This window comes from Priestia sp. FW507-14D1A (assembly GCF_058781295.1).
Window position 1 is genome coordinate 516,441 of sequence record NZ_JBYSWQ010000002.1, and the last position, 115,343, is coordinate 631,783.

At 37.8% G+C, this 115,343-nt stretch carries 110 protein-coding genes, 1 pseudogene and 2 riboswitches (2 of these 113 cut by a window edge); of the genes and pseudogenes, 26 read left to right on the top strand and 85 right to left on the bottom strand.

Annotation, left to right across the window (positions count from 1 at the left end):
* From AC3WJG_RS11045 to AC3WJG_RS11100, 12 genes are all read right to left on the bottom strand, one after another.
* Nucleotides 1-627: the 5' portion of a polysaccharide pyruvyl transferase family protein gene (locus AC3WJG_RS11045; RefSeq protein ID WP_337133522.1), read on the bottom strand. Its footprint begins 495 nt before the window's first position; the window shows 627 of its 1,122 coding nt (coding positions 1-627); its start codon is at nt 625-627; its stop codon lies beyond the left edge, outside the window.
* Nucleotides 628-646: 19 nt separating this feature from the next.
* Nucleotides 647-1,858: an O-antigen ligase family protein gene (locus AC3WJG_RS11050; protein WP_337133524.1), complete on the bottom strand. Its 1,212-nt coding sequence runs from the start codon at nt 1,856-1,858 to the stop codon at nt 647-649.
* A complete protein-coding gene (locus AC3WJG_RS11055; RefSeq protein ID WP_337133525.1) occupies nt 1,855-3,054 on the bottom strand; it encodes a glycosyltransferase family 4 protein in 1,200 nt (399 codons plus the stop codon). Before AC3WJG_RS11055 ends, AC3WJG_RS11050 begins: the two co-directional genes overlap by 4 nt.
* 20 nt (nt 3,055-3,074) lie before the next feature.
* On the bottom strand, nt 3,075-4,064 hold the full coding sequence (locus tag AC3WJG_RS11060) for a glycosyltransferase family 8 protein (protein WP_337133526.1): 990 nt from the start codon (nt 4,062-4,064) through the stop codon (nt 3,075-3,077).
* Between the two features lie 45 nt (nt 4,065-4,109).
* Nucleotides 4,110-5,261 (bottom strand): glycosyltransferase family 1 protein, encoded by a 1,152-nt coding sequence (locus AC3WJG_RS11065; RefSeq protein ID WP_337133527.1) that lies wholly within the window; start codon nt 5,259-5,261, stop codon nt 4,110-4,112.
* The gene (locus AC3WJG_RS11070) at nt 5,258-6,370 is read right to left on the bottom strand and encodes a glycosyltransferase family 4 protein (protein WP_337133528.1); all 1,113 of its coding nucleotides are present in this window, start codon (nt 6,368-6,370) and stop codon (nt 5,258-5,260) included. Before AC3WJG_RS11070 ends, AC3WJG_RS11065 begins: the two co-directional genes overlap by 4 nt.
* A 126-nt stretch (nt 6,371-6,496) precedes the next feature.
* Nucleotides 6,497-7,135, bottom strand: a complete 639-nt coding sequence (locus AC3WJG_RS11075; protein WP_337133888.1) for a sugar transferase — start codon at nt 7,133-7,135, stop codon at nt 6,497-6,499.
* Nucleotides 7,135-8,250, bottom strand: coding sequence for a DegT/DnrJ/EryC1/StrS family aminotransferase (locus AC3WJG_RS11080; RefSeq protein WP_337133529.1), 1,116 nt, complete (start codon nt 8,248-8,250; stop codon nt 7,135-7,137). The genes AC3WJG_RS11075 and AC3WJG_RS11080 overlap by 1 nt, the downstream gene beginning before the upstream one ends.
* Nucleotides 8,251-8,305: 55 nt before the next feature.
* The gene (locus tag AC3WJG_RS11085) at nt 8,306-8,926 is read right to left on the bottom strand and encodes an acetyltransferase (protein ID WP_337133531.1); all 621 of its coding nucleotides are present in this window, start codon (nt 8,924-8,926) and stop codon (nt 8,306-8,308) included.
* 61 nt (nt 8,927-8,987) lie between these two features.
* Nucleotides 8,988-10,808 carry a polysaccharide biosynthesis protein gene (locus AC3WJG_RS11090; RefSeq protein WP_337133533.1) on the bottom strand — a complete coding sequence of 607 codons (1,821 nt, stop codon included), beginning with the start codon at nt 10,806-10,808 and terminating at the stop codon, nt 8,988-8,990.
* Nucleotides 10,809-10,900: 92 nt separating this feature from the next.
* Entirely contained in the window at nt 10,901-11,044 is a 144-nt protein-coding gene (locus tag AC3WJG_RS11095; RefSeq protein ID WP_337133535.1) for a hypothetical protein, read from the bottom strand.
* Between the two features lie 537 nt (nt 11,045-11,581).
* Nucleotides 11,582-11,794, bottom strand: coding sequence for a hypothetical protein (locus AC3WJG_RS11100; RefSeq protein ID WP_337133537.1), 213 nt, complete (start codon nt 11,792-11,794; stop codon nt 11,582-11,584).
* 1,063 nt (nt 11,795-12,857) lie between these two features.
* On the opposite strand from AC3WJG_RS11100, the gene AC3WJG_RS11105 reads away from it, so the two are divergent.
* The 4 genes from AC3WJG_RS11105 to AC3WJG_RS11120 all read left to right on the top strand — a co-directional run bounded on the left by AC3WJG_RS11105 (nt 12,858) and on the right by AC3WJG_RS11120 (nt 14,744).
* Nucleotides 12,858-13,211, top strand: coding sequence for a helix-turn-helix domain-containing protein (locus AC3WJG_RS11105; RefSeq protein WP_337133539.1), 354 nt, complete (start codon nt 12,858-12,860; stop codon nt 13,209-13,211).
* 209 nt (nt 13,212-13,420) lie between these two features.
* The gene (sinI, locus tag AC3WJG_RS11110; RefSeq protein ID WP_218215610.1) at nt 13,421-13,549 is read left to right on the top strand and encodes a DNA-binding anti-repressor SinI; all 129 of its coding nucleotides are present in this window, start codon (nt 13,421-13,423) and stop codon (nt 13,547-13,549) included.
* 122 nt (nt 13,550-13,671) lie between these two features.
* Nucleotides 13,672-14,154, top strand: a complete 483-nt coding sequence (locus AC3WJG_RS11115; RefSeq protein ID WP_492588232.1) for a VanZ family protein — start codon at nt 13,672-13,674, stop codon at nt 14,152-14,154.
* Between the two features lie 352 nt (nt 14,155-14,506).
* Nucleotides 14,507-14,599: riboswitch (cyclic di-GMP riboswitch) on the top strand.
* A gap of 19 nt (nt 14,600-14,618) precedes the next feature.
* Nucleotides 14,619-14,744: an anti-repressor SinI family protein gene (locus tag AC3WJG_RS11120; protein WP_289578766.1), complete on the top strand. Its 126-nt coding sequence runs from the start codon at nt 14,619-14,621 to the stop codon at nt 14,742-14,744.
* 43 nt (nt 14,745-14,787) lie between these two features.
* On the opposite strand, the gene AC3WJG_RS11125 is transcribed toward AC3WJG_RS11120, so the two are convergent.
* On the bottom strand, nt 14,788-15,579 hold the full coding sequence (locus tag AC3WJG_RS11125) for a histidinol-phosphatase HisJ family protein (RefSeq protein WP_337133546.1): 792 nt from the start codon (nt 15,577-15,579) through the stop codon (nt 14,788-14,790).
* A 232-nt stretch (nt 15,580-15,811) separates the two neighbouring features.
* On the opposite strand from AC3WJG_RS11125, the gene AC3WJG_RS11130 reads away from it, so the two are divergent.
* From AC3WJG_RS11130 to AC3WJG_RS11155, 6 genes and pseudogenes are all read left to right on the top strand, one after another.
* The gene (locus AC3WJG_RS11130) at nt 15,812-16,369 is read left to right on the top strand and encodes an HPP family protein (protein WP_034653823.1); all 558 of its coding nucleotides are present in this window, start codon (nt 15,812-15,814) and stop codon (nt 16,367-16,369) included.
* A 191-nt stretch (nt 16,370-16,560) separates the two neighbouring features.
* On the top strand, nt 16,561-17,265 hold the full coding sequence (locus AC3WJG_RS11135) for a DUF969 domain-containing protein (RefSeq protein WP_337133550.1): 705 nt from the start codon (nt 16,561-16,563) through the stop codon (nt 17,263-17,265).
* Nucleotides 17,266-18,231, top strand: coding sequence for a DUF979 domain-containing protein (locus tag AC3WJG_RS11140; RefSeq protein WP_116741474.1), 966 nt, complete (start codon nt 17,266-17,268; stop codon nt 18,229-18,231).
* Between the two features lie 14 nt (nt 18,232-18,245).
* Nucleotides 18,246-18,887 (top strand): pyroglutamyl-peptidase I, encoded by a 642-nt coding sequence (gene pcp, locus AC3WJG_RS11145; protein ID WP_154989411.1) that lies wholly within the window; start codon nt 18,246-18,248, stop codon nt 18,885-18,887.
* A gap of 230 nt (nt 18,888-19,117) precedes the next feature.
* Nucleotides 19,118-19,891 (top strand): flagellin N-terminal helical domain-containing protein, encoded by a 774-nt coding sequence (locus tag AC3WJG_RS11150; RefSeq protein WP_337133559.1) that lies wholly within the window; start codon nt 19,118-19,120, stop codon nt 19,889-19,891.
* Between the two features lie 343 nt (nt 19,892-20,234).
* A pseudogene (locus tag AC3WJG_RS11155) lies at nt 20,235-20,348 on the top strand (flagellin); the annotation flags it as partial.
* Between the two features lie 47 nt (nt 20,349-20,395).
* Here AC3WJG_RS11155 and AC3WJG_RS11160 read toward each other — a convergent pair.
* From AC3WJG_RS11160 to pgsB, 5 genes are read right to left on the bottom strand one after another with little or no spacing between them, the layout of a single operon-like run.
* Entirely contained in the window at nt 20,396-20,818 is a 423-nt protein-coding gene (locus tag AC3WJG_RS11160; RefSeq protein ID WP_098999267.1) for a peptidoglycan-binding protein, read from the bottom strand.
* Between the two features lie 23 nt (nt 20,819-20,841).
* Nucleotides 20,842-22,491: a gamma-glutamyltransferase gene (ggt, locus tag AC3WJG_RS11165; protein ID WP_337133561.1), complete on the bottom strand. Its 1,650-nt coding sequence runs from the start codon at nt 22,489-22,491 to the stop codon at nt 20,842-20,844.
* Between the two features lie 4 nt (nt 22,492-22,495).
* Nucleotides 22,496-23,653, bottom strand: coding sequence for a CapA family protein (locus AC3WJG_RS11170; protein ID WP_251439190.1), 1,158 nt, complete (start codon nt 23,651-23,653; stop codon nt 22,496-22,498).
* Between the two features lie 9 nt (nt 23,654-23,662).
* Complete coding sequence (gene pgsC / locus AC3WJG_RS11175) at nt 23,663-24,115, bottom strand: poly-gamma-glutamate biosynthesis protein PgsC (RefSeq protein WP_098966310.1); 453 nt, start codon at nt 24,113-24,115, stop codon at nt 23,663-23,665.
* Nucleotides 24,116-24,126: 11 nt separating this feature from the next.
* The gene (pgsB, locus tag AC3WJG_RS11180) at nt 24,127-25,314 is read right to left on the bottom strand and encodes a poly-gamma-glutamate synthase PgsB (protein WP_337133564.1); all 1,188 of its coding nucleotides are present in this window, start codon (nt 25,312-25,314) and stop codon (nt 24,127-24,129) included.
* 396 nt (nt 25,315-25,710) lie between these two features.
* A riboswitch (cyclic di-GMP riboswitch) is annotated at nt 25,711-25,795 on the top strand.
* 268 nt (nt 25,796-26,063) lie between these two features.
* On the opposite strand from pgsB, the gene AC3WJG_RS11185 reads away from it, so the two are divergent.
* Nucleotides 26,064-27,737: an IS200/IS605 family accessory protein TnpB-related protein gene (locus tag AC3WJG_RS11185; protein WP_492588235.1), complete on the top strand. Its 1,674-nt coding sequence runs from the start codon at nt 26,064-26,066 to the stop codon at nt 27,735-27,737.
* 895 nt (nt 27,738-28,632) lie between these two features.
* Here AC3WJG_RS11185 and AC3WJG_RS11190 read toward each other — a convergent pair.
* The 10 genes from AC3WJG_RS11190 to AC3WJG_RS11235 form a co-directional block, all read right to left on the bottom strand.
* The gene (locus AC3WJG_RS11190) at nt 28,633-29,562 is read right to left on the bottom strand and encodes an FAD-dependent oxidoreductase (RefSeq protein WP_047751499.1); all 930 of its coding nucleotides are present in this window, start codon (nt 29,560-29,562) and stop codon (nt 28,633-28,635) included.
* Nucleotides 29,563-29,598: 36 nt separating this feature from the next.
* The gene (folE, locus tag AC3WJG_RS11195) at nt 29,599-30,243 is read right to left on the bottom strand and encodes a GTP cyclohydrolase I FolE (RefSeq protein ID WP_047751500.1); all 645 of its coding nucleotides are present in this window, start codon (nt 30,241-30,243) and stop codon (nt 29,599-29,601) included.
* Between the two features lie 39 nt (nt 30,244-30,282).
* Nucleotides 30,283-32,832, bottom strand: a complete 2,550-nt coding sequence (locus tag AC3WJG_RS11200) for an EAL domain-containing protein (protein WP_337133569.1) — start codon at nt 32,830-32,832, stop codon at nt 30,283-30,285.
* Nucleotides 32,833-33,159: 327 nt separating this feature from the next.
* Nucleotides 33,160-33,519 carry a helix-turn-helix domain-containing protein gene (locus AC3WJG_RS11205; protein WP_337133571.1) on the bottom strand — a complete coding sequence of 120 codons (360 nt, stop codon included), beginning with the start codon at nt 33,517-33,519 and terminating at the stop codon, nt 33,160-33,162.
* Nucleotides 33,520-33,673: 154 nt separating this feature from the next.
* On the bottom strand, nt 33,674-35,452 hold the full coding sequence (locus AC3WJG_RS11210) for an ABC transporter ATP-binding protein (protein WP_337133573.1): 1,779 nt from the start codon (nt 35,450-35,452) through the stop codon (nt 33,674-33,676).
* Between the two features lie 259 nt (nt 35,453-35,711).
* Nucleotides 35,712-36,191, bottom strand: coding sequence for a lasso peptide biosynthesis B2 protein (locus AC3WJG_RS11215; RefSeq protein ID WP_337133575.1), 480 nt, complete (start codon nt 36,189-36,191; stop codon nt 35,712-35,714).
* Between the two features lie 43 nt (nt 36,192-36,234).
* Nucleotides 36,235-36,534, bottom strand: coding sequence for a lasso peptide biosynthesis PqqD family chaperone (locus AC3WJG_RS11220; RefSeq protein ID WP_028414306.1), 300 nt, complete (start codon nt 36,532-36,534; stop codon nt 36,235-36,237).
* Nucleotides 36,527-37,459, bottom strand: a complete 933-nt coding sequence (locus AC3WJG_RS11225) for an HPr kinase/phosphorylase (protein WP_337133578.1) — start codon at nt 37,457-37,459, stop codon at nt 36,527-36,529. The genes AC3WJG_RS11220 and AC3WJG_RS11225 overlap by 8 nt, the downstream gene beginning before the upstream one ends.
* A gap of 93 nt (nt 37,460-37,552) precedes the next feature.
* Nucleotides 37,553-37,678 (bottom strand): paeninodin family lasso peptide, encoded by a 126-nt coding sequence (locus AC3WJG_RS11230; protein WP_014461234.1) that lies wholly within the window; start codon nt 37,676-37,678, stop codon nt 37,553-37,555.
* 14 nt (nt 37,679-37,692) lie between these two features.
* Nucleotides 37,693-39,630: an asparagine synthase-related protein gene (locus AC3WJG_RS11235; protein ID WP_337133580.1), complete on the bottom strand. Its 1,938-nt coding sequence runs from the start codon at nt 39,628-39,630 to the stop codon at nt 37,693-37,695.
* A gap of 440 nt (nt 39,631-40,070) precedes the next feature.
* Between AC3WJG_RS11235 and AC3WJG_RS11240 the strand changes: the two genes are divergently transcribed.
* Complete coding sequence (locus tag AC3WJG_RS11240) at nt 40,071-41,063, top strand: DUF3231 family protein (protein WP_337133582.1); 993 nt, start codon at nt 40,071-40,073, stop codon at nt 41,061-41,063.
* A 149-nt stretch (nt 41,064-41,212) separates the two neighbouring features.
* Here the strand turns inward: AC3WJG_RS11240 and AC3WJG_RS11245 are convergent, their stop codons facing one another.
* The 8 genes from AC3WJG_RS11245 to AC3WJG_RS11280 form a co-directional block, all read right to left on the bottom strand.
* Nucleotides 41,213-41,851 (bottom strand): SdpI family protein, encoded by a 639-nt coding sequence (locus AC3WJG_RS11245; protein WP_337133584.1) that lies wholly within the window; start codon nt 41,849-41,851, stop codon nt 41,213-41,215.
* On the bottom strand, nt 41,852-42,115 hold the full coding sequence (locus tag AC3WJG_RS11250; protein WP_013082079.1) for an autorepressor SdpR family transcription factor: 264 nt from the start codon (nt 42,113-42,115) through the stop codon (nt 41,852-41,854).
* A gap of 105 nt (nt 42,116-42,220) precedes the next feature.
* Nucleotides 42,221-42,394, bottom strand: coding sequence for a hypothetical protein (locus tag AC3WJG_RS11255; RefSeq protein ID WP_029324973.1), 174 nt, complete (start codon nt 42,392-42,394; stop codon nt 42,221-42,223).
* A gap of 208 nt (nt 42,395-42,602) precedes the next feature.
* Nucleotides 42,603-45,632, bottom strand: coding sequence for an efflux RND transporter permease subunit (locus tag AC3WJG_RS11260; protein ID WP_337133587.1), 3,030 nt, complete (start codon nt 45,630-45,632; stop codon nt 42,603-42,605).
* 319 nt (nt 45,633-45,951) lie between these two features.
* Nucleotides 45,952-47,289, bottom strand: a complete 1,338-nt coding sequence (locus AC3WJG_RS11265; RefSeq protein WP_098525432.1) for an MFS transporter — start codon at nt 47,287-47,289, stop codon at nt 45,952-45,954.
* Nucleotides 47,290-47,419: 130 nt separating this feature from the next.
* Entirely contained in the window at nt 47,420-48,826 is a 1,407-nt protein-coding gene (locus tag AC3WJG_RS11270; protein WP_337133589.1) for a sodium:solute symporter family protein, read from the bottom strand.
* 63 nt (nt 48,827-48,889) lie between these two features.
* Nucleotides 48,890-50,206 (bottom strand): aspartate aminotransferase family protein, encoded by a 1,317-nt coding sequence (locus tag AC3WJG_RS11275; RefSeq protein WP_098333733.1) that lies wholly within the window; start codon nt 50,204-50,206, stop codon nt 48,890-48,892.
* 73 nt (nt 50,207-50,279) lie between these two features.
* Nucleotides 50,280-51,650 (bottom strand): sigma-54 interaction domain-containing protein, encoded by a 1,371-nt coding sequence (locus tag AC3WJG_RS11280; RefSeq protein WP_098433511.1) that lies wholly within the window; start codon nt 51,648-51,650, stop codon nt 50,280-50,282.
* Nucleotides 51,651-51,819: 169 nt separating this feature from the next.
* On the opposite strand from AC3WJG_RS11280, the gene AC3WJG_RS11285 reads away from it, so the two are divergent.
* The 4 genes from AC3WJG_RS11285 (at nt 51,820) to AC3WJG_RS11300 (ending at nt 56,369) form a co-directional block, all read left to right on the top strand.
* Nucleotides 51,820-52,626 (top strand): MurR/RpiR family transcriptional regulator, encoded by an 807-nt coding sequence (locus tag AC3WJG_RS11285; protein WP_337133592.1) that lies wholly within the window; start codon nt 51,820-51,822, stop codon nt 52,624-52,626.
* A gap of 22 nt (nt 52,627-52,648) precedes the next feature.
* Nucleotides 52,649-53,476 (top strand): GNAT family N-acetyltransferase, encoded by an 828-nt coding sequence (locus AC3WJG_RS11290; protein WP_337133594.1) that lies wholly within the window; start codon nt 52,649-52,651, stop codon nt 53,474-53,476.
* On the top strand, nt 53,473-54,582 hold the full coding sequence (gene menC / locus AC3WJG_RS11295; protein WP_337133596.1) for an o-succinylbenzoate synthase: 1,110 nt from the start codon (nt 53,473-53,475) through the stop codon (nt 54,580-54,582). The genes AC3WJG_RS11290 and menC overlap by 4 nt, the downstream gene beginning before the upstream one ends.
* Before the next feature lie 431 nt (nt 54,583-55,013).
* Complete coding sequence (locus AC3WJG_RS11300; protein ID WP_114894413.1) at nt 55,014-56,369, top strand: arsenic transporter; 1,356 nt, start codon at nt 55,014-55,016, stop codon at nt 56,367-56,369.
* A 527-nt stretch (nt 56,370-56,896) separates the two neighbouring features.
* Here the strand turns inward: AC3WJG_RS11300 and AC3WJG_RS11305 are convergent.
* From AC3WJG_RS11305 to AC3WJG_RS11365, 13 genes are all read right to left on the bottom strand, one after another.
* On the bottom strand, nt 56,897-57,100 hold the full coding sequence (locus AC3WJG_RS11305) for an IDEAL domain-containing protein (RefSeq protein ID WP_016766443.1): 204 nt from the start codon (nt 57,098-57,100) through the stop codon (nt 56,897-56,899).
* A 49-nt stretch (nt 57,101-57,149) separates the two neighbouring features.
* Entirely contained in the window at nt 57,150-57,317 is a 168-nt protein-coding gene (locus tag AC3WJG_RS11310; protein WP_080890234.1) for a Fur-regulated basic protein FbpA, read from the bottom strand.
* Nucleotides 57,318-57,720: 403 nt separating this feature from the next.
* Entirely contained in the window at nt 57,721-58,563 is an 843-nt protein-coding gene (locus AC3WJG_RS11315; RefSeq protein ID WP_337133604.1) for an aldo/keto reductase, read from the bottom strand.
* 182 nt (nt 58,564-58,745) lie between these two features.
* On the bottom strand, nt 58,746-62,558 hold the full coding sequence (locus tag AC3WJG_RS11320; RefSeq protein ID WP_337133606.1) for an Ig-like domain-containing protein: 3,813 nt from the start codon (nt 62,556-62,558) through the stop codon (nt 58,746-58,748).
* A 217-nt stretch (nt 62,559-62,775) separates the two neighbouring features.
* Complete coding sequence (locus AC3WJG_RS11325) at nt 62,776-63,651, bottom strand: N-acetylmuramoyl-L-alanine amidase family protein (protein ID WP_337133608.1); 876 nt, start codon at nt 63,649-63,651, stop codon at nt 62,776-62,778.
* A gap of 195 nt (nt 63,652-63,846) precedes the next feature.
* Complete coding sequence (locus AC3WJG_RS11330) at nt 63,847-64,311, bottom strand: C40 family peptidase (protein WP_016766438.1); 465 nt, start codon at nt 64,309-64,311, stop codon at nt 63,847-63,849.
* A gap of 508 nt (nt 64,312-64,819) precedes the next feature.
* Nucleotides 64,820-64,999, bottom strand: coding sequence for a YfhD family protein (locus AC3WJG_RS11335; protein WP_013055768.1), 180 nt, complete (start codon nt 64,997-64,999; stop codon nt 64,820-64,822).
* 337 nt (nt 65,000-65,336) lie between these two features.
* The gene (locus AC3WJG_RS11340; protein WP_337133611.1) at nt 65,337-66,608 is read right to left on the bottom strand and encodes a cation:dicarboxylate symporter family transporter; all 1,272 of its coding nucleotides are present in this window, start codon (nt 66,606-66,608) and stop codon (nt 65,337-65,339) included.
* A 216-nt stretch (nt 66,609-66,824) separates the two neighbouring features.
* The gene (locus AC3WJG_RS11345) at nt 66,825-67,748 is read right to left on the bottom strand and encodes a response regulator (protein WP_034653912.1); all 924 of its coding nucleotides are present in this window, start codon (nt 67,746-67,748) and stop codon (nt 66,825-66,827) included.
* A gap of 1 nt (nt 67,749) precedes the next feature.
* Nucleotides 67,750-69,057, bottom strand: a complete 1,308-nt coding sequence (locus AC3WJG_RS11350; RefSeq protein ID WP_098248551.1) for a sensor histidine kinase — start codon at nt 69,055-69,057, stop codon at nt 67,750-67,752.
* 559 nt (nt 69,058-69,616) lie between these two features.
* On the bottom strand, nt 69,617-69,790 hold the full coding sequence (locus AC3WJG_RS11355; RefSeq protein ID WP_169305226.1) for a hypothetical protein: 174 nt from the start codon (nt 69,788-69,790) through the stop codon (nt 69,617-69,619).
* Nucleotides 69,791-69,874: 84 nt separating this feature from the next.
* Nucleotides 69,875-71,338, bottom strand: coding sequence for a sodium:solute symporter family protein (locus AC3WJG_RS11360; RefSeq protein WP_098332376.1), 1,464 nt, complete (start codon nt 71,336-71,338; stop codon nt 69,875-69,877).
* Complete coding sequence (locus AC3WJG_RS11365; RefSeq protein ID WP_013055761.1) at nt 71,335-71,535, bottom strand: DUF3311 domain-containing protein; 201 nt, start codon at nt 71,533-71,535, stop codon at nt 71,335-71,337. The genes AC3WJG_RS11360 and AC3WJG_RS11365 overlap by 4 nt, the downstream gene beginning before the upstream one ends.
* Nucleotides 71,536-71,736: 201 nt before the next feature.
* Between AC3WJG_RS11365 and AC3WJG_RS11370 the strand changes: the two genes are divergently transcribed.
* A complete protein-coding gene (locus tag AC3WJG_RS11370) occupies nt 71,737-72,714 on the top strand; it encodes a bile acid:sodium symporter family protein (protein ID WP_337133617.1) in 978 nt (325 codons plus the stop codon).
* Between the two features lie 173 nt (nt 72,715-72,887).
* On the opposite strand, the gene gdh is transcribed toward AC3WJG_RS11370, so the two are convergent.
* Nucleotides 72,888-73,673: a glucose 1-dehydrogenase gene (gene gdh / locus AC3WJG_RS11375; protein ID WP_025749618.1), complete on the bottom strand. Its 786-nt coding sequence runs from the start codon at nt 73,671-73,673 to the stop codon at nt 72,888-72,890.
* Nucleotides 73,674-73,735: 62 nt separating this feature from the next.
* Nucleotides 73,736-74,587 carry a RhaT/GlcU family sugar-proton symporter gene (locus AC3WJG_RS11380; RefSeq protein WP_025749619.1) on the bottom strand — a complete coding sequence of 284 codons (852 nt, stop codon included), beginning with the start codon at nt 74,585-74,587 and terminating at the stop codon, nt 73,736-73,738.
* 289 nt (nt 74,588-74,876) lie between these two features.
* On the opposite strand from AC3WJG_RS11380, the gene AC3WJG_RS11385 reads away from it, so the two are divergent.
* On the top strand, nt 74,877-75,191 hold the full coding sequence (locus AC3WJG_RS11385) for a winged helix-turn-helix transcriptional regulator (RefSeq protein WP_028407725.1): 315 nt from the start codon (nt 74,877-74,879) through the stop codon (nt 75,189-75,191).
* A 23-nt stretch (nt 75,192-75,214) separates the two neighbouring features.
* On the opposite strand, the gene AC3WJG_RS11390 is transcribed toward AC3WJG_RS11385, so the two are convergent.
* The 13 genes from AC3WJG_RS11390 to galE form a co-directional block, all read right to left on the bottom strand.
* The gene (locus tag AC3WJG_RS11390) at nt 75,215-77,188 is read right to left on the bottom strand and encodes a PAS domain S-box protein (RefSeq protein WP_114324379.1); all 1,974 of its coding nucleotides are present in this window, start codon (nt 77,186-77,188) and stop codon (nt 75,215-75,217) included.
* 224 nt (nt 77,189-77,412) lie between these two features.
* Entirely contained in the window at nt 77,413-78,186 is a 774-nt protein-coding gene (locus AC3WJG_RS11395; RefSeq protein WP_098579087.1) for an EAL domain-containing protein, read from the bottom strand.
* 242 nt (nt 78,187-78,428) lie between these two features.
* The gene (locus AC3WJG_RS11400; protein WP_337133621.1) at nt 78,429-78,629 is read right to left on the bottom strand and encodes a hypothetical protein; all 201 of its coding nucleotides are present in this window, start codon (nt 78,627-78,629) and stop codon (nt 78,429-78,431) included.
* Nucleotides 78,630-78,865: 236 nt separating this feature from the next.
* The gene (locus AC3WJG_RS11405; protein WP_337133623.1) at nt 78,866-79,543 is read right to left on the bottom strand and encodes a YvcA-related protein; all 678 of its coding nucleotides are present in this window, start codon (nt 79,541-79,543) and stop codon (nt 78,866-78,868) included.
* Between the two features lie 97 nt (nt 79,544-79,640).
* Complete coding sequence (locus AC3WJG_RS11410; RefSeq protein WP_337133625.1) at nt 79,641-80,306, bottom strand: YvcA-related protein; 666 nt, start codon at nt 80,304-80,306, stop codon at nt 79,641-79,643.
* Nucleotides 80,303-81,001 (bottom strand): YvcA-related protein, encoded by a 699-nt coding sequence (locus AC3WJG_RS11415; protein ID WP_337133627.1) that lies wholly within the window; start codon nt 80,999-81,001, stop codon nt 80,303-80,305. Before AC3WJG_RS11415 ends, AC3WJG_RS11410 begins: the two co-directional genes overlap by 4 nt.
* A gap of 105 nt (nt 81,002-81,106) precedes the next feature.
* On the bottom strand, nt 81,107-81,769 hold the full coding sequence (locus AC3WJG_RS11420; protein ID WP_337133629.1) for a YvcA-related protein: 663 nt from the start codon (nt 81,767-81,769) through the stop codon (nt 81,107-81,109).
* 106 nt (nt 81,770-81,875) lie between these two features.
* Entirely contained in the window at nt 81,876-82,238 is a 363-nt protein-coding gene (locus AC3WJG_RS11425) for a hypothetical protein (RefSeq protein ID WP_337133631.1), read from the bottom strand.
* Nucleotides 82,239-83,852: a DUF6792 domain-containing protein gene (locus tag AC3WJG_RS11430; RefSeq protein WP_263034519.1), complete on the bottom strand. Its 1,614-nt coding sequence runs from the start codon at nt 83,850-83,852 to the stop codon at nt 82,239-82,241.
* Nucleotides 83,845-84,528, bottom strand: coding sequence for a YvcA-related protein (locus AC3WJG_RS11435; protein WP_121944530.1), 684 nt, complete (start codon nt 84,526-84,528; stop codon nt 83,845-83,847). Before AC3WJG_RS11435 ends, AC3WJG_RS11430 begins: the two co-directional genes overlap by 8 nt.
* A 258-nt stretch (nt 84,529-84,786) precedes the next feature.
* The gene (locus AC3WJG_RS11440; protein ID WP_337133637.1) at nt 84,787-85,176 is read right to left on the bottom strand and encodes a PepSY domain-containing protein; all 390 of its coding nucleotides are present in this window, start codon (nt 85,174-85,176) and stop codon (nt 84,787-84,789) included.
* 205 nt (nt 85,177-85,381) lie between these two features.
* Complete coding sequence (locus AC3WJG_RS11445; protein WP_013055747.1) at nt 85,382-85,564, bottom strand: DUF3973 domain-containing protein; 183 nt, start codon at nt 85,562-85,564, stop codon at nt 85,382-85,384.
* Nucleotides 85,565-85,793: 229 nt separating this feature from the next.
* Nucleotides 85,794-86,774, bottom strand: a complete 981-nt coding sequence (gene galE, locus AC3WJG_RS11450) for a UDP-glucose 4-epimerase GalE (protein WP_074678814.1) — start codon at nt 86,772-86,774, stop codon at nt 85,794-85,796.
* 239 nt (nt 86,775-87,013) lie between these two features.
* Between galE and AC3WJG_RS11455 the strand changes: the two genes are divergently transcribed.
* Nucleotides 87,014-88,030 (top strand): acyltransferase family protein, encoded by a 1,017-nt coding sequence (locus AC3WJG_RS11455; protein WP_337133642.1) that lies wholly within the window; start codon nt 87,014-87,016, stop codon nt 88,028-88,030.
* Nucleotides 88,031-88,068: 38 nt separating this feature from the next.
* Here the strand turns inward: AC3WJG_RS11455 and AC3WJG_RS11460 are convergent, their stop codons facing one another.
* Together AC3WJG_RS11460 and AC3WJG_RS11465 are read right to left on the bottom strand one after the other, a co-directional pair.
* A complete protein-coding gene (locus AC3WJG_RS11460; protein WP_337133644.1) occupies nt 88,069-88,953 on the bottom strand; it encodes a fumarylacetoacetate hydrolase family protein in 885 nt (294 codons plus the stop codon).
* The gene (locus AC3WJG_RS11465; RefSeq protein WP_337133646.1) at nt 88,950-90,149 is read right to left on the bottom strand and encodes an amidase; all 1,200 of its coding nucleotides are present in this window, start codon (nt 90,147-90,149) and stop codon (nt 88,950-88,952) included. Before AC3WJG_RS11465 ends, AC3WJG_RS11460 begins: the two co-directional genes overlap by 4 nt.
* A gap of 203 nt (nt 90,150-90,352) precedes the next feature.
* On the opposite strand from AC3WJG_RS11465, the gene AC3WJG_RS11470 reads away from it, so the two are divergent.
* From AC3WJG_RS11470 to AC3WJG_RS11480, 3 genes are all read left to right on the top strand, one after another.
* Entirely contained in the window at nt 90,353-91,063 is a 711-nt protein-coding gene (locus tag AC3WJG_RS11470) for a M50 family metallopeptidase (protein ID WP_060746565.1), read from the top strand.
* A 139-nt stretch (nt 91,064-91,202) separates the two neighbouring features.
* Nucleotides 91,203-91,925, top strand: a complete 723-nt coding sequence (locus AC3WJG_RS11475) for a suppressor of fused domain protein (RefSeq protein ID WP_236691104.1) — start codon at nt 91,203-91,205, stop codon at nt 91,923-91,925.
* Between the two features lie 184 nt (nt 91,926-92,109).
* Nucleotides 92,110-93,042: an aldo/keto reductase gene (locus tag AC3WJG_RS11480; RefSeq protein ID WP_060746567.1), complete on the top strand. Its 933-nt coding sequence runs from the start codon at nt 92,110-92,112 to the stop codon at nt 93,040-93,042.
* A 37-nt stretch (nt 93,043-93,079) separates the two neighbouring features.
* Here the strand turns inward: AC3WJG_RS11480 and AC3WJG_RS11485 are convergent, their stop codons facing one another.
* Together AC3WJG_RS11485 and AC3WJG_RS11490 are read right to left on the bottom strand one after the other, a co-directional pair.
* Nucleotides 93,080-93,433 (bottom strand): DUF4181 domain-containing protein, encoded by a 354-nt coding sequence (locus tag AC3WJG_RS11485; RefSeq protein ID WP_272767575.1) that lies wholly within the window; start codon nt 93,431-93,433, stop codon nt 93,080-93,082.
* A gap of 32 nt (nt 93,434-93,465) precedes the next feature.
* The gene (locus AC3WJG_RS11490) at nt 93,466-94,335 is read right to left on the bottom strand and encodes a LysR family transcriptional regulator (protein WP_286127987.1); all 870 of its coding nucleotides are present in this window, start codon (nt 94,333-94,335) and stop codon (nt 93,466-93,468) included.
* A gap of 131 nt (nt 94,336-94,466) precedes the next feature.
* On the opposite strand from AC3WJG_RS11490, the gene AC3WJG_RS11495 reads away from it, so the two are divergent.
* Together AC3WJG_RS11495 and AC3WJG_RS11500 are read left to right on the top strand one after the other, a co-directional pair.
* Nucleotides 94,467-95,141 (top strand): class I SAM-dependent methyltransferase, encoded by a 675-nt coding sequence (locus AC3WJG_RS11495; RefSeq protein WP_098332396.1) that lies wholly within the window; start codon nt 94,467-94,469, stop codon nt 95,139-95,141.
* A gap of 565 nt (nt 95,142-95,706) precedes the next feature.
* On the top strand, nt 95,707-96,771 hold the full coding sequence (locus tag AC3WJG_RS11500) for a L,D-transpeptidase family protein (protein WP_337133660.1): 1,065 nt from the start codon (nt 95,707-95,709) through the stop codon (nt 96,769-96,771).
* Nucleotides 96,772-96,835: 64 nt separating this feature from the next.
* Here the strand turns inward: AC3WJG_RS11500 and AC3WJG_RS11505 are convergent, their stop codons facing one another.
* Complete coding sequence (locus AC3WJG_RS11505) at nt 96,836-98,767, bottom strand: hypothetical protein (protein ID WP_492588244.1); 1,932 nt, start codon at nt 98,765-98,767, stop codon at nt 96,836-96,838.
* 136 nt (nt 98,768-98,903) lie between these two features.
* On the opposite strand from AC3WJG_RS11505, the gene AC3WJG_RS11510 reads away from it, so the two are divergent.
* Complete coding sequence (locus tag AC3WJG_RS11510; protein ID WP_013055735.1) at nt 98,904-99,497, top strand: YdbC family protein; 594 nt, start codon at nt 98,904-98,906, stop codon at nt 99,495-99,497.
* A gap of 32 nt (nt 99,498-99,529) precedes the next feature.
* On the opposite strand, the gene rpiA is transcribed toward AC3WJG_RS11510, so the two are convergent.
* From rpiA to AC3WJG_RS11590, 16 genes are all read right to left on the bottom strand, one after another.
* On the bottom strand, nt 99,530-100,198 hold the full coding sequence (gene rpiA / locus AC3WJG_RS11515; RefSeq protein ID WP_098332398.1) for a ribose-5-phosphate isomerase RpiA: 669 nt from the start codon (nt 100,196-100,198) through the stop codon (nt 99,530-99,532).
* Nucleotides 100,199-100,280: 82 nt separating this feature from the next.
* Nucleotides 100,281-100,871 (bottom strand): YvcA-related protein, encoded by a 591-nt coding sequence (locus AC3WJG_RS11520; protein ID WP_028407704.1) that lies wholly within the window; start codon nt 100,869-100,871, stop codon nt 100,281-100,283.
* Nucleotides 100,872-101,003: 132 nt separating this feature from the next.
* Nucleotides 101,004-101,762, bottom strand: a complete 759-nt coding sequence (locus tag AC3WJG_RS11525; protein WP_098966197.1) for a carbon-nitrogen hydrolase family protein — start codon at nt 101,760-101,762, stop codon at nt 101,004-101,006.
* Between the two features lie 67 nt (nt 101,763-101,829).
* Nucleotides 101,830-103,092 (bottom strand): PTS ascorbate transporter subunit IIC, encoded by a 1,263-nt coding sequence (gene ulaA, locus AC3WJG_RS11530; RefSeq protein WP_043980035.1) that lies wholly within the window; start codon nt 103,090-103,092, stop codon nt 101,830-101,832.
* A gap of 3 nt (nt 103,093-103,095) precedes the next feature.
* Nucleotides 103,096-103,371 (bottom strand): PTS sugar transporter subunit IIB, encoded by a 276-nt coding sequence (locus AC3WJG_RS11535; protein ID WP_098332400.1) that lies wholly within the window; start codon nt 103,369-103,371, stop codon nt 103,096-103,098.
* A gap of 15 nt (nt 103,372-103,386) precedes the next feature.
* Entirely contained in the window at nt 103,387-105,405 is a 2,019-nt protein-coding gene (locus AC3WJG_RS11540; RefSeq protein ID WP_060746575.1) for a BglG family transcription antiterminator, read from the bottom strand.
* Between the two features lie 168 nt (nt 105,406-105,573).
* On the bottom strand, nt 105,574-106,488 hold the full coding sequence (murQ, locus tag AC3WJG_RS11545; protein ID WP_098332401.1) for an N-acetylmuramic acid 6-phosphate etherase: 915 nt from the start codon (nt 106,486-106,488) through the stop codon (nt 105,574-105,576).
* A gap of 35 nt (nt 106,489-106,523) precedes the next feature.
* A complete protein-coding gene (locus AC3WJG_RS11550) occupies nt 106,524-107,417 on the bottom strand; it encodes a BadF/BadG/BcrA/BcrD ATPase family protein (RefSeq protein ID WP_264387841.1) in 894 nt (297 codons plus the stop codon).
* Nucleotides 107,418-107,421: 4 nt separating this feature from the next.
* Nucleotides 107,422-108,510 (bottom strand): DUF871 domain-containing protein, encoded by a 1,089-nt coding sequence (locus AC3WJG_RS11555; RefSeq protein ID WP_060746578.1) that lies wholly within the window; start codon nt 108,508-108,510, stop codon nt 107,422-107,424.
* Entirely contained in the window at nt 108,507-108,842 is a 336-nt protein-coding gene (locus tag AC3WJG_RS11560; protein WP_013055725.1) for a PTS lactose/cellobiose transporter subunit IIA, read from the bottom strand. The genes AC3WJG_RS11555 and AC3WJG_RS11560 overlap by 4 nt, the downstream gene beginning before the upstream one ends.
* A 17-nt stretch (nt 108,843-108,859) precedes the next feature.
* Nucleotides 108,860-110,005, bottom strand: coding sequence for an anhydro-N-acetylmuramic acid kinase AnmK (gene anmK, locus AC3WJG_RS11565; protein ID WP_337133673.1), 1,146 nt, complete (start codon nt 110,003-110,005; stop codon nt 108,860-108,862).
* 1 nt (nt 110,006) lies between these two features.
* Nucleotides 110,007-111,323, bottom strand: coding sequence for a 6-phospho-beta-glucosidase (locus AC3WJG_RS11570; protein ID WP_337133675.1), 1,317 nt, complete (start codon nt 111,321-111,323; stop codon nt 110,007-110,009).
* A 16-nt stretch (nt 111,324-111,339) separates the two neighbouring features.
* On the bottom strand, nt 111,340-111,606 hold the full coding sequence (locus AC3WJG_RS11575) for a hypothetical protein (protein ID WP_098579074.1): 267 nt from the start codon (nt 111,604-111,606) through the stop codon (nt 111,340-111,342).
* Between the two features lie 54 nt (nt 111,607-111,660).
* Entirely contained in the window at nt 111,661-112,962 is a 1,302-nt protein-coding gene (locus AC3WJG_RS11580) for a PTS sugar transporter subunit IIC (protein ID WP_013082024.1), read from the bottom strand.
* A gap of 82 nt (nt 112,963-113,044) precedes the next feature.
* On the bottom strand, nt 113,045-113,350 hold the full coding sequence (locus AC3WJG_RS11585; RefSeq protein WP_013055720.1) for a PTS sugar transporter subunit IIB: 306 nt from the start codon (nt 113,348-113,350) through the stop codon (nt 113,045-113,047).
* A 14-nt stretch (nt 113,351-113,364) separates the two neighbouring features.
* A complete protein-coding gene (locus AC3WJG_RS11590) occupies nt 113,365-114,219 on the bottom strand; it encodes a MurR/RpiR family transcriptional regulator (protein ID WP_337133679.1) in 855 nt (284 codons plus the stop codon).
* A 215-nt stretch (nt 114,220-114,434) separates the two neighbouring features.
* Between AC3WJG_RS11590 and AC3WJG_RS11595 the strand changes: the two genes are divergently transcribed.
* Nucleotides 114,435-115,343, top strand: partial view of a glycoside hydrolase family 10-like protein gene (locus AC3WJG_RS11595; protein ID WP_098333762.1) — the 5' portion only. 642 nt of this gene lie beyond the right edge of the window; 909 of the gene's 1,551 nt are visible here — the first part of the coding sequence; its start codon is at nt 114,435-114,437; the stop codon falls past the right edge of the window.

The window sequence follows — 115,343 nt, forward strand, 5'->3', positions numbered from 1 at the left end:
TTCATAATTAATTTCTTTCCATTCTAATTTATCTAAGAGTAATGTAGGATCTAAGACCACTTGAGCCTCTCTACTAGTTAACTCTTGAGTTATAACTTTTCCCGAGGTTTCCCTCACAGATATAGAATTCAATTTAGAAATTCCCTCATATGTTTTTGCGCGATGTATTGCTGGCACTTCCTTATACCCGAAGCTAGCTGCGTAAGAAATTTTATTCTTACTATCTTCCACAAAACTCAAAAAATAATTTTCATCTTCTCCATTAAGATTCATATTCCATACTTGATCGCTTCCTACTATAAAAGCATCATATTTATCATTGGATTCATGTATGTTGTCTTCCTTGTATACTGTAGAGCTGAAATTTTGATACTTTTGATTAAATTCACTAAATTTCACCCGTTTTCTTTTCTCTTTGTTGACATTTAACAACCACTTTATTAGCTCTTTTGGTGACTTAATTTGCATTATATTCTTAGTTTTATAGGTTTCTTCTAAATAACTATTTCTATAGTCAATAATTTCGCATTGATGGCCCATTTTTGTTAAAACTTGCTGCAATGCATATGCTTGTAATACCGCTCCAACGTTTAGCGCGTTCTGATAGGTTAAAATAGCTAGCTTCATAAGTTATACTCCTTCAATCTCAAACTTTAGATTTTATTTCTTTATATACTGAGTTAACAACTGTTATCATTATCATATAAGGTAATAAATATATAGGTGAATATAGAGGGTTTCCACTTAATCCATACAATAGAAAGTAAATTTGCAAATATAAACCAACAGAGAGAGGTAGTTTAAGATTGCCTGATAAACTTCGAGTCCTGTTAATAATTATTATGGAATTAACTAAGGACGTAAGAAAAGCTAGAGTAAAACATGTAAACCCTACAATTCCGGTTTCTGCTAATAGTTGAATATAAATGTTATGAGCCATTTCTCCTATATGAGAAAGTATGGTACCTGCCCCTACACCTAGTATTGGATTGTCCTTGAATATATTAATTGATAATTCCCACAAATCAGTTCTCCCGTTAGTAACATCATCAGCATCAGATAGTAAATTAAATTTTTCAACTAGGTGTCCAGCCGCTGGCACATAATTTAGGATTATATAACCAAGGAATATTACAAAGATGGGAATGTAGGCATTTTTTAATGTAAACCCACGTTTATTTCTACTCATTAATGCAAATACAATAAACATCGCTATGCCATTAACAACCAATTGACTCCTTTTTGCAGTCAGAAATAGTGCTATAATTGCCACAATTAACCCTAAAATAAGCAGTAACTTCTTGTTTGATTCCGTCAATAATTTACTAAAAACAATAGCTATGAAAATGGAAATATAAAATGCATTTATTCCTGTTTGCCCTGTTATACCTGCATAGTTCCCTCCACTTAATAAAGTGAGATTAGAGCCATTATCGGTCGCTGAAAGTACTATGGAATTTATAGTTGTAATTACACTAGGTAGCAAATATTGTAATATCGTAAAAAAAACATGGATGAAAGAACAATAAAAAAACATTTTAATTAAAAAATCCTGCCAATGAAATTGGCTTTCATATATAATTTTTATAAAAAGTATGGCCAAAAACATTAAGAGGAATCTTAATGTACTCGAAGCATCCGAAGAGAGCAATAAAGACATACATAATATTAAAACGCACAATAGCCATATTATATTGTTATTTATTGATACTTTAGCTTCTTTAAAAGTAACTAACACAGTACACACTAATATGACTACTAATAGTTGATAGTAATTCACCACTGGCAATAGGTGACCAAAAAATACAGTAATGGTTAGAAGAGTTATAGGAATCTTTAAACGTTGATCATAACTCAACACCTAGCACTTCCTTTTTCTATATTGTTTAGTAAGTAATCAAACCTTTGACAATACTTCTCCTTACTAAACAATTTACTTTGAGCAATAGCAGCATTCATCATGGCTCCATAATTTCCGTCCATTTCTACTAGACTGTTTATAGCTTGTTTTAATTCTTTTACAAAATCGACATTAGAAGGTACTACTATGCCACATTCTTCATTTATTAGCTCTTTCATTGCTCCATTATCACTTATAATGACAGGAACCCCGCTAGCCATGAATTCTACTACTGTTAAATTAAATCCATCATTACACAATGATGGTACTACTCCAATATCTGCTATGGCATACATCTCTGGCATTTTCTCATAAGGAATATACCCTGTGAAAATGACTTCTCTCTCATGCAAAGATGAGATTTCTTGTAGGGAATTTAAATACTTATCGGATATCTGACTTCCATATCTGGCACTCCCCACAATCATTAATTTGATTTTTTCCCTTTTAGGTAAGGATATGAAAGCTTCCACTAATTCCTTCACTCCTTTTTCCGGAACTAGCCTTCCGCAATACATAACTACTATTTCATCTTCTTCTATTCCATATTTCTTACGGATACCTGTATTGTTATAAAGATCTTTACTAAAACGGTTTAAGTCTACTCCATTATATAGAGTTTTCACCTTGGAGCTTGGTGAAAGTTCTGCTACCCTATCATTTACAAAGTTACTAAGAGTATAAACCTCATCATAACAAGCTAATATACTATTACCTAATTTTGTATCCTTGTTGATATAATCATTATGTAAATGAAGAATTAGTTTACCTTTAACTAAACTCCTAAGCACTAAGCCATACTCTGGAGCATTTTCTACAATAACTATGTCATATTGGTCAAAGTCTTTTACGCAACTTTGTAATCTTTTTAAATAAGCGTTTCCTATATATAGATTAGGGATTCTGTTAATTACGTATCTCCCTAATTTATCTATTTTATAAAGAACATCGTCACTATGGATATAATGAAACTTACAGTTGGTGTAATCCTTTGATGCAATCTGAGCATCTTCATTAAATATACTAACTACCGTAATATCATAGGAATGGCTTTTTTCATTCTCTTTCAGAAACATATCTACTAGATGTTCAACAGCTCCTCCTTTTACAGGCGGAAGTGGCAAAGCACCTGAACTAATGAATAGTAACTTCATTTCTGCACTCCAATACTTCATCATAATATATTTAAATAATTATATTTTTCACTGATATATCTTCGTCGCTTAATATCTAAAAATTTCTCTAGCCCACCGAAAATTAAAAATGGAAGATTACTATAAACCCATTTTCGTAATTTAACTTTATAACTTTGATTTGATGGGTATATTTTATTGTCAAAAGTTGTCTTACTTAAATAGTCTGTATATAATCCCTTCATCGGGTGAGTACACCCTGTAAACCAAGGTCGATCATAAAATTTACTTATATAATGAACAATTACAGGGGTTTTAGTAGCTTCATCAAGAAATTGCTGAGTATAATAATTTTCAATATTGTATAGGCTCTTTATTTGCATAACATTATACAATAGAAACTGGGGCATCATGTTATATTTAGGATGAAGTATTAAAATTTTGTCTTTACAAATACCGTTTATAAGCCCTTGGTCATGATGAGGAACTTCCCCTCTAAATTTATTAACAAAATCAATGATTTTATTCTCTATATCCCATTCTCTCCAGTATTTTAAGTTCATCAACATTACTCCCGAATTAATGTATCGAGATTTTCGATTCATTCCAATGATTTCGGACATATACATAGCAGGATTGTCTTGAACCCCAGCTACAAGATAACCCTCTATGTCTGTGTTCCATAATTCTTCTAAGGAACCAGCTACTACAGTATCACAATCGAGATATAAGATTTTATCTACATTAGTAAATTTGTTTGAAATAAACAACCTAGCATAACCGGATAAAGGAAAATCATCTCTCTTTTTGAATTTTACTAGTAAAGATTCAATAGGTATAAAATATATCTGTCTCTTAAACGAATTAACTACAGACTGCAATTTTTTCTTACTTTCCTCTGTTATATTATCATCGATGAAATATATAGATATTTCATTGATATGAGTGTTATTTTCCAATAAGGAGTATAACGATGTTGCTGCATGTCTAGTATAGTTTTCATTAGATGAATATAAAATATTGATATGCATAAATACCTCCTATGTATCTTTCTATGGTTTAATAAAAGTAAACGATTAATTATCTATCTGTAAATAAAAGTTTTGTAACCACTGTGTTGAATCTATAACATCGTAGCCTTGTTTCTTTATCTCATGATGCATCTCTTTTCGTTTATACCCATGTGCATAGCTTGAAATTTTTTCTCCCCAGGTATTAACATCCTCTTCTAAAGAAACTACTTCTATTAAATCCGTTAATTGTGCCTCTTTAGGTACTCTATCGGATACAATGCATGGCAATCCTGAAGCTTGTGCTTCCACAGCAGCAATCCCTAGCCCCTCATAGATAGATGGAAAAACGAACACATCCATTAACAGTAGCATCTCTTGGACTTCAGGTTGGTTTCCAGCAAAGATCACGCTACCTTCTAAATCTAATTTCTTTACCTTGTGTTCAATGCTCTCTCTAAGTTCCCCAGCTCCTACTAATAATAATTTAGCTTTCTTCTCCTTAGATTTTATAGATTGAAATATATCAATTAGAAGTTCGTGATTTTTTGATTCATTGAACCTACCAATATGGCCTATAACAAACGAATTTTCAATCCCCCATTCCTTCCGTTTATGTATTGCAATATCTTCTCTATATACAAATTTATTGAGATTAATTGCATTATTGACTCTAAAAAAGTTTTCTCTGTGTAAAGCTTTCTTACCAAATAACCACGATCCAGCAATATTAGAGCATGCAAATAAATAATCAGCCAAGTACCTGATTGGGAATTGTAAAAAATCTTTTATATGAGCTACAAGTCCACTTCCTGAGGAAGTGCTGTGGCTATGGGCAATTATCTTTCTACCATATCTCTTTGCAATACTCATATATATGCTACCTGTACTTCGCATGTGTCCATGAATAATTTTATGTTCTGGGTGCTCATTTAGAAATCTATGCCACTCTTTAGTATATGTTAGATGATTTTTCCCATAATACCTTGGGACCCTAAATATCCTGCCACCTAACTTATGAATTTCATCTTCATAATCACATTTATCTGTTGTATGAACAACGAAATCGAATTGTACTTTAAAACGATTTATATTTCGGTATATATTCATTATCATTGTCTCTGCCCCGCCTCTATTAAGACCTCCTAAAACATGCAGTACACGAATTGGATTACTAATAGAGGGCGAGTGCGGGTTAACATGAGATAACTCAGTCATAAAACACGCTCTCTTTGTTTTACTGTCTCTTTTATTTCCCTGAGGTAAGCATTGATAACTATATTTCTATTAAACTCATTTTCCATCTTTTTTCTCCCTTGTATGCCCATGTTTCTTTTTAAAGTGTAATCCAATGAAAGAAATTTCTCTATTGCCTTTATTAAGCTATTAGTATCTTTTTGATTAACTGTGTACCCAGTAATACCATCTTCAACTATTTCTCGACAACCACTTCTATTAGTAGTAATTACTGGTCTTCCACAAGATGCACTCTCAAGTAATACATTAGACATGCCCTCCGGGTAGTATGTGGGATGAATCGTACAGTGTGATATCTCATGGAACTTTTGAACGTCTTGCTGCATTCCATGATAAATTATAATTCCCTTTTTATGCATTTCTCTTAACTTTTCCTCATAATCTTGTTCACAAAAACCGAGCACATGGAAAGTAGTATTGGAATATTTATTTTTGATATACTCCGCTGCTTCTAAATACTGATCTATCCCCTTTTGCTTCATAATACGAGCAATAAACAAAAAGTTAACATTATTATCAGCCGGATAATCTAATAAGGAGTATTCCTTAATATTAACTCCAGAACCTGGAATCAATTTACATAAGCTATTAGAAATTAAATTATTATTTATAAAAAAATCCTTGTTCTGCTCATTCTGAAAGAAAATACATTTTGCCTGCTTAAGAGCTAACTTATATAACTGTAAAGTAACTTTTTGTATCAATCCCGGTTCTTCTACTGCAGTTCCAAGTCCTGTAATATTCTCTATATATGGAATTGAAAGTGATTTACATGCTAGCCCTCCATAGATATTAGGCTTTATTGTATAAGTGAGTACTATTTCAGGTTTAATCTTCTTCATAATCTTTCTATAATTCAATAGCAATTTTAAATCCATCCATGGATTAGTCCCTCTACGTTCAAGTGGCGTTTCAATAAAATTACATCCTAAACCAACTAGTTCTGGCACTAGATCTCCATATGGGAGAGCGATGTAGACTTCATAGTTACCTACCAACTCTTTAATTAACTCTTTTCTAAATTTATATAGCCCCACGTCATTATTAGATAATATCAGAACTCTCTTCATACCGTAATCTCCCAACTGTAACACTCATAAAAGTTATATTGTAACCTTAACGTACCTCATAATTATTAATAAAAATAAAGACTAATATGGTATTACTAGATATACATAATCATAAAACTTAAGACATTATTTTTGTTCAAAACCATTCCCTCTAAAAGTTTCCATTGTAGCAGCTGTTTCTGAATTAATCCCTTCTCTTACAAATACTTTCTTTAGCGTAAGGAATATTATTTTAACGTCTGTTATAAAGCTGATTTGATTTACGTATTGTACATCCAATTTAAACTTTTCTTTCCAACTAATTGCATTCCTACCATTTACTTGCGCCAACCCTGATAATCCAGGCCTTACTTCATGACGACGTTTTTGATGTTCATTATATAAAGGCAAATACTGAACTAATAAAGGTCGAGGCCCAACAAGTGACATGTCACCCTTAAGAATATTAAATAACTCAGGTAATTCATCAAGTGACGTTGATCTCAAAAAATTCCCAAATTTAGTAAGTCGTACATCATCCGGCAATAGTTCTCCGTTTTCACCTCGTGCATCAGTCATTGTTCGAAATTTGCACATTAAAAATATCTTCTCATTCATACCAGGTCTTTTTTGTTTAAACAGAACCGGGCTACCCAACTTTACTCTTACAAGAAAAGCAACTATTAACAATACAGGACTTAAACAACCAATTGCAACTAGTGACAATATAATGTCTACCAGTCTCTTTATGTACCTTCTGTAAATGCCATTACTAGAACCTTTCATCATTCACACCACAACTTTTTAATGGTACTTACTACTCTTTCCAAGTCTTCAGAGGTCATTTTCGTGTCACTTGGCAGACAAACACCGTTTTTGAACAACTTTTCAGCTATATCTTTACCAACATAATCATATTTTTTGAAAAATGGCTGCATATGCATTGGCTTCCAAACGGGTCTCGACTCAATATCCTCTTTTTCTAATGCTTCCATAACATCAATAGGTCTTACTTTGCTATTCAAAGTCATACTGCTTAACCAATAGTTCGGTTCATCCCATTCATTGCTGGGCATGAATTCTATTCCTTCAAGCCCTTCTAATTTTGCTTTATAATAAGAGAAGATTTCTCTTTTCTTCCTTACACGCTGATCTAGAACCTTTAACTGACCTCGGCCAATACCTGCTACAACGTTGCTCATACGGTAGTTGAACCCTAATTCACTATGCTGATAATGTCTTGCTTGATCTCGACTCTGTGTAGCCCAGAAACGAGCCTTCGAGATTTTTTCTTCAATGTTTGAGACAAGCATTCCCCCACCTGAAGTTGTGATGATTTTGTTACCGTTAAAAGAAAAGATTCCATAGTCTCCAAAGGTACCTGTATGCTTTCCTTTATAGTAAGTTCCTAGGCTTTCAGCTGCATCTTCAATTAAAGAAACATGGTGTTTTGCACAAAGCTCTGTAATTCTATCCATATCAGCGGATAATCCATAAAGGTGTACAACAATAACAGCTTTTACATTAGGATACTTTGAAAAAGCCTTCTCTAATGCTTGGGGACACATATTCCATGTTTCTTCATTACTATCAATAAAAACAGGCGTTGCATTTTGATAGATTATGGGATTGGCTGTAGCTGAGAAAGTAAGGGTTGGACAAAAAACAATATCTCCTGCTTCTACTCCTGCAGCTTTTAAAGCTAAATGGATAGCCGCTGTTCCTGAAGATAAAGCTGCTGCTGATTTAGAACCGACTTTAGTTGCCAGCTCTTCTTCAAACTTGTTTACATTCTCTCCAAGAGGAGCGATCCAGTTTGTATCAAAAGCTTCTTTTACATATTCCATTTCGTACCCTTCTTCACTCATATGAGGAGAGGAAAGAAAAATTCTATCTTGCATATTATGGACTTCCTTCCATTGTAAGATATCTTCTATTTTGTTCGAATATTGTTAACTATTCTTTTATAACTGCCGGTACACCACCTACTAAAACGTTACTTGGTATATCTTTAGTTACAACTGCCCCAGCTGCTATAACAGAATCACAGCCAATATTAATATTATTTATAATAGTAGCTCCAATGCAAATCCATGTTCGCTCTCCGACTTTTACTGTGCCACCAAGATGAGTACCAGGAGATGTATGAACACCATCTTGTAATATGCAGTCATGATCAATTGTAGAAGCTGTATTAACAATACAGCTCCTCCCGATTATTGCATCAGGATTTATTACTGCTCCTGCCATTATTACAGTTCCTTCTTCTATGGAACTTTTCACACTTACTGTACTAGAGGGATGAATAAGGATTGGTATTTTAAAATCTTGTTGAATTAATTTTTTTGCCCATTTAAGCCTAGCAGTATTGCTACCAATAGCTACAAATGCGTATTCATATTCACTCTTTAGTGTAGGCAGGTCAGCTAACTTACCTACTATAGGAATGCCTAATACTTCTGAAATGTCTTCTCTATCATCTAGAAAACTAATTTCTTCCCACTGGTTCATAAGTTGAGCAATTTCAGATACTACTTTCCCATGGCCTCCAGCACCTAAAATTAATAGTTTAGCCACAATAATTTACTCCTTATCTTATTAGAGATAGAACTACCTTCTTCTGTATTAAAGGCATAATTTAATTCATATTTTGTACAAGCAAGCTTTCACGATCGTTCGCTAAGTTCAGCACATAGTCCCTAGTATACTCTGTATCGTAAACATTGTAATTATCAACCAAGGTTGAAACTCGAGAAAAATCAACTTCCACAGATTTCCCAATAAAGATCTTAGGAAAAATAGCCTCATCATGTACTTCATCTTTTCCAAGAAGCTCTTCGTACATTTTCTCCCCAGGTCGAATGCCTGAATATTTAATTCCAATCTCTTCTTCTTTATAACCTGAGAGTTTAATTAGATTCTTTGCCAGATCTACAATTTTAACAGGTTCACCCATGTCTAATACAAAAATTTCTCCGCCACGAGCAAGCGTTCCAGCTTGCATAACAAGTCTAGAAGCCTCAGGGATTGTCATAAAGTACCTTGTCATGTCGGGGTGCGTAACTGTAATAGGTCCGCCCAATTGGATTTGTTTTTTGAATAGTGGAATTACACTACCACGGCTGCCTAGAACATTTCCAAAGCGAACTGCTACAAACTTTGTCTGGCTATGCTTATCTAGTTCTTGAATTACCATTTCTGCAATTCTCTTTGTAGAACCCATAACATTTGTAGGATTAACGGCTTTATCTGAGGAAATAAGTACAAAATTACTAACTGAAAATGTATCAGCTGCCTCTGCTAAATTCTTTGTACCAATTACATTATTTTTTACAGCTTCCTTAGGGTTATATTCCATTAAGGGCACATGCTTATGAGCAGCGGCATGATATACTACATCTGGTCTGTATTTGTCCATTACATCAAAGATTCGTTGGCGATCTTGAATATCAGCGATAATAGGAATGATTTCAAATTTACCTTTAAATCGATTTCTTAACTCCATATCGATAGAATAAATAGAATTTTCTCCATGACCAAGAAGCACTATTTTTTCTGGTTTGAATTTGCTGACTTGTCGACAGATTTCAGATCCTATTGACCCTCCTGCCCCAGTTACAAGAATTGTTTTTCCACTTAACTTCTCGGATATACGTTGTACATCAAGCTCTACAGGATTCCTTCCTAACAAGTCTTCAACCCGTACATCCCGAAATTGATTTACAGATACTTTTCCTGTAATAATGTCTTCTATCATTGGCATAATCTTTATCTGAGCATTTGTTTTGCTACATTCTTGATAAATCTTTTGAAGCTCAATTTTATTTAGTGATGGTATTGCAATAATAATATGACGAATTCCATTATTCTCTACAATGTCAAATATATTCTCTGTTTTTCCAAGTACTTTAACTCCATAAATCTCAAGTTTTTGTTTTGCATCATCATCATCTACAAAAGCAATAGGTCTTAGTTCACTTTCTTTAGTTTTCAATAATTGACGAACAAGCATAGTTCCAGCAGATCCTGCTCCGACAATAAGTGCATTCTCCCTTTCTATAAATGACTTATCAAGACGACCTCTTGCCATTCTCCAAGAAAATCGTGAACCTCCAATAAGGCACATGTGTAAAAGCCATGTAATAAATAAAACCCGAATATATATATTCCCATCTACTAATAATTGAACAATAGCTGCTGCCACAATCGAAAAAGTTACAGCTTTTACAATAGCAACAAGTTCTCCCACACTAGCATATTCCCAAGCCTTGTGATATAAGTGATAAATAAAAGCAAACGCATGGTGGCTTACTAGCAAAGTCAGAGAGCTAATTATTAACATTTCAAGGCTATAAATGTTGAGATAAGGATTTAAAATATAATAACCAATAAATATTGAAAATAAGACAATGAATGAATCCATTCCTATGAGTAGTGACACTCGTTTTGAGTAATGCAACTTGACCCCTTCTTTACATGAAATTTTATTATAAAAGATAACTGTTTAAAAAAGTCAGCATTTATCTCTTAAAATTACAAATCTATAAATGTTTAACTATTACTTTCTCTTTTTCTTTTATCAATTGCATCGTTTATTACCTTTTGAATGTCCATTAATTTATCTAATGGTGCATCTTGATAGATATAGCGAATGGTTCTCTTTATTGTTTTCGGTAATTGACTGAAACTACTCATACTTTTCTCCTATCTATAATAATGTCAAAAAATAAAAATTCTGAATTCATTTAACTCTCGCTTATATATGTATAATTTGATTCTGCACAATAAGTTGATAATATCTTAAAATAATAAACCCTTTAGTTACCAGCCTCCTTATTTATTTTAAGATTAATTTCCTAAATTGATTGTTTTTTTTGGTAGATGAATTGTGCACATCGAAAGCAAAAAAAGATAATGTTTACATCAATGAATTACATAAAGAATCTTTAAATTTTCCTCTGTGTTACTTAAATTATTTCCAAAAGTCAGAAAAAATAGATAGTTCATTGAGTTGAGAGTTAAGTTAACTCTCTTTTGATGAAGGAAATTAGTAATCATATACATAATTCTTTTATAAACTTTTAAATTCACTATATTGGTTATAACCTCTAAAAAAACGCATCGTTAATCTTAATAGAATGTGAATGTAATATTAATAAGAAAAGTAAACCATTGAGAATTCTATTTTTCACGTCAAACAATCTGGAATTTAAACAAAAAATATAATAATTTTTAATTTATCTTAGTCTCCAAATCTTCTATGCTCAAATCAAGCAAATATCTACCTTTTTCTTCTTGTTTACTTATCTGCAATTCTTTATATGTTCTTTCTATTAAGCTACAAACTATATCCTTCATAGTTTTTCCGTGTTCTTCTGATATTTCAGACAACATTTTTTTTATAGATGGATCAGCATCTATTACAATTCTTTCGGTTACTGGCATATCAAATTCCCCTTATTTTGATATATTTACAACTTTTTCATTATAATGTACGTACATAAGATATTCAACCTCTTACCTAAAAAAATTACATTTATTCTCATAAAATGTTTTATAATAGATACGAAAAGCAGGAATATTGGCATGAAAAGAAAAAGAATAGTTCTATTATAAAGTTTGTATACAGATGAATATCTAGTATTATTTCTTCAAAATAACGTATATTAAAGTCATTTTTACCTAATACCTATTGTACTATTTTTAGGTTATTAATGGAAAGATACACTTAACAAATACATTTGGGTCTTCCTAGATTTTTGAAGTTATTTTAATAAAGGTAAAACAAAAATACTTTAGTATCTAGGAGTAACTAAATATCGGAAGTGAGTGCTGATTATTTTTGAACAACAGACTCCGCTAAGAATATTTTGTGCATTCTTTAGGTTCAGGTTTGTTGCAACTTTCTTCAATTCATGAACCCTTATCTTAATTTGATATTATCAATAGTATTTCAGAAATAGCATCAGAAAAACCAATATTCGTAAAAGCACTCCTTTAGTCTTTAGTTATATTAGCACCAGGTTTTTTCTTATAAAATCCTCTACTTACTTTTTAGTAATAACTTCTGAAAAATCCCCCTATTATTACTAATAGTTCTAAAATATATTAGATGCTAATTAGACTAGAGATACAGTAGATTATAACTATTTGGTATATTATGTATATAATTTAACTTTTACAGTCTTTATGTGAGGTATAGACATAAAAATTTGCTTTGAGTCAACAACTTGGATTCGAAAAGTTTAGTCTTGAGCTATTTTCTTATCTGTTCTTCAACCTTATTCTTTGCCTAAGCTTATGTTGTTATTATTTGTAAGGAATCTTTATCGAGGTTGTATATATATCAATGCAGTTATTATTAATATTAGCTGAAAAGGTTTATTTGTTCTTGAAAAAGAACAATAATATTTATTAAATATCTGTTTTTTAATGTTTTAATATTGAAAACACCAAAAATTCCTTTATAATGAACAACAGATGCTACATATAAAGGAGAGGTTTTTAGGTGATAGGTGACCGTATTAAAGAATTGAGGCTGCAAAAACGTTATTCTATTACTAGACTGGCGGAGAAAGCACAAATATCAAAATCCTACCTTTCACAAATTGAAAAAGGTTCAAACTCAAATCCTTCCTTGCAGATGCTTCACAAAATTGCTGCTTCTTTGGGCACAAGCGTTGATTATTTAATTGATGAAACAAATGAACAAATGGAAGCTGATCCATATATTACGGAAGAATGGCTGGAGTTGCTAAGCTGCGCTATAGGCCAAGGTATGACAAAAGAGGACTTTATCGAATTCTATCAGTACCTGTCCTTCAAAAAAAATCTGCAGACAGTGAAGGATTCTAAGCATTAAGTAAAAACACCGCGCTACAATACCTGTATTAACTTCTTTTTACCTATTCAAATTCACACATAAACAATTCTTTATAACTATATTCTGTGTAATATTTGCAAAGTAAAATCGATTGTTTGTATAATTGTTAATAAAAGTAAGTAAGGCTAGTATCGAGAGCTTTTTCAACCACGACAGCTTTACTCCTTAAGGTCCGGGGAGGAATAATCATGACTGACAAATTAAAAGAAAAAGTAGATTTAGAGAAAGAGTGGATTTTACTCATGAAAGAAGCCTATGAAATGGGCTTGTCCGTTGATGAGGTAAAGAAGTTTGTTCAAGAAAGCAAACAAAATTAACTGAATTTTGTTTTTTTTATCTTGGATCATTAAAAAATTTGTTATCAATACTTAAATTTCTTGCTTTTTTCTCTTTTTTTCCTTAAGCTAATACAATCAAGTAAAATAAAGGAAATGTCATCATGATAAAAAAAATCGCTGTTATCTTAATGATGCTTAGCATCGCTCATTTTTCCCACACACCTCATTTACAGGTCACAGATCCAAGCAGCTGGAGTAACTCTTCTGTTTGGGACCATAATGCTACGCTTTGGTCTATTTTAAAACCAGGCAGTGAGTTTTATACTTCCTATACATACGGGTTTAATCTAGAATTTATCCTTCGTAAAATTGCTCATATTTCCTTCTTTGGTATATTAGCTGTGTTAATTTATTGGAACTTAAAAGAAAGGCCTGGGCGTTATGTAAAAGCAGGACTGCTTCTTGCTTGCTTTGCATTTTTGGACGAGGTTCACCAAGCTTTTATTATTGGTCGAGACGGTCGAATTGTAGATGTACTTATTGACTCTTTTGGAGGCGCTCTGTTTTTATTTCTTCTATATAAGAGTAAAACAAAGCATAGAAGAGCAGAGAGAAATAGATATAGTTCTTCCATAAAAAAATGAGCCTTTTTTATCAGGGTTCATTTTTTTATAATTTTATTGTTCTCTATTCGCTTAGCAGGTCTTCTCTTAAATGTGACTGCAGGTCTGCGAAGTCCCTCCATACTTTGTAGATATTCATCCAGCGCATATCTACCTCTCCTTGTCCTATGCTTTTCTCTTCTATTGTGAATACTATTTATGAACTGCGTATAAATTAGCAGCAAAACGTTATTTTTTAAGTTTAATCATTTTACTATTCACTCGTTTTAGGATATAAAGATGGATGTAGAATGTTTTTTTTAAACCTCGACCTATTTCGACACTATTTCTGCATGCTTTCTACTAAAATAATAATAGTTATTTAAAAAATTTATTCAGATAAAGGCAAAGCTGCTGAAAAGCAGTGACGCAAAGCTTCGGGTCTAAGGCAATGTTTACAGCATGCTAAGATGGCTGGGTTCCCTGACAAGGGTGGATGAATAGTGATGAACACAAACGAAAAATTAGCAGTAGATCAAGAATGGATTGATCTAATAAAAGCAGCTCATGAACTCGGATTAAAAATAGAGGACGTCCGAGAATTCTTATTAACGAATAAGAACAACCAATAGTAAAAGCACGCTTCAATGTATTGAAGCGTGCTTTTACTATCACTTATATTTTTATTCCGTTTGGCTGACGCTGGTCAAACGTATAAACATGTGTAAATCCGCACTCCTTCGCCATTTCAACCGCTTCTTTCATATGAGCTCCTACCGTTTCAGCAAAGTGTGAATCAGATCCAATCGTTAAGATTTCTCCGCCCAAATCGCGGTACAGCCCAACAACTTCAAGTGCCGGCAATGCTTCGCCCAGCTTCCCTCTCATACCTGAAGTGTTAATTTCAATTCCAATATTACGATCAATTGCTTTTTTCAAAATATCCGCAAGAATATCTTTGAACTGATGAAAGTCGTAAATGCCGTATTGCTCAAACGCATAGCGCTTCATTAAATCTAAATGAGCCAATACATCAATATCCGCTTCACTTACTAGCTTATACATTTCGTTAAAATAAGCGCGGTAAATTGCTTCTTTGTCATTCAGCTCCAAATGTTTACGAAGCTTGATGTTATTAATGTTATGAACTGATCCTAAAATAAAATCAAAGTTCTCCTGCTTCACCGTTTCTTGATACTTCTCTTTTAAATAGTGCGGCTCACAAATTTCAATTCCTTTTTTAATCACTAGCTGATCTTGAAACTGATCTCTGCATTCCGCTAGTTCTCGTTCATATTTATCAAAATCCATATGACCGTACGTTGGCGCTAATGGATTTAATGAAAAGTGCTCGGTAAAACAAATTTCGTTTATACCGTTTTTTACAGCTTGTTCGCACACTTCTTTCATGACTGCCTGGGAGTCAAATGAATTGTTTGTGTGATGATGGTAGTCTATTAGATACATAATTTAGTCACCTCTAGGTTTATTATACATCTCTCTTACTCTCACTGCACATAGAGACCCTTCTACCGCTTATCCCACCTTTTTTTGTTCATAAAAAGTATTTCCAATAAAAAAAGACATTTTTCCTCTTCCAGTAATCCATGTTTTCTTATAAACTAACTTAATATAGCAGATGTTCTGACATACAACTTGACAAACAACTTTTACTTACAAAAGAGAAAGGAAAGAAGAAATGCAGATTGAAAAAAGTTTTGCTCAAACAAAAAGCCCCTTTCTGTCTTACTTAAGCTCTTATGCTAAAAAGATGAAAGGAGAACTAAAAGAAGAACCGAAAATCAATTATAGAGACGCGGTTGTTTCTTCAATCGGAGGCTTAATTGCGATTATCATCAGCAGCGCGATTGCACTAGCGCTTGGTTATCCAATGGCACTCGCTCCAATTGGCGCGAGCTGCGTGCTTGTTTTTGGGGCGCACAAAGGTCCTTTATCACAGCCGCGCCACGTGCTTGGAGGGCACTTGCTTGCGACAGTTTCCGCACTTATTATTTGGAGTTTATTTCATCGAAGTCTTATTACTATAGCGATTGTGCTTGCTTTTGTTCTTATTTTAATGATTCTTACCAAAACCGTTCATCCTCCCGCTGCAGCTAGCGCGATTGTCGCAATTAATACCCAAGCAGGCTGGGGATACTTAGGTATTATTATGATTTGTGCATGTGTGGTTGTACTGATTTCTACTGCGTATAACAATTTATTTCAAGATCGGCAGTATCCCAGGTATTGGGTTTAGAAAAAGCTTTGGAATATAAAATTCCAAAGCTTTTTTCTTTTTCATTTATTTCACTAATCAAACTATTTTATGCCTTAAGCATCTTGTTTTAATTTTCAGAATTGTTTATACTCAAGACGTCTTTGTTTTTTTAGAAAAATAATGGAGGTGAATTTGCAGCACGATTTATACATAATCAAGGGGGATTTTTTATGTTGAAATTAATTGGGGTTTTGCTAGTGGCAGTGGGGTTTTTATTTCGTTTAAATACACTGCTTGTTGTGACCGTCGCAGGCATCGTGACGGGCCTGGTATCAGGTTTATCACTGCATGGAGTAATTACGATGTTTGGACAGTTTTTTGTCGATAACCGCTATATGTCTATGGCTATTTTACTTACTCTTCCTATCTTTGGCGTGTTAGAAAAATACGGGTTAAAGGAACAAGCGGAAATGCTGATAAAAAAAGCGAAAAACGCTTCTTCTGGAAATGTTTTACTTATATATCTTTTTATTCGTGAAATCTCAGCCGCAGTCGGCTTAAATATTGGAGGACATGCTCAGTCTGTACGTCCGTTAGTCGCACCTATGTCTGAAGGCGCTGCTCGTGCAAAATACGGAGAGCTTCCGCCTAAAGTAAAAGAAGATATTCGCGCTCATGCCGCGGCAGCTGAAAATACGGGCTGGTTTTTCGGAGAAGATATCTTTATCGCAACAGGTGGAATTCTTTTAATGAAAGGATTTTTTGACTCTGTAGGGATTCACGTTGACGTCTGGGATATGGCGCTTTGGGGTATTCCAACAGCCATCGCAGCGCTGCTGATCAGCGCCATTCGTTTCCGTCAGTTAGACCGACGTATTCACAGAAAAATGACAAAGCACAAACCAACATCATCTTCAAAGACGGAGGCGAGTTAAATGAAAAGCATCCTAACGCTTGATACGATTTACTACTTACTCGGTATTATTGTTGCTTTTATCGCACTTCGAATCGCACGCGATCATAACCATCCTAACCGTTTAGGATCTTCTCTATTCTGGGCACTGTTTTCCGTTACGTTTTTATTTGGCAATGTGATTCCACCTTTTTATGTAGGGTGTTTAGTCATTATCATGGTACTGCTTGCTTCATTTAACCGCGTGACCAAGTCTAATGAAGCCGAAACACCTGCTGAAGAACGTGTGGCTCACGCACAGCGATTAAAAAACAAAATCTTTTTACCGGCTTTATTTATTCCTATTTTTACGATTATCGGCACCCTTCTTTTTGGCAAGATTAAGTTTGGAAACTGGGCATTGATCGATCCAGAAAAAGTCACGCTAATTTCACTGGCAATCGCTGCTGTGATTGCGTTTATCGCTTCAATGGGCGTCACCAAAGCAAAAATGGACGTGCCTGTTAAAGAAGGAAGCCGCTTGCTTCAAGCAGTGGGCTGGGCGGTTATTTTACCGCAAATGCTTGCTGCGCTTGGTGGCATCTTTTCAAAGTCAGGCGTTGGAACAGTCGTTTCAGATATTGTAAGTGATATTTTGCCAACTAACTATGCGTTTGTTGCTGTGCTGGCTTATTGTCTAGGAATGCTGCTATTTACGATTGTCATGGGAAATGCCTTTGCTGCGTTTGCCGTTATTACAGGAGGTATTGGACTTCCACTGATTGTACATATGCACGGAGGTAATCCAGCGATTATGGCAGCGCTTGGCATGTTTGCTGGCTACTGCGGCACGCTTCTTACGCCAATGGCAGCCAACTTTAACATCGTACCTGCTATGCTGCTTGAATTAAAAGACAAGAACGCCGTGATTAAAGCTCAAGTGCCAATTGCTTTATCCGTTTTTGTTGTTAATACGCTATTAATGTACTATCTTGTATATCACTTTTAAAGGAGAGTAATAGAATGACAACTGTATTACTAACTGGATTTGAACCGTTTGAAGGTGAAAGTATTAACCCGTCTTTAGAAGCTGTCAAAGCCTTAGACGGCGTAGCTGTTGAAGACTATCACATTATCGCTAAGCCTCTTCCTACTGTGTTTGGCGAATCAATTGCAAAGCTTCATACGTATATAGAAGACATCAGTCCTTCTATCGTCATATGCGTTGGACAAGCAGGCGGCCGAGAAGGAATTACGGTCGAACGCGTTGCTATTAATGTGGACGACGCGCGGATTCCTGACAACATCGGCCAGCAGCCCATTGATCGTTCTATTATCGTAAATGGACCTGCCGCATATTTTTCGACACTGCCCATCAAAGCCGCTGTCGAAAACCTGCGCCAAGCAGGCATTCCAAGCAGCGTTTCTCAAACTGCTGGAACGTTTGTCTGTAACCACGTATTTTACGGGCTGATGAACATGATTCAAAACTGCTCAATTAAAGGTGGGTTTGTGCATATTCCTTATCTTCCTGAACAAGCTGTGCATCATCCAGGGAAAGCAAGTATGGCGCTGGATTCGATTGTGAAGGGACTGCTTTCTATCATCAAAACTACAATTGTAACGGAAGATGATATTTTAGTTTCAGGCGGCGCTACTCATTAATACTAAAAAACCAGCTCATGTAGAGAGCTGGTTTTTCTTTTTATATACATACAAATTTCCCATTAAATAATTTAATAAAAGCTATAAACAACCTTCTCTCTCAGTCGATATATAATATGAACATATTTTTTAAGGATGTTCAACTACTTTTATCCCATTTTAAAACGGGACACTTCTTGTATACAAGGATGTAAACCGAGAAGTAAAACCATTATACGGAGGTAAGGAAAATGAGAATTAATCACAATATTACAGCTTTAAACACGTACCGTCAGTTTAACAATGCGAATAACGCTCAGGCAAAATCAATGGAGAAGTTATCTTCAGGTCAGCGTATTAACAGTGCTTCTGATGATGCAGCTGGATTAGCTATCTCAGAGAAAATGCGTGGACAAATTCGCGGGCTAGATCAAGCTTCTCGCAACGCGCAAGATGGTGTTTCGTTAATTCAAACTGCAGAAGGTGCTTTAAATGAAACACATGACATTCTTCAGCGTATGCGTGAATTAGTAGTTCAAGCAGGCAACGGTACAAACAAAACCGAAGATCTAGATGCTATTCAAGATGAAATCGGCTCATTAATTGAAGAAATCGGTGGAGAAGCTGACAGCAAAGGAATTTCTGATCGAGCACAATTTAACGGCCGAAACCTGTTGGATGGAAGTCTGGATCTTACGCTTCAAGTTGGAGCGAACGCAGGACAGCAGGTAAATTTAAAAATTGGAGATATGAGTGCTGGAGCTTTAGGAGCAGATACTGATTCAGACGGTGCAGCGGATGCTTTTGTTAATAGCATTGACGTCAAAGATTTTGCTACTACATCTTTTGATGATCAATTAGCTATTATTGATGGTGCTATTAACCAAGTGTCAGAGCAGCGTTCTGGACTAGGTGCTACTCAAAATCGTCTAGATCACACTATCAACAACCTAAGTACATCATCTGAAAACCTAACAGCGTCTGAATCAAGAATTCGCGACGTAGATTATGCTTTAGCAGCGTAAGCAGCAAAAAGCACAGTCGTCCTAGCTGGTAACGGCTAGTGAGTATAACCGGGTGAATTGCTGGAAACCCCTGAGAGCTTTTCTCACCACAGCGCAGTTGGAAACGACAGACGTAACGGTAAAAAAAAGAAGAGATTGGGCAATCAGCAGCTAAGCTCCTGTGAGGAAACTCTGGAGAAAGTTCAACGACTAGGATAAACCGTCTAAGGCAGTGTGCTATGACGATGAAATCCGTAGGTAATGAATATACCGTTCCGTATATCCATGTCCGAAGTGCCCGGCCCCTGTTTTTTTAGAGGGTGAAGATATAGTCTAGTCATTTGTGAAAGCAAATGTTCGCGCGATGGCGAAAGAAATGATGGAACAAACAAAGAATTCAATTTTATCTCAGGCTTCTCAAGCTATGCTAAGTCAAGCTAACCAGCAGCCACAAGGCGTACTTCAGTTACTACGTTAATAAAAAAAGCGAGCTTTCTCAGGAAAGCTCGCTTTTTTATATAAATGTTATAAGCTATTACTAGTAGATCCAACTGTATCTTTACTCGTATTTACTAGTGCATCCCACGTTTGAGGACCCACTACTCCATCTGCCGTATAACCTTGTTTTACTTGAAATTCTTTTACGGCTTGCTCTGTTTCTAGACCAAAGTAACCGTCTGGATTAAGTCCTAAAGATTTTTGAACCGCTTTTACTTCTTCTCCTGCTGAACCTTTGCCAAGAGCTGCTACACTGCTAAGCGATAGAATTTGAGTTTTATCTTCTTCTTTAGCTTTAGCCTGCTGCATAAGGCTTGCATATTCTTTAATTCTTTTTTCTTCAGCACTGCTTAATGTTTGTGTATGTTTGAAGTTAGACATAATAAAAAAGAATCCTGCCACGATAATAATAGGAACAAATATTTTCATAAGATTTCTTACAATAGTCATGGTACTCTCCTTTGAATATATAATTATTTAACTTTCCAAGTTCCTTGTCTTCTAGGGTCTGCTGCTCCGTAAATACGATTGTTTTTTTGATCAATAACAATCGCTTGTATACCGCCGTAGTAAATAGCGGAGCTCTTCTCCTTCACGTCATATCCCATTCCTTCTAGTTCTTCTCTTACACTCGTAGGATATTGAAATTCGGTATACAGATGGTTATTTTCTATTGAAAACCTTGGTGCATCAATTGCATCCTGTAAAGAATCCTTGAATAAAAGGTGGCGAACCAAAACTTCCGTAAGCATCATAGGTATTCTGCTTCCTCCAGGCGTTCCAATCCCGATGACCTCGTCATCTTTTTTAAGAATAGTAGGTGCCGTAAACGTTCGTGAACGCTTATCAGGCTCGTAATAATTAAGAGAGGTCTTTATGTTATTAAAGTTATTCAAATTGTTGTTAAGGAAAAACCCTTCTACATTTTCTCCTGAACCAAAAAAGTTGCTGAGTGTATTTGTAACGGATACAACCGTTCCTTCTTTATCTGTTACAACAAAATGCGTTGTACTAATATGTTCTTCTTCAAGTTCATCGCCTTTAAGCTTATACTTATCGGATAGCTTATTTAATGAAAGATCTTGTGCAAGCTTCCTTGAATATTCTTTTGTCGTTAGCGCTTCGTCATCTATATCAGAAAAAGCTGGGTCTCCAATATGGGCGACACGATCACTATTAGCTCTATTTGTAATTTCAGAAGTAACATGTGTAAAAAGCGCCGTATCTTGTTCTGTCTTTTGAATGTTTAACATTTCAGCCATTTGTAGAGATTGTATTAACGTAATTCCTGCAAATGGAGGAGGTGCAGAGATGACATCATAACCCGCAAATTCTCCGTGAACGGGTTCTCTTTCTTCCACAGAATACTTTTCTAAATCAGTTTTTTGTATTCCTGGTACTTCCTCTGCTATTTTTTCTGCGAGTTTTCCATTATAAAATACGTCTGAACCTTTTTTCTTAATTAGCTCAAGCGTTTCGGCAAGTTCAGGCTGTTTAAGCTTTTCACCTTCTTCAATAGGTTTGTTTCCTGGAAAGAAATTAGGGATTTCATCTTCTGATAGGCGATATTGTGCACCTTTCAAACGTTCTGAAAGCTGCTGACCCACTGGAAAACCATCACTAGCTAATTTAATAGCAGGATCTATTAACTGAGCCATCTTTTTGCTTCCGTATTTTTCATGAATTGTTTCCATTCCTTTTACAAATCCAGGCACGCCTATTCCTTCTTCAGGTCTACTATTTGAAGAAGGGCTGGTTTCTCTGTAATCGAAAAAAGTTGGTTTGTCTGATTGGTTTCCAGGAAGAATAAGCATTCCTCCTCCTCCTCCAATACCAGACCCATAAGATTCTACAACTCCTAAAGCATAAGAAACGGCAATAGCAGCGTCTACGGCGTTTCCGCCTTCTTCCAATACATCCATTCCGACTTCAACAGCTACCGGATTTGAAGAGCTTACACCGTATCCACCAGAAGAATGATTAATCTCCTTGCTAGACTCAAATTTGTTGATTTTTTTATAGAGCTTGTTATCTGTTTCACTATTAAACTGCTGTACAACTGCGTAGCCGCCGACTAGCAGAACTGCAAGAAAGATTAGCGAGTACATCCATTTTCTTTTCATTTCTTCAGTTAACCCCTTTTTTTACTACTCGAGAGTGGTCCACTGTAAAGACTAACTTATTGTTTTCTTCTTTGATTACGAGTGATTTTGAAGAACTTTTAGTTAGACGTTTGAAGATTTTTTCTCTATAGTACGTATCCCATTTTCCTAAGGGAGTTGGCGTAGCTTCTTTTATCAGCATAGGTGTAATTTCAAAACGGGCTGTTCCATCTTTCTTTAGCTTATACTGAACGAGCGCACTTTCTCGTGATGCTGACCATCCTTGGTCGAATACAAAATTCCCCAAGCTGTAAAAGATAACCGTATTTTTATAGACATCAACAGATTGCAAAACATGAGGATGATGGCCAAGAATAATATCAGCTCCTGAGTCCGCCATTGCTTTGGCTAATCCTTTTTGTCTAGGAGAAGGAGTCGTGTCATATTCTTGTCCCCAGTGCGCATGCACTACGACTAAATCTGCGTTTTCTTTTGCTTCCTCAATTAGTGGAATGAAAATTTCTGGTTTAGCCGGAAGTATCCCTGGATTATTTTGGTTAGCTTCCGAATCAGCAACGTATGCATCCGTAAAACCAAGGGTAGCTATTTTAATTCCATTGACTACCTGATAATTAATTTTACTAGCATCTTTAATATTTTTTCCAATACCTACAAAATCCAAATCCGACTGATTAAATGTCTTTATTGTATCATTTAGTCCATTTTCTAAATAATCCATCGAGTGATTATTTGCTACATTTAAAACAGAGAGATTGAGATTCTTTAGAGTCTCCACCGATTGCTTATCAGTTTGCAAGTGAATATACTTCTCCTGTTCTGGATACTTATCACTAAGCGTAACTGGATGCTCAAAGTTCCCTGTTGAATAATCCGCATTTTTAAAGTATGGCTTCACATAGCGTAATAAATTTTCTTGACCATAACGGCTCGACGCTTTTTCTACATTACGCCCAAACATAATATCTCCAACCATTGTCGCATTAATTAACGTATCATCTGTTGTATTATTTTCAATTGCTTCACTTGGTTTACTTAGAAAAATGATCCCGTACATGAAAATCACAAGGATTACCAGGGTAATCCACACATGTTGATCTGTTTTCTTTTTTGTCGACTTTATAAATTTTAATAACTTTTCTTTAAAATCCAGTTTTCTATCCATCAAATCACCCTAAATAAAAAAGTTATATACAAACATTAAGCTGAATGTAGCACCACTTATTAACAGCGTGCTTCCCATCGTCATTGCTAGCCCCTGCTTTTGAATCGTGTTCGCAATTAAGCCAGGAACAATGACACCGATTCCGCGAAATTCGTAAATTTCAAAAGGCATAATGGGATAAAAGTAGTCAAATATTAGCTTCAGCGAAATTCCCACCACTAACATCGCAGCGAATTTGCGACGACCATACAAAATTACAAACCTTCCAATTCCATGTTTTACAATGACATAGGTTAAGAGACTAATAATTAATACCATAACTAAAAAAACCGGCTGATCAAAAATTAAGCCAATATAACCTGGCACAACTAACCCTGCAGGAATAATCCCTGTCTTTTCTGTAAAAATTAAACTTAAAATAACCCCTAATACCAATGCTACATATAAATCCGAACCAAACATGCACTTTCCTCCTAGACAACTTCCTCAATATGTTCATAATTCTTCATTGCTTCAATTAACGGTTCAGCAGCACCATGGATATTTCCGACTCCATAAATCATTCGATTATGTAATTCTGGTCTTAGCTTATCAAATATTCCTTCTGTGCTATAACCTTCTAAGTCCCAAATTTCTTTTGCTGGAATGATGCCTTCGTTGTAAGCATCCATAATAGGACTAGTCGTTTCTCCAATTAACACCAAAATATCAGCTTTAATATAAGGTAAAACGTCTCGTGCAAATTGCTCTGTACGATCTACACGATCAGGACGGCAGTTCATAATAACGATAGGCGAATCTACTGAATAACCAATCTCTCCCACTCTTTCCCAAATCCGTAATGTGGAAGCAGCATCATTTGCAGCAAACCCATTTACCAAAAATGCAGGCGCTTTAGGATCACCAAACTGGGTAATTCTCATTGCACCCGGATCGGGATGAGCATTCAGCATTCCTCTAAAAGCAACTTCTTCAGGAATATCTAATGCTTCTGCTACCGCTAACGCAAGCGATGCATTATCTGGAAATACCATATAATCAAACTTTCTTAAGAACTCATCTGTAATTCTTGAATTATCTGCCACAATTACTTTTGTTCTTCTTTTTGCCGCAACTGTTTTAAAATACTCAAGATACGGACCATCGATCGTAATTAAATGCCCTTTGTAAGGAATCGTTGGTAGAAAAGCTTCTGCTACTTCGTCCAGTGTTGGTCCCATAACATCCATATGATCTTCTAATACATTTACAATAACTCCAATATTTGCTTGAAGCATTTTTTCTTGAAAAGTAATTTGATAATCGGGATTCACCGCCATACATTCACTGACTAATGCCTCAGCTTCTAGTTTTGCCGCTTCTTTTACGACGCGTCTTTGCTCTCCTATATTCGGCCCTTCAGGTCGTCTGACAATTGGCTTCTCTTCATCTGTAAACCAATAAATCATTCTAGCTGAAGTTCCTGTAGTCTTTCCTATAGTTTTATATCCAGCTTCTGTTACGATTCCAGTTATCAATCTAGTAACTGTTGATTTTCCGCGAATGCCATTAACATTTATCCTCACCGGAATAGAATCGATATTTTTTTGATGTTTAACCTGTTCCCATGCTCCATAAGCAAATACTAGAAACAAACAGATTAAAATAATACTAAGCACCATTTCGATTGTTTCCTCCTTATTTCGACTATCTTTTTTAATAGGAAGCTTCAACCATAAAAATAATTATAATTTAGCCCTATATTTCAATTTTTTTACTTAACTTTTATAGTTAATCATACCTAGCTAAGTTTATCAATAAGAGAATTAAATGTAATTTATGTTATTTACTAGTAATTAAACCTCTTTGACCTCCTGCTATTACAGCATTTGATGCTCCCTAAGCAAATTACTTCATCTATAGTCTCAAAAACCTAAATCAAATAAAAAACCAGTCGAATGTCATTGTATTTTTTATGAGTAAAAATAGCTATTTATATGGTAAAATATAAAATAATATTCATTATAAAGTTTCTTTTTTAACTTTTATGTTCTTTAAAAGAAACAATCCGATACTTGTACAGATAAGGGCAAACCGAGTGAAAAGCTGGGACGCAAAACTTCGGGTCTAAGGTCTTATGACTATGACGGCCGGGTTTCCTGACGCATACGGAGGTAAAGAAAAACATGAACAATCAGTGTGTCTTTACTAGAAGTATTGGAGCTTTGTATATGAGGCCACGCATTGTGGAATTTTTCATTTTATTCGAGAAAGCCTCCACCTCAGGGAAAGAGACGAGCATAGCCCAGCGAGTAGATAGGGGTAAATCGGTCTTTTTTTGCTACTTTTTAACTTTTAATTGCAATTATCCCCTCTCTTATTATAAACTATTAAATAATTATAAGAACATAAGTTCGATAGGAGGAGAAATATGAAGAAAGCGTATTTTTCAAAGCGTATTTGGAAAAAGGAGATAAACGGCCTTACGTTAGTTGAAATAGCATCGTTGAGTGAATTATTTAATCGTGCCAAGCAATTTGTATTTCAAACGCTCGTTCGGCAAAAACGTTGGAAACGCGAGCTTCATAAGGAAAGTATCCATTTAGTCGTAAAGAAAAAGTTTGGCGTAAATGATTACGTAGCCAATAGCATTGTACGCGAATCTCAAGCTCTCCTAAAAGCCCAATCCGAACTAAATAAACTGTACATCAAACAAACAGATGAAAAAATAAAAAAAATAAAGAAAAAGTTAAAGACAGAACGTTCTTTTTTAACTACTCTTCGCAAAATTAAAGAAAGCTGTATAAACGGCAACGTACATTTTCCGAAAAATAGAAAATACACATTACATCCAAGCGGGCTGGTTTCATTAGCATTACAGAATCACTCTCTTGTTTGGATGAATATCTACTTATTCGAGCATCAATATCTTAATGTCGCCATTAAGCGACTAAAAGCAAAGATTGGGCATTTAGAACATCGGCTTTTTCGTCTAGAAGAAAAAAAAGAGAAGTTGACCACTCATATTTCTAGCGTGGTTTTTGGCTCAAAAAAGTTGTTTAAGCACCAATTTACGAAAAAAGAGTTTGTACAAGATCATCAGTCTTGGAAAGAACTCTTTTTAGCTGCACGAAACAAGCAAGTGTTGATTTCGGGACGAAAAGATGCCGCAGCTGGCAATTTTGTCTTTACCTATCAGCCGGACACAAATGATTTACATATGACTTCTCTGTCAGGGGAAGTTGTTACGTTTTCAAATGTGGTTTTCCCTTATGGGCAAGAACAGATTAATCAAACGGTTCTTCGCCAGAGGAAGTGTAAGGACAAAAAAGCGAACGGCAAGCCTATTTCCTGGTCTGTCGAAGATCACGGTGACTATTATATTATTAAATGTTTACTTGATGTCGAAGAAGAAGTACTAGTGAACTTCTCTACGTCTGATGGCGTCATTGGTGTAGATTGCAACGTGGACCACTTTGCGTGGACAGATGTTTCAAAGGACGGCAATTTTTTAGAAAGTGGGACATTCTCGTTTACATTAAACAAAAAAACAAACGGTCAATCAACGAAAATCTTGGAAGCAGAAGCAATAGCTTTGGTAGATGTGGCTGTTCAAAAGAACAAGCCCATTGTAATGGAGGACATTGATACGACACTCTCTAAAACTGGGGATGCCTATGGAAACAAAAAGGTAAACCGTTTAAAGAGTCTCTTCGCCTATCGTAAAATGGCGCAAGCTATTAAAAGTCGTGCTCAAAAGATGGGTATAGCTGTAATCGTAGTAAATCCAGCTTACACATCGATTACGGGAAAACTTAAATATATGCGTAAATTTGGTATCTCTATTCATCAGGCAGCAAGTTATACGATTGGACGAAAAGGTCTTGGCTACAAAGAAAAAGCGCCACAGGTGCTTCGTCATCATATTGTACGTCATCCATTACCCTACTGGAAGCAGTGGTGGGCGCTAAATAAAAAGTTACATGTACGAACGGAAATGTTCTATCAACTGTTCGATGTAAATAAACCATCTGGTAACATCAATCTTACACATAAGGAATTAACAGAAAAAGAAAGTAAACATTTAAAGAAAGCTTTTGCATAAGTAATATACCTTGAACTTCTTGTACCAAATACTTACTAACGCTACCGGAGCAGATAGCGATTTTCTAGGGTTTGGGCGCATTACAAGGATGTTCAAATCATTCCATACAAATGAAGGTTGGTGTACCCGCTACAAGCACTTGCTTACATAGAAAGAGCTGTATGTGTGGTTGTCCCGAAGGATACTTCTGTAATTTGCATGGCTAACCGACCCCGTTGAACGGGAAGGGTTCCTAAGTCTTTTGAGATTTTAGGAATCCCTCACTTCAAGCTTGCTAAGTGGGGGTAGTTCAATTCCGTGATTACTTAACGAGCCCTTCTGTACCGCAAGCCATTTATCCGTACTTAATGAACGGCTGGGTATTACTAACATATCTGACTATTTACCAGTCACTATACATGCTTTATCAAAATTGGACGCTTAGGAAACCCATTCAGGCATGATAGAAATGTTGGAAATCTTGGTTAATACGTTAATAAATTCTATTTACCTTCTTATAAGCTTTATAATCATATACCTTTATACGCTTCATTTTTATTTTTTTATTTGGTAAAATAACACATATAAGGAGGGATAACTTGAATTACATTGCTAAAAAACATTACTTGTTTTCTAGAGGTTCTTTTCAAACCGCTACCTTTTTACTGCTTTTCTCACCTCTTTTTACTGGTTCATTTCAGCAAGACGTAGGGTCTTATGTCATACTATCTTTGCTCATGTTTCTTCTTAATTTCATCATTGAGTATATTCTAATCAAAAAAAGAAGTACCTCGCCTCAACAATACATCTCTTTGTTCCTGACAATTTGTCTGCCTTTAAACGTTCTTCTCTTGACTTTCTTTTATTACATTACGTAAAAAAGCATCTATCAGTTTAATAGATGCTTTTTTATTTATTACGACTCAGTTAACAGACTTGATATATGCTTGGCTACAATTGTTCCTTGACCAGCTGAGGAGCTGATACTTGAAAACAAAGGAGTCGTACACGCATCTCCGATTGCATAAATAAATGGATTGCTGCTTTGATGCACGTCGTCTGTGACAATAAGCCCGTTTTGTGCCGTAGCTACTTTTCCTTTAATGAGATCAACGTTAGGTGCTACGCCCAGCCTGATTAGGACCGCATCTACTAACAAGTTCTTATACTCTTTGTTCTTGCTCTCTAAATCGATGGATGTAACATGACGATTCCCATGGATAGCTGTCACCTCGGTATCAGTCATGACTTTGATACCAGGGTTAGAAATAACTCTTTCAACATACTGCTCTCTTGCTTTAAAACGCGTAGAACGGTGAATAAGATATACTTCTTTTGCTTTTGATGATAAAAGATGTGCTCCTTCAAAAGCCCGGTCTCCTCCGCCAATAATAGCAACTGTTTTACCTTTTAACCGTTCGCCGTCTGCTGAAGCTGAATATACTTCTCCTCGGTCAATCATTTGCTGCTCACCGGATACTCCAAGCTTTCGCTGACTAGAACCCGTGGCTAAAATGAGATACGTATAGCAGATTTCTTGTTTTTTAGCTTGCTTCTTAACTTTCACAGTTTTGGAACGTTCATCAATGAAAAGTACTTTTGTATTTACTTCATATAGGCAGTCCATCTCAACAAAGTGCTTCACCATTTCACGCTGCATTTCTATTCCGTTCTTTGTACGCATTCCAGGATAGTCAACAATTTCATTAAAGATGTTAAACAGCTGGCCTCCTAACTGTGACTGTTCTTCAAGAAGCAAACAGTCAATCCCCAGTCTCTTGCACCATATAGCAGCTGAAATGCCGGCCGGTCCTCCACCAATGATTAGTACATCAACGTGTCGCATACACCTTACCTCGCTTCTACTTCTCAGCTTCTATCACTACATTTGTCGCTGTAAAAGAGATAAAAATTCTCCTCTAACCTCTGCTTTTTCCATAAATGTTCCTCGAACGGATGAAGTGGCTGTAGAAGCTGAAGATTTTTTGATTCCTCGTCCGCACATGCACATATGCTTCGCTTCAATAATCACCATCACTCCTTTAGGCTCTAAAATTTCTTCAATTGCATCTGCAATTTCATTTGTTAAACGCTCTTGAACTTGAAATCTTTTTGCATATCCTTCTACTGTACGAGCGATTTTAGACAGACCAGTGATTTTTTTATCCGGTATATACCCAACGTGGGCAACGCCAAAGAATGGCGCAAAGTGATGTTCACACATTGAGTGAAATTCAATGTCTCGTATTAGTACCAATTCGTTGTGATTTACGTCAAATGTTTTTTCCAAATGAGCTTTCGGATCTTCTCGGTAGCCTTCCGTATATTCTAAAAACGCCTTTAATACTCGGTATGGCGTCTCTTCAAGGCCATCTCTTTCAGGGTTATCTCCGCATAGATCTATAAGTTCTTTCACCGCATTCATAAATGTGTCAGCTTGACCTATTTTTTTATCTATTTCAGTTGAATTCGTGCCTAATGTTTCTAAAAATTTTTGAGCAATTAAATTTTGTGTACTAAGTGTCATATTTCTATTTCCTCTTCCCTTTTCAGTTACTTTTTCATCTTAGTCGATACTTTGGTCATCACTACTACAAAAAAGCGATTCAAAACCTGCTGCGCATAGCGGTCGACTAAATAAGTATCCTTGCATATGCACACAGCCATTTTCAAGCAGAAAATCTTTTTGATATTCTAGCTCGACGCCTTCTGCAATTACATTTAAATTTAAGCTTTGAGATAAGCTAATAATTGCTTGTATAATTTTACGGTTGCTGTCATCTTCGTTCATATCCATAATAAAAGATCGATCGATTTTCAAACAATCTATAGGTAAATTTTTCAAATAACTTAACGAAGAATAACCTGTACCAAAATCATCGATAGAAATTGATATACCATATTCTTTTAGTTCATGTAAAGCTTTAATTGTTTCCTGAGTGTTAATAAGCAGTGTGCTTTCAGTGATTTCCATTTCAAAGCTTCCTGGGTTAAGGTTATACAAGGAGAGAGCCCCCTTAACCTCATGAACTAGTAAAGAAGAGTCCTGAAACTGGCGTGGTGAAAAGTTCATTGCCAATGTTAATTCTTGATTGAACATTTTATTCCACTTGCTGATTTGACAGCAGGCTATATTCATCACACTTTCCCATAACGAATGAATTAAACCCGCCTCTTCTGCTATACCAATAAATACCTCAGGCGAAACAAAACCAAGCTCTTCATCGTGCCAGCGCACAAGAGCTTCTACTCCTATTATAGCATTGTGTCGAGCATCCACTTTCGGTTGGTAGTATACCTCAATAGCCTCTTTCTGAATAGCTTTGCGCAAACGTTTTTCAATCTGCATTTTTTCAGTTTGCTTTTCATTTAATAGCTCATGGTAAATCATGACTTTGTTGCCTCCCTGCCTTTTAGAAGCATACATGGCCATGTCAGCATACGTAATGAGTGTATCCAGATTTGTAGAATGCTCCGGATAAAAACTTAAACCGCTGCTTATACTTACAACTATTTCATCACTTTCGATATAGCAAGGCTGCTGAACATCTAAAATAATTTTCCGAGCAAGCTTTTCAACCTCTACAGGTAGAAAATCACTGAATAAAACTACAAATTCATCTCCCCCCTGCCTTGTCAGAAAGCTATTGTGTGGAGGCAGGCAGGCTTTAATTCTATTAGCTACAAGCTGTATCAGCTGGTCGCCTTTTGAATGTCCCAACGTATCATTAATATCTTTAAACCGGTCTATATCCATAAACAGTACGGCTACATGTTTAATTGATTTTTGCTCAGATTCCATTAAACGCTTATTGAGTTCTTCTTTGAAATACCTTCTATTAGGCAGTCCTGTTAAAAAATCGTGATACGCATGAAATTCACTTTCTTCTTGACTGCTTTTCAAATCATCTAAATAGGTTTTCAAGAAATGTGATAAATGATTAATATTTTCGATAAGCCCCCCTAGTTCATCCCTTCTTCTTACAGTCGATATTTCACCGAAATTCCCTTTCGCAATATAATTCACGTGCTCCACCAAATTTTTAATAGGACGTGTAATAGACGTAGAAAAAATAATGCTGACGATCAGTACAAGGATGATAAAAGGCAGAGACAAAAGCAGATGCTTTACTAATTCATCATGAAGCTCCGTTTCAATCAAATCATAATCATAGACGACCCCTATTACGTAGGAAGCAGATTTTTCTTCCTTGATTGGTACAAATGTTTTCAGTACTTTTTTCTTGTTGATTTCTGAAATATAGCTTTGCGAAATTCCTGTTTTCAAAGCATCCTTAATAAATGCTTTATCGCGATTCGTATTTTGATATGTGTATGTTCCATACCAGATTGGTTGATCTTTCATTTTGACATATCGATTTCCATTTAAATAAACGCTTTGATTGTGTTTTCCGAAACTTGCAGGATTAAATACTGTTAATTCAAGAACACCATCTAAACTCTTCGTAAAGCGATTCATAACATTAGTAGGGCCAAACTGCTTTTCAATATCTATTACGTTCTTATCACGAAAATATGGGTTAATAATATAGTTAGTCGAACCATCATAATAATATCCCCATTTATCAACATGCTTTGGATTACTAGAAGCTACCTCGATTGGACCGCTCCAAAAGTTGGGCAGGGCCATACCTTTTTTTGTAGTGACCGGTCTATCCGCAAGAAGCTCCTGAAAAGACGTGTACCAATATTCCCATTCTTTAGTAGACATATTAATTTCTTTTGAGTCTGACGACCTCACACCAATAATGTCATCCCCGCTAGGAGCTAATAATGTAATATGAGATACTCTAAGCTGCTTTGCTAGCTCCTTAAGCTGCTCATTACTTATATCCTGATATTTAGAAGGCAGAGAACGCTGTATAGCAATTGAAGCTGTTCTTAATTCCTGTGCCATTCTATCTTCCATATACAAAGCGCTATTTTTAGAGTTTTCTACCTCGTATGCAATTTCTTCCGTTACAAGAGTAATTTCTTTTTGATTAAAATCTATTAATCTATTTTTAGATCTAATGTAATGCAAAGTGTTATTCGCCAGTAAAATACACAACACTAGCAAAGTAAAGAACAGCGATATTTTTTTCTTTATAGACACAAGTGCTGGCCTCCCATTGGTAACAAAACGCTCTTATATTTTTAAATATATAATAAATTTCTTTGTGTAGCGGTGTATTTATTTTAATTTTCACAAAATAATCAACTCATGCAAAAAACCAACCGATGCGGTTGGTTACTCTCAAAAAATATATGTAAAATAATTCAATATAAAAACTTTTATTTACACAGATAGAATAATTTTATATTCTTATAATATTCTATCTGTTTTTTCAAAAATATCAATGGATAAAATTTGTCTTTTTCGTAAGATCAACTTTCTTTTAAGCTACGAAGGTATCGTGAAACTATCTTCTTTTTAACACACTTATATTAAATTACCTAAGTCACTTAAAGGAACTTTTCCTCTTTTCCAGACGACGATATCAATAGAATCTCTTAGTTCCTTAAGCTGTAAGCTGTCTAAAGTACTGATATGGCTTTTTATACAGTTGAAAGAATCCTCCATGCTCTCAGAACCCAGCTCTTTTATTTCCCAGCTTAAAAGAACAGCGGGGTGCACTTTAAGGGCCTGAGCCAGCTTTTCAACTACATCAATTGTTGGATTAATACAAATTTCACGTTCCATATTGCTTAAGTAAGATTTAGCAATGTCAGCACGTTCGGCAAGCTGTGAAAGCGACAGCTTTTTTTGCATTCTTATTTCTTTTACACGACGACCAATCATTATTATTAAGCACTCTCCTTATTAAAATGTAGATTTAGCTTAAGGAACACCGTTAATAGTTATAAGTGAAATTTTTAATAATATTGCGCCTTTATTTTATTGTGAGTTAAACATCAAATAGATTATCCTAATAAATTAAGAGCGCTTACCTTTATTAAACAGTTTGAAATTGACCTTCTAGTAATTTATGAAACGCGCCTTCTTCTTCAAAGGCCAGCTGATTAAAGCTACCTTTTTGAATCACTTTTCCTTCTTCTAACACAAGAACCTGATCCGCAGCTTGTATAGTGGACAGCCTGTGAGCTACAACAACAATCGTTACTTTCCCTTTTAACCGGTCAATTGACTCTTTAATTTTATTCTCATTATTAGTATCTAAGGCGCTTGTAGCCTCATCTAAAATGAGAAGAGCTGGTTTTTTTAGAATTGCTCTTGCCAAAACAAGCCTTTGACGTTCTCCGCCCGATATCTTCATTCCTCTATCTCCGATAACAGTATCTAGACCCTGAGGCAAATTTCCTACAAACTGATCTGCCATCGCAAATTCTAATGCTTCCCATAATTCTCTTTCACTAGCTTGTGCATTCACCGTCAGTAAATTCTCTCTTACGGTAGTGTTAAATAAGAACGAGTCTTGAGGTACATAGCTGATGGCTTGTCTTAAAGACAGTAGGAGTTCATCTTTAAGCGGGTGACCATTTACAAGCACCTCGCCTCTTTCAGGAGAGTTCAGTCCCATTAATAAGTCAATAAGCGTACTTTTTCCAGCTCCAGAAGGACCTACAATAGCGGTCATTTGGTTAGGAAGAATAGTCAAGTTAATATCTTTTAACGTATAACTGTCTTTTTTGTAGCGGAAATAAACGTCTTTACACTCTATTTGCGTCTCTGTAATTGGCGAAAGCGCGTCTGCTTGCTTGAATTCTTGTTCTTTAGAGCAGTCCTCTATGAGCTTCTTAACAGCCTGACAAGCGGGAAGAGTAGCTGCTATTTGTTCAAAATTTGATTGAATCGCAATAAATCTCGGCCATAACCGAGAAAAGATAAGAATAATTAACAAAAGCTGCTCGCCTTGAGCATGAAAAGCTTTTACAGATATAAATATAAATACTGCAACGAGAAGAGCCGCACTCACTTTATATACTAGCTGAGAGCTTGACTTAAGTTTTACATATTCAATTTGTTCTGCGTTCATTCTTGAGGTTAAAGAACGCAGCCAATCAATATAGCTGTATTCCAATTTATTACTCTTAATATCTTTAATGCCACTAAGCTGATCTGTGATTCCAGCCATGTAGTCTTCCCCTAATTGAGAGGTTCTACGTCCTAAGTGTCTAGATTTTTGTACGAACTTTCTTGAAAGATACCCTAGTATCAAACCAAACAGCACGATAAAAAGAGTCATTTTGACAGACAACCACAGGGCAATAGCTAATTGTATAATCATAAAAATAGTATTAGACAGCAGCTGAAGAGCAAAATTAATACCGCCTATCACACGTGCCAGCTCCGAAGTTAATAGATTAATAAGCGTTGACTTTCGTTTTTTTAAAAATAACGCCCACTTCGAGTGCAGCAGCAAGCTGTAAATTTCAATTCTTAAGTCTCTGCTGAATTTTTCTCTAATCTTAACATCTCGAATAGCTAAGCTTCTCTGCAGGAGATTCTGCCCAATAATAATTACTACATACATGCACAAGATTAATGGTAAATACAAAGACGGCGGCAATGCGGTAAGGAAATTAAACAGCTGACTGAGCTTGCTAGACGCAGTATTTGCTTCTATTACCCCACCAATGCTTAACAACGGGATAATCAGCAAGATGCCAAATCCCTCCATTAAACTAGCAATGGCCATACCAAAAACATTAAAATATATAATTTTCCCTGCTGAAGAATGCAGTTTCTTAATATAATACAGTAACGGTTCCAATATACGTTCTTCTACCTCCTATCAGTTTGACCTATAAAATATCTATCCCACCCGCGCTTAATTCACATATGCTAACCATTTTGCAAGAAAAGCTTAAAATAACGCTGGCTTCTTTAGTTTTCTCCACGACCACAAAAATGACCAGAATAAGAATTATAAAAAGTATAGGTAAGCTTGTTTAAAGGCGAGCTTATCTAGAGGGTTAGAGTAAAGCGAAGCTCTTTGGACTGACTTGTATCAATTATTGGTTGTTTGTCTATCATCGTTTTTCCTTTCGATTTCCTTTATTATTCAAGGTTTTAGAGAAGTTCCCTACGACTGTAAACCTTTCCATTCCCTCTGATCCCGTTACGTATGTTGAGCCACTTCGCAGCCAGGCATGTGCAATAAAATTCCCGTTTTCATCTTTTCCTGTACCTAAATACAGCGTACTTTCAATACAGCGCCTTTCTAGCATCTTCATACCTGCGAAGGCTTTCACGAGGCATTGGCTTTCCCAAAAAGTGTATCTGCTCATTTGATAGATAGCTTTTGAAATATGCCTTAACGTTTTAGTTTCATAGCTATTTTCATCCATGCTGCTCTCTTTCATACGCTCCCCTAACATAGGTGTAACCTTTGAAAATGGCAATGCTTTAAGGATTCTTCCGTAAGCAAGATAATAGAATGCTTCGATTAACAAAAGCTTTTGACTGGTATCTAAGCATAAGAAATTTTTAGCTTTTTTTATCAATTTCATCACAGCTACTCCAATATTATTCATATAAAATACACATAAAAATTTAGTCTTCCACAACCAGCTCAATCAAATTTTCTTGATACATGTTCTCTAAAAATGAAATAACTTCTTCTTCACATTTATCTGTTTGAACATCGTATTTTTTTACAATATGATTCACTAATTCGTTTACTTGTGTGGGTTTACTAATACCTTCCCAGATGTCTCCTCCAATTTCACCTAGGTTGTAGTACTTACCGTTTTCAATATTTAGCATAACTTTCTCATTTCCCATATCACTTACGATATTTCCCTCACTCTGTGTTACAACATGCTTAGGTAGAATCTGCTCTGATTTAATCAATTAAATTCCCTTCTTTCACTATATTTAGTATTTTGGAGACCGACTCATACGGGGTAAAGATAGAAGAAGATCGCGTTACTTGAAACGTATTTACGCTTTTGAGAATCTCTGAAGAATAAATAAAATGCCACTCTTTTAATCCCAGCCTCTGCAGAAGTGAACCCCGAAACGTATGATGAAGTAAAATCCGAAAGCTTTCTAATCTGTTTGTTTGACGAATTTCTACAGATTCCCCGCTCCCTTTTACAAGCTCAAAGATGCCAGCTAAAGGAATTGGTTGATTATAAAAACTGTCTTTTACGGGCACTGAATATTTTGTTTCTCTTTCAAACAAAGGATTATATTTTCTGGAATCAATCCCAAACTCGTTTAAGCTTTCTTTCCATAGCTTCTGCTGAGGATACGTTGGTTGAACCATCGGAATACGCTCATCTGAAAACGTAACAGGAATGACATCATCGCTTATGAGCTTATATCCTTTCTGAATAAAAGCTGACGCCAAGGTAGACTTTCCGGCTCCAGAATTGCCAACGATAGCATAAGCTCTTCCATCTATAGCTATTGCACTGCCGTGGAGAGGCAAAGTTTGCTGCTGCATTAAAATTACTCCCATACAAGTTCCCAGTACGTACAGCCTTGCTTTATCTTCGTCAAAGTCATTAAGGGGTGCTACTACAATTTCTTTTCCGTTCTTTATAGAAAAAATGGCTAGACTGGGAACTTCAAAGGCTACGTAATGACTTCGGACCGTAAAGCCGTTTTTTTGATCTAATTCAATTTTGTCTATTGATAAGTCTGAAAATTTAATAGAAACGTCTATATGATCACCTGGAAAAACTGGACGATTTAATTCTGGCAAAGACAGCTCACTCAAAATATTTAGCCCAAAAGCATCGTAAGTATATTTTTTTTTGATACTAATCATTAATTTCACTCCAGATGTTATTAATTTTTTGAAAAGCCCTCATACAACTCAGTTTGTATAAGGGCAATTGTTGTCTATAATCATTTATTCAAATTAGCTGTAGTGAACTGTTTCGTCTGGATCCGGCTGGACCGCATCGGGAATACTAGTTCCTGGGCCTGCCATCGTCATATTTACGTCAAGTACTTCTAGTACTGGCTTTTTCCACTCTTTTTTCATAGTTTCACCCCCTTTCAAAGAAACTTATTTATAAATCTATATACTATTAAGCTTCGCATCAAAAGCTTAAAGTCAGTGCTGAATACAGACTCCGGTTTAGGATTGTCCCTTAATTTTGCCAAAGCGGCCTTTATTAAGGTCATATCAAAATATTCAGCTATAAAATCAGAGTTTGTTACTTTTTCCATTTCATTTATAAACAAATTCCATTCTGGTATCATACGCTGAATGCCATCGGCTCCTTGCAAGCCCCTTGTTCTTTGATTAAGCCTTATATCGTCCGGAAGAACATTCTTAGTTGCTCTTCTAATCAGAGATCTATCTTGACCATTTTGAACAAACTGCGTTTCAGGAACTGATAAACAAAAACGAATAACTCTTAAATCGTTTGTCGGATCACGATCCCATAAAGAATGATATAAAGAAAGCTTTGTTGTATATGTACCGTTAATACTCCAGTAATATGGCTGTAAAAACTGTGTTTTCTTTATTTCATAAGCGCTTTTAGTGAGTAAGCCATCCGTATTGATGTCATGTTCTTTTAGTCTGGCATATACATCAAATCTCTGGGCAAAGTCAGGATTGATGATAGGTGGATATGGCGCTTCTTGCCTTGATGAGATGAGCGAATGCAACCCTGGAAAAGCTTTTTTCGCTACTACTGGAAGAACACGAGATCTTCCTACCCCTAAACTCCTGCTGTACAAACGCAGCTCTCGAAAGAATTTAGCTAGATTTCCCTTCTTTAAAAGCTGTGCCTGATAGTCTAGCGCAGGCCCCCAGGAGATTGTCCAATTTCCCCTCTGTCCATTTAGTAAAACTCCTACTCCTTTTTGAGAGGCTTGTTCATAAATACCTTTAAGCCAAAAGCTGTTTTCAAAGAACTTGTAAGGTGTTTCTAATATTTCAAGCCATTCATCAATTTCGGAAAAAGGACTTTTTTCTTCAAAATCAAAGTAATTATCTTCTATATTACCTATGTAATTAACAGTTGATTTGATAAAGGGCTTTTCATTTGCCACTCTGCTTTTAGGCGACCAATCCTCAAACTCATTTATTGGGATATAGCTAAATGTATGTAATTTCTTGTTTTCTTTATAAAGAGATTTAGAAGCAAAACCAGCTACTGACCCTGAATCCAATCCTCCGCTTAAGTGAGCGCCGACCTGTAATCGGGTTCTTAGCTTAGAATCTACAGCTTGCTGAAATACATCGCGAAATGCTTCTTCGTACTCTTCGTTTGATTTTAGTTTTAGCTTTTTCTCTTCTCGCACTATACAATACCTTTTCACTTCAAGCCGATTATGACAAATGGTTATTGAATGGGAAGGCGGTATTTGTTGAATTTCTTTATAAACAGTTGATGCAGCATCCGTTGACTCAAATGTTATTGGAATGGCTAAAAATTCTGCAAGCCACTCTTCATTTAAAGATTTTTTTATATAAGGTAGCGAAAATAACGGATTAATAGCGGTGCAAAAAGCCATGCTTGTAGCATTTTTGAAAAAATATAGAGTACGGTTTCCTGAAAAATCCCTTGCTCCAAATAACTTTTGCTGTTTCTCATCCCAAATAACAAAAGCAAAGTCCCCCACTAGAAATTTCGGAGCTTCTTCTCCCCATTTATGATACGCAAGCAAAATCAATTCACTATCTGTAATGTGCGCTTTATAGATATCCTTGATTTGCAACTGATCTACCAATTCTTCGCGATTATCAATAATAGCATCTGCCGTAATAGCTAACTGCTTCTCATAGTCATAATAAGGTAATTTTTCTCCAACAGATTCTGAAGTGATCCATTGTGTATGACTTAAAAGTGCAACATTTCCTTTTTTCCATACCTGTATGTCATCAGCTGGATATTTGGATAAAGCTTGAAGAACGTTAGCTACCTCTTCGTGAGATACGGGATTGTTATTAAAATGATAAATTCCAGCTATTGCACTCATATTTTCTCCTCTCACGACTTCTTCGTTCTTTATTAAGAACGAACATAACCACTACACACTGTTATTTGTCATATATATCTAATTAAACTTTGTTTTTAATTCTTTTTTACTAAATAATCACCAAGTAATGACTATTATAGAGAACAAATACCGAAAAGTAAACCTCAATAAAGAACATTTTTCGATAAATATCCCCTAATTAGTGCAAATGTCGTGTTCAGTCAGTTATTGGTCTTAATTGAGAACAAACTCCTTTCTTGTGTATGTTCTTGCATCGCCTAGAAAAAATAATTTACTATTTAACAATCAGTGAGCACCTTTGTTAATTTTTCATTAATGAGCGCTTCGCTCATGGAATAATTTAACACAGCCTTGTCCACACTATACTTATCTGTTTTTTCATAAATACGTACCATTTTTATAGATAGGAGGAAAGCCAATTGAACGCAGAAAGCAAGCGTTTGACTTCGCCTGAAATAACGAGTCTATGCGCGCAGTATCAGCAGGATACGCTGGCGGTTTGTGTAGCGAAACACGTTCTAGCAACGGTAACGGATGCTGAAATTCGGTCGCTGTTTGCCTTTTCGCTAGAGTTATCAAAAAAGCATATTGAGCTGCTGACTGCCATTTTTCATGCCGAACATTTTCCGTTGCCAAACGGATTTACAGATGAAGATGTGGACTTGCACGCACCTCCGCTTTTTACAGACTCGTTTTGGCTCAAGTATCTTCACGACATGACCATTCACGGCTTGGCAGGATACGGCATTTCATTTAGCGTGTCCGTTCGCCGAGATCTTCGAGATTATTATCATCAGTGCAATTTAGATGTGATGGAAGTATATAATCGGTCGCTCGACCTGCTTTTAGCAAAAAATCTTTATGTACCGGCTCCTTATTTTTCAAACCCCAAAAAACAAGAGTCGATCACAGATTTGTCTTACGCTCTTGATTTTGTCGGCAAGCAGCGCCTTTTAAACGCAACGGAAGCTGGGAATATTTATTTTAATTTACGTAAAAGCATGGCAACCAAAGCGCTTTTGATTGCCTTTAAGCAAGTGAGTAAACGAAAAGATGTGCGGAAATTCATGGAGACGGGGCTTGATGTCGCCCACAAGCACATTGAGCTTTATTCTTCCATTATGCACGAGGAAAACCTTCATACGCCTCCGCTTTTGGATAATGAAATCACAACGTCCACGCACGCGCCTTTTTCAGAAAAGCTGATGACGTTTCACGCAGGCGCAATGTTTAAAGTAGCCATTACTTACTACGCAACGGCAATGACCACCAGCATGAGGCTTGATATTGTCGGGCACTGTGAAGCGTGTATTTTACGAGACTTAAAAGTAGCGGGGCGCTGCAGCGAAGTGATGATTAAAAACGGCTGGATTGAAAAGCCGCCTGAAGCAAGTGACCGTAAACAAATGTAAGTTTTTTCATAGCAGCTCTTGACCTGAAACGCGTTTCATACTTTATGCTGTATTTATTCCCATCAGCCGGCGTGACACGAACGGTGGCGTTACGGCTGATATGTTATCCATCAAAAAATCCGGTATATTCACCGGATTTTTTTGGATGCTTACATATTCATTTCTTTTTTATACGCCAAGTACGAATACAGATAAGGAACCGCCACGCACAGAACGATACTGCCCCACAAGATAACTGACTTGTATCCATCAGGTAAAAAAGCGCTAATAAGAATTAGCAGTCCGCCGATAAAAAAGATCTTTCCAGATAAACGATGCGTCTTTTTCCATACGTTTTCATTGCTCAATGTCCACGGTGTACGAATGCCCATAAAATAGTTCGAGCGCACGCGCTGCAAGTAGTTTCCGATAATGATAAAAACGAGTCCAGCCATAATTGGAGCAATGTACGACATCGGCACGTTATAGCCAAGCCCCTGTAAAATAGTGCTCATATTTACAAAAAAGAATAATAGCAGTACGGCGTTTAACAAGATATTATACGTTTTTGAAAAGTACTTATAATTTTCTTTACGCGGGTCAATTCGCGGAACAAATGCGATGATAAAATAAATAAGTACCATGATGCCTACTGTTAAGATCATTGCGTTTATCTTCGTTGCAAATCCGTCTGCTTCTCCATTTGCTCCCCAGTGAATGGGCATCGTAGCTGGAAGATGCGGCAGTGCAATGAGCCAGACAACCAGTGTTAAAAGAGTAATACCTAAAGGAAATACGTGCTTTTTCATTTAACTCTCTCCTTTCTGAAAGCTGAAAAACCAGCCGATTAAATCTTGAAAAACGGTTGTATTTAACGAATAAATCACAAACTGTCCTCTTTTTTCATCTTGAACGAGGTCCGCTTGCTTCAAGATCTTCAAATGATTTGAGATGCTTGGTTTGGTCATATTAAAATACTCGGAAATTTCTCCTGCGGTTAAATCCCGTTCTTTTAGCAGCTCTAAAATCTTTCTGCGAGTAGGATCCGCTAAGGCTTTAAACGTTTCATTCAATTGAAGTTCATCTCCATTATATTTAGGTATTTAGATAATTACCTAAATATTAAACTATAAAATATAATATGTCAATATTTTGAAAATAGAACACTTGCATTTGACTCATTTTTTTGTTTTTTCAAAGCAGTCCATGCATACAAACTGCGCTTCTTGATGTAGGAAAGCTTTAATTTCGGTCATGCCTCTTTTACTTGGATACTTCATCCGCATCCATACTTCTTCATTCGGCTGAATTTCTTTTTGACAAACGGAACATCGCTCTTTTATTCCAAACATACTATCCCTCCATCTCTTTGTATAACTATACGTTTGACTAGCCAAAAGGTTTCATAAAAAAGAGGCTGGAACGTAACCAAATCAATTCTAGCTAGAAGCAACTACAGACATGAAACCTACGTTCATTCTACCAATAAAAAAATCCGAACGATGAATCGTTCGGATCTTCCTTCAACTAAATTACTTATGTTCTAGCCTCTTTTAAATATTATAGCGGCGTTACGTCTTCCTGCTGTTTTTGCTGTATTCTCTGTTTTTTCGATTTTCTGAAATGAAGCAGTTCATATACAACCGGAATGACTACAAGCGTAAGAAGAGTCGCAACGGCTAACCCTCCGATTACAACGACTGCAAGACTTTGAGAAACGAGGCTTCCGCTTTCGCTTTGTTTAAATAAAAGCGGCAGCATCGCACAAATCGTAGCAGCAGACGTCATGACAATTGGACGCATACGCGTAGCCGCTGCTTCAACAATGGCATCGCGCATAATCATTTTCTTTTCATTTTGCTTCACGCGGTCTAATAGTACAATCGCATTCGTTACAACAATACCAATCAGCATCAGGGCTCCAAGTAAAGCCGTTACGTCTACTGGGATACGGCTGATTAATAATCCTAACACGGCACCGATGGCTGCAAGCGGAAGCGAAAATAAAATCGCAAACGGCGTGCGGATTGTTTTAAATGTAATCACCATAATTAAAAACACAATACCAATCGACACGAGCATTGTAATGAACAAGTCAGAGAAGTCTTCTCCTTGCTGAGTGCTTGCTCCGCCGATTACAACGTCAACATCTTTTGAAATCGACAGTCCTTTATTCTTACCGTCTCCAAAAATGGTTGTTTGAATGTCTTTATTAATTTCTGAAAGCTTTTCTGGATTGACATCCGCTGTTACTTGAATATACGGGTCTCCATTTTTATGAAACTGATTTGTCGGCTTTTCAGCTTGCGTTAGCGAAGCCACTTTTGAAACAGGCGACGGTCCTGTCTCTGTCATAATAGAAATATCTTTTAACTCTTTTGGTGATGTTGGATTTAAGACAGATTCAAGAAGTACATTTGCTTGCTTGCCTTCTAAATCTATCGCTCCAATCGGCGTTTTATTCAGCATAACGCCAAGCTGCTGCGCTACTTGCTGCGTATTCGCTTTTGTTGGATCTACGTCTAGAGAGTAAATCGTTTTCTTTTCGTCTTGGTTCGTAGAAACTTTGTCTACTCCTTTTATATCGCTGATTTCTTTCTTAATGCTGCTTGCTGTTTTTTCTAACTTGTTCATGTCGTTTCCAATTACATCAACGGTAATGGAAGTAGTGGACGCTCCCATTAGTGAAGCTGCACTTACGCTAAGATCCCCTCCGTCATAGAGTTTCTTTTGATTTTGAATTCGTTTCATTAGCGAATCAGTGTTTCCACTGTCTTTTACGGTAATCGTATACGTAGCTTCAGTAGGCGAACCAACGTCTCCCCACTTGGCTCCTTCATCCGTATTACCAAGCTGCATATATACCTCTTTTACTTCTTTTTGAGCTAAAATGTAGCGTTCAAGCTGCAGTGATTTTTCTTCTACGGTTTTAATTGGCGTGTTATTTGGATAGCTTAACGTTGTGCCTACAAAGTCAGATGAAGAGTTATCCACCGCTCCTTTAGGCATCATCGTGTATGCGCCAATAGATCCGACAAATAAAAGCAGCGAAAGCAGCAGTACAACCCATTTATGATTAAGCGACCACGTAATAACCTTTGTAAAACGAACCGGCTGCTTGTGCTTGCGAAGTTTTTCATTTTTTAATAATCCTGCACTCATTAACGGTACAACCGTAAGTGCCACAATTAATGAAGACAGCAATGAATACGTCAGCGTTAGAGCAAACGGAAGCATAAAATCCTGAAGCCCTCCGTTTACAAGGCCGATTGGTAAAAAGACAGCTACTGTCGTTAACGTAGAAGCAGTAATAGCAGAACCTACTTCTTTTGTCGCATCAATAATCAGCCCAAGCGAAAACTTTTCTTTTTGCATTTTCCGGAAGATGTTTTCAATAACAACGATACTATCATCTACCAATCTCCCAATCGCTACCGCTACTCCTCCAAGCGTTAAAATATTGAGCGTAACGCCTGATTTGGATAATAGGAAAAGCGTAAAGCAAAGCGATAGCGGAATAGATACAATTGTGATAAACGTAGAGCGAACGCTGCGTAAAAACAGCATGATTACAATAGTCGCAAAAAGTGCGCCCAGCAACACTTCTTTCATCATGGAATGGACAGAATTTTGTACGCTGTCCCCTGTTGCAAAAAATACAGAAGCATTCACATTGTTATAGTCTTTGTTAATTTGCTGAGACAGTTTTTTTACTTCTTTTGTAATGCTAACGGCGTTTGAGTGACTGTCTTTTGTCACAATAAGTAAAAGTGCATCTTTTCCGTTAATATGCGTCACGACGCCTTCAGGCTTTTTCACTTCTACTTTTGCAAGGTCGCCCAGCGCTACATTCGGTGCAACCGGCAGCTTTTTCACTTTATCCAAGCTGTCAATTTTACCTGTTACGTTGATGTTGCTCGACTTGTTATTAATGACTTTTTCTCCCACTGCAAGCGACGTGTTTTTTCCTTCTAACACGCTGATGACTTTATCAATGGTTACGTTCTTTTGTGACAATTTTTTATTATCAACTTTAATAGACACGTAGGAATCCGCTGTTCCATACGTTTGAACACTTGCAATGCCTTTAATGTCTTTATATTTAGGGATCAGTTTTTTCTCCGCAAGATCCAGATTGTCTCTTGTTAATCCTTCTTTAAATGTGAGTGAAATATCTGCGATGGGAATCATAGAGGTATTTAATTGAATAACATTAGGCTTTGATACGCTGGCTGGAAGCTGCACCGAAGACAGTGCTTCTTGGACGTTTGTTTTTGCTTCTTTCATATCCGTTTTGGATTCAAATGAAAGATCGATTTTAGAATAGCCGTCTCCCGTCGTCGAATACACGTTGCTTTTTCCTTTAACACCGGCTACCGCTTCTTCAATCGGTGACGTCACTTGTTTTTCCATGGAGTCTGCATCCGTTCCTTGCCCCATAACTACTACTGATACTTGAGGCTGATCAGCGGTCGGCAGGAATTCCATCGGAAGTGTAAAATAACTAATGACTCCTAAAGCTAAAATTAAAATAGACATAATGGTGATAGCCGCTTTATTTTTGAACGACCATTTGGTGAGCCAAGACATGAAATTTCCCCTTTCACTTTTTCGTACAAACTTAGCCAAACATTTCTAAAATATGCTAAATAACCACTAAATTATACCTAATGTTCCTTACCATTTAAAGACTTATTTTTGTAAAAAGTCCCATTATTTGAACGAGATTATTTATGGATAATATAAGCAGCTCCTTTACAGCACAAAAAAAGACGCCGATACCCGGCGTCCCACATGTAGTAAGTGAAAGAAGAAGAAGAATATGCCTACGATTTTCCAGGCAATTCTATGACCTTATTTGGTTTCTTCCCGTTTTTTTATGAAATAAACATATTTAGCATAAATTCCCTCAACTAGCAGCTCGGCTGTGCTTTGATTCCGTATCGTTTTGAATTTTTAAGGAAGTCAATAAAGCCACGATGCTTCCTGCAAAGCCAAATAAAAACAAGTGATGAATGCCTGCCATGAAGCTTCCGCCTGAAGTCAGCAACGCACCCATAATGGTAACGCCGATGGCTGTTCCCATGTTTCTGCAAAACATAAAAAATGAAGTTGAAATACCTCTTTCATGTCCTCCTACTAATTGCTGTACACCAATGACGCCAACCGTAGAAAGCAGTCCAAACGATAGTCCTTGGACAATCATGACGCAAAACACATAAAAGAAGCCGTGACTTTCATTTAGCATCAGCAGCAGTGTTCCAGAGCCAACCAGCAGCACATTTCCGATTAACAACAGCTTTCTATAGCCGTGTTTTAAAATCCATTTACCTGCTGGCACAGATACAGACATCCACCCGACCGCCGTTCCTAACAGCGCAACTCCGCTCATAAACAGTGACAGATGCGCTACTCGCTGTAAAAATAACGGAATGTAGCTTGACGTTCCGAATAAAGCCACCGTTCCAATAAACGCATTAATATTAATCCATGACAGCGTTTTGTTTTGGAACATGGACAGCGGTACAATTGGTGAAGTATGTTTTCGTTCATGTAGATAAAAAATCACTAATAAAATAAGTCCCGCGACTGTATACACAACTCGGTTTTGTTCCACTACCGTAACGAGCAGCAGTGATGTAACGCCCGCTCCAAACAAGATAGCACCGATGTAATCGACTTTTGCTCGTTTCGGCTTATAGCTTTCTTGATAGGGCATTAATGTCAGAAATGAAACAATACATACGGGTAAATTAATAAAGAAAATCCATCTCCACGTTAAATAATCCACAAAAAAAGCGCCTAAAAGCGGAGCTAATACAGCTGATAATCCCCACATCGTTGTAAAGAGCGCCTGAATCTTCCCTCGTTTCTCGACGGGAAATAAGTCTCCGGCAATAATAGCGGGAAACGCCACCATAAACCCGGCTCCTATTCCTTGGACCGCACGGAAAAGAACAAGCTGAATCATCGTATTCGCCACGCCGCAAAGCATCGAACCAATTAAAAAAGCAATAATTCCAAACCCAAATACTTTTTTGCGGCCAAATAAATCCGATAATCTTCCTGCTACCGGAGATAAAATCGTACTTGCAATCATGTACGAAGCAAACGACCACGCGTACAAATCAAACCTTCCAAGCTCTTTTGCAATAACGGGCATCGTCGTATTCATAATCGTTGAATCAAGCGAAGCCACTAGCATTGCCAGCACAATACTAACCATTACAGACGTTCTGCTTTTCATGTAACAATCTCCTTATCCCTATAATCTGAGCGTCTAGTGTACTCCTCCTTGCCGTTTGTTGTCTATACTTATGCATACAAAATACTAAAAAGCTTCTCACTTTACTATGAGAAGCTTTTTACCCCCTTATTCACATATCTTCTTGAACCTTTTCTTGATCAGACAGTTCTTTGTTTCGAGCCATAACCGCAAATCCAGCCATTACAATGATGCTGCTTGAAATTCCGTATAGGATTGGCGTGGTAGAAGAAAGTCCTTCAATCAATAGACCTCCAAGTACTACTAGCGTACTGACAACAATCGCTGAAACTCCTGCTTTTGGATGAATGTCTTTCCAAAACAGCGACACAACAAATGGAACAAAAATCGCTCCTGATAAAATGGCATACGCAACATCTAAAGCAACAAGCACGTCTTGAATCCAAAGAGCAAAGATAATAGCAAGCACACCAACAATAAGCGTATTCACGCGCGTTAAAATTAAATAATTTTTCTCTGAAATATTTTTAAGCCACACTTTTTTAATGATATCATTACTAATCAGCGTAGAAGACGCAAGCAGCGTTCCTGAAGCAGTTGACATCAGCGCCGAACAAACGCCTGCCAGCACGAGACCTAATAACCCTTGAGGCAGAATTTGAATCGCAAGCGTTGCAAATATGCTTTGACTGCTTTCTGCGTTTGGCAGCAGCAAATATGCACACATTCCAATTACGCTTCCGGCAACCGCGTAGGCAATGCTGTACACGCCTGCAAAAATGGAGCCGTTTCGGGCGATTTTTTCTGTTCGCGCCGTAAATACCCGCTGCCAAATATCTTGAGAAACTGCCATACCAAGCGTATACAAGAGGAAATACTGAAAGATTTGACCGTATCCAATGGATGAAAAATCAAAATAAGATGATGGCAAATCTCCGGCAAGGGCTCTGAAACCTCCTGCTTCTGATACACTCATCGGAAGCATAAATCCAAAAATCGCCACCGTCATCACAACAAATTGAATAATATCAGTAACCGTTACGCTCCACATTCCGCCTAAAATCGTATAGAACAAAACAATCGAACCGCCAATTAACATCGATGCCGTCATACTCCATCCGAGCAGCGCATGAATGATCGTTCCCATTCCAATCACTTGAGTGACTGATACCATGAGTGTATAAATAGCTGCAACAACGGCGCTGATAATTTGCGCTTGAGCGTTATATCTTTTTCCTAGCAGTTCGCTGATAGTCGTCACTTTCAACGACGAAATCCGCTTAATAAAAATCGTGCCAAGCGTAATAATCCCAAGTCCAATCATCGTCACAAACCAAATGCCAGACAGCCCGTGCTCATAGCCAAGCTGAGCCGTTCCAATCGTCGACGCTCCGCCTAAAATAACGGCAGACAAACACCCTAAATACATGAACATCCCTAAGTTTCGTCCCGCTAAAATAAAATCTTCTGATGACTTTGCTTTTAACGAGCCAATAATACCAGCTACAACCAATACGCCAAAATAGACAAACATAACCGTCATATCCAGTCCGTTCATAACAGATTCCTCCTTATTGTGGGTCAATCTATCTTTCATTGAAACAAAGAGCTTCCTAAAGCTTTAGATCACGTGAAGACTTGTGATTTCTGTCAATGCTTCATCTAATACCCGAAGCCCGGCATCAATTTCTTCTTTTGTAATCGTTAAAGGAGGAATCATTCGAATCACTTCTCCGCTATTTCCGCAAAGGTAAAACAGCACTCCTTTTTCCAAACATTTGTCTAAAATCTCAAGAAGAAGATTTCCGTCACCTTGCTTTGTTTTTGGATTAATAATTTCAATTCCAATCATTAGTCCTACTGAACGAATACTTCCGATAACTTCATGCTTCGCTTTTAAATGCTGAAGCTGATCCGCTGCATATTTCCCCATTGCTTTTGAGTTTTCAATCAGCTTTTCTTCTTTTAATACGTCCAGAGTCGCAAGTGCTGCTGAACAAGCAATAGGATTGCCTCCAAAAGTTGTTCCGTGTGTACCAATCGGCCACTTTTCCATTAACTGTTTGGAAGCTACGGTCGCACTTAACGGAAGTCCTGATGCTATGCCTTTTGCGATTGCCATAATGTCAGGCGTCACGTCAAACGTTTGAGCTGCAAACCACTCGCCGGTCCGTCCAAATCCGGTTTGCACTTCGTCAAAAATAAGCAGAATGCCGTGTCTGTCACACACTTCTCTTATTTTTTGCAGCCACGCTTTCGGAGGGATCACGTAGCCGCCTTCTCCAAGAACCGGCTCTACAATCATGCACGCTACTTCTTCCGGCGTGACTTGATGCTTAAACAAAGTGGCAAAATCTCTTTCCAGCTTTTCCACGCAGTAGATTTCCGGATCTTCTCCTTTTGGACACTGAGTCGCGTCTGCATAAGGCACTTGATACGTTAAGCCCGATGGTTGAAGAAATTTCCGGTATTTGCTTTTTGATGTTGTCACACTAAGCGCTCCGAGAGAACGGCCGTGAAAGCAGCCCATAAACGAAACCGTATAAGGTCTTTGCGTAACGTACTTTGCCAGTTTTAACGCTCCTTCAATTGCTTCGGTTCCGCTGTTGGCAAAGAAAAAGCAGTCCAACCCTCTTGGCAATACTGTTTTTAATTCTTCAGCAAGCTGTAAAATAGATTCGTACATAATCACACCCGACGGGCCGTGCATAAGATGATCAACGCTTTCTTTAATCGCTTGTACAACTTTAGGGTGACGATGACCTGTATTCGCTGTTGCAATACCTGATGTAAAATCTAAATACGTTTTTCCGTCAGCTCCGTAGTAGTAGCAGCCTTCTGCTTTTACCACGGGTAAATTAGGATGATCTTTCGCCATGCTTGGTGCTAGTAAATCGGGTAAACTGTTCATTAACTGTGTAAGTGATGCCTGCGTCATCTGACTTCCTCCTCGCAATCTATCAAGTAATGTGTTTGTACTTGTTTTACATGCAAAGAGCGTGCCAAAGACGTTAAAAAACGGAATGTTTTTTTAATTTTCTAACAACTGAAGGCTGACTGATTCCAAGTGCTTCCCCTATTTCTGTTGTCGTTTTATACTGTTTTTTTGCTTTTACTAATATCTCTTTTTCCAGCTCGTTTAACGCGTCATTAAGCTTCATTTCCCCATGTTCTTCAACGTTTTGAATCCGTTTTTTTCTATGCAGAGAATGCGGCAAATGCTCCATTGTAATCAGCGTTTGCGAAGACACAACTACGGCGTGTTCAATCACATTAATTAACTCTCGTACGTTCCCTTTCCACTCGTGGGAAAGCAGTGCGTGAATAACCGCATTATCAAACGTTCTTTTTCGGTTGTATTTCTTTTCAAACTGCTCGACAAAATGTGTGAGCAGCGGAAAAATATCTTCAGGGCGCTCGTTCAAAGATGGAATGGTAATCGGTACGACGCTTAAACGAAAATATAAATCTTCTCGAAATTCTTTTTCAGCAACGGCTTTTTCTAGATCTTTGTTCGTCGCTGCAATTAAGCGAAAGTCCACGGTTTTAGGCTTTCTTCCTCCAACGGAATAAAACTGTTTTTCTTGAATGAGCTTTAAGATTTTTACTTGATGCGCCGGTGACAGTTCTCCCACTTCATCTAAAAAAAGCGTACCTCCATCTGCTAATTCGACCAGTCCCACCTTCCCATTTTTAGATGCACCGGTAAAAGCACCCGCTTCGTAGCCAAACAGTTCAGCCTCAAATAAATGATCTGGAATCGCCCCGCAGTTCACTTCAATAAACGGCCCTTTGCTTCTTGTACTTTTGTTATGTATCAGCTTGGCTAAGTGCGTTTTTCCTACTCCGGACTGCCCTAAAAGTAAAATATTTACGTCTACATTCGACACGTGAACCGCCGTACGAAGAACGTGCTGCATCTTTTCGCTGTTGCATACAATTCCTTCTGTTGATAGATTTTGGTTCCTCAGCAGCATAAGCTCGCTTTTTACACGCTGCATTTCGCCTTCCATCGCATCAAGATATGTTTTCATTTCCATAAGCTCCGTCACATCATGAGAATAGCTGACGATTCTTTTAATCTCTCCTTTTTCATCTTTGACAGGAATGCCCGTAACGAGCACTTGCTTGCCTTGTTTAGTTGTTTGTACAAGCGTAATTTTCTTCTTTGTTTCAAGCACAATTGGCGTGACGATTGGCGTAAACAACCCTTGTTTTTCAAGTTCATAAACAGACTTTCCCAGCAGTTTTTCAGCTTTTACATCGTAAATGTTTCCCGTTCCTTCATGTATTCGGACGATGATGCCTTTTTCATCCGTGACAAGCAAATCATCTTTTAATGAATGAAGGATCCACTGATTTTCATTCCACTCTGAATTCATGTATGCTCCCTGCTTTCTATTCATTTTTGAATAAAATACAATTCGTTTTTGAATAATCAATTTATTATATCACGAGGACTTCTTTTTATTTTGAAACAGCGATTGAAATGAAGTTAAAAATGCATTAATATATTTTTATGAAGTTATAACTTCTTTTTTAGGAGGCTATATGAATCCATCATTTCAAGAATTAATTAAACATAAATTCCCTGACCTTTCTCGCGGTCAAAAAAAAGTAGCGGAGTTTCTCGTTAATTTCACGGAAAAAGGCTCGCTGTACACGGCTGGGCAAATTGGCAAAGAAGCAGGTGTCAGTGAAACAACCGTTATTCGTCTAGCTTACGCACTTGGATTAAATGGTTTTTCCGATTTGCAGGAGCTAATGCGAAAAGAATGGCTTTCTTCTGCCGAATCAAAAGAAGCAGCTAGCAAGCCTGCAGCTGTTTCGGCAGTGGAAGAAAAGAAAATCTTCGATGAATGGCTCTCTCCAGTTGACGAAAAAGAATTATCTCAAGCTGTAGAGGCGCTTATCAAAAGTGATCAAGTGTATATTGCGGGTTTCCGCGAATCTCATACGGCAGCCTACTGGCTGTATTATAAAATGAATCAACTTCGCAATCATGTTCTTTTATCTTTTCCAACAGGATTTTTGCTTGAAACGCTATGCAATCTTACTAGTGAATCTGCTGTTGTTGTATTTTCACTGCCGCGCTATACAAAAGAAGCGCTTGAAGTAGCGCAGCAGGCTAAAAAACAAGGAGCGAAAGTAATTGCCATTACAGACCGCCGTTTGTCTCCGGTAGGTCAAATCGCTGATATCACGCTTTTAGCCGGAACAACCGAACATATTTTATCGCTTCTTGCCCTATCTCAAATTGTCATTAGCAGTATGCAAAAAAGCGATGAAAAAACGGCTGGAAAACGACAAGAACACTTGGAAAAGCTCTATGCCGAGCAGGGCATCTTTTTAGAATAGATAATAGAAAGGAAGTAAACAAATGACTGAAGCTTTAACGATTCGTTCACTTACAACAACCACTGAACTAGAAGACGTACGTGCATTAGAAAGCCGGGTCTGGGGAGAAGAAGAAGCCACGCCCGTTCATCAAACCTTGACCGCTGTTAAAAACGGAGGTCTTGTTCTCGGTGCGTTTCTAAATGAAAAGCTGATTGGCTTTCAATATAGTTTTCCCGGGTTTGACGGAACGTGCGTCTATTTATGTTCTCATATATTAGCAGTTGACCCTGCCTATCGCAGCATGGGTATCGGTGCCAAACTTAAGCATGCACAGCGCCAGGAAAGTAAAAAAAAGGGCTATTCATATATCAGCTGGACGTATGATCCTCTAGAAAGCGCCAACGGGTATTTAAATATTGGAAAGCTTGGAGCCGTTTGTTCTACCTATATTGAAAACTGCTACGGAGACATGAATGATCCGTTAAATGCCGACTTGCCTTCTGACCGATTCGTTGTGGAATGGGCATCCGAAGAAGATACAAAACGAGCTCAGCTTCTTTATACGCCAGATCAAATAATGGACGCATCGCTCATTCAATGGACGTTAACGGATGAAGGGTTCCCTTCTGTTACAGATATTGATGAAAAATGGTTGGATCATGATATCGTGTCTGTAGCTATTCCGTCTGCTTTTCAGCAAATGAAAGAAGTCTCTCCTTCTCTTGCATTGGACTGGCGTATGCGAACAAGACGCGTATTTCAAACGTGTTTTGCAGAAGGATTCCAAGTAACAGACTTCATGAAGTATCCTGAAAGCAGCGCACCCGTTCATTTTTATATTTTAACGAAAAAAGAGGTGCAAAAATGAACATAAAACACGTCATTTTACGGCATTTAAAAATGGACTTACTTCATCCGTTTACCACAAGCCTTGGAAAAGAAGTGGATCGAGACTTTATTTTAGTCGAAATTCAAGACGAAGACGGACGATCCGGCTGGGCTGAATCCGTAGCGTGCGCGGACCCTTTTTATAAAGAAGAAACGCTCAAAACAAACTGGCACATCATGGAGGATTTTTTAATTCCCTTGCTTCAAGAGAAAGAAATTCAGCACCCTGACGAAGTATCTCAACGCTTTGCTCATATCCGAGGCAATTACATGGCAAAAGCGGCGTTAGAAGGCGCAGTTTGGGATTTGTATGCGCGCAGGCAAAACCTCTCTCTATCTAAAGCGCTAGGAGGCAGTAAAAGTCAAATTGAAGTTGGTCTCAGCGTTGGCATTCAGCCTACGATTGACGAAACGCTTCGCAAAATTGACGCCGGCTTGAATGAAGGATATAAGCGGATCAAAATTAAAATTAAGCCAAGCTGGGATCTTAACTTGACGCGTGCGGTTCGAAACGAGTTTCCTTCTATTCCGCTGATGGTTGATGCGAACTCTGCTTATACGCTTGCAGATGCTGATCACCTTGCTCAGCTTGATGAGTTTGATTTAATGATGATTGAACAGCCGTTGGCTCATGATGATTTAATTGATCACGCTGAACTGCAGGCCCGCATGCGCACGCCCATTTGCTTAGATGAAAGCATTCATTCAGCTGAAGACGTTCGAAAAGCTATTAAACTTGGAAGCACACAAATTATTAACATTAAAATTGGACGAGTAGGCGGACTAACAGAAGCAAAAAAAATTCATGATCTTTGTCAAACCCACGGTGTGCCCGTATGGTGCGGCGGTATGCTGGAATCCGGTATCGGACGAGCACATAATATTGCCATTACCACACTTGCCAATTTTACGCTTCCCGGAGATACGGCCGCATCCTCTAAATACTGGCCGCGTGATATCGTTCATCCGGAAATCACGGTCGACAACGGGATTATTTCCGTTCCTGATACACCAGGCATCGGCTACGAACCTGATCACGATCAGATAAAAGCGTTAACGTTACACGAAAAAGTCTATACTTGCTAATCTTAAACAGACTGGAGCAAAAGTATGTTAGTTAAAGAAAGATCCGAACGATGAATAGTTCGGATTTTTTTATTGATATGGTGAGCATGGGTTTCATGTATATAGCGGCTTCTATCTGTGCAAGACGAAGACGCCTGCGGGACAAGCAGAAAGCAAAGTCTGGCATGAAAATCAACAGCAATATAAAAAGCAATGCCTGCTAACTCCTTTATCCAATTGATTTTTCTTTAGATTGGATAGATTTAGTTATGTCCCAGCCTCTTTTTCATAGGCGTCTCTCCCAATATGACACGTGCCTTGGCAAGATAAACAAACATATTAGTAAAAATGGTCTTATGCACAATCCTTCTAGTAATAAATGAATATAAATAGAGTGTAAGGGACATGCAAGGGTATATTCATTACAAATTTTAGAAGAAAGGAGCATACTGATGAATATTGAAATTGGAATTGCCATTTTCGTGTTTACAATGACAATGCTCGTCATTTTTTGGAGGCCAAACGGCATCAACGAAGCATGGCCGGCAGCCATAGGAGCAGCCATTATCCTGCTTACAGGGATTGTATCCAAATCAGACATTGTTGATATTTTCGGAAAGATAAGCGGCGCTTCTATCACCATTATTGCCACCATTGTCATGGCCGTCATATTAGAAAGTTTTGGATTCTTCCACTGGGCAGCTGCACGACTAGTGAGTTTATCCAAAGGCTCAGGGTACCGATTATATTGGTACATTCAGCTGCTTTGCTTTTTAATGACTTTACTATTTAATAATGACGGCAGTATTTTAATTACCACTCCAATTTTAATTCTACTATTGAAAAACCTTCAGCTAAAACCCCACCAGCAGATCCCCTACCTTTTAAGTGGAGCGCTTATTGCTACCGCTTCCAGCGCGCCTATAGGTGTAAGTAATATTGTCAATTTGATTGCCTTAAAAATTGTTCATATGTCGCTTTATATGCACACGGCGATGATGTTTGTACCGGCGACACTTGGTTTATTATTTATGTCTTGGCTCATGTATACGGTCGTAAAACGCCATTTGCCAAAAAAACTGCCGCATGCTTCAAAAGATATAGAAGAAAGTTTCTTTACAAAACAGTTTCACCCCTTAAAAGGAAGCATTTCTGTTGAAACAAAACGTAAACGCACACAATTTATGCTGAAAGTTTTATTATTTGTGTTTGTTATGCGCTGTCTCCTATTTGTCGCCTCTTATTTCGGTATACCAATCGAATTGGTTGCCGTACTGGGCTCACTGATCTTACTTATTTGGAGATGGTATCACTTACGTACAAACCCAATTGATATTTTAAAGAAAACGCCGTGGCACATTTTCGTTTTTGCATTTTCGATGTACGTTATTATTTACGGACTGCATAACGTAGGGTTGACGGAGCTACTTGTAAAAGTTTGCGAACCAATTGTAAATCGAGGGCTTTTTGAAGCAAGCTTTATCATGGGAGGACTTGTTTCCATTCTCTCTAACTTGTTTAACAATCACCCGGCCCTAATGGTCGGAACCATTACCTTAACTGAAATGGGGCTCGATCCTATTACTCTTAAAACCATTTATCTTGCTAATATTATTGGAAGTGATATGGGCTCGCTTTTATTGCCGATTGGAACACTGGCTTCTCTTATTTGGATGCACATTTTAAAAGAAAATCATATCAAGGTAAAATGGAAAGATTATTTAAAAGTATCACTTATTGTTATCCCGCTTACCACCATCGTTACGCTTTTCCTCTTATTCTACTGGGTTCAGCTCATTTTTTCTTAATACTGATTTACAGGACGGATTGTACTCTTTTAAAGCTTACAGTCCGTCAGAAATAAACAAATGTCTCTCATAAAAATCCAATAGATTTTTCTATTATTTTTCCATAGATATACATTCACCCAATAAAAACATTTTTTTACATTCACTAATTATTTAGAACAATTTAAAAAGAAAATCAATAAATATATTGAATCGAATTTCCTTCATGTGATAAGATATGGTTATATTGTTACTTTAACAATACATAGAGCGAATGAATTAGAAAATATGCAGATACATAGAACTTTCTAAACCCCACACGCAACATTTAGAGAGTGACATTCATTTTCTCAGTAACACCCATACCTTTCTGAAAAGAGTGAGTACATTAGACTTGCTCTTTTTGTCTGTTTACTAGCAAGTTGCACTTCTTATGTAAGGTCTTGTTTTGCAATAAGACGACAAAAAACAGGTAACTAAGCATGCCGCTTCTTACCTGTTTTTATATGCTAAAATGATTAAATCAACTTCTATCGCGCGAACGCCCTTTACGAAATTGATTTTAATTCTTCAATTAATTGAAAAAATTTCTCTTTGTTTCTTTCTTCTAATGTTTGATCGACTTCACGTAAAATTTGATCTCTTCTAAAATCTCGGATAGCCTTATTTAATACCATTTTAGCAAATATAGAATCGAGGATATCCATACGGATGGGCTGCGAGTCTGTCGGGTGCTTTTCGATATAAATCAACTCCTATCCTTTCCTCTATTATAACAAATTCTAGCAATGTATCAAAATTTCATGGAGATATGCGCTGCTGTGAAATAGCTTCATATTCTGATTCTAGTTCTTGAAGCGTAAGCTCGTATAGCTGCTTGTTTCCTTTTTTATAAACCCCTGCATCCAGCAATAAATCAATCATTGATGTTTTTTTACATTGTATGTGAGAGTAAGCTTGTTTTGTCATCGTTACACCGCCTATTTTACACTTAAAAATGAAATGATTTCTCTATCTTTCACAACCTTTCTTTATGATAAGGCCCGTCCTTTAGCTTACTGTGAAGAAAATGTTAAATTTATGTAATAATGCATAAGAAGAGGCCGGGACAGAACTAACTGAATCCAACTTAAAGACGAACAAATGAGATACATGAGCTAAACCGCTTATGACACCGCCGTTGATTTCCATGCAAGGCTTCGCTTTCCGCGGGAGTCTTCGCCTTGACCTTCAATCAACTGCTGGAAAGACGAAACAGATGAAGCTGTATTCACCATAACAAAAAAAACGAACCACTCATCAAACTTACTGATCAGTGGTTCGTTTTTTACTTGGGCTAAAATACTTTTATCCCAGCCTATTAGTTTTTCTATTAAAAATCAAAGTTGTCCGGATCTGGACCTACTCGGTGATTTTGATTTAATCCATCAATTTTGCTTACGTCTTCAGCATCCAATTCAAAATCAAATACCGATGAATTTTCAATAATACGATGTTCTTTTGTCGATTTTGGAATCGTTACAACTCCGTTTTGCAGATCCCATCGCAGAATAATTTGAGCAACTGATTTACCGTGTTTTTCAGCAATTTCTTTTAACACATCGTTATCTAGCAATTCTCCTTGCATAAGCGGAGACCATGCTTCTAGCTGAATATCGTGCTTTTGACAAAAAGCATGCAGCTCTTTTTGCGTCAAACGAGGATGATATTCAACTTGGTTAATAACAGGCTTAACGTCTGTATCTTTCATTAAGTCTTCTAAATGATGAATTTGAAAATTACTTACGCCCACAGCTCTTACTTTTTCTTCTTTATACAGCGTTTCTAATGCTTTCCACGCTGCTTTATACTTACCTTCTACCGGCCAGTGAATTAAGTATAGATCTAGATATTCTAAGCCAAGCTTCTGTAAGCTTGTTTTGTAAGCAGCCAGCGTCTCTTCATAGCCTAAATCTGCGTTCCAAACTTTTGATGTAACAAAAATGTCTTCGCGTGAAAGACCTGCTTCTTTCAGACCTTGGCGAATTCCTTCTCCTACACCTTCTTCATTTCCATAAATAGCTGCCGTATCAATGCTGCGATAGCCTTTGACGATAGCTGTTTTCACCGCGTTCACTAATTCAGGCCCTTCTTCTACTTTAAATACGCCTAATCCAAACCAAGGCATTTTGACTCCGTTATGAAGTGTTACTGTATCTTGCAAATGATTACTCATTATAAAAAACCCCCTGCTAATTTCTTTACATTTGTTATTATGAAACAGAAAAAAAGAAAAAGATAGAACCCACTTTAAAGTAAGTTAGGCACTTCAAAGTTCTAAGGTAACTTTTTAGTAACCTTCTATCCCATTTAAAAATCACTAAAAAAAGAATCCTCCAAAGAGAATTCTTTTTGTTTTTATTTGACGTTTATATTGACTGCTGAACTTGTATTTCCAGCGGCATCTTTTGCCGTCACAGCCAGCTTTACGCCTGCTTTTTGTTTTGGAATCGTTACTTTAAACTGTCCTTTGCTATCTGCTTTGCCTGATCCGATTACTTTTGTACCGCTTTTAATTGTAATCACGGCGTTCGCTTCCGTTTTTCCAGAGATAAATGTGGACAAAGACGTGACGGCATTTACTGCCGGAGGTGCCGGCGGCGTTATGTCTTGCACTTTCACAATTTTATACGGACTGTATCCTACTTTATTTTGCAGGACTGCCGTTACTTCCGTTCCTGCTTTTTGAGCAGGAATTTTCACGCTGAACTTGCCGTTTCCATCAATTTTTCCACTCGCAATAATTTTTCCGCCTACTTTAATATAAATAGACGCATTTTTTTCTCCTGTTCCCGTTACCGCTGTACTTTTTTCAGTAAGCGTAGCAACGGTTGGAAGCGCTGGTTTTGCCAGCGCAGCGCTAACCGTTACAAACGTATTGGAGCTGTAGTTATTGGCTGCATCTTTTGCTGTAACAGCCAGCTTTACGCCTGCTGTTTGTTTTGGGATAGTGACTTTAAACTGTCCTTTGCTATCTGCTTTGCCTGACGCGATTACTTTTGTACCGCTTTTAACCGTAATCACGGCATTTGCTTCCGTTTTTCCCGAGATAAATGTGGACAAAGACGTAACGGCATCAACAGCCGGAGGTGCCGGCGGCGTTGTGTCTTGCACTTTTACAATTTTATACGGACTGTATCCTACTTTATTTTGCAGAACTGCCGTCACTTCCGTTCCTGCTTTTTGAGCAGGAATTTTCACGCTGAACTTGCCGTTTCCATCAATTTTTCCGCTCGCAATAATTTTCCCGCCTACTTTAATATAAATAGACGCATTTTTTTCTCCTGTTCCCGTTACTGCTGTACTTTTTTCAGTAAGCGTAGCAACGGTTGGAAGCGCTGGTTTTGCCAGCGCGGCACTAACCGTTACAAACGCATTGGAGCTGTAGTTATTAGCTGCATCTTTTGCAATAACAGCTAATTTTGTAGCAGCAGGCTGCTTTGGAATGGTGATGCTGAACGTTCCATCCGATTTGGCATTTCCTTTGCCAATTACTTTTTTATCAATTTTCACATGCACTTCCGCGCCCGCTTCTGTGCTTCCCGTTACGACTGTATCTTGATTGCTTACAGCGTTTACTTTTGGTGTAACAGGTGCTGTTTTATCCTGCACGGTTACAGTTACCACTGGACTTACGCCCGCTGCGTTTCCAGCCGTTACAGACAGCTTGCTTCCTGCTTTTTGTTTTGCAATTGAGATGCTGTATGTTCCTTTGCTATCTGCTTTTCCTGCTGCAAGCTGAAGACTTCCGTTTTTAATAATAACCGCCGCATTTGCTTCTGCTGTACCCGTAACCGCTGTACTTCGATCACTCACTTCATTAACCGTTGGTTTAACCGGAGCTTTTTGCTTTTCCGTAACGGTTACAGTCGATGCAGAGCTGCTATTTCCTGCTGCATCTTTTGCTTGTACGCTTAGCTTTGTATTCGCTTTTTGCAGAGAAATAGAAACAGAAAACGCTCCATTTGCACCTGCTTTAGCCGTTCCCACAGTTGTGGTTCCGACTTTTACAGTAACTGTAGAATTTGCTTCTGCTGTACCTGTAACTTTTGTATCTTGATCACTTACTGCGTTTACTTTTGGCGCAGCTGGTGCCGTTTTATCCTGTACGGTTACCGCAGTGGCTGAACTTGTTCCACCTGCATTTTGAGCCGTTACGGACAGCGTGCTTCCTGCTTTTTGTTTTGCAATTGAAATGCTGTAATTTCCTTTGGCATCTGCATTGCCTGCTGCAAGCTGAAGACTTCCGTTTTTAACGATGACCGTCGCATTTGCTTCAGCCGTTCCTTTGATCATTGTGTCTTGATCACTTACTTCATTTACTTTTGGTGCAAGCGGTGCTTTTAACGTAGATTTAACCGCAAAAGAAGGCGCTTGGCTTTCGTTTCCTGCTTTATCTTTTGCACTTACCGCTATTGTTGTTCCGCCTATTTGTACTGGAATTGAAACAGTAAATGTACCGTTACCATCCGCTACTGCAGAGAACGTTGCATCGCCTGCTTTTACCGTCACGACGGCGTTTGCTTCTGTTACGCCTGTTACGGTCGTATCTTGGTCACTTACTTCATTTACAATTGGAACAGAAGGCGGCGTTTGATCCGTTACGGTCACTACTGTGGCCTTGCTTTCATTTTCAGCTGCATCTTTAGACGTTACAGACACTTTTGTATCTGCTGGCTGCTTGGCAATCGTAATTGCAAATTTCCCAGCTTCATCAGCAAGACCCGTTCCAATTACTTCATTTTCCACTTTTGCAATAACAGAAGCATTTGGTTCTGTCACGCCCGTAAGCGATGTTTGGTTATCTCCTAATGCATTAACTGAAGGTGCATCAGGTGCAACCGTATCTTTCGGTGGTTCTTGCTCCTGCTCTTTTCGCGGATATTTTGTTGTATAAAAACTTAAAAGAGTAGTCGTTGGATAATAAAAATCTAAAATTTCACGATAGTCTTTGCCTAGGCTTGCCATTTTTTGAGCACCGTATTGACTCATTCCAACACCGTGTCCATTTCCTTTACCATTAAAAGTGGTTGATGTGCTTGTTTCATTTGTTTCCGTTACAAGCAGACTAAGCATCGCACGGCTGTTTAACATTGATTTTAGCTTCGTCGATGTTAAATCTTTTAATTCCAAATGATGAACCACTAGTTTTTGCGAACTGTCTACATCTCCTTTAACGAGGTAGTCCACTGTAATTGCACCTTTAGTCACACGGCCCCCTGATGAAGGAGCATAAAAATTCACCTTTGGAATAGAGGTAATTTTAATCGTTTTACCAGGATGCTTATTGGCTACTAACCATGACTTCAAATTATCCGTAACGGTTTTATCTTTTTCAGAAACCGTATTCCACCAAGCGCTATAGTTAGCTAAATCTTTTCCGGTTAAATCAATTTGCGTTTTTTGAATAGCTAACGTCCACGGCGTCTGCTTATCGTATGGATCTTCTTTCACCGGGAAATAAGAAAGCTGAGTTCCTCCCCAGGCATTGCTATTTGATTCGGTTCTTCCCCCGTTGCTTGATGAGAAAACGGCGTTGATTAATTTATTGTTGTATGTGACTACTTGTCCGAATGTCTCATCTACTGCTTTGTTTGTGCTGTCGTACCACGTATAGCCACCGTATACTTGATAGCTTACCGTGTCATTGATTACTTTTCCTGCATAGCTCATTGCGTATGTTCTCGCTGCTACTGCCTGAGTTTTTAAAGCTTGCAGATTCCAAGATGTATAGACTTCATTTGGCACAACGCCTTTTAAATAGTCTTCAATCGGCAGCGTATTAACAGGTCTGACGTACGTTCCTTTTTCATTTGTAAACGCAACGTCCCCTAAGTACTGTCTGCCGTTAATAGATACGGGATTTTTATAAAGAGACGGTGTAATTTCAAAGCTTGTAAAATCACCTAATACAGTGCTTCCTTGTTTTAGAGTGACACCTTGAGTTGTTGCCGTTACCGTATACTCTGTATTTGCCTTTAAGACCAAATCCGAGTTTTTAATAGTGTATAAATAAGACGGCTTAATTGTAATTGCATGATGATCTCCTAAATAGTTTACTAATTTTACAGACACAACTGGTTCTACCGTTTCAGCTTTCACGCTAGCAAGCGGCGTGAATTGAAACAGCAGTACGCTTAGTACTAAAGCAAATGCCGTTAACTTTCTCATCTTGTTCCCCCATTTTCATGTACTGTCTAACGCATTTTAATATCACTCGTTATATCGACACAGTTTTATAAAAATTAAAGCATTTTACCTAGTTTTCTTTTCTGCTCGTCCATTTTTTTGTCGAAAAAACGCTTCTTTATATCATATGAACGACAAAAAAAACGTGTGACATAAATCAAATGATTTAGTCACACGCTTTTATAGGTCTTTTCGCCTTTTATTTTTTCATGTCTTCATATGCCGCTATACCATCTGCAATATGATTCATCAGCTTTGTAAGGTAAGCCTGATCAGACAGGTTCCGGTCTTCTTCTGGATTCGTCATATATCCCAATTCAACTAGCGTTACAGGTACAGTCGACCAGTTAAATCCTGAAAGATCACTGCGATAGCGAATGCCGTCTGCTTCGACAAACTGATCTTTTTTCACCTCTGTCAGAATAGCTTGAGATGCCTGCAGACTCCTTTGATAAATAGACTTTGTATAGGAATTATCTTCTGCAGGAGCAAGCACAGAAAATCCTTTTACAGAAGCATGTTCAGAACCATCCGCATGTATACGTACGTGCAGATCAGCTTTTGAATTGTTCGCAAGCTCCGCTCGTTCCCGGTTGCTGATATCTACATTATCAGAACTCCGAGTAAGCTTTACGGTTATGCCTTTTTCTTCGAGCAGCTGTTTTAATATTATAGAGGCTTCCAACGTCAGCTTGTATTCCGGCTTCTTGGTCACTACGCCTGATGTGCCTCCGGAAACCTTTATTTTCGTTTCTGCTGATCCCGGTCCGATTGGCTCTTTCTCTAGGTTAGCCTGAGATTGATGACCCGGGTCAATGTAGACTAAAAAAGGAGGAGGATCCGCTTTTTCAGGCATGTTGTTTTTTACATTTTTCACTTCATTATCTGCTTCATGAGGCTGTACTGCTTGAAACTGTGAGATGGGCTGCTTCACTCTTTCTCCCTGCGCATGAGCTTTTGGTACATTTCCGCTAACGACAGCTTTCTCTGTTTGACCTTTCATCATAAAGAAAAATGAGAGTACTGCTACTATTGCAACAATACCTATTCCATAACTCCATACTAAGCGCTTCATCTTCGCTCACCAAACTTTCGAATAGAGTGGGATATTCCTTATGTTAAAGTACAAAATGTGTTAACGTTATTATCTCATAGAATATGGATTTTTTTGTATAAAACGTTAAAAATAATGTTGGCAATATGTTATGTATATGCAAACAAAAACAACACTACATAATGTAGTGTTGTTTTCCAAAAAAATGACGGATAGTTAAATCCGTTTTGCACCGATATAACGTGCTTTCCAGTAGCTGTTGCTAAGAGATGTAATCGTCACGCCTTTAGACGTAGAAGCCTGAAGAAACTGATTATTTCCTAAGTACACGCCTACATGTGAAGGACCTTTTTTATACGTTTGAAAGAAAACTAAATCTCCTTTTTGAAGCTTTGCTTTTGAAACGCTTGTCCCTACTCGATACATTTGTTCCGTTGTGCGCGGAAGTGTTTTTCCAGCCTTTTTAAAAATGTATTGAATAAATCCTGAGCAGTCAAAACCTTTTGTTGTTGTACCTCCCCATTTATAAGGAACACCCATTAATTTTTTACCAGTAGCAATAGCCGTGTCTTTGTATGAATATGACGCTGCTTCTACTGTTTGAGCAGGTGCAATAAACGGACTGGCTCCGCTAAATAAGACTGCCGCTGCCGTTATAGACCCAATGATGGCTTTTTTCATTTTTCTCCTCCATTATGTAACCGAACGTTACGTTTCTATAGAACTTATTTTTCAATATGTTCGGTTTAATTATAATGAAAAAAGCCTCAAAAACTATTACGCTATGATTAAATAATGTTACAAAATGGTTACTGAGGTATTTTTATCTTTAGATATGTATAAAAGAGATTGAAACATACCTAAGTCAATCGAATCTACAGACGAATAAACGAGCTAGTATGAATCGCTTGTTACGCGGCAGTTGATTTCCGTGCAAGACTTCGCTTTCCGCGGGCGGCCGGTGAGCCTCCTCGTCACTTACGCTCCTGCGGGGTCTCACCTGTTCCGCTTTTCCCGCAGGAGTCTTCGTCTTGCCCTCCAATCACAAGCTAGAAGCAACTATAGAAATGAAACCTTCGTTCACTCTGCCAATAAAAAATCCGAACGAGTTGGATTCTCCATCAAGAATCTCCATTCATCGTTCGGATTTCCCTTCAATTAAAACACTTTTGTCCAGCCTCTTTTTCTTTTACTTTTCTTTTTGCTGTTTCAAAATTAAGTCTTGTTTTGCTTTAGCATCATGATGCTGCGCTAACTCGCGTGAAAATTCTTCATTTGCTTGATCCGGAGCAATTTTTAACTCTTTTGGTGTTTGAGGCAGTGACCCTTTGTTGTTATGTGATGATTTGTGATTATTTGCTCTTCCCATGTTGAGACCTCCTTGTATTAATCATTTGTTTTTCATCTTTAGTTACTATTCCCAATTTTCCAAAGCAAATTCAACCGAAAAAAGATGGAGTCATAACGAAATAAATCCCGTCTAAAGCCGAATAAGTTGGATAAATGAGCTGGTATGGATAGCTTGTTGCACAGCCGTTGATTTCCATACAAGATTTAGCTTTCCACAGGAGTTTTCGCCTTGTTCTCCGATCAACAACTAGAAGCAACTGCACAGATAAAATCTACATCAATATAAAAAAGATCCGAACGAATAATCGTTCGGATCTTTCTTCAACTACAATGCTTTTGTCCCAGACTCTTTGTTGTTACGATACTTTTTTTGTTACTTCGTTAATGTAAGCTTCCTTGTCTTTATCGTTAAATTGACCTTCCCACTTCGAAATGACAATCGCACCAAGTGAGTTTCCAATTACGTTTACCGCTGTACGTCCCATATCTAACAAACGGTCGATTCCAGCGATAAAAGCAAGCCCTTCTACCGGAAGTCCTACAGATCCAAGCGTTGCAAGCAGTACAACAAACGATACGCCTGGAACTCCTGCAATTCCTTTAGATGTAACCATTAAAATTAATATCAGTGAAATTTGCTGTGTGATGCTCATATCAATACCGTACATTTGCGCGATAAAAATCGCAGCAAGCGCTTGATAAAGAGTAGATCCGTCTAAGTTAAACGAATATCCCGTCGGAATAACAAAAGATGTAATTGCTTTAGGGCATCCGAACTTTTCCATTTTCGCAATAATACGCGGCAATACTGTTTCTGAACTTGCAGTTGAAAATGCTAACAGCAATTCATCTTTTAGCACTTTTAATAAGTGGAAGATGTTAACGCCAGCCCATTTAGCTACAAGTCCTAGCACAACTAACACAAAGAAAATCATTGTGCCGTAAGCAACAATTACAAGCTTACTAAGCGGAATCAGAGACGCTAGTCCAAATTTTGATACGGTTACACCGATTAATGCAAATACGCCAAACGGTGCAAACTTCATAACTAAATTCGTTACCCAAAACATCGCTTCTGCCGTGCCTTCAAAGAATCTTAAAACCGGCTTGCCTTTTTCACCGATTGATGCAATTCCAAGTCCAAATAGGACCGAGAAGAAAATAATTGGCAGCATGTCGCCTGCAGCAATTGACTCAAATACATTCGTTGGAACGATGTGAACAAATGTTTCTACAAATCCTTTTTGCTCTGTAGCTTCTACCGTTGATGTGTAGCTGCTGATATCTGATTTTTCAAGACCGCTGCGGTCCACACCAGTACCAGGGTGAAGCAAGTTAGCTGCTAATAAGCCTACAACAATGGCAACCGTTGTAATGATTTCAAAGTAAAGAATTGTTTTTCCGCCTAATTTACCAAGCTTCTTAATATCACCAACACCTGCAACGCCCACAATGATACTAGATATAACAATCGGCACCACGATCATTTTAATTAAATGAATGAATACGTCTCCAATTGGCTGGAGCACTTCAACTGCTTTAGGATTTCCGTAAAAAATAGCCCCTACAATAATACCTGCAATCAAACCAATTAGAATTTGTCCTGCTAATCCAAGCTTTTTGAACATATCTTTGCACCTTCCTTCTTTTTTCTAACAGCTCAAAGTTGTTTATTTGCACTTAATGTATTCAACAGATACAATTCCATTAAGAACTGTTTATTAAGTAGTTCTTTTATTCATAAGATTACATTATCATAGGCATCACAAAATCTAACAAAAACCTACTGAAACTAACAAAAAGTTTTTAGAAAATTACAAAATGAAAACGCTGTAGTTTTTTTACTACAGCGTTTGTTTGACTTCATAATAGAGCATTTGAATAAATTTTTTTACGTTTATACGACTCGGAGTGCTGCTTTTTCCCGTCCCTTTTTCTATATCTCTCATGCGCTGATGCACCATTGAAAAATCGAAAAACTTAGAAGCGTAATTTTCAAATTTAGGATTAAAGAAGTCAACCATACCAAGAGAAGTCAAATGATTTAAAGACTGATAAATAGCTCTTCTTACTCGCTGCTCAGCTGCTTTCATTTCTTTTTGCAGCACGTCTTCTGAAAAAGATGAACCAAGCTTTCTAACGGTAATTTTCTCAAAAATCTCTTTGAGAGAAGGAAAATGCTGTTCATACATCGTGCTTTTTTCCGTTTGATGCAAGTAATTGATGATTTCAATTAAATCTTTGCTTCCGCTTTCTCCTAAAATCCCAAGTTCTCTTAAAAGAAACCTGCACGCTTCTGCCGGATCGCTTTCTTTTTTACCAAAAGAAGGCGTTTTTTGTTGATTTCCTACATTAAGTACGGTATTTAACGATTCTTGAATTTTCTCCATTGATTGTTGAACATGAATTCGTTCAATTACTTTTTGAATGACCATGAGCACTTCCATACGATTAAGCGGCTTCGTGATATAGTATTCAATGCCAAGCGAGTAGGCTTTTCCAATCAAATCTTTCGTTTCTACCTGTGACATCATAATAATTTTCCCTTTAAAACTATCCTTTATTTTGCGCACGGTTTCGATTCCGTCTTGAATCGGCATTAATAAATCAATAAATAAAATATCGATCTGCTGCAATAAAGAAACTTGATCATTTAACACGATCCCGTCTTCTCCTTCTCCTATAACCTCCCCTAGATCATTATCTTCAATAATTTCGGCTAACATTGAACGAAAGACTTCGTCATCATCTATGATATAAAATCGCATATTAGTCCTTATCCCCCATTAACGTAGAAATAGGTAAATCTATAGCAAATTGAACACCGGGGCTTGGAGACAGATTAACAAATTGAATATTCCCTCCCAGCTGCTCGGTCATTTGCTTAACGTAGACAAGCCCAAGACCCGTAGAAGGCGTTCCGTCCTTTGCATATTTGGATGTAAATCCCGCTTTAAAAATGAGACGTTCATGCCTTTTTTTCACTCCGGGACCGCTATCTCTTACATACAATAAAATGCGGTCTTCTTCTCGACATACATCGATAATAATCGCGCCTTCTTCTTCAATCGCTTCGACCGCATTCGTTACTAGGTTATTAATTAATGATAAAAACAAGTACACGTGATAGCGAGGATGCTCTCCTAAAATCGAATATGAAAAATGAATATCTTTTGCTAACATCGCCGCATATTTTTCGTTGCTGCGCATGACGATTTGAAGCAGACTTTCGATTTCCATATACTCAGAAAATTCTTCTTTTGTAATGACCTTGGACAGTCCTGCTGATATCCGCTGGTTGTCTTTTTTAATATCATGTACTTCTCCTGCAATTTGTAATGCTTTTTGGCTAAAATCGTGCAGTGAAGTAAGCTGGTGGATATCCGCTTCGTGTAATTCTTCATACAAATCATACGACTTTTTCGTAATTCTTTCAGCGTCCTGCAGCGTTTTTTTCAAATGAATGGATTCCTCATATAAATTTGAAAGCACAACAAGCAGCTGATCATTTTTTTGAGAGATTTGTCGTTCTCTCAGCTGCCCTTCGTAAAGTTTGATCATGCTAAACAGGCATAAAACAAAGAAACTTCGAAAGACGCCTACAATAAAAATTTGCATGAACTCTGGAAACACAATATGATGGTGAACCATCACATACATACAAAGCAATTCCATCCCGCCTGAAACCGTTTCGATAATGATGCTCCATATGCCAATAATCCAAGGCTTTGAATGAAAATCGTTAATTTTAAACCACGAAAAAGAAATGGCATAAACGAGATAATAAATCCCCGCTGAACACCTGATCTGCAAAGAATGCAGAAAATCAAATGATTCGTAGTTATACCAGTCAAGGTACATCCGAAAGCCCACTATAGCACTCGCAACTAAAAGACCTGGTATTACAGGAGATACCTTTCTTAAAAGCAGCAGTGAAAAGAAAAAAATGGGCACAGCAAAGCTAACTCTATACGTATCATGAAAAGGATAATATTTAAGCTCTCCTGCTAGCGGCACAACGACTATCATTACCAGAATGAGTAAAACATCTTTTTTTACTACCGTATCAACTTTCATCGTTCACTTCCTGCACTTTTTGAACATAAGTATATAGTTTAGCAATCTAAAAGACAATCGCTCTTCTCTATATTTTTTACATCCCTACTTCCATTTATAAATATAGCCCATATATAAACGGTTATTTATTCTCTTTCATTATTCTCTGTAGTTTTTTAGATTTTCTTGTTTTATTTTGTAATTTTTGTTGTATAGTAGAAGTACCTTTTAAAATGTGAGGCTGTATCACAACTATTCAATTATTATTACATCACCTGATAGCTACACTAAAAAGGAAAACTATTATTTTACAGGGGGAGCTTATTTTACAATGTGGATCATTACCGTTTACTCGAAAAACCAAAGTCCGACTATGTTTGAATTTGAATCAGAGGTAGAGGCAAAAAAGACGTTTCAGGAGATTAAAGGGTGTAAGATCCTATCGGAAGTTATTTACTATAACGACCGAGTTCCCGCTTTAGCGTAAATCAGTTGATGTAGGAAATTTTACAAATTATTGGTTAAAAGCCACATAAAGAGCCAAAGGATGATCCAGTTCCTTTGGCTCTTTGCTGTTTGATTAGAAAAAACTAGGCTGATACATGAGCTGAACTGCTTGTGACACCGCAGTTGATTTCCGTGTAAGACTTCGCTTTCCGCGGGCGGCCGCTGAGCCTCCTCGTCGCTTGCGCTCCTGTGGGGTCTCACCTGTTCCGCTTTTCCCGCAGGAGTCTTCGTCTTGCCCTCCAATCAACTGCTAGAAGGATCTAACGTTGACCCTAACAAAAAAACGAACCACTAATCAAACGTGTTGATCAATGGTTCGTTTTCACTTCGTCTAACATACTTTTGTCCCAGCCTCGTTTTGCTTTGTGAGCATACTGACTCCCCACATTACGATAAAGTTGATAAGCAGCGCAATAAATCCGACGTTGATATCTTTCATTTGCTGAGGCAGTGACGGGAACAACGTACCAATAGTAGATCCGCTGATTGTAATATAGGCCACTACAATAATTCCAGCAACAATCCCCCACGCTGCTCCTTGTTTCGTTACAAAATTATTTTTCTTCAAGCTGAAAAGCAGAGATGGAAACAGCTGTGTCATTAGACTATAGCCCATTAAAATAATCGTTGACAGCGTCGTTCCTCCGTTTAGCGTAAAGTAAACAGAAATGAGAGCCACAACCGGTACAAAGCTTTTCGCTAAACGAGCAATACGCGCTTCGCTTGCTTGAGGCGCAAACGGTTTGTATATGTTTTTAGCCAGCAGCGTTGACGCACTCATTAACAGCATCGATCCCGGCACAAGCGCTGTCAGCAAACCAGCTCCTCCTATAATTCCAATAAACCAAGGATCAAAAGTTTGGATTGAGATCCGTAATAGCGCAAGATCCACGTCTCCTCCGCTTAAACCAGGAACTTTTAAAATAGCTGCAAATCCAACAAAAAATACAAAGAGCAGCATCAGCGTATAAAGAGGACTAATGATTGCATTTTTACGAAATACCTTTGCATTTTTCGCTGTATAGCTTGAACTAAACACCTGCGGCCACATATAAAAACCAAGTACTAGTAAAATAACGGTCGAAATAAACCACGAGACGCTCAATCCTTGGTCAGGAAACTTTAAAAACCCTGGCTTCGCTGTATTCACCGCTTCAAACATCGGACCGTATCCTCCGTAATAATGAAAAGGTAAATAAATGCCTAAAAATCCAATCACAGCAAGCATCATAATGTCTTTAATAACGGCCGTCCATGCAGAACCGTGGATACCGGATATCATAACATACAGCGTTAAACTGATAGCTCCCATCCAAATGGCTGCCGGCATTGAAATGGCGCCGTATGATGCTTGTGATACAATAATCCCCAATCCTTTTAACTGCACAACAATAACAGGAATGACAGCAATCACTCCTACAGCAGCTACAAGCACACCAAGGTAAGGGCTTTTATATTTGCTTACAAAAAAATCAGGCTGCGAGACGAGCTTATGATCTCTTGCATACTTCCAAATAACAGGAAGAAGCCAGTATGATAAGACATATGATAAGCTAATATAAATTAACACATAAAGTGCAGGAGCTCCTTTTCCATAAGCCCATCCGCTTCCGCCTAGAAACGAAAACGTTGTATAGATTTCTCCGGCCATCAGCACAAACACTAAAACCGCCCCGAAACCGCGTCCGCCTACCGTCCACTGCTCCAAGTTCATATCCTTGCCTTTGGTTGATCGTATGCCAAGAAAAATAGCTGCCACTAAAAATAGTAAAATAATAATAAGTGCACTATTCATTCTTCTTCCCCTTCCCGATTTCTGGGATCAAGCTTATACATAACCCCTAAAATAATGGACGTAAGCACCACCCATATCACCATCCAAAACATATTGAACGGCATACCGAGAACAAACGGAGTGACTCGATTAACAAAAGGGAGAAAACCTAATATGCCTACGAACGGAAGGACAGACAAAATATAGATAAATTTCATGACTAAACTCCTCCGACTTTCTAAAACTAACTTCTTTATATTACCACATATTCCGTGTATTCAATGAAGGAATGCTTGCATTTAAACTGAAATAATCTCCAAAAGATAAAATATTCTGTACTATTTTACAAAAATACTGTTTTCATTTTTCTGAATAAATAGTATAATTTCTTCTTATAGTTCGCAGGAGGTATCGTACAGATGAAAACAATAGAGAAAATCAGTACATTTGCAGGAAAAACGTTTACGCTTTGGGTTATTTTAATTTCCGTTATTGCCTACTCATTCCCAGAGCACTTTGTATGGATTGGAAAGTACATCGTTCCGCTCTTAGGAATTGTCATGTTTGGAATGGGATTAACGCTGTCAGCGTCTGATTTCAGCGAAGTATTTCGAAGACCGAAAGAAGTAGCACTAGGCGTGGTGGGACATTTTATCATTATGCCGCTTCTTGCATTCGGTTTGGCGATTGGCTTAGATTTACCAAAAGAAATAGCAGTGGGCGTTATTTTAGTAGGCTGCTGTCCAAGCGGCACATCATCAAACGTAATGGTCTTTTTGGCTCGAGGAAACGTTGCGCTCGCAGTTGCTATCGCTTCTGTTTCAACCATTTTAGCACCGATTGTTACACCGCTTCTTATTTTATTATTTGCAAGCAAGTGGGTCGATATTGATATCATGTCTCTTATTATTTCCATTATACAAGTTGTCATCATTCCGCTTGCTCTTGGATTTACGATCAAAAAGTTTTTTGGAAAAGCTGCAGAAGCAAGTTCCAAAGCTCTTCCCCTTGTTTCAGTAGTCGCGATTGTCTTGATCGTATCTGCCGTTGTGGCAGGAAGCCAAGCACAGCTTGCTAAAACAGGCGGTATCATTTTTGCCGTAGTTGTTCTTCACAACATTCTTGGTTTCACAATCGGCTTCTTCTTTGCCCGCTTATGCGGAATGGATCTAGCCAAACAAAAAGCGGTGGCAATGGAAGTTGGCATGCAAAACTCAGGGCTCGGCGTCACTATCGCTTCCACTCACTTTTCGCCGCTAGCCGCTGTCCCAAGCGCCATCTTCAGCGTCTGGCACAACATTTCAGGCTCAGTTCTTGCCTTTATCTTTAGCAAACTAAAAGACAAAAACCAGCCATCGTCTGATAAAAAATGGCTGGCTAATATAACAAACTTATAAGGGATCAAAAAGCTCCCTTTACTCTTCTCAAAAAGGTTTTAAAAAGTTCTTAAAAGGTTTTACCTAGGCGAATGCCACCAACCCCGCAAGGGGGGTGGCATTCGCTTAGGTATAAAAAAAAAGACATGGCCGATTTTGCCATGTCTTTTTTTCTACATCGATTCTAAACTATATTAGCCTCTTCCTGCTTGGAAAGAAGGATATTTCGTCATACCACCATCAGCAAATAATGTAATACCTGTTACATAGCTTGCTTGTGATGATGCTAAGAATGCTGCAACTGCTGCTACTTCTTCTGGTTTACCGATGTAACCCATTGGAATCATGCTTTCTACATCTGCACGTTGTTCTGGATCTGCAAATTTCTCTGCGTTAATTGGTGTGTTCATCGCACCTGGTCCAATGTTATTTACGCGGATACCTTTTGGCGCATATTCAAGAGCCAATGTTTCCGTCATTAGTTTCATACCGCCTTTACTTGCTGCATAGTGAACAAATAATGGCCAAGGAATCATTTCGTGAACGCTAGACATGTTGATAACATTTCCTTTAATGTCGTTTTCAACGAAATATTTAATCGCTTCACGGCTTCCTAAGAATGCGCCTGTTAAGTTTGTATCAATAACTTTGTTCCAGTTATCTAGAGATAGCTCATGAGAAGGAACTGGGTTTTCAACACCAGCGTTATTAATCATAACGTCTAATGTACCGAATTCTTTAATAGCTGTTTGAACAAGATTTACAACGTCTTCTTCTTTTGTTACGTCGCCTTGAACGATGATTGCTTGTCCGCCTGCTTCTTCTACTTCTTTTTTCGCATCTAAAGCTTCTTCTTCATTGTTGTAATAGTTAATAACAACTTTTGCTTCTTCTTGACCGAAACGAACAGCCATTGCACGTCCTAAACCTGTTGATCCACCTGTAATTACAACTACTTTATCTTTTAAATCTGTATACATAATAAAATCCTCCTAGTGTTTTCATTTATTCATACATACTATTATTAACTTTTACGTAAACGTTAACTTTTAGCCATTCCGAGGAATACGCCACCTAAAATGATGAGCACAATACCAATCGTAATCGAAATAAGCTGACGCTTTGTTTTCTTTTCTCCTAATAAGAAGATACCGCCAAGCGTTGAAATAACAATTCCCATTTGTGATAATGAGAAGCTTGTTGCAACCCCTACTTTAGGTTGAGAAATAAATAAGAACATATTACCAGCTGCCCAAATCAGCCCTGGAATAATGTTGCGAATTGCGTATTTATTAAACGGTTTGTGTTTATAAGTAAGTATAAGTCCACCAATTAACATACCAATAGCTTGTGGGAATAGCGCCGACCATCCGTCTACATTAAATAAACGAGCGACAACTACATACACTAAGTATCCAATTGTTGAAATAATAAGGGTAATAATCCCTTTTTTGAATTGTCCAGATTGCTCTGCATTTTTTTCGCTTTCTAGTGATGTTAACACAATACCAATAACAATAAAGATAAGAGCTAACACGCCTAAAATAACGGTTGTTGTTGTTGACCACTCGTGAAATACGATAACACCAAACAGTGATGTCGTCACAAGCTGCATACCAGTTGAAATTGGCATGGTTTTTGAAACACCAATATAATCAATCGTTTTCAACTGATTACTTTGCCCAACTGCCCAAAATAATCCTGAAACGATTCCGACAATAAAAATAAGCGGCGTCAATACGGGATGAACTACGAAGTAAATAACGGCTGAAAAGATCAGCGCACCAATTGTAGTCCCAAGCGTTTGACTGTAAGGACCTCCGCCCAATTTAACGTTGAACAGGACAATACTTCCCCAGAAAATCGCAGGAAGAATAGCCAAAAGGATATCCATTTGATACTAACCTTCTTTCTCAAACTCTTGATGTAATTGTAAATTTAAAGTACCTTTTATTTAACTAGGTAACTTTATGTAACCAATCTTAGACCTTTTTTCTTGATACGTCAACAATAATATGTCGATTTTGTGACTTTTTTTGAATACTTTACAATACAGCGTTTCCAAGCTACTGAAAGTTTTGAAAATAAAAAAAGATAGCCTTTTCATTATCCAAATGTTAGTATATAATAACATTACAGTGGTTACTTTTAATATCCTATATACAATAAAGTAGGTGACATCAATGAATGATTTTGATGAGTTATGTCCAAAAGTGTGGAAAACATTCGATATAATAGGAAAAAGATGGAACGGATTGATTATTTATGTCCTGATGAGCGGTCCTAAACGCTTTAGTGAAATTCACAGCAGCATTCCTTCTTTAAGTAAACGAATGTTAACCGAACGAATGAAAGAGCTGGAAGAAGAAGGAATTGTGATCCGGCACGTTATTCCTGAACGTCCCGTTCGCATTGAATATATCTTAACTAAAAAAGGATCAGAGCTTGGTATGATCTTAGGGCCCGTCAGTAAGTGGGCAAAAACATGGATAAAATAAAAAAGCCTCTTTGGAGGCTTTTTTTACGTTTGATAGAGGATATAATTATTTTTCCCTTCTCTTTTTCCTTTGTATAACGCATCATCTGCATTTTTCAATAATAAAGCAGCCGATTCCCCGTCCTCTGGATAAATAGAGACGCCGATGGTAGTTGTTGTGCGCAAACAATAGCCCCGTACATTCCAGCTTTGCTGAAGAGAGACATGAATCCGCCCAGCAATTTGTTCAATTTCCCGTCCATTTGTGACGTTTAAAATAATGATAAACTCGTCTCCGCCCAACCGATAGATGCGATCGCCTTTCCGTACACAGCTTTTTAATCTCTTCGTGTATGCTTTTAAAAATTCGTCGCCTATATGATGGCCATATTCATCGTTAATCTGCTTAAAATTATCACAGTCGAGAAACAAAAGCGCAAAAAACTCATCGCTTTTCCGCTGCCCATTTTCAATTACTTTGTTTAACTCTTTTAATAACATCGCCCGGTTGGGAAGACCTGTTAAACTATCGTGAGTGGCTTCAAAATGAAGTTTATTTTCTAGCGCTTTTTGTTCAGTAATATCATTGTGAATGGATACGTAATGAGTAATATTTCCGTCTATATCTTTTAACGGCACAATTGTTTTCGATACCCAGTATGACTGATGATGCTTCGTCTCCATTTCAAGCTGTCCTCGCCATACTTTTCCGCTTTTTATTGTTTCAAGCAGCTCATGGTGGTCATGATGAAGCTCTGCATCTCGATAATACTTCCCTAATAAATCTTCTTTTTCATAACCTGAATACTGTACATACATATCATTTACATAGGTAATAATTCCACTTGCATTTATAATCATAACGCTAGCTGATTCATCAAGCGCATATTTTATATTTTCAAGTTCTTTCAGCGTATAAGCCAGCTGTTCTTCTGCTTCTTTTTGAGGCGTAATATCGTGTAAGATTGCATAAGCCCCAACCGTTTGATTATTTACTTTAACAGGAATCGTTGTAATATACACATGTTGTATAGAATGTTGGCTTCTGCGGAATGTTAGTTCTGTACTATAGCTAATTTCTTCATATACATTCCAAGACTTGTAGTTACAGGCTCCCAGTCTTTTAGCAATATCTCGGTAATTTTGATGCAGCACATCGCTTGCAGAAAGCTGCAGCGTTTCTAAGAATGCGCTGTTGATATTTAAAATCGTGCCGTCCAAATTCAGCATACAAACCGCGTGGTGGTGGTTTGTAAATAGCGATTTGTACCACTGTTTGCTTTTTATGAGCTCCAATTCTAATCTTTTAATAGCTGTGATATCTCGGTAAATCACCGAATAGGCGACCAGTTGATTTTGATAGTCATAAATCGGTGAACAGCTGACAGAGACACACACGCTTTCGCCGCTTTTTGTGTACCTGACTGTTTCATAAGGAGGCAGCGTCTTGCCATTTTTTAATTCTGCTATTAATTTAAGGTTTTCTTTTTCCTCTTTCTTTGACACGATGTTCATCTCTTGACGGCTTTTTCCTATAACTTCTTCTTTTCTCCACTGAAATAGCTTTTCAAATGCCCCATTGACTGTTAAGACCTTCTCATCACAATCAGCAATTAAAATGGCGTCTACCGTATTTTCTAGAAACGCATCGAGCAAACGTGTGCTCTCTTCCTGCGTTTTTTTATAATGAATTTCTTGAGCCATGACAAGGACATGTGAAGGGGTTGTCGCTTGATTAAAAAGAGGGGTAAATGTTACTTCATATGCATGCCGGTCGGGCTGAAAAAGCTGTATGTATTGATATTGAATCGGTTCTTTCATGGCAATAGCTTTTTCACAAAGTGTGTAAAAAAGCAGATTTTCTTCTTTATTGATTATCTTGTCTTCCATTTTGTCAAAGAATTGCTGAGCTGCTTTGTTACATTCTTTATAATATAGCTGATGTTTTTCTTGCTGAATTAAAATAACAGGCTGCGGCATATTCATAAAATAAAATTGGAATACCCCTTCACTATACATACTAAATATCCTCCATCTGCCTTTGGAATTTCACTAAACGTCTTGTTTTGATATGCAATTCACTCATTCTCCCAAACCAACGCGTCTTCTTTACCCCTTAAAATATTTTAACAATCGCACAAAATCACATAATTTTATAAAAATTCAAGACATCTGCGTTGCATATAAGGCTAATTACCCATTCTCATATTACGATAAATTATCTATTTAGTGAAGTGTATGGTTTAAGAGTTCAGCAGCCTTTCTCGTCTGAATAAACTGCGGTACTTATTATAAGTTAAGTAGGAAGAGATCGACTGCGGCGTGCCCAGCAAATAGCCTTGAGCAGCATGTAGGTTTAACGAAATCGCTGCGGCTAAATCTTTATCTCGTTCAACGCCTTCTAAAATGAGATTCGTATGCGGATAATAGTTAACAAGCAAATCAATCAGATCTTTCTTTTGCTTGCAGTCGGCTAGCCCTTCAGCATAGCTTCGATCCAGCTTCATATAGTGAGGCTCGTACATGCTCACTTGTCTCATCGCTGCGGCTCCTGCTCCAAAATCATCAATCGCGATTTTGAAACCCGCCTCTTTCAAACTCACTACTCGGGCAAAAAGAGCAGGCGATTCCCATAAAATCTTTTCATGAAGCGTTTCATTTAACTCCCATACAACGCGATGCTTCGCATTTTTATAGGTGTTCAACAGATACGTTAAAAACAGCTGAAAATGCGGATGGAGAAGAGTAGATGGAAACACATTGATAAATACATCCTGTGATTTCAACACATCAAACGGAAAGTGTTTGATCGCTCCTTCAATTGCCATCGTATCAAGCTTGTACAAATAATTATGGCGTCTTGCCAGTGAAAACAACTCTTCAATCTGCCCTTTTGCGAAAGCCGTGCGCAGCAAAGCCTCAAAACCCAGCGTCTCCCACGAATTCAACGCATAAATAGGCTGATATACAAACTGAAAGTCTTCATACGTCAGTTCCTTTAAAACATGAGCATCCATTCTTTCGTTTAATCACCTTTCATTTTCAATATACTATTTCTTCCACAACTTAAACTTATAAAAATATATCCTAAAAACAGATAATTGTCCATTAAAAGGAAGATATTCCATTAGGCGATTTAGGTATTTTGAGACTTTCTCGGGGCTTATGATAGCAACAAAGAAGTGTTTTAGAGGCTTTTATGCTTTTGATAGATAGGCTGTAAAGGATGTTTCAAACAAGAGATTGAGACATAAGCAACTCAACCCCATCTAAAGATGAGCAAATTAAATAAAGGGACTAGTATAGATTGCTTGGGACACCGCGGTTGATTTCCGTGCATGGCTCGTGCATGGCTTCGCTTTCCGCGGGCGGCCGCTGAGCCTCCTCGTCGCTTACGCTCCTGCGGGGTCTCACCTGTTCCGCTTTTCCCGCAGGAGTCTTCGCCTTGCCCTCCAATCAACCGCTAGAAACACCTAATATGTGAAATTTACGTTTATCATATACTTAGCGCAATAACCTGTTATCGTTGGCTTGTAAACATAGACAAATTGCTCATGTTGATAAATAGATGCTAGTTGGAAAACCAAGGATAACAGCCCATTCAAGACACTACAAAAAATATTGCACCTACAGCTAAGCAAATCCTATAACTTTCTTCATCTAACTTGTTACCTCTTCTTCTCTATAAATTCTCTACTATTTCCCCTCATTAAAACGAATATTTTTCAGCATTTTTAAAAACCATTCTTGTTTTTTGTCTTCATCACCGCTTTTATATTTATCGCTACTATCGAAGGAAATCTGTACTATTTTATTAGAACGCTTATCTGCTACATATGCCAAGTATGTATTAGGAATATGTTTCTTCTTATCTACTATTACACGCTTTTCTGTTCCTTTGAAATAAATATAAGCTGATTGGTAGTAAATCCTCGTCTGTGAGTTTTCAATCTTATTAGGAACACTTAATCCAAATCTTCTCTTAAATAAAGCCTCAACGTGAATACTCTCATCTGCAGGATTACTGGTTAAAAACTCAGTTTTTATATAGTTCGCTTGTGTTTTACCTTCAACTTCTTCATTGTAAACAGCCCACCAGCTCTCGTAAGAATTATTATTGATAGCATAATCCTCTCTCTTTTTATGCAAAACTTGATACTCTTCTGGAAACCACATCGTATACTGCCCTGTCTTTGACTCAAACTCATAAAACCCGTCGTCTACTTTTTTATCTTTATTCAAGAACTTACGAGTAAAATGGTCATCAAAAGCTGGGGCATTGGGGTAACGTTCTTCATTTATCAGCCATATTCCACCTATTAGAATAGATGACCCTACGATTGCTGCAATGATAGTCTTTTTACGTTTTTTCATCACTCCACACATCCTTTATTTCCATTGCTAGTACAAACTTTAAAATTAAGAAATTTTCTTCAGCTATTGTTTAAAACAGAATGAGTAGACCTTGTTTTTATTCTATTTTAAAGGTAATACTCTTTAATATCTTTATAATCCATTCCTCACGTTCTTCTGCTGATTTTTCAGAAAGTTGTTCTGTACTATCAAAATAAAATTCGATTACCTGCTCAGAGTTTTTATCCGCAATATAGCCTGCATATGTACTTGGCGTACGTTTATTAAAATCCGTAATTACTCTTTTATCTGTGCCTTTAAAATAGATATACGCGCTATCGTAATAAATTTTTGTTGTATCTGTCTGTAATTTTTGAGGATCATTAATATGAAAACGGTTTTTAAATAAGCCCTCTACATATATCTTTTCTTTATTAGTTTTTTTCTCAGACAGCTCAATATCAATATATCCTTTATATCCATCGTGGCTATTGTTAGCAGCTTTCAAGAATTCATAATATGTATAGTCTTTAACATAATCCGAAGCATCCTTATGTATGATTTGATACTCCTCTGGAAACCACATCGTATACTGTCCTGTCTTTGACTCAAACTCATAAAACCCGTCGTCCACTTTTTTATCTTTGTTCAAGAACTTACGCGTGAAGTGATTATTAAAAGCCGGAACATTTGGATAGCGTCTTTCATTTATTATCCATACCCCGCCTATTAAAATAGTTACTCCTATAATGAGTGCAATGATAGTCTTAGTATGCTTTTTCATCTTCTGGCATCTCCGTTATTTTCTGCTCTAAAATGGATACTCTTTAACATATTTAAAACCCATGTATTCTTTTCCAAGTTACTATCTTCTATAAAATCTCCAACCTGATCCATTGATAATTGAATGACCTTTGTCGATTCCTTATCAGCCACATAAGCTACGTATGTATTTGGGACATGTTCTTTACTGTCATTTATCACATGCTTCTCGGGCCCTTTAAAATAAATGTAAGCAGATTGATAGTAAATTCTAGTATTAGAAGTTTCTATTACCTTTGGTTCACTTACATTAAAACGATTCTTCATAAGACTTTCTACGCTAAAAGATTCATCTCCTGGATCTCTTCCTTCTGAAAATTTTAAACTGATAGAATTAATTTGATGTTCCTTTTTATGCTCTTTGGTATAAGCTGCTACCCATCTTTCGTACATTTTTCCACTTACGACATAATCTTCATCATTTTCATGTATTAATCGATACTCCTCTGGAAACCACATCGCATACTGTCCAGTCTTCGACTTAAACTCATAAAACCCATCGTCTACTTTTTTATCTTTATTCAAAAACTCACGAGTGAAATGATCTTTAAAAGCTGGAACATTTGGGTAGCGGCTTTCATTTATGATCCATATTCCGCCTATTAAAATAGTTGCCCCTGTAATTACTACGATAATAGTCTTTGTATGCTGTTTCATAGCTGCACACCCTTCTTCATTATTTGAAACAAACTTCTTTTCCTATTATTAAATAGTTTTTACCGAATACTATTACCCGAAATTGCTTCGTGATGTATAGCTAACTTAACCGTAAAATTGAACACTTCTTAAGATTTTCATTAACCATTTTCTCTGTTTCTCTTCCTCAAATTGTTTATTTTTAAATCCGCTCGTTTCAAAAGAAAATTCAATTACTTTGTTAGAAGCTTTATCTATAATATATGCATAAAAGCTATTGGGTTCTTGCTTAATATCTTCTACTACTTGATTCTTTTCATTTATCTCAAAATGAGCACTTGAAAAATAAATTTCAGTTTTACCTGTTTTAATAAGCTTTGGCTGTTCAGAAATTAAATGATCTTTAAAAAAGCTTTCAAGATAATCTTGGTAATTTCCCTTGTGATCTTTAGCCATCCTGACATATATAGCTCCTCTATACTCTTTGGTTTCACTTGTTGAGGGAACAGCTTCCCATTGTTCAAAATCTTTATTATCTTTAGCGTAATCACCATTTTCACTCAGTAATGTATACTCCTCCGGAAACCACATCGTATACTGCCCTGTCTTGGACTCAAACTCATAAAAACCATCATCTACTTTTTTATCTTTGTTTAAGAATTCACGCGTAAAGTGATCATCAAAAGCAGGGACGTTTGGGTAGCGGCTTTCGTTTATCAGCCATATTCCTCCTATTAAAATAGCAACTCCTATAATGATTGCGGAAAGGGTCTTCGTACGTTTTTTCATTGTCCTACACTCCCTTTATTACTCTTTTGAAATAAATAGGACTTAATGTAAATTGTTCAACATATAAAAATCCCTCAGACCACTGTCTGAGGAATAGCAGTATCCCTTATGTTAATTCACTTTCATCCATTGATTCTTTATATCGAATTTCGTACTCTCTCTTATTCATATCTTTAACAGAATGCATAAAACTCATAATATGCTGAAATGCTCCAGTATCATACTGCTGAGCTCGTAGCGTATATCCCCGCTCAGCTGCTTCTAATTTACTTTTAACCGCATCCGCAAACTCACCCGTTTGGTTTTCTAAATAGCTTTTAGCATGCCAAAGCTTTTCATTCACTTCTTGATCCTTCTTGATTAACTCTTTAATCCTTTTTGCCTGCTCATCCTTGAAGTCATCACCATCAAATTGGAACGTGTATTTACCACTCGTTGTTCCTGTGTGTGTAAAATCGAAATCAAACAATTAAATCCCCCCTACTACTTCTTTCATGCTTTTAATATCTGAAGCTACCGATTCGTCTGCTTCCATCATCTTCTCGAAATTTTGAAAGAACGCTTCAAGAAACTTTTGATAGTATGTAACTTCCTCTTGAATAGAAGAAATAATCTCTTCAACAGGGGTAAATACACTATCGTCTAGCGGGTCAAACGTTTTATCAAACGTCACTTTTTCAGCCACACGCTTTTGTCCAAACCATGCGAGAGTAGCGCCGTCTTTATCTGCCTTTTCCATAAATGACTGGGGAGAAGCTTCTTCTCTGGATATTTTCATTTTTAACTTTTTCTTCTTAGCTTCGAAGACTTCGTTAATTTCACTATGTAAATACTGCTTTAGTGTATTTAAGTTTGCTTCTTTGTCTTTAATAGCATTAGCACAGTAATAAACAAACTTCTTCATTTGTTCATAATCTAGCAAGATTTCTTCCTGAGATCCTGAATCAAAAACCTGATAATATGTCTTCATAGCATTAGCTTCTGTGCATTTGACAACATAATTAATTCCGTGGAGTTTTGCTTGTTTACTTTGAGATATTCCTTTAATAAGCTGAAATGTTGCTCCAGGGCTAGTAAATGTATTTACCATTGCTGCTGCACCTACTCCTATACCTGCTTTAATCTCTCCAAAATGAAGAAAAGGATATCTTTTTACACTCTCAAGATATTGATCACGTGTTTCTGGCAGGTTAAGCAACGTTTCTTGTTTCACATGACCATTAACAAAGCCTAAGCCACCTAGTATCGTTTTTACTCCAAGATTATAGCGAAATTGGTCTATCATATACACTGGGTTCCATTTTGCTTCTGTCTGAAAAGGATATTTCCCAATGTTAATCATTTCTTCTGTATCTAAATCTCCAAGCATCGTCACTTTGTTACCTGCATACCAGCTGCCAGGAAACGATTGTGCATGCATTGGTTCACCTTTCACCCAAGTATGGCTGATAGCAGCTTTTTGTCTCTCATAGTAGATGTTGGCTAGTTCTGTTAGCCTTTTAGCAGATATTTTATTTTCTCTGCCTACTTGATGCTCCACGTACCTTGCAAAGGTCTGATCAAGCTCCACTAGTTGCTTTACATTAACAGGTGCATCATTTAGGCCCCTTACACCTGTAAAATTCTTCGTTATCAAGCTCAATGTTACTATAAGGTGGCCTCCCAAAGAATGCCCATCGCCATATCTTTTTACTTTCACATTGGAGCCTTTTAAATTTGCCTCTACTTTTTTATACATCTTTACTGCATCGTTAATCTGTGCATTATTTTTTCCAGCTCCAACACCTAAAGCATCATAAACAACATCTCCAAAGTCCTTAGACGGCTCAGTGCCTCTAAAAATATAATAGACTTCGTTAATATTTCTTTGTTTATCATAAAAATGAATAGCAGCTCCGTCAAATCCAGACTTTTTTCCAATCCCCATCTCTGAGCTACTGTAAATTTCAAAATTAGGAATTTCTCTCCCTGTATGTTTTTTGTATATCTCTTTAATTTCTTTTTCTTTATTAGATAAGTTTTTATATTCAAGTTGAGTTATTTTATTTCTTAAACTATCATCTAAAATGCATTTATCATTCATGCTTCTTTCCCTCTTTAAAATGAATACTATTCAGTACTTTTACAAACCAATCTTTTTTGTCAGATTCCCTACCAACTTGATTATTTAGGCTGTCATCGAACCATAATTCTATTACTTTACTAGACTTCTTATCTGCTACGTATGCTATATATGTATTAGGAGCATGTTTATTTTTATCATAGATAACATGTTCTTCTGTTCCCTTAAAATAAAGATATCCTGTATCAAAGTATATACGTGTATTAGCTGTTTCCCACTTTTGAGGATTATTTACTCCAAACTCATCTTTAAATAAACTCTCCACGTAAATAGATTCATCATCAGGATTGCTCTCTGATAACTTTACTTGTAAATAGTTCAACTGATTTTCTTCTTTATTCTTAACGGATGAAGCTTTCCATCTTTCATAAAAATCTCCATCCCTTACATACTGTTGCTCATTTTCATGCAACAACTGATACTCCTCCGGAAACCACATCGTATACTGTCCTGTCTTCGACTTAAACTCATAAAAACCATCGTCTACTTTTTTATCTTTGTTTAAGAATTCACGCGTAAAGTGATCATCAAAAGCAGGGACGTTTGGGTATCGGCTTTCGTTTATCATCCATATTCCTCCTATTAAAATAGCAGCTCCTGCAATGACTGCAATAATGGTCTTCGTACGTTTTTTCATTGTCGCACACCCTTTTAGTTATGTTATAACCTATGTTTTATACATGTTCGATACTATCATACTTATAATGGGAGAGTCATAAGCAGAACGAATCAAAGAACCATAATTAGGAAGTGGTTATTTTTTACTATCACTTACCCTTTCTTTTAGATAAGTAATCGTTTCTTTTTTATTATTTGTTACCTTTGCTAAAGGCTTCTCCAAATAAAGAAAACCCCACTTTCAAAAAAGTGAGGTTGATTACATAATATAGGCCATTTACTGAACGCTTCGCTCTTCTTGTGCCAGCACATCAATTTCAGCGTCAATTTTCACGCTGTGGGTTTTCCCATCAAGTCCAAGAATCACAATTTCGTACTGCTTGTTAGCAAGGACAATCGATTCGATAATACCTTTATGCTGTCTTAATGCATATGCTTTTGCACGGCTTTTAGTTAAAGGAATCGTTTTTTCTTTCAAAACATTGCCGGTTTCGGCGTTAATTTTTACTTTGTGCTCTTCTCCGTTTAACGTAAGGATGTCTACTGTATAAATAGGAAGAGTGAGTATTTTACTCAGCGATATGGATTTGACAATGCCTTTATATTCTTTTAATGCGAGAAGCTTTGCTTGTTCTTTCAACAAAAGTGATCGTTTTTCAGAAATCATTTGACGCCATCCTTTCTAGTTTATAAAACGGACTGCTGTTTCAATTTCTTAACGTACCATATCTTATGTATACGTCTACTAACTAGTATAGCGGGCTTGTCTTAAATTTCTCTTAATATTACATGAAAGATAGCTGAAGAAAGCTGTTATTCACTGAAAAAACTAGACCTGATTAGATCTAGCTTCTTATTGGTGAATGTGAATTCTACATCTTTTTCGTTTCGAATCGTTCTACGGCTCTCATTTGTTTGATTGATGGGGATTTGTGTACGCACATGCCCAGATGAACTTTTTGAAGCAAATAGGGATCAATGTAAAAACCATTTTGAAAGATGTTTTCTTTTTCCTGTTCGTCATGAAATTTGGAGCATCTTACACAGTAATACATATCATAACCTCCTTGCGGACTATTTTATAAACGGGGATAGTTTTGAATGGTATATTTACCTACATCATATGGAAAAGAACAAAAGTCGTGCTTGTTTAGGGAAAATGTCCGAAAAGGAGAAAGCTTGTCTGTGGGCTAAAACACTGGATTTTAAAAATGATTATTTAGAACATAAATCAGTTTAATCGTAATAAAAAAGCCTCTTTCAAAGAAAAAAGAGGCTTTTTTATTAATTTGTTACTTTTGCGCTGTTTTGATGCCAGTTCCAAGCTGATGCGATAATTTTTTCTAATGAAATTTGCGCTTTCCAGCCTAATTCTGCGTGAATTTTATCAGAAGATGCAACTAGGCGTGCCGGATCTCCAGCGCGGCGGTCTGCCATAACGACATTCGCTTTTTTACCCGTTACTTTTTCACACGTTTCGATCACTTCTTTTACAGAGTAGCCAAGGCCGTTTCCAAGATTGTACGTTGCTGTTTTCTTCGTGCCGTCTAACAGTGCTTGAAGCGCTGAAATGTGAGCGTTGGCTAGGTCCGTTACGTGAATGTAGTCACGGATGCACGTTCCGTCTGCAGTATCGTAGTCTGAGCCGAATACAGAGATGTTTTCACGCTCACCAAGAAGGTGCTGAAGAATGATTGGAATTAAGTGCGTTTCAGGATCATGACACTCGCCAATTTCCGCTGTTTCGTAAGCACCCGCTGCGTTGAAGTAACGAAGCACCACATATTCCATATCGTAAGCATTTGCAAAGTCAGCTAAAATCTGTTCAATCATTAACTTTGAACGTCCGTACGGATTAATTGGGTTTGTTGCCGTATCTTCTGTGATGATATCTACAGAAGGAATCCCATATGTAGCAGCAGTAGATGAAAAAATAAACTTTTTCACATTGTGCTTCATCATCGTTTGTAAAAGGGTTAACGTGGCAGCTACGTTGTTTTGATAATATTTAAGAGGATCTGTTACTGACTCCCCTACTAAACTATTAGCAGCAAAATGCATGACAGCATCAATTTTATGATTTGTGAATACGCTCTCTAAATCTTTCTCATTACCTAGATTTCCTTCTACGAATACCGCTTTCTCATCGATTGCCCAGCGATGACCCGTTGATAGATTATCAAGTACCACAACTTCATTTGTTTTCACTAATTCTTTTACTAGGTGGCTTCCGATATAGCCTGCTCCTCCGATGACTAAAATCATACTGTCAGTCAGCTCCTTTTTATTAAGTGTTGCTACAGATATCGTACCCGTTTCTTTTCCATTTGTAAATATTTCATTTTTCAGTCTCCTGCAGCGATACGATTATATTTTTTATTAGTATAGACAATCAATATGAACTCATTATGAAGAAGAGTGAAGTAAATTTTTATTGCTCTTTTTTACAGAGAATTAGATAATATAGCAGGAACTAATTTACTTATTAAAGGAATGAAAGCTTAATGAGCAAACACCATTCATGGCTAGATGCGCTAAAAGGATTATGTATCCTTACAGTAGTAGCAGGACATTCTGGCAGCCCTTTTTTTCATCATTATTTCTTTTGGTTTCACATGCCTCTCTTTTTTATGATGAGCGGCTATCTGTTTCACCCACGTTCTCGAATACAAGAAGTACGAGAATGGATTTTGAAAAAATGGATGCGTTTACTCGTTCCTTATTTTTCTTTTGGCCTGTTAATAGCAGCCCTTATTTTTCTTCAAACATTTAATGTTCGGGAAGTGTTACTGAACATCTACCATTTATGTATTGGCGGGAGAACTCTCGGATATTATTACGGCGTTTTTTGGTTTGTCACTTGTTTATTCTTAACTCACCTTGTTTTTGCCTATGCAGCTCTACTGATTAAAAGAAAAAGGTCGATGGTTCTTTTCTTAGCTTTATGCTATTTTATCGCTCATATTTATGTAACCTTTTCATTCCTTCAACAAAAAAACATTATATGGAGCGCCAATTCTGTTTTGCTATCCATTTGTTATTACGCAATTGGATACTACAGCAGACAAGCTTTTTCGTTTGTTGAGAGAAAAAGCTCTGTAATATTAAGCAGCTTGATCATCTTATTGATTGTAGCTTTAGAAAAGCTACACGTTTTTTCTTATACATTAGATATTAAAGCAAACGTTTATACATGGCTGCTTGATTTGATTGTGCCGCTTTGCGCGGCAAGCATTCTTGTATATATAAGCAAAAAAATGAGCTTAACAAAGTGGAGTAAACCATTTGAATACGTAGGAAGATCCTCGTTTACCATTATGTTCTTGCACGTACCGGTTACTATTTTAATAGAAAAATACACCGGCATATCTACTGTCTTTTTATACATAGTAATGGGAACATTAATTCCTTTAGTATGTCATGTATTGTTCAAACAATTTCTGCTTACTAACGCATTATTTTTAGGTGCGTTTCCTATTCCGAAAAAAGACAGCGGACAACCACTTCCAGTTTCGAAGTAAACAGCAATGTAACCCCTGCAAAAACAGGGGCTACGCTGCTAGATTTGCTGAGGCACTTTCTTCATATCTTTTACTTTATTTTTTAATGGAAGCATCCCTTCAATATGACATTCAATACAGTCCCCGTCTTCAATAACAGCCGGTCCCGGCGTTCCGGTGAGGATGATATCACCTGGATGCAGCGTCATGACTGTTGAGAAAAATGAAACACAGTATGCGATGTCGTAAATCATATTAGACACTGTATTTTCATGCTGCATGTCTCCATTTAGCAATGTGCGCACTTGAAGTGATTTCACGTTTGATATACTTTCTTTTGTAACAAATTCTGAGCCTATACTGCAAAAGGTATCAAAGCTTTTCGCTCGCATTAAGTAGCGATGATTCGCCGCATGAATATCAGCTGCGGTTACGTCGATTGCTGACGTATAACCAGCAATTACGTTTATGGCTTCATCTGGCTCTATATCCTTACACGTTTCGCCGATTACCACCGCTAGCTCCGCTTCAGCCGTTGTTTTGTAGGACTGCTTTGGAATACGAATGCTGTCTTCTGGTCCAATAATGGCGGTTGCGGGTTTTAAAAAACTAACTGGATCAATGGCACGGTCGTAGTCTTTTAGTTTTTCTTCAGAAGCGGCATAATTAAACCCAATGCCTAATAATTTCGACGGATTACTAATGATAGGAGCTGTTTTTCTGCCCTGCAAGTGCATTACAGGAAAAGAGCTGTTCATACCAAATTTATTATGGGCGTACCATGTTTCAAGGTGGCGAAGTTCTTTATATTGAATCAGAGCCCAAATTGTTGTAGACCAGTTTGTTAAATATTTGTTATTAATATCTTCTATAAGCAGAATGCTGTCATTGTCTAAAATGGCTGCTTGTTCTTTCCCTTGCTCTATTATATTTACTAACTTCATGATACGCTCCTTACCGATGCTTGAATGATACGATCGCTGTTTTCTTTTACCCAATTTAATAATTTTTCATCTTGGTTGTATCCTGCAATAAAAGATAAACCGATTGGCAAACCGTCTAGTTCTCCTGCAGGTATCGTAATTTGGGGAAGGCCGCTTAGGCCAGCAATACACGTCATTTGAAGCGTTCGCAATCTTCTGTTTTCTAACTCCAGTCCTTTTGCATCTTTTACAGGCGCGGGTCCTGGAGCTGTAGGAAGTACTAATATTCCTTCTTCTCCAAGCTGTGAGTACATAAAATAGCGAAGTTCACGACGCTTTTCTTCTATATAATTCATATTTAATAATGTAAGAGTGCTGGCCCATTGAAAGCGGCTTCCGATGTCTTCTCCAAACGTTGGATTTTCTTTTTGAATCCACTCTCCGTGCGTTTGCCAGATTTCTTTTCCTTGCAGCAAACGGAAGGTTTCCATATATGTAGAAAAACCCTGAGGAGCAATCGCTATCTCTTCTATAGTAGAAAAAGACTCCATTACGTGGTTAATAGACGGCGCAAGAGCCCGCATGCTTTGTTCATCCACAAGTTCCATCACATCTGTTGGTACATACAGCCGTGTAAATCCACTGGCACGCGACGTTGAATTCAATAAAACCGCTCCTACTTTTTGCAGAGTGTGGCCGTCTCTAGCCATTACACCCACTGTATCGAAGCTAGGAGCAAGTGGAATCAGACCGTTTGTAGAAATGCGTCCGTGAGAAGGACGATACCCGAAAATACCGCAGTAGCTCGAAGGAATTCGAACCGATCCTCCCGTATCTGTTCCAATCGCAAAATCAGTTATTCCCGCTGCGACAGCAACCGCTGATCCGCTTGAAGAACCTCCTGGAATTCGATCTGCGCTTTTTGGGTTTACCGGTGTTCCGTAATGCGCGTTTTCTCCATTTAATCCGTACATAAGCTCGTCAGTATGCGTAACTCCCTTTAGCGCGGCTCCTTCTTTTAAAAGAGCGGCTACTACGTCTGCATGCTCGCTTGCAGGCTGATGCGTGGCGAGCCAATCTGGATTTCCCGCACTTGATATATGTCCTTGTACATCAAATACGTCTTTTAACGCAAAACTCAAGTTATTTAACATTCCCGTTCCCGTTGGAGGTACGTAAAGATCACTGTCTACAAATGCGTTCCACGTATCTTTCATTCAACCATCTCCTCATTTCTTATATCTGTTTAGAATATAAAATTTGGAATAAGCTGGTCAATGAATGTGTCAGGTCTATTAACATTAATATTATGTAAATCTCCCAGCTTCTCTTTTCCTAGTGAAACTAACCGTTTCATTTCCCTTTTAGCATGTTTGCGAGTAAAGTAGAAACATATCATTTTACGAAAAGGACTATCGCGATGGAACAATCTACTATGCTTTTCTTATTTATTTTATTAGCTTTTGTGCTAACAAGAGGCGTTCCCTTTATAGGTTCATTTGCTCCTAGCATTAATCAGCTGCTTCGGCATATTGGACGTTATTTTTCAAATTTAAATACGATGTTTCATGAAGATGGCCACGCGTTAATGGGGCTTATTGTCGGAAAAGGCGTCAATCGCATTGAGCTTTATACTAATAATGAAGGCGTAGCTGTGACTGCCACCTACGCAGGATCCCGTGGATGGCTGCCGCGCGTCATTATTGCTTTAGCCGGGTACCCGTTCAGCTCAGCAATGGCTTATTTATTTTTCTACCTGCTCGTTCACCATCACTACGACTGGCTTTTTTACGGGTTAGGAAGTGTGGTTGTGATTAATTTACTGCTTTGGGTACGTAACGGATACGGAATTGTGTGGCTTTTTTCTATCGGTTTGATCCTCGGAGGTATTTATTATTTACAAGACCCACAGCTTACGCGCTACAGCATGATGTTTGTTGGTGCGCTGTTACTTGTAGAATCTCTATTTTCTGCCTTTATTATTTTTGTGTTAAGTATCAAATATCCACACGATGCAGGTGACGCTACGAGTTTAAAGCAGCTTACCCATCTTTCAGCACGCTTTTGGGGTTTTTTATTTTTCGCACAGGCCGTCTATGTGGCTTATTTGATTTTTCAACTGATTTATTAAAGACAAAATTATAAAATTCACTAAGAAAACTTTGGAAATTTCATAATTTAAAGGGATAATTTACTTTCATGCACTAAATAATGGTTTACGAGTTCCCTTAATGAGGTATATATTGGGTACTATGAAGTCGTAAAGAGGTGTGGGATACTTGTCATTATTTTTAAAGTGGAAGCAAAAGAAGCAGGAAAAAGAAGCAGAGCGTGTTCTTGAGGAATCAATCTCAAAAAGAAAAGACTACTGGAACACAATCGGACATGTAGACGGAGACGTATTAACTCATTTATTAAATCCCATGTTTTTTGGCGGGCCTGCTTGGCCATCTGGACGTCAAACATTTATTCGTGTTCAAAAAACAGAGACGGTTATTCTCGCAAGCGACGGCTTGTCCGATCCGTTTCAATCCCCCGAAGAAAAGAGCCGAAAGCAAGGAAAAGGTTTAGAATTCTATATCGAATGCGATGATGAATCTCTGCGCGGACCTTTATCTGATATTCAGGATCACTGGGCATTTGACCTTCTTTATCAAATGAGTCAAAATGCTGCCGCTCACCCTAATATGCTAGAACTATTTATGAAGCACGATATTCTTTCAATTGAATTTACTGATTTGGACGTACCATCTCATTTTGTAAATGAAAATGGAGAAATTGGTGTATTGCTAGGCGTTCAGTCTCCTTCTGTTTCAGCTAGCCTCTCTTTACCTTACGAATCTATTAAACTGATTAGCATGAAGCTTCTTACACCAAACGAATTAGAGTATGTACGCGAACAAGGAGCGCAAGGACGCAGGCAGCTTGCTGAAACATTTCAGCTGTCAAAAAGTTATCATATTACTATGACTAAAAGAGAATCTCTTATTTAGAAGAGGTTCTTTTTTTATTTTTGCTATTGAAATAGAGCCCTGTAGAATATACTCCTTATTTACATGTAACTCTAGTTCACATACTTTTTTAAAGCTGCTTTTCATATGAGCGTACTATTTTTGATTCATGGTATATTTTGCTATAGTAAAAAAGAAGATATAAAAAAGGAGATGGACGTTAGACATGGCAGAAAAAGTACAGATTGGAAAATCCGAATTATATGTTAATCCTATTGGACTTGGAACAAACGCTGTAGGAGGACATAACTTATATCCTAACCTAAACGAAGAAGTCGGCAAAGACCTTGTTCATAAGGCGCTAGATAATGGCATAAACCTCCTTGATACAGCGTTCATTTATGGTCCAAAACGTTCTGAAGAACTAATTGGTGAAGTGCTAAAAGAACGTGGAAATCGTGAAGAAGCGGTTATCGCGACAAAAGGAGCACATAAAATTGTTGGGGATGAGGTACTGCTAGACAACTCTCCTGCGTTTTTAAAACAGTCGGTTGAAGATAGCTTAAAACGCCTTCAAACAGATTATATCGATTTATATTATATTCACTTTCCAGACAAAAACACACCAAAAGACGAAGCTGTTGGTGCGTTAAAAGAATTAAAAGATCAAGGTAAGATCCGTTCTATTGGCGTATCAAACTTCTCGTTAGATCAGTTAAAAGAAGCAAATAAAGATGGTTATGTAGACGTAGTGCAAGGGCAATATAACTTAATTCAGCGAGAAGCAGAAAACGATATTTTACCTTATACGGCTGCAAATCATATTTCATTTATTCCATACTTCCCGCTAGCTGCTGGTCTACTTGCTGGGAAATATGATAAAAACACAAAGTTTAATGACCTGCGCGAAGATATGCCTCATTTTATCGGGGAAGCATTTCAGCAAAATCTAGAAAAAGTAGAGCGTCTTCGTCAAATCTCTAGCGCAAAAGGCGTAGAAGTAGCTCATCTTGTTCTGGCTTGGTACTTAACGCGCGATTCAATTGATGTATTAATTCCGGGAGCAAAACGCGCTGATCAAGTACTTGATAACTTAAAAACATTAGCTGTTCAGCTCACTTCTTCCGAAATTAAAGACATTGATCATATTTTTAAATAATATAAAAAGAGCTTTGCCATAGGTAAAGCTCTTTTTTCTATACAATTCCGCTGGCTAATAGAACAAAAGCCGTAAAGAAGAATCCCATCTGTACAAAGCTTGTTACGTATTCTTTTGTTTCTTGTTTATATTTCCATTCATCTATACTTTTCAGCAAAATATTCACGACTAAGAATAGGAAAGATACGATATAAGGCTCTACAACCATAAAAATCATATCCAATATCAGAAAAAGAACAAAAGCTACCATTACATATTTATCCCAACGTTGTAAAGCTAGACTTTCATACTCATATTGGCCCCAAAATTTGCTGCGAGGTATATCAAGCACTTTTCTTAAAATAAAATCTACTACGACTGCTGCTCCTACTAGCATGATCAATATATACATCGTCATCTCTCCTTCCTTTTTATGGTATCATTTCAGCTCATTTCTGTTAAGGTCTCAGCTACAAAGTGCTTAAACTGCTTTATTTCTTCTGTTTCGCCTTTTGTTACAATATACGTGTGTGAAGAAGGCCGGATAATTTTTTGCTGTGAAATTACGCTTAACGTTTGATTTTCAACTTCCTTTTTCACCATAGAAAATGGCAAATAAGATACGCCTAAACCTTCTTCAATAAAGCGCTTTGTAATTTCTACTTGCGTCACAGGAAGCAGCTGAATGTGAGGATAACAAGCTTTGAGTTGAAGGAGTAAATCTTCCCAATAAACAGGATGATTATTCGTAAGCAGCCGGTAGGAAGATAACAGCTCCTGTTCCGTACATGCTCCTACAGAAAATGGGGCGACTAAGACTGCTTTTTCTTTATGAATTAACTCATAAAAAACGTCTGCCTGACCCGGAAGCATCCTTGTTAATCCAACATCTGATTTTCTGTCGCTGATGTCTTTTCCCACTTGAAACGAATTTGTGATATTAACCGTGACTTCAATATGGGGATATCTCTCTACAAATTGTTTGATTAGACTCGGCAAAACCGATGCTGCTATTTGAGGAGCAGCGGATATAGTCAATTTTCGGTTATATCCTTGCTTCCATAACTTAAAATTCCCTACTCCTTCTTCGTATGCCCTCACCATTTTTTGAGCATGAGGCAAAAAAAAGCGGCCTGCCTCAGTCAGCGCGATATATTTACCTTTTTTTTCAAAAAGCTCATCTCCTAATTCTTGCTGCAGTCGCTGAATATGCTTTGATACAGCAGGCTGCGTTAAAAATAAATCTTCAGACGCTTGCCTGAAATTTTCATAAGAAGCTGCTATGATGAATGTTTTTAACCATTTGATCTCCATTTTCTTCTCTCCATCTCTTTCTATTCATAACAAACTGGAATCAATACTGCTTATTTTTGTTTATTTTCTTTTCTACCAAACTTCTATACGATATATGTATCTCAATATTACCAAATAAAGGAGCTGTAAAAATGAAAAATAACGTTAAAGAAAAATTTAATGCTCATGCTTCTCAGTATGATGAGCAGCGCCGCAAACTTATTCCTTGCTTTTTTGATTTTTATTCTATTCCCGTTTCGCTTCTTCACTTTTCAAAAAAGCCGCTTCGCATACTTGATATCGGAGCAGGTACAGGCTTGTTTTCTTCTTTTGTTAAAGAAAAGTACCCAGATGCGCATTTCACGTTGCTTGACGTCTCAGATCAAATGCTTGAAAAAGCAAAGGAACGCTTTAAAAATGAACAGCATATAGAATTTATCGTATCAGATATAACAAGCTACAAATTTGAGCACTCATTTGATATTGTGATTTCTTCACTTGCTATCCATCATTTAGAAGACAAACAAAAACAAAAGCTGTATGAACAAATTCATAATTTGCTGCATACAGGAGGAATATTTATTAATGCCGATCAAGTATTAGGCCATTCTTCTATTATTGAAGAGTTATATAAAAAAGACTGGAGTGAAAGAATTGCCGCAAGCGGATTAACTCATGAGCAAATTGAGGCTGCTCATGAACGTACGAAGTTAGATAAAATGGCAACTTTACATGATCAGTTAAATTGGTTAACAGCAAGCGGGTTCAGCACAGTGGATTGCATTTATAAATTTTTTAATTTTGTTGTAATGTATGCTCAAAAATAACGGTTTAAAAACTACTTGTCTCTTTGCAAGTAGTTTTTTTACTCTGTTCCTCCCTATATTCGAATAAGAATATTTATCTATTTCCGCAAAACTACGCATACTTCTTTTCCAGTTTCGTATATCTAATAATAGCTTCGTTCTCCTGAACTTTTGAATTTTTTGTACATAAAACCCATATAAAGTATTTTTATACTATTTTATGTCTTTTTATGGTATAAAAAATACAACTATGTTACAATATGATTACAAAACAATTTGTATAACGCTTTCATTTCTTTACACGAAAATGAAGAACTGGAAAGGATGTGCTGCTTATGTAAATATAAATCCGCTAGATTAGTAAACTTATATTAGTAAAATTATGCAAGACATCAAGAAAAACTTAGTTATTCTTATTATTATAAATTCCCGCTAGTAAAGTCTTTCTACTTAATGATTTCCTTATTAAGCGCATACATACAGGTATAGAAAATGCAGCTATTCGTCTTTTATTTTATTAGTGAAGAATTTATAGCACTGCCGCACCATACGTTTTTCATTAATGCAGCCTAAGGAGGCGCAGCACATGGCAAATAGAATATCAAGAACAACAATCGTACTCATAGCGGCTATTTTAGCTCTAGCCTGCTTGTTTGTAGGGGTTCCAAAAACAGAAGCTGCTTCAACACCATCTCATTTAATTATCATTAACAAAGCAACAAATAAACTCGCTTATTACCAAAATGGTTCACTTGTCCGAACGTTTTCAGTCGCAACAGGGCGCACGCAGTCTCTTACACCAGAAGGGCATTTCAAAGTAGTGAATAAAATTGTCAATCGCCCTTATTACTCAGGGAACATTCCTGGTGGAGATCCTAGAAACCCTCTTGGCAATCGCTGGCTAGGTCTAAATGCGAGAGGTACATACGGCACGACGTATGCTATTCACGGAAATAACAATCCTGCTTCCATTGGCAAATATGTAAGCAGCGGATGTGTTCGTATGTACGATGAAGAAGTCGCATGGTTATTTAGTAAAGTGACCGTCGGTACACCGGTTGTGATTACAACTTCTTCTAAATCATTTAATGACATTGCAGCAGCAAACGGATACAACGTTTCTGGAAACTCAGGTTCTACTCCAGCTCCTTCTACAGGAACTGTTTTAAAGAAAGGCAGCAAAGGAAATGCAGTTAAAGAACTTCAGCAGAAACTAACTTCACTTGGCTATAATACAAAAGGTACGGACGGTGTGTTCGGTGCTAATACAGATTCAGCTGTTCGCAAGTTCCAAAAAGACCACGGCTTAACGGCCGACGGTATTGTTGGTGCAGCGACATATAAGGCTTTAGGAAACCCTGGAACAAAGCCTACACCGACAAATCCAACAAACCCGACAAATCCAAAGCCAACAAATCCACCGGCAGACTCAACAATCAATACAAAACAAACGCTTAAAAAAGGAAGCAAAGGCAGCAATGTTCAAGCTCTTCAAAAGAAATTAACATCGCTTGGCTATGATACAAAAGGCACGGACGGTATCTTCGGTGCTAATACGGAAGCAGCTGTACGTAATTTTCAAAAAGACAATAAGCTAGCAGTGGACGGCATTGCCGGACCTAATACTTTAACTGCTATTTCTAAACGCTAATAGAGCCTGATTTCAGGCTCTGTTTTTTTATTGATAAACCTTTTTTAAGTCGCGCCTTGACTCCTTAATGAACCAGTACGCCGTCTTTCTTTTCTATGACATACTTAATCAGCTGATAAACCGTTCTCATAAGAATTTGCTGCTGATAGATATCATTTTTGGCAGGAATTACGTTTTCTATCAGTCTGCTATATTTGTAGGCTTGATCGTCTTCTTTTTGTTTATAAAGAGCGAGCCAGTCATTACGAGATTTTTCAAGCAGCTGTTCGTTGAAATAGGAATAAACAACGGATGCAAACTCACCTGCCAATTCTTGAATAACCTGCTGTCGGTCGGTGACCGAATGATAGGTACTTGACCATCCAGACGGCTGACTTAAAAAATGCTCATACACAGATGAAATAACGGCGGACGCAATAGCTGGTACCGGTCCTTCATTCTCTCCTAAGGAAATGTTTAAACACGTTTCTCTGTCCATATAAGGAATGTTCAGCGACTCCATTGCTTCATAAAAAGCCTGCGAGACAGTCAAGTTTAAATAAATAGGATGCAGCTCTTGCTGCTTTTTTCTCGTTTCTGATACTAAAGCTGCCTTTAAGTCTTTATACAGAAGGTGACTCTCTTTGAATTCCTCGTGTACACGTTCTAAGATAGTCGTATTCCCTACTGTTAAATAGTAGTGAAGCTGCTTTTTCATAAGAGGTGAAACGCTTTTAAGCGCATAATCTATCATTTTAGCCATGGCATGTTTTTTAGCATAATCCGTACGGCAGCTTGGAGAGGTCAGCAAATCTCCGTGTGTAACACAAACGTTTACCTTAGCACCGTGACCATGTACGATGAGCTGTTGAAGAAATTGAATATCTAATTCTTTAAGCCCATGATGTACGTATAAAATAGAAGCTGCTTGTTTAAAAGAATCGTGGATGGTGCTCGTATATTCAAAACACGCATGCTCGCAAATCGCTACTCCTTTTTTAAAAGAAAAAGGGCCGCAAACTTCAATTCTACGAAACAATGGATAAATAAGACGTCCGTTATTTTCTTCTTCTTCATTTGTTAGCGCCCCAAAGGAAGACAGCTCTTTTGCTGTGAGACGGCAGGATATTGGCCAGTCGTCTTCTCCTATTTCCCATGTTCCTTCCTTGTATTCTTTCAACCGGGATTCGATTGCAAGAAGCATTTGCTCGGTGATTTTCCTGCATTCAAGCCGCTTGTGCCATCCCTCTGCAAAATCTCTTCCTTCTTGATCAACAGCGTCTTTTACTATTTCACTTTCTCGTTTAATTGCATCTACAAATTGTTTGAATGAACTATTTTCGTCGCTCATTCTTAAAGGAACATCATCATTAAAATAACGGGCTTTGTATGGGATATCTCCCAAAAGAGCGCGCAGATTAAAAGAGGAATCTCCGTGTAACAACTCAAAGACCAAGTCATAATCCGTGCCTCCTTCAGCATACACTTCAGCGCTTTTTAGTAGGATATTCTCCAATTTCCTTTGCACTTCACTTCGCGTAAAAAAAGAGACGGCAGCTTCATAGTGTTGGGAATCCTTCACCTTATACGTAGCAGAATAAGCGCCTTTACTGCCTATTCCTAGAAAGCCACATTCCTTTTTTATACCAAGAAGCTGGCGGATTAAGGCTGTTTTGCCGCTTCCTTGTTCTCCGATTACATGAATGTACTCATACTCGCTGTCAATTTGTTCGCTCGTCCTTTTTTCAATATCGTTATAAAAAGCGTTCACTACTCGTTCATCATATCTTGCTTTTGCTCTTCCTTTTGCAGTACTTGTCCAAAAATCCTGCACTCTCAGCAGTTCATTCATCTCTTCAACCAGAATGTCAATTTCATCGTGTTGCTCTGTATACATAAACCGTTTAACAAACGGGTGGGATCTTCCTCTTTCATCTTTTTTAAACGGATGCTGAAACATAATTGACCAGCCTTTTCGCATAGGAGATTGACAGGCTTTTGCACGAAAAACTTTCATTCATTTCCCCTTCTTTCCCTAACATTGTCCTATTTGAAATGTATGGCTTTTAAAGGGGGGATATGTCTATGATTTTCCTCTTTTTAGAAGGATTTTTCCTTCATTTATCGAAGTAATTAATTGAGGTGATGGGAGAATGTTGACAAAAATTGTGAAATGCAGCATACCGACTGATAAAAAAGCTTCTTTTTCATATACGCAACAGCATTGGGCTGCTCTTGCACACGTGAATGGTTTCATTGGCCAATTAGGGGGTTGGAACGTGGAAGATGAAACAGATGCGTGTATTCTAGCTCTGTGGGAAGATGGAACAACTTATCAAGAATTCATGAAGCATACTCATGATTCTATTTTTTATAAAAGCAAGCAGGATCAAACATATACGAATTTGGACGTTTCAACATCAGATCCGTCCTACTTCATAGGAGCACGCTATAATTATTATCGAAGCAGCGCCATTGAAAGCCGTTATTTAGTAAAGACGGAAATTGAAGTCGATTTTTACGACAAAGAAGATATCCATGAGATGGTAAAAAGCTTGATAAATCCTTCTTATCGCTGTTTATCTCACGTTGTATCACCAATCGAGCATAGCAAGCTTGTCATTTTTTCATTATACGGATCTGCTTGTCCGCAAAAAACAATTGATACTTTCGTTCATCCAAATGTACTGAACGCGTCTCAATACATATATCAATTAGAGAAAAATTGGAACGTTCTTTCCAATTAAAAAATAGAAGCCTAGGCCCGATGCCAAAGCTTCTATTTTTTTATGATATGAACATCTTGGTTTTGTACGGTAATGACTTCCTGCGTCATTCCTACAAACAAACCGCTTTCTACTACGCCTGGGATCCTTATCAGCTGTTTTTCCAACTCAGCAGGATTTTCAATTTCTGAAAAATGGCAGTCTAGAATGTAATTTCCGTTATCGGTGATAAACGGCGTATGATCATCTAAAAGCCTAAGCTGCGGTACACAACCTGCACTGCGAATATGCTTCGCCGTCATTTCCCAGCCAAAACGTATAACTTCAACAGGAAGAGGAAAAGCTCCTAGCGTCTTCACTATTTTTTTAGAATCGGCAATCACGATAAACCGCTTCGCTGCGTACGCAATCATTTTTTCTCGAAGCAGCGCGCCTCCTCCTCCTTTAATTAAAGAAAGTTCGCTATCCACTTCATCTGCTCCGTCAATTGCTATATCAATATATTCAACATCCGCTAAGGTAACAATGGGAATACCTAGTTTCCTTGCCAGCTCTTCTGTTTTTTGAGAAGTAGGAACCGCTTTGATGTGTAATCCATTTTTTACTCGTTCACCTAATTTTACAATTGTATAATAAGCTGTTGAACCTGTCCCTAGCCCTACAATCATTCCATCTTCCACAAACTGTGCTGCTTTTTCACCAACTGCTTGTTTTTCAATCATACAAAGGCCTCCTTACTCATATTGTACCCGTTTACATAAAAAAGGAAAAGCATTATGAACCCTTACGTAAAAACTCAGCTGACTATTCAGCTGAGTTTTTTTGAAACTGTGTATTTAGAAGAATTTTTTCTACCCAATACTGCTGTTTTGTACTGTTTGTCTGTTCGCTGCTTTTTAGTTCAAACGTATAGTAAATATACTTGTCTGAATAATCATCATTCACATAAGCATGATAAATGCTATGCTTTCCATCTCTTGTTTGTTTTTTCACATAAATCGTTGCATTTTTACCTTTTAACATGTAATCAGGCTGAAACGCATCCATTTTATTTTGAGCTGCTTTGCTTTTTTTCTTAGAAAATAAAGCCGTTATTTTCCCAGCATTGTATGAATCATTTTCCTTCGTTGATGCTGTCCATACTTCACTTTCATCTTCACTGCTTTTATAAGAAGATTTATGAATAACATACTGAAGCGGAAACCACATCCTATATTGATTGGTATCCGAAGTAAATAATTCAAATCCATTGTCTGTTTGTTCATGATCGACCAAAAATGTACTCGTAAACTTATCTGCCTGCGCTTCACTTTTAAATTTCCCGCTTTGAAATAGCCAAATTCCTACGGCAATAACCAATGCTCCGGCTACTGATGCGACTTTTTTTCGATCCATTGTTTCCACACACCTTTTAATACCCCTTTAACTTTTGATAATACCATATTGACGTTTATATCGTCATAAGGAGAAATAACCAAAGGGTTATATGAGCGCACATGCTAATTTAACTAGAGAAAATAAACTTTTTTACAATAGTAAATTTGATAACAGACGCTGAGCTAACAGCCGGTTAGCCTCACCGGGCTCTAGCGTATACGTTAGTAGTTCTTGCTTTTCAGCTTTCGCTTTTATCAAACATTCACCCTTTGGAGAAAGAAGAGAAGTCGTGCTTTTTTGGTTCTCTAAGGCATAATTCACGCTTGCAAAGTAAATACCATTCTCCGTACTTCTTGCAATCATTGCATAATCATAAAACTTCGGATCTGGTACTTCACCAGTAAACTGTGGATGAAACACAATGCTTGCTCCTCTTATAGCAGCCCATCGGACAGTTTCAGGATAGCGCCATCCCTCATGGCAAATAACAATACCGAATTTCACGCCATTTATTTCAAACAACTGGCGGCCATTTCCAGGCTTATAACCAAATTGATCTTCTGCTGGATCAATTTGATTTTTAGTTTGATACCCTAATTCTTTTCCATTTTCATCAATTACAAAAGCAGTTAAATGCATACCAAGTTCGTCGCGCCACTCCAGTGGTAAAATTACGTTGAGCTTTAACTGTTTGGCAAGCAACTTAACTCTATAAAGCGTATTTTGTTGAATTTCGTGATTGTATGTCTCAACTTCAAAACCCACTCCTCTAAGTCCCGGCACAATTGATTCTGGAAAACATACAAGGTTACACCCTTCTTCTGCTGCTTGTTTCATATAATTTTCTACCGTTTCTACACCCTCTGAGGCTAATTTTGGAAATCTCACTTGCGCTAACCCAATTTTCATTCATTGCTCCTCCACTTCCAATATCATAAAAAACTCATGCTACTAGCGTAACATGAGTTTTTTATCTTTACGTAAATAATTTAATTAGCATGCTAAGAAGAATACCTACCGCACTAAAGTCCGAATCTCCAAATGTTGTGCCTTTAAAACCTAACGACGCGAGAACAGGCAGTAAAATAGCCGGTAAAAAACTAATTAAGATTCCATTGGCAAATGACCCGACCACTGCTCCTCTTCTTCCCCCCGTCGCATTTCCAAATACTCCGGCAGCTGCTCCCGTAAAAAAGTGCGGAACGAGGCCTGGCACGATAATACTTAGACCAAATAGAGGCAAAAAGAACATTGAAATGAGACCTGCGATAAAGCTTGAAAAGAATCCAATGACCACTGCGTTAGGAGCAAACGGAAACACAGTTGGACAATCTAGAGCTGGAATGGCATTTGGTACCGCTTTGTCAGCAATTCCTTTAAATGCTGGTACAATTTCTGCTAAAAGCATACGAACACCCGCCAGCACAACATATACTCCTGCTGCAAAAGTGATTGCTTGAATTAGCGAGTACACAATAAAGTTTTGACCCCCGCTTAATTTTGTTTCGATAAATGCAGGACCTGCAAAAAGAGCAACAACAATAAATAAAACGGTCATGGTCAGTGAGACAGAAACGGATGTATCCCGAAGAAATCCTAAGGATTGAGGAACTTTAATTTCTTCTGTTGTTTTTTCGCGATTTCCTACTCGCTTGCCGATAAACCCTGCTACTAAATAGCCTAAGGAACCAAAATGACCAACGGCAATATCGTTTGACCCTGTAATTTCACGCACATACGGCTGAAGCAGTGCAGGAAATAAAACCATCAAAATACCTAATAATAGTGAACCGATCAAAACCAAAGGTGCTCCCGTTAACCCGCCTGTAGATAAAATTGCTGCAATCAAACAAGCCATAAACATGGTGTGATGCCCAGTTAAAAAGATATACTTAAATTTCGTGATGCGCGCGATAATGATATTTACAATCATACCTAAAAGCATAATCATCGCTGTTTCTGTACCAAAAGTTTGTTGAGCTACAGCTACAATTGCTTCATTATTAGGGATGATGCCTTCAACGGAAAACGCTTTATTAAACATTTTTCCAAACGCTTCAAGTGAAGCAATTAATATGTTAGCTCCCGCTCCTAATATAAGAAAACCCATAATTGTTTTTAAGGTGCCCGATACAATATCTGCACTTTTTTTCTTTTGAAGCAACAAACCGATTAGTGCAAACAACCCTACTAGAATAGCGGGTGTTCCTAATATATCTTTCATAATTAAATCAAACATGGCTTACGCCTCCACGAAGTATTTTTGCAGTGCTCCTTTAATTTCCGTTTGATTTAAAATGTTTTGCAGTGCCACGACCGTGCGAGTGCCATCATCCAATTGATTTACAATATCTGCAGATCCTAAATAGATATCTGCCTGCTCCGTTTTACTAGTTGTTAAATCCGTATGAGATACCTGTGCTTCAACACCAAGCTCTACTAAAATTTTCTTTACATTCATTTCCACAATAAAACTGCTTCCTAAACCGTTTCCGCATACAACTAAAATCTTTTTCATTTTTTATCTCTCCTTTTAATTTGAGTACGCTTCAATTAATGCAAGCATTTCTTGTTTTGTATTCATAGCAATAAGCTTGTCAATATTATCGTTTTCAGATAGCATCATTGAAAGCTGTGACAGTGCTTTTAAGTGGGTTTCATTATCAGTAGCAGCAAGTACGATAATAAGCTGCGCTCCGTGCTGTTTTTCAGTAGAAAAATAGACCGGCTCCTTTAAACGAAGCATGCTCATACCCACACGATTTACACCTTGTTCCGGCCTTGCGTGAGGGAGCGCCACTTTTGGCGCAATAACAATATAAGGGCCTAACTGTTCTACACTTTTGATCATTGCTTCTACATAAGAAGGTTCAATATATTCATAGTTCAACAAAGGCTTGGCAGCCAGCCTAACAGCTGATTTCCAATCATCTGCTGAATCTGTAAGCTGCAAGAATGGCTCTTGCAATACTTCATGCAACATTGGCTTTTTATCCTCTCTTACCATTTTTTTAGATTGCTGTATCACTAGTTTTAAATTAGCTAACAGAGCTGGTTCATCCTGAATATTTGCATGCTGCTTAATAATACCCATGATGGCTTGAGTGGTTAGCTGAGAAGAAGCTGGTTCAACTAAGTCGATTAACCGCTGCTTTTCATCATCCGTTAAAATAGGATTCACAAGCATCACATTCATTCGCTTTTTTAATGGCGTAGTTGTAATAACTAAATCATAGGTTTCTTTAAACTGCTCATAATCTCTTACCGTCATTGGCCCTATCAATTCAGCATCTGTTAACAGTTGTTCAAGCTGATACTGAAGCATACGGGACGTTCCAATTCCATTGGCACAAACAATAACAATACGCTTTTGTTTTTGCCTTCCCTCTTGTTTTTTCATCCACCCTCCGAAATGAAGAGCAAAATAAGAAATTTCGTCTTCATTAATACGTATTTGAAGGCTGTTTTCCAAAGGAAGCAACGCTTTTTTTGTCAGTTCCACTATATCCTGATACTTTGTTTGAATAGCCGAAAGCATAGGGTTAGGGAGGTGAATATTATAGAGAAGCCTGTAATAAGCCGTCTTCAAATGAATATATAAATTTTGTTCAAGACGATTTCGATCTTCAAATACCACACAAGCATATGCTTGAAAACGTGATACCATTTCTTTTACAATGCTTCTCATCCAATCATCACTATCTGCTTGATTTACTACATTTACTTTTGCACTTAGTAAAACCGTGGCCAGATAATGTTTTTCGTGAGGTGGAAAATCAAACTCTAAAACGCTTTCAATTTCTTGGAGCGCTTTGTACTGCCTGGTTTTTTCTAATTCTTCTTTTCTAGTAATCGAGGCGTCTACATAGCGCTTGCCTCCAATACGCTGAATACAGCACGTGAGCATATAGGCTAATTGCGTCAGCATCTTGTCTGTAAACGCCATTCCCAGTTTATCTTCACACTCTACAAGCCAGTTATAAATCATTGAATATTCGTAATCTGCTTTCATGACCCTTTTCAACAACTCTTCCTGATGTTGACTTAATAATTCTGTGATGTGTATATAAAGCAAATTTCGAATGTCGCTTTCAGATCCTTTTACTTCGTACCCATCTTTATAGCTATATGTCAAAGATATGCCTTTCTTTATCCACTTGTTTTTTAAGTCTTTAATATCTTGTAAGACAGTGTTGCGACTAACTTCTGTTTCATCCATGAGCTGCTGAGTTCCGATTTTCCCGCCTCGAAGTATACACATCAAAGCAACGTATATTTGCCGGTCCTCAACTGATAAGTAAGCAGATGGCATAACATGAGAAATTTGTTTAGCAACTTGGTCCTTTGCTTGATCGTTTAGAAAAAAGCCTTTCCCATATGTGTACTGAACAAACTCTAATTCTTGCTGACACAGCCAATCGTTAATTTTCTCAATATCATAATAGATGGTACGCCTTGACACTTGAAACTGCTTCATTAACTCTTGTACTGATATAAATGTTGCGGCTTGAAGCAAAACTTGCAATACGGCCGTACTGCGTTTGTCTAACAAATGAATCACCTTCAGTCCAATTCGTGCACAAATTGAAATACTTACTATGCTTTATGCTTTTACTATACTACGGGTCTTACAAAATGATTAGACCGAATTCACCCACATACATTGTGCAAAAAATGTACTCAATAAAAAAAGAAGTGCTGTATGCACTTCTTTTAAGGGTTAATCTTTAGTCTGCTGTTTCATTGCTTCTCCAATGGCTTTTTTTAAATGTCCATCATGTTTATCAAGCAGCCGATGCACCTCATCACCTTCTGTAGAAGTAAGAAGCGCAAGAATGGCGGCTTTTGGCGTTTTGTAGGTTTGTAAACTTTCCGCTGCCTCTTCTGATGAGACGCCTGTTAGTTCCGCAATAATATTCTTAGCACGCTGTACGAGTTTATCGTTAGTCGGCTGTACGTCTACCATTAGATTGCTGTAGACTTTACCAATTTGAATCATAGAAGCGGTCGTCAGCATATTAAGAACAAGCTTTTGGGCAGTTCCGGCTTTCATTCTTGTTGAACCTGTTACAACTTCCGGCCCTGATTCTGCTACTATTGCATATTTTGCTTCTTGTTCCATAGGTGATTGAGGAGAATTGACAACGCAGCCCGTTACTGTCCCCAGGCTGTTTGCATACGCAAGCGCTGAGAGTGTATACGGAGTTCTTCCGCTTGCAGCTATACCTACAAGAATATCTTTATTTGATAAATTAATCGCTTTCAAATCTTCTATCGCTTGTTTCTTATTATCTTCTGCTCCTTCTAACGCATGCCGGAGCGCTTTGTCTCCCCCGGCTATGATCCCAATTACTTGTTCGGCAGGTGTACCGAATGTTGGTACACATTCAGATGCATCCAACACACCTAGCCGCCCGCTTGTACCTGCTCCGATATAAATAAGACGTCCGCCTTGTTTAAAAGCACTGACAATTTCATCTACTAACAAAGCAATAACGGGCAGCACCTTATTGATTGCCTGAGGCACTTGATGATCTTCTTCATTAATTTTTTTTACAATTTCCAGACTTGATAATTCATCAATGTTTAAGGTTTGCGGATTGCGTTTTTCTGTTAAGATATGATTTAAGTTCACTGTGATCCCCTGCCTTTTCCACCATCATTTTTTCTCTATTTATACTCGTTCATGAACAGCTGATAAGCTCCTTTAGCAGATGATACTCGCTGTGTTGCCCACTGGATATGCTTGATTTCTTTTTCACATGCTTTTTTATAAACATCAAACACTTCTGGAACTTCCGTTAAAATGCTGCCTTTGCATGACAGCAAGCAGCTCCCTTCAAACCGCTGTTTCTTATATAAATGAAGAGTCATGTTTGCAAGGTTCTTTCCAGCCTGTTGAAGAATGTCACTTGCTTCTTGTTTATGATTTCTCGCTTGATTTACAACAAGCGGAGTGAGTGAAGCAATCTCTGATTTAGGAGATGAATAGACAAACTTTTTTATATCGTGTATGGTATCTGCTTTTACATGTTGCAAGATTGTCTGACTAAGGCTGCTGTAAGGAAGGCTTTGATCATGCTCTTTCGTCAGCAATATCAGTGCTTGAAGACCAATCCAATATCCGCTTCCTTCATCTCCAAGAAGGTGTCCCCACCCTCCTCCGTATTCGTACACTCCGTCTTTTTTTCCAATGCTGACGGCTCCAGTTCCTGCAATGGTTAAAATCCCGTCTTTTCCATGCAGTAGTGCTTCATGTGCAATCATGGCGTCATCATATAAACCTACTTCTACCTGATAACGATCATAAAAATATCTTTTTATTTCTTCTTTAGATAATGCTTTACTTCCAGCAAGCCCTAGTGAAATGCCTTTACATGTATGACCAGCAAGCGCAGTTTTGCACGCCGTAATACATTCATCAATATGAGTAATAGCCGTGTTGTAATTAATGAGCAAATTTCCATAGCCGCTTTTTGAAGCAGCGAGCTCTTGACCGTCTAAGCTATATGCAACGCCTTCTGTTTTTGTTCCCCCGCCGTCGATACCAATAATATAGTCCATTTTATCACTGCTCACAAAAAGCAAATTTGTCCCATGGCTGCAGTTCATTTAGTAAAAAAATTTCCTCTTCTGCAATGCGTCCTACTACGTTTGTTTTACCTGAGTTCTCCATGTCTAACAGCGCAATTTGCAGCTCTCCTTTGTACTGTCCATAGAGCTCATTTTCTATTAAAATATCGCCTCTTCGAATGGAAGGAGTATGCGTAGGCTTGAATTCTTCTTTTTTATATTTTACTCGGCTTTGCGTAGAGCGAATTAAATAATCAGATACGTCTCCGCGGTAAAAATGAAACTCTTCCAGCACAATTTTTTTCTCAAGCTCGGTAATCGTATCATACAGGGTCACGTTAAAAGTAAAGCGCTCTTGCTGAACAACATCACGCAGCGCCTTCATCTCTTCTTCTGATGCATACGCATTCGCAATAATGGCACAATCAATTAATCCCGTTTTAAAAAGATGCTTAGCCTGTACGTCGATCGGAAGCGTGCGATGCATTTCAAGCGTACAAAGTCCTTCAGTAACAGGCCACGGTCCAAAAGTAGCGCTTGGTGAATTAATAAAGGCTGCTGTTTCAAGGTTATGTTCTTTAAACAATGCTGAACACTTCAAAAAGTGATCATACGACAATCCCGCATATCGATGAGGATAGAAGTTGTGCGACCCGAGCAGCTGCTTTCGATTCGGTCGGTAACTTAAAATATTATCCACATACTTCGTCGCATTGCTCATATTAATTTCAATTTTTAAGCCGTATGGATTAAAAGTCATAATGGACTCTTCATTTCCCGTATACCCTAAATCAAGACGAATAGCATAAGCCCCTAATTCGTGAAAAAAAGATAAGTCATCATAAGAAATGCCAAGCGCTCCAAATACGCGAGGAGCGATGTCCACTACTACTTCCATCTCTAGCTCATTGGCAAACTCAATGGTTTCTTTAAAATTTGCCATTACTTTTTTCTGATCGCCTTCAACAGAAAGCAAGCATGTAAAAATACGGGTAAATCCGTATTGATGCGCAAGTGCTATATACGCTTTATCTTTTTCGGCAGTCGAATGTTCAGGATAAATCGCAATACCTAGCTTTTTCATTGATTCTCGCCTTCTTTTTTAAATTTTTTAATAAGCTTAATCATATGTTCAATTAATTTTTGCTCTGAAATAGCCGTCATTAAATGATCTTGTGCGTGAATTAAAAGCAGGGACTTTTCAATTGTTTTTCCGTTCAATTCACGTTGAATAAGCGCAGTTTGCGTTTTATGAGCATGACTGAGCTCTTCTTGAGACTGTTTTAAAAGTTCGTCAGCTTTATTAAAATCATAGTCTTCAGCTGCTTCTAACGCTTCATATGCAAGTGATCTGGCATTTCCTCCATATGCAATAAGTTCAAAAATTTCATTTTCCATATTTGCTGCTTCTGTCATTTCTTCCATCCCCTTTTTTATAGTGGTGCAGGCGTAATGTTTCCTAAAATTACAGGAGACAAGGCGCCGGTTGCACTTGGTACATTGCTTGGATAACCTGAAAGTGTTTCATTTGCGAGCACCGCAAAAGCTACGGCTTCTTTTGCTTCTGAAGACATTCCAATTTCTTCTTGTGTATACACGCTGCAGCGCTTCCCGAGCTGCGTTTTAATCATATTCATCAGCGTATTATTATAACTTCCGCCTCCTCCAATAATCACTTCGTCAATAGAATAGGCAGGAAAAATAAATGTTTCATAGTGATGTACAATGGATGATGCTGTGAACATAGTAATCGTAGCTAGCAGATCTTCCTTTTTATGTTTGCTATATTTCTCTAGCAGTCTCTTTGTGTACTGTGTACCGAACAGCTCTCTTCCCGTCGATTTAGGAGGAGAAAGCTTCATATAATCATGATTCATACAGTCTTCTAAAAGCTCTGAAATAATCTTTCCTTCAGCTGCTAAACGCCCATTTTCATCAAATGAAACATGAAAAAGCTGCTGACACGCTTCATCGATCATCATGTTTCCCGGCCCCGTATCAAAAGCTACTACGGGTATAGGAGATTTTTTTGGCGGAATCAACGTTACATTTCCAATACCTCCAATGTTTTGAAGCAGCCTTGTACGGTCATCGTGGCTGTACAAAATCCGTTCCGTGTGAGGAACTAACGGAGCACCTTGCCCGCCCGCTGCCATGTCCATCACTCTGAAGTTTGCTACTACCTTCGTTTTGGTTTCATAGGCAATAACAGCCGGCTCTCCAATTTGGAGTGTAGACATCGCTGTACTTCCCGAAGCATAAGGCTGATGGTAAATGGTTTGCCCATGCGATCCAATAACATCTATTTGTTCAAGAGAAAAGCCGGCTTCTTGGCACACTTTTTTCACTGCATCTGCAAATGCATAGCCAAGTTTAAAATTTAAGCTGCAGATCAGCTGTACATTTGAATATTCAAAAGAAAGCGCCTGCTCAATTTCCTTTTTTAACTGAGGTGAAAACGGCACGGTAATGAAATGAAGAAGCTTAACTTTACTTTCATAGCCGCTTCCTTCAATTTGAACGAGAGCTGCATCAACTCCGTCGAGTGACGTTCCTGACATAAGTCCAACAGCATACATACTACGCGTTCACTTCCTTAAAAAAAGCAGGTAAATACTTGCGATGAGCTTGAAGCAATTCATCTAAGACCGACTTAGCCAGCTCGTCACTTGGAACAAGCGGATTAATGGTCATGGCAACAAGTGATTTTTCATAAGATCCTGTAACCGCAGCTTCTGCCCCTACTCGTTCAAACGATTTAATTTGCTGCACAAGTCCATTCACTGCTACCGGAAGTTCACCGACAGCGAGCGGTACTGGCCCTTGCTTTGTTACTACACAGTTTACTTCAACCGCAGATTCGTTTGGGAGTGAGGAAATAGCTCCATTGTTTTTTACATTTAATGTTTGAATATCGCCTTTATCGTTATAAATGGATGAAATTAAATTGCATGCGGCATCGCTGTAATAAGCGCCTCCTCGTTTTTCCAGCTGCGGAGGCTTCATTTCTAGATTTGGATTTTTATAGAGTTCAAAAAGCTCGGCTTCTAATACTTTGACCACTTCAGCACGCGTAGTACCTGATTGAAAGGCCAGAAGCTCTTCTGCTAATATTTCTTTTGTTTTGTAGTAGTAGCGGTGATAAGGACATAAAATCACGCCAAGAGCTTCCAAAAAGTCCGGTTGCCACGGAATAGGAGCTATGTTTCTCATTGTTACTTGAGACTTTGGATCACTTAATCGCTGAATGACTTCTTGCGTTACTTCCTTTCCTTTTGCATACACATGCAGTCCATATACCAAGTGATTTAACCCTGCAAATTCAATGTGAACATCTTTTTTTTCTATTTGAAGCAGGCTCGCGATTGAATTTGTCATATGTACAGGCAGGTTACAAACTCCTACTACTTTAGAATGCTTTCCGTAGCGAAGCAGCGCTTCCGTTACCATACCAGCAGGATTTGTAAAATTAATCAGCCAGGCGTTTGGACAAATTTCGTTTATTTCCTCGGCAATTTTCAACAAAACCGGGATTGTTCGCAAGCCCTTAAATAATCCTCCCGCCCCGTTTGTCTCTTGACCAATCATTCCGTATTTAAGAGGGATGCGTTCATCTTGAATACGCGCATCAAGCTGACCTATTCTAAGCTGTGTCGTTACAAAATCAGCATTTATCAACGCTTTTTGTCGATCAAGCGTTAAATGAATTTTCATATCAACACCTGCTTTTTTGACCATTCTTCTCGCAAGTGCTCCTACAATTTCAAGTTTCTCTTTTCCTTCTTCAACATCTACAAGCCATAGCTCTCGAATTGGAAGCTCATCATATCGTTTAATAAACCCTTCGACCAATTCCGGTGTGTAGCTTGATCCTCCCCCTATTGTCACTACTTTCATTTTTTGCCCCTCCTTGTTAAAAAACGGCTAAATATGTAACGGCGGTGCACCCTATTCCAAGCAAAACAAAGCGTATACAAACGGCGGTTTTAGATAAAACTGCGGTTGAAAGCCCAATGGAAATAAATGTTGTAAGCAGCGCTGCTGATAGGCTTGTAATGACAAATAAACTATGCTGTGCTGATAAACCAGCATACTGCAGCAGAGGTGTAAAAATAACGTTGCAAAGAACCATGGTTAGCAGAAATAAAAACACAGTTTTATATCGAAACCGAACAAACATCGACCCTCACTCCTACTAAAGAGATAGAAGCCAAACAAGTTGGCTTCGCTTTCTTTACATTTGAACTGAACTATCGGATGGTGCAACCGTTGCTTCATCGCTTTTTTCCATTTCGACCATCTTTCGGTCGTACATTTTAAAGAACGGAAGATAAATGACAACAGAAATAGCAATATTGATAACGACTAGCACAACCGCCCGCCAGTCTCCTCCCGTAGATAGGTAAGCTCCGATCGGCGCCGGGAGCGTCCATGGAACCATTACGTATGTTGGCGTAATAAGACCTGTCGCCGTTGCTGCGTATGAAATGATCGTTGTAATAATCGGGATGATGATAAATGGAATAATTAAAATAGGATTTAAGACAATTGGCAAACCGAAAATAATTGGTTCGTTAATATTAAAAACCGCTGGAATAAAAGATGTCCTAGAAAGCGCTTTCGAATATTTAGATTTTGAGAAAAACAGCATCGCTAAGGCAAGACCTAGCGTCGCTCCAGATCCTCCGATCCAAACAAACCACTGAAAGAACGTTTCAGGTGCAATATAAGGAAGTGTGGAAGCTCCGTCTGCTACCGCTTCAGCATTTTTGGCTAAATATACTTCCCATACAGGCCGTGCCACTGTCCCAACAACAGAGACGCCATGAATTCCAAATGACCAGAAAAACGTAATTAAGAAAACCGGGATTAACACTCCTGCTAAACTATCTCCAGCTTCCACAAGCGGAGCAACTAGTTTATCAACTAAATGGTGAAGATCGATACCTAAAACAATGGTAATAATCGTCATAAGTACAACCACAATCGCAACCGGAATTAGTGCTTCAAAAGACCTTGATACCGAAGGCGGCACTTGTTCCGGCATTTTTATGGTGACATTTTTTGCTTTACAAAACCTGAGAATCTCGACTGATAAAATCGATACAATCATCGTTACAAATAAACCGTGACCTCCAAGGTTTGTCATTGGAAGCATAAACCCTTCTTCTTCAATCAGCTTTGGAGTTACCGTAAGTAACAGTGCGGCTACTGCAATTTGCGCTCCTGACAGCGGATCGAGATTATAGCTTTTAGACAAGTTGTATCCTATCCCAAAGGCTATATATAAAGACATAATAAACATCGTTACTCGATATGGTATTAAAATGTTGGCGCTGTTATCAGCTGCCCATTTCGCAATTGTGCTATCTTGCGGCACAGGCGGAAACGCTAGAATCAAGAAAAAACTTCCGATAATGATAAACGGCAAAGCGGAAATAACACCATCGCGAATGGCTTGAAGATGCCGCTGTTCTGATAACCTGGCCATAGGTCCCGATAAATTGTTCTCTAAAAACGACACAAATTTGCTCATATACCCTTTCCCCCTCTATATTCTCCCCTTGTGTAAACGAAACCCCTTATCTATTTAAAAAGCAGGAATACACCTGCTTTTCTTAGCTAACGAGCTGTTGAACCGTTTTAAAAAGCGTTGGACCTCCAAGCGGCGTATAAGCCTGCGGCGGAATGGGCCCGCACGGAACAGAAGCTTTATCCGCTTCCGCTTTCACTGCGTTAAACCGATGACGAATCTGCGGTGCAACCATTACAACGTCCCAGCCCTTTTGAATTTCCTCTGCCACTTCATTTGTTCCAATTGCCAGCACTTCCATATCCGTTCCGTGCTTTTGCGCTTCCGTTTTTAATGCTTTTACCACAATCGCACTTGACATTCCTCCAGAACATACAAACAATACCTTCATTTTCTCGTTTCCCCCTACCTCTTTATTTTTTGAATTAAATTATGTGTATCGATTATGCGTTCAAACACTTGATTGCCTTTTTGAATACATAACCGTATAAACATCGCATCTACAATGGCTAACTGAGCAATACGAGCGCTCATCGTTCCAATTCGAATATGCTGTTCTTCTACCGAAATAGTCAGCAGAATATCAGCTAATCTAGAAGCTGGCGATGATCCGTGCTGCGTTAGCAAAATGACGGCTGCTCCTTTGTCTTTGGCTATTTGCATCAGCTCTACCACTTCTTTTGTTTGACCCGAAGTGGATACCACAAACAGCACATCAGCTTTTGTCATATTCGTAGCCATCACCATTTGAACATGACTATCTAATGAAAACAGAGCCGAAATATCGATTCGAAGCAGTTTATACTGAGCATCTAGCGCAACTACAGATGATCCTCCTGCTCCGTATAAAAACACTCGTTTCGCTCCATGAATAGCTTCCGCAGCTGCATCAATTGCCGAAGTGCTCACTAGCCGGCTTGTATTCATCAGTGCGCTCATACTTTTGCTTATGACTTTTTCAAGCACAGCATCCGTTTCGTCTTCAAAATTAACTGGAAGATTCGGCAGCTGTTCGGTATTCACCTTATGAGCATCTTTGGCTAATTCAATCTTTAATTCTTTAAAACTATTAATGCCTACACGCTGACAAAAGCGAATAATCGTAGCTTCGCTGCACTGACACTGCTTAGCTAGCTGTTTGGTCGTTAAGTTCAACGTGGTGGTAGGATTTTCTAACACGTAATCAGCTACTCTTCCTTCAGCGGGACTGTAATGATTCATTTGTGCATCGATTAAAGTAAGTACGGAAAATTGGCGCATGAATTCCTCCATCGTTAAGTAACGTATTTCTAAAATATTCTTTAAATTACCATTATTATATTTTTTCTGAAGTTTAATTTCAATATTTTTCTGATATTTTTAAAACTTTATTTTATTTTTCAGAATATTTCATCAAAATCTATTGTGAATATAACGACCGCATGCTATATTATGAAAGAAATTTTATCTCAACCAAAAAAGAAGGAGGAACGAACATGCATATTAAAAAATGGGTTGGAGGCATCTTGTTTTTGCTGCTGTTTTGTTCGAGCACATTGCCTGCTAAAGCCGACGTACCTACTACGTATCAAAAGCGGGAGCTCCGAGCTGCCTGGATTGCAAGCGTATACAACATTGATTGGCCTTCTCAGCCTGGTCTTCCGATTGAACAGCAGAAAAAAGAGTTTACCTATTTGCTAGACGAAGTAAAAAAGATGGGGATGAATGCTGTTGTCGTTCAAATTAAACCGACCGCCGATTCCTTTTATCCGTCAAAATATGGCCCATGGTCAGAATATTTAACCGGTACACAAGGAAAAGATCCCGGCTATGATCCTCTAGCCTTTATGGTAGACGAAGCACACAAGCGCAACTTAGAATTCCACGCATGGTTTAACCCTTACCGCATTACAATGAATCATACTGATTTAAACAAACTAGCCGATAATCATCCTGCTAAACAACATCCTGATTGGGTCGTCTCCTACGGAAAACAACTCTACTACAACCCAGGTATTCCAGAAGTAAAAAACTTTATTATTGAAGAAGTGCTCGAAGTCGTAAGAAACTATGATATTGATGCTGTTCATATGGACGACTATTTTTATCCTTACAAAATTGCAGGTCAAACGTTCCCAGATCAAAAAACATATGAAGCCTACGGTGCTCAAACGTTTTCCAATATTGAAGACTGGCGGCGTGACAATGTTAATCAGCTTGTTCGAGATTTAAATAAATCTATTAAAAAAACAAAATCGTACGTGAAATTTGGCATCAGTCCGTTCGGCGTATGGCGAAACATTGCTAATGATCCAACTGGCTCTGAGACGACTGCTGGACAAACAAACTACGATGATTTGTATGCCGATACGCGTACGTGGATTCAAAATGGATACATTGATTAC

Bases quoted from the DNA above. Each gene is read 5' to 3' on its own strand.
- AC3WJG_RS11055 (WP_337133525.1), bottom strand. From the start codon at position 3,054: ATGAAGTTACTATTCATTAGTTCAGGTGCTTTGCCACTTCCGCCTGTA.
- AC3WJG_RS11060 (WP_337133526.1), bottom strand. From the start codon at position 4,064: ATGCATATCAATATTTTATATTCATCTAATGAAAACTATACTAGACAT.
- AC3WJG_RS11065 (WP_337133527.1), bottom strand. From the start codon at position 5,261: ATGACTGAGTTATCTCATGTTAACCCGCACTCGCCCTCTATTAGTAAT.
- AC3WJG_RS11070 (WP_337133528.1), bottom strand. From the start codon at position 6,370: ATGAAGAGAGTTCTGATATTATCTAATAATGACGTGGGGCTATATAAA.
- AC3WJG_RS11075 (WP_337133888.1), bottom strand. From the start codon at position 7,135: ATGAAAGGTTCTAGTAATGGCATTTACAGAAGGTACATAAAGAGACTG.
- AC3WJG_RS11080 (WP_337133529.1), bottom strand. From the start codon at position 8,250: ATGCAAGATAGAATTTTTCTTTCCTCTCCTCATATGAGTGAAGAAGGG.
- AC3WJG_RS11095 (WP_337133535.1), bottom strand. From the start codon at position 11,044: ATGAGTAGTTTCAGTCAATTACCGAAAACAATAAAGAGAACCATTCGC.
- AC3WJG_RS11100 (WP_337133537.1), bottom strand. From the start codon at position 11,794: ATGCCAGTAACCGAAAGAATTGTAATAGATGCTGATCCATCTATAAAA.
- sinI (WP_218215610.1), top strand. From the start codon at position 13,421: ATGACTGACAAATTAAAAGAAAAAGTAGATTTAGAGAAAGAGTGGATT.
- AC3WJG_RS11115 (WP_492588232.1), top strand. From the start codon at position 13,672: ATGATAAAAAAAATCGCTGTTATCTTAATGATGCTTAGCATCGCTCAT.
- AC3WJG_RS11120 (WP_289578766.1), top strand. From the start codon at position 14,619: ATGAACACAAACGAAAAATTAGCAGTAGATCAAGAATGGATTGATCTA.
- AC3WJG_RS11125 (WP_337133546.1), bottom strand. From the start codon at position 15,579: ATGTATCTAATAGACTACCATCATCACACAAACAATTCATTTGACTCC.
- AC3WJG_RS11130 (WP_034653823.1), top strand. From the start codon at position 15,812: ATGCAGATTGAAAAAAGTTTTGCTCAAACAAAAAGCCCCTTTCTGTCT.
- AC3WJG_RS11135 (WP_337133550.1), top strand. From the start codon at position 16,561: ATGTTGAAATTAATTGGGGTTTTGCTAGTGGCAGTGGGGTTTTTATTT.
- AC3WJG_RS11140 (WP_116741474.1), top strand. From the start codon at position 17,266: ATGAAAAGCATCCTAACGCTTGATACGATTTACTACTTACTCGGTATT.
- pcp (WP_154989411.1), top strand. From the start codon at position 18,246: ATGACAACTGTATTACTAACTGGATTTGAACCGTTTGAAGGTGAAAGT.
- AC3WJG_RS11150 (WP_337133559.1), top strand. From the start codon at position 19,118: ATGAGAATTAATCACAATATTACAGCTTTAAACACGTACCGTCAGTTT.
- AC3WJG_RS11160 (WP_098999267.1), bottom strand. From the start codon at position 20,818: ATGACTATTGTAAGAAATCTTATGAAAATATTTGTTCCTATTATTATC.
- ggt (WP_337133561.1), bottom strand. From the start codon at position 22,491: ATGAAAAGAAAATGGATGTACTCGCTAATCTTTCTTGCAGTTCTGCTA.
- AC3WJG_RS11170 (WP_251439190.1), bottom strand. From the start codon at position 23,653: ATGGATAGAAAACTGGATTTTAAAGAAAAGTTATTAAAATTTATAAAG.
- pgsC (WP_098966310.1), bottom strand. From the start codon at position 24,115: ATGTTTGGTTCGGATTTATATGTAGCATTGGTATTAGGGGTTATTTTA.
- pgsB (WP_337133564.1), bottom strand. From the start codon at position 25,314: ATGGTGCTTAGTATTATTTTAATCTGTTTGTTTCTAGTATTTGCTTAT.
- AC3WJG_RS11185 (WP_492588235.1), top strand. From the start codon at position 26,064: ATGAAGAAAGCGTATTTTTCAAAGCGTATTTGGAAAAAGGAGATAAAC.
- AC3WJG_RS11190 (WP_047751499.1), bottom strand. From the start codon at position 29,562: ATGCGACACGTTGATGTACTAATCATTGGTGGAGGACCGGCCGGCATT.
- folE (WP_047751500.1), bottom strand. From the start codon at position 30,243: ATGACACTTAGTACACAAAATTTAATTGCTCAAAAATTTTTAGAAACA.
- AC3WJG_RS11205 (WP_337133571.1), bottom strand. From the start codon at position 33,519: ATGATTGGTCGTCGTGTAAAAGAAATAAGAATGCAAAAAAAGCTGTCG.
- AC3WJG_RS11215 (WP_337133575.1), bottom strand. From the start codon at position 36,191: ATGAAATTGATAAAAAAAGCTAAAAATTTCTTATGCTTAGATACCAGT.
- AC3WJG_RS11225 (WP_337133578.1), bottom strand. From the start codon at position 37,459: ATGATTAGTATCAAAAAAAAATATACTTACGATGCTTTTGGGCTAAAT.
- AC3WJG_RS11230 (WP_014461234.1), bottom strand. From the start codon at position 37,678: ATGAAAAAAGAGTGGAAAAAGCCAGTACTAGAAGTACTTGACGTAAAT.
- AC3WJG_RS11235 (WP_337133580.1), bottom strand. From the start codon at position 39,630: ATGAGTGCAATAGCTGGAATTTATCATTTTAATAACAATCCCGTATCT.
- AC3WJG_RS11245 (WP_337133584.1), bottom strand. From the start codon at position 41,851: ATGAAAAAGCACGTATTTCCTTTAGGTATTACTCTTTTAACACTGGTT.
- AC3WJG_RS11255 (WP_029324973.1), bottom strand. From the start codon at position 42,394: ATGTTTGGAATAAAAGAGCGATGTTCCGTTTGTCAAAAAGAAATTCAG.
- AC3WJG_RS11260 (WP_337133587.1), bottom strand. From the start codon at position 45,632: ATGTCTTGGCTCACCAAATGGTCGTTCAAAAATAAAGCGGCTATCACC.
- AC3WJG_RS11265 (WP_098525432.1), bottom strand. From the start codon at position 47,289: ATGAAAAGCAGAACGTCTGTAATGGTTAGTATTGTGCTGGCAATGCTA.
- AC3WJG_RS11270 (WP_337133589.1), bottom strand. From the start codon at position 48,826: ATGAACGGACTGGATATGACGGTTATGTTTGTCTATTTTGGCGTATTG.
- AC3WJG_RS11275 (WP_098333733.1), bottom strand. From the start codon at position 50,206: ATGACGCAGGCATCACTTACACAGTTAATGAACAGTTTACCCGATTTA.
- AC3WJG_RS11280 (WP_098433511.1), bottom strand. From the start codon at position 51,650: ATGAATTCAGAGTGGAATGAAAATCAGTGGATCCTTCATTCATTAAAA.
- AC3WJG_RS11285 (WP_337133592.1), top strand. From the start codon at position 51,820: ATGAATCCATCATTTCAAGAATTAATTAAACATAAATTCCCTGACCTT.
- AC3WJG_RS11290 (WP_337133594.1), top strand. From the start codon at position 52,649: ATGACTGAAGCTTTAACGATTCGTTCACTTACAACAACCACTGAACTA.
- menC (WP_337133596.1), top strand. From the start codon at position 53,473: ATGAACATAAAACACGTCATTTTACGGCATTTAAAAATGGACTTACTT.
- AC3WJG_RS11300 (WP_114894413.1), top strand. From the start codon at position 55,014: ATGAATATTGAAATTGGAATTGCCATTTTCGTGTTTACAATGACAATG.
- AC3WJG_RS11310 (WP_080890234.1), bottom strand. From the start codon at position 57,317: ATGACAAAACAAGCTTACTCTCACATACAATGTAAAAAAACATCAATG.
- AC3WJG_RS11315 (WP_337133604.1), bottom strand. From the start codon at position 58,563: ATGAGTAATCATTTGCAAGATACAGTAACACTTCATAACGGAGTCAAA.
- AC3WJG_RS11320 (WP_337133606.1), bottom strand. From the start codon at position 62,558: ATGAGAAAGTTAACGGCATTTGCTTTAGTACTAAGCGTACTGCTGTTT.
- AC3WJG_RS11325 (WP_337133608.1), bottom strand. From the start codon at position 63,651: ATGAAGCGCTTAGTATGGAGTTATGGAATAGGTATTGTTGCAATAGTA.
- AC3WJG_RS11330 (WP_016766438.1), bottom strand. From the start codon at position 64,311: ATGAAAAAAGCCATCATTGGGTCTATAACGGCAGCGGCAGTCTTATTT.
- AC3WJG_RS11335 (WP_013055768.1), bottom strand. From the start codon at position 64,999: ATGGGAAGAGCAAATAATCACAAATCATCACATAACAACAAAGGGTCA.
- AC3WJG_RS11340 (WP_337133611.1), bottom strand. From the start codon at position 66,608: ATGTTCAAAAAGCTTGGATTAGCAGGACAAATTCTAATTGGTTTGATT.
- AC3WJG_RS11345 (WP_034653912.1), bottom strand. From the start codon at position 67,748: ATGCGATTTTATATCATAGATGATGACGAAGTCTTTCGTTCAATGTTA.
- AC3WJG_RS11350 (WP_098248551.1), bottom strand. From the start codon at position 69,057: ATGAAAGTTGATACGGTAGTAAAAAAAGATGTTTTACTCATTCTGGTA.
- AC3WJG_RS11360 (WP_098332376.1), bottom strand. From the start codon at position 71,338: ATGAATAGTGCACTTATTATTATTTTACTATTTTTAGTGGCAGCTATT.
- AC3WJG_RS11365 (WP_013055761.1), bottom strand. From the start codon at position 71,535: ATGAAATTTATCTATATTTTGTCTGTCCTTCCGTTCGTAGGCATATTA.
- AC3WJG_RS11370 (WP_337133617.1), top strand. From the start codon at position 71,737: ATGAAAACAATAGAGAAAATCAGTACATTTGCAGGAAAAACGTTTACG.
- gdh (WP_025749618.1), bottom strand. From the start codon at position 73,673: ATGTATACAGATTTAAAAGATAAAGTAGTTGTAATTACAGGTGGATCA.
- AC3WJG_RS11380 (WP_025749619.1), bottom strand. From the start codon at position 74,587: ATGGATATCCTTTTGGCTATTCTTCCTGCGATTTTCTGGGGAAGTATT.
- AC3WJG_RS11385 (WP_028407725.1), top strand. From the start codon at position 74,877: ATGAATGATTTTGATGAGTTATGTCCAAAAGTGTGGAAAACATTCGAT.
- AC3WJG_RS11390 (WP_114324379.1), bottom strand. From the start codon at position 77,188: ATGTATAGTGAAGGGGTATTCCAATTTTATTTTATGAATATGCCGCAG.
- AC3WJG_RS11395 (WP_098579087.1), bottom strand. From the start codon at position 78,186: ATGGATGCTCATGTTTTAAAGGAACTGACGTATGAAGACTTTCAGTTT.
- AC3WJG_RS11405 (WP_337133623.1), bottom strand. From the start codon at position 79,543: ATGAAAAAACGTAAAAAGACTATCATTGCAGCAATCGTAGGGTCATCT.
- AC3WJG_RS11410 (WP_337133625.1), bottom strand. From the start codon at position 80,306: ATGAAAAAGCATACTAAGACTATCATTGCACTCATTATAGGAGTAACT.
- AC3WJG_RS11415 (WP_337133627.1), bottom strand. From the start codon at position 81,001: ATGAAACAGCATACAAAGACTATTATCGTAGTAATTACAGGGGCAACT.
- AC3WJG_RS11420 (WP_337133629.1), bottom strand. From the start codon at position 81,769: ATGAAAAAACGTACGAAGACCCTTTCCGCAATCATTATAGGAGTTGCT.
- AC3WJG_RS11430 (WP_263034519.1), bottom strand. From the start codon at position 83,852: ATGAATGATAAATGCATTTTAGATGATAGTTTAAGAAATAAAATAACT.
- AC3WJG_RS11435 (WP_121944530.1), bottom strand. From the start codon at position 84,528: ATGAAAAAACGTACGAAGACCATTATTGCAGTCATTGCAGGAGCTGCT.
- AC3WJG_RS11440 (WP_337133637.1), bottom strand. From the start codon at position 85,176: ATGATTTCTGAAAAACGATCACTTTTGTTGAAAGAACAAGCAAAGCTT.
- AC3WJG_RS11445 (WP_013055747.1), bottom strand. From the start codon at position 85,564: ATGTATTACTGTGTAAGATGCTCCAAATTTCATGACGAACAGGAAAAA.
- galE (WP_074678814.1), bottom strand. From the start codon at position 86,774: ATGATTTTAGTCATCGGAGGAGCAGGCTATATCGGAAGCCACCTAGTA.
- AC3WJG_RS11455 (WP_337133642.1), top strand. From the start codon at position 87,014: ATGAGCAAACACCATTCATGGCTAGATGCGCTAAAAGGATTATGTATC.
- AC3WJG_RS11460 (WP_337133644.1), bottom strand. From the start codon at position 88,953: ATGAAGTTAGTAAATATAATAGAGCAAGGGAAAGAACAAGCAGCCATT.
- AC3WJG_RS11465 (WP_337133646.1), bottom strand. From the start codon at position 90,149: ATGAAAGATACGTGGAACGCATTTGTAGACAGTGATCTTTACGTACCT.
- AC3WJG_RS11470 (WP_060746565.1), top strand. From the start codon at position 90,353: ATGGAACAATCTACTATGCTTTTCTTATTTATTTTATTAGCTTTTGTG.
- AC3WJG_RS11480 (WP_060746567.1), top strand. From the start codon at position 92,110: ATGGCAGAAAAAGTACAGATTGGAAAATCCGAATTATATGTTAATCCT.
- AC3WJG_RS11485 (WP_272767575.1), bottom strand. From the start codon at position 93,433: ATGTATATATTGATCATGCTAGTAGGAGCAGCAGTCGTAGTAGATTTT.
- AC3WJG_RS11490 (WP_286127987.1), bottom strand. From the start codon at position 94,335: ATGGAGATCAAATGGTTAAAAACATTCATCATAGCAGCTTCTTATGAA.
- AC3WJG_RS11495 (WP_098332396.1), top strand. From the start codon at position 94,467: ATGAAAAATAACGTTAAAGAAAAATTTAATGCTCATGCTTCTCAGTAT.
- AC3WJG_RS11500 (WP_337133660.1), top strand. From the start codon at position 95,707: ATGGCAAATAGAATATCAAGAACAACAATCGTACTCATAGCGGCTATT.
- AC3WJG_RS11505 (WP_492588244.1), bottom strand. From the start codon at position 98,767: ATGAAAGTTTTTCGTGCAAAAGCCTGTCAATCTCCTATGCGAAAAGGC.
- AC3WJG_RS11510 (WP_013055735.1), top strand. From the start codon at position 98,904: ATGTTGACAAAAATTGTGAAATGCAGCATACCGACTGATAAAAAAGCT.
- rpiA (WP_098332398.1), bottom strand. From the start codon at position 100,198: ATGATTGAAAAACAAGCAGTTGGTGAAAAAGCAGCACAGTTTGTGGAA.
- AC3WJG_RS11520 (WP_028407704.1), bottom strand. From the start codon at position 100,871: ATGGATCGAAAAAAAGTCGCATCAGTAGCCGGAGCATTGGTTATTGCC.
- AC3WJG_RS11525 (WP_098966197.1), bottom strand. From the start codon at position 101,762: ATGAAAATTGGGTTAGCGCAAGTGAGATTTCCAAAATTAGCCTCAGAG.
- ulaA (WP_043980035.1), bottom strand. From the start codon at position 103,092: ATGTTTGATTTAATTATGAAAGATATATTAGGAACACCCGCTATTCTA.
- AC3WJG_RS11535 (WP_098332400.1), bottom strand. From the start codon at position 103,371: ATGAAAAAGATTTTAGTTGTATGCGGAAACGGTTTAGGAAGCAGTTTT.
- AC3WJG_RS11550 (WP_264387841.1), bottom strand. From the start codon at position 107,417: ATGGACTATATTATTGGTATCGACGGCGGGGGAACAAAAACAGAAGGC.
- AC3WJG_RS11555 (WP_060746578.1), bottom strand. From the start codon at position 108,510: ATGAAAAAGCTAGGTATTGCGATTTATCCTGAACATTCGACTGCCGAA.
- AC3WJG_RS11560 (WP_013055725.1), bottom strand. From the start codon at position 108,842: ATGACAGAAGCAGCAAATATGGAAAATGAAATTTTTGAACTTATTGCA.
- anmK (WP_337133673.1), bottom strand. From the start codon at position 110,005: ATGTATGCTGTTGGACTTATGTCAGGAACGTCACTCGACGGAGTTGAT.
- AC3WJG_RS11570 (WP_337133675.1), bottom strand. From the start codon at position 111,323: ATGAAAGTAGTGACAATAGGGGGAGGATCAAGCTACACACCGGAATTG.
- AC3WJG_RS11575 (WP_098579074.1), bottom strand. From the start codon at position 111,606: ATGTTTGTTCGGTTTCGATATAAAACTGTGTTTTTATTTCTGCTAACC.
- AC3WJG_RS11580 (WP_013082024.1), bottom strand. From the start codon at position 112,962: ATGAGCAAATTTGTGTCGTTTTTAGAGAACAATTTATCGGGACCTATG.
- AC3WJG_RS11585 (WP_013055720.1), bottom strand. From the start codon at position 113,350: ATGAAGGTATTGTTTGTATGTTCTGGAGGAATGTCAAGTGCGATTGTG.
- AC3WJG_RS11590 (WP_337133679.1), bottom strand. From the start codon at position 114,219: ATGCGCCAATTTTCCGTACTTACTTTAATCGATGCACAAATGAATCAT.